The organism is Pseudomonas sp. Emmai (assembly GCF_055179735.1).
In genome coordinates, this window is record NZ_CM143685.1 from 6895498 (window position 1) to 7007420 (window position 111923).

103 protein-coding genes and 2 pseudogenes (2 of these 105 only partly in view) are annotated in these 111923 nt (G+C 60.9%); 44 read left to right on the forward strand and 61 right to left on the reverse strand.

The window, feature by feature from the left end; translation table 11 throughout:
- Positions 1 to 161, forward strand: partial view of an RNA 2'-phosphotransferase gene (locus ACY4LX_RS31710; RefSeq protein ID WP_463258748.1) — the end only. 388 nt of this gene lie to the left of the window's left edge; the window shows 161 of its 549 coding nt (coding positions 389-549); the start codon falls outside the window, past its left edge; it ends in the stop codon at positions 159 to 161.
- Positions 162 to 340: 179 nt separating this feature from the next.
- On the opposite strand, the gene trmB is transcribed toward ACY4LX_RS31710, so the two are convergent.
- From trmB to ACY4LX_RS31730, 4 genes are all read right to left on the reverse strand, one after another.
- Positions 341 to 1066, reverse strand: a complete 726-nt coding sequence (gene trmB / locus ACY4LX_RS31715; protein WP_149660323.1) for a tRNA (guanosine(46)-N7)-methyltransferase TrmB — start codon at positions 1064 to 1066, stop codon at positions 341 to 343.
- 9 nt (positions 1067 to 1075) lie between these two features.
- Positions 1076 to 1870: a thiazole synthase gene (locus ACY4LX_RS31720; protein ID WP_008068101.1), complete on the reverse strand. Its 795-nt coding sequence runs from the start codon at positions 1868 to 1870 to the stop codon at positions 1076 to 1078.
- A 60-nt stretch (positions 1871 to 1930) separates the two neighbouring features.
- On the reverse strand, positions 1931 to 2131 hold the full coding sequence (gene thiS, locus ACY4LX_RS31725; RefSeq protein WP_008026157.1) for a sulfur carrier protein ThiS: 201 nt from the start codon (positions 2129 to 2131) through the stop codon (positions 1931 to 1933).
- Positions 2132 to 2202: 71 nt separating this feature from the next.
- Positions 2203 to 2583 carry a DUF423 domain-containing protein gene (locus ACY4LX_RS31730; protein WP_149660322.1) on the reverse strand — a complete coding sequence of 127 codons (381 nt, stop codon included), beginning with the start codon at positions 2581 to 2583 and terminating at the stop codon, positions 2203 to 2205.
- A 73-nt stretch (positions 2584 to 2656) separates the two neighbouring features.
- Between ACY4LX_RS31730 and mtgA the strand changes: the two genes are divergently transcribed.
- Positions 2657 to 3379 (forward strand): monofunctional biosynthetic peptidoglycan transglycosylase, encoded by a 723-nt coding sequence (gene mtgA, locus ACY4LX_RS31735; protein ID WP_463258749.1) that lies wholly within the window; start codon positions 2657 to 2659, stop codon positions 3377 to 3379.
- Between the two features lie 100 nt (positions 3380 to 3479).
- On the opposite strand, the gene rpoH is transcribed toward mtgA, so the two are convergent.
- The 4 genes from rpoH to ftsY all read right to left on the reverse strand — a co-directional run bounded on the left by rpoH (position 3480) and on the right by ftsY (position 7646).
- Positions 3480 to 4334 carry an RNA polymerase sigma factor RpoH gene (rpoH, locus tag ACY4LX_RS31740; protein ID WP_003176698.1) on the reverse strand — a complete coding sequence of 285 codons (855 nt, stop codon included), beginning with the start codon at positions 4332 to 4334 and terminating at the stop codon, positions 3480 to 3482.
- Between the two features lie 113 nt (positions 4335 to 4447).
- The gene (ftsX, locus tag ACY4LX_RS31745) at positions 4448 to 5470 is read right to left on the reverse strand and encodes a permease-like cell division protein FtsX (RefSeq protein WP_149660320.1); all 1023 of its coding nucleotides are present in this window, start codon (positions 5468 to 5470) and stop codon (positions 4448 to 4450) included.
- Positions 5467 to 6138 carry a cell division ATP-binding protein FtsE gene (ftsE, locus tag ACY4LX_RS31750; RefSeq protein ID WP_025215982.1) on the reverse strand — a complete coding sequence of 224 codons (672 nt, stop codon included), beginning with the start codon at positions 6136 to 6138 and terminating at the stop codon, positions 5467 to 5469. The genes ftsX and ftsE overlap by 4 nt, the downstream gene beginning before the upstream one ends.
- Positions 6135 to 7646 carry a signal recognition particle-docking protein FtsY gene (ftsY, locus tag ACY4LX_RS31755; protein ID WP_463258750.1) on the reverse strand — a complete coding sequence of 504 codons (1512 nt, stop codon included), beginning with the start codon at positions 7644 to 7646 and terminating at the stop codon, positions 6135 to 6137. Before ftsY ends, ftsE begins: the two co-directional genes overlap by 4 nt.
- A 343-nt stretch (positions 7647 to 7989) precedes the next feature.
- Here ftsY and ACY4LX_RS31760 point away from each other — a divergent pair, with 343 nt between their 5' ends.
- From ACY4LX_RS31760 to ACY4LX_RS31790, 7 genes are all read left to right on the forward strand, one after another.
- Positions 7990 to 9345: a M16 family metallopeptidase gene (locus tag ACY4LX_RS31760; RefSeq protein ID WP_463258751.1), complete on the forward strand. Its 1356-nt coding sequence runs from the start codon at positions 7990 to 7992 to the stop codon at positions 9343 to 9345.
- Positions 9338 to 10828, forward strand: a complete 1491-nt coding sequence (locus tag ACY4LX_RS31765; RefSeq protein WP_149660317.1) for a M16 family metallopeptidase — start codon at positions 9338 to 9340, stop codon at positions 10826 to 10828. Before ACY4LX_RS31760 ends, ACY4LX_RS31765 begins: the two co-directional genes overlap by 8 nt.
- On the forward strand, positions 10828 to 11436 hold the full coding sequence (gene rsmD, locus ACY4LX_RS31770; protein ID WP_149660316.1) for a 16S rRNA (guanine(966)-N(2))-methyltransferase RsmD: 609 nt from the start codon (positions 10828 to 10830) through the stop codon (positions 11434 to 11436). Before ACY4LX_RS31765 ends, rsmD begins: the two co-directional genes overlap by 1 nt.
- A 114-nt stretch (positions 11437 to 11550) precedes the next feature.
- On the forward strand, positions 11551 to 12894 hold the full coding sequence (locus ACY4LX_RS31775; RefSeq protein ID WP_463258752.1) for a M16 family metallopeptidase: 1344 nt from the start codon (positions 11551 to 11553) through the stop codon (positions 12892 to 12894).
- Positions 12887 to 14338, forward strand: coding sequence for a M16 family metallopeptidase (locus tag ACY4LX_RS31780; protein ID WP_463258753.1), 1452 nt, complete (start codon positions 12887 to 12889; stop codon positions 14336 to 14338). Before ACY4LX_RS31775 ends, ACY4LX_RS31780 begins: the two co-directional genes overlap by 8 nt.
- 66 nt (positions 14339 to 14404) lie before the next feature.
- Positions 14405 to 15403 (forward strand): hydrolase, encoded by a 999-nt coding sequence (locus tag ACY4LX_RS31785; RefSeq protein WP_463258754.1) that lies wholly within the window; start codon positions 14405 to 14407, stop codon positions 15401 to 15403.
- 3 nt (positions 15404 to 15406) lie between these two features.
- Entirely contained in the window at positions 15407 to 16246 is an 840-nt protein-coding gene (locus ACY4LX_RS31790; protein WP_149660312.1) for an AraC family transcriptional regulator, read from the forward strand.
- Positions 16247 to 16268: 22 nt separating this feature from the next.
- Here ACY4LX_RS31790 and ACY4LX_RS31795 read toward each other — a convergent pair whose 3' ends face one another.
- Together ACY4LX_RS31795 and ACY4LX_RS31800 are read right to left on the reverse strand one after the other, a co-directional pair.
- On the reverse strand, positions 16269 to 17123 hold the full coding sequence (locus tag ACY4LX_RS31795) for a sulfurtransferase (RefSeq protein ID WP_463258755.1): 855 nt from the start codon (positions 17121 to 17123) through the stop codon (positions 16269 to 16271).
- A gap of 33 nt (positions 17124 to 17156) precedes the next feature.
- On the reverse strand, positions 17157 to 17828 hold the full coding sequence (locus tag ACY4LX_RS31800) for a TetR/AcrR family transcriptional regulator (protein WP_133835569.1): 672 nt from the start codon (positions 17826 to 17828) through the stop codon (positions 17157 to 17159).
- Positions 17829 to 17975: 147 nt separating this feature from the next.
- Between ACY4LX_RS31800 and ACY4LX_RS31805 the strand changes: the two genes are divergently transcribed.
- From ACY4LX_RS31805 to ACY4LX_RS31825, 5 genes are all read left to right on the forward strand, one after another.
- Entirely contained in the window at positions 17976 to 19406 is a 1431-nt protein-coding gene (locus tag ACY4LX_RS31805) for a coniferyl aldehyde dehydrogenase (protein ID WP_463258756.1), read from the forward strand.
- Between the two features lie 28 nt (positions 19407 to 19434).
- The gene (locus tag ACY4LX_RS31810) at positions 19435 to 19980 is read left to right on the forward strand and encodes a twin-arginine translocation pathway signal protein (RefSeq protein ID WP_463258757.1); all 546 of its coding nucleotides are present in this window, start codon (positions 19435 to 19437) and stop codon (positions 19978 to 19980) included.
- Between the two features lie 131 nt (positions 19981 to 20111).
- Complete coding sequence (locus tag ACY4LX_RS31815; protein WP_463258758.1) at positions 20112 to 21707, forward strand: GMC family oxidoreductase; 1596 nt, start codon at positions 20112 to 20114, stop codon at positions 21705 to 21707.
- A 115-nt stretch (positions 21708 to 21822) separates the two neighbouring features.
- Positions 21823 to 22302: a pantetheine-phosphate adenylyltransferase gene (gene coaD / locus ACY4LX_RS31820; protein WP_007945531.1), complete on the forward strand. Its 480-nt coding sequence runs from the start codon at positions 21823 to 21825 to the stop codon at positions 22300 to 22302.
- Positions 22303 to 22404: 102 nt separating this feature from the next.
- On the forward strand, positions 22405 to 22656 hold the full coding sequence (locus ACY4LX_RS31825) for a YfhL family 4Fe-4S dicluster ferredoxin (RefSeq protein WP_048722619.1): 252 nt from the start codon (positions 22405 to 22407) through the stop codon (positions 22654 to 22656).
- Between the two features lie 119 nt (positions 22657 to 22775).
- Here the strand turns inward: ACY4LX_RS31825 and ACY4LX_RS31830 are convergent, their stop codons facing one another.
- From ACY4LX_RS31830 to ACY4LX_RS31840, 3 genes are read right to left on the reverse strand one after another with little or no spacing between them, the layout of a single operon-like run.
- Positions 22776 to 23099 carry a multidrug transporter gene (locus tag ACY4LX_RS31830; RefSeq protein ID WP_463258759.1) on the reverse strand — a complete coding sequence of 108 codons (324 nt, stop codon included), beginning with the start codon at positions 23097 to 23099 and terminating at the stop codon, positions 22776 to 22778.
- Positions 23100 to 23153: 54 nt separating this feature from the next.
- Positions 23154 to 23966, reverse strand: a complete 813-nt coding sequence (mutM, locus tag ACY4LX_RS31835; protein WP_133835564.1) for a bifunctional DNA-formamidopyrimidine glycosylase/DNA-(apurinic or apyrimidinic site) lyase — start codon at positions 23964 to 23966, stop codon at positions 23154 to 23156.
- Between the two features lie 44 nt (positions 23967 to 24010).
- Complete coding sequence (locus tag ACY4LX_RS31840; protein ID WP_178129187.1) at positions 24011 to 24826, reverse strand: HDOD domain-containing protein; 816 nt, start codon at positions 24824 to 24826, stop codon at positions 24011 to 24013.
- A gap of 343 nt (positions 24827 to 25169) precedes the next feature.
- Here ACY4LX_RS31840 and ACY4LX_RS31845 point away from each other — a divergent pair, with 343 nt between their 5' ends.
- From ACY4LX_RS31845 to ACY4LX_RS31860, 4 genes are all read left to right on the forward strand, one after another.
- Complete coding sequence (locus tag ACY4LX_RS31845; protein ID WP_149660305.1) at positions 25170 to 26366, forward strand: class I SAM-dependent rRNA methyltransferase; 1197 nt, start codon at positions 25170 to 25172, stop codon at positions 26364 to 26366.
- A 427-nt stretch (positions 26367 to 26793) separates the two neighbouring features.
- A complete protein-coding gene (locus tag ACY4LX_RS31850; RefSeq protein ID WP_463258760.1) occupies positions 26794 to 27870 on the forward strand; it encodes a SagB family peptide dehydrogenase in 1077 nt (358 codons plus the stop codon).
- Positions 27867 to 28832 (forward strand): diiron oxygenase, encoded by a 966-nt coding sequence (locus tag ACY4LX_RS31855; protein WP_463258761.1) that lies wholly within the window; start codon positions 27867 to 27869, stop codon positions 28830 to 28832. The genes ACY4LX_RS31850 and ACY4LX_RS31855 overlap by 4 nt, the downstream gene beginning before the upstream one ends.
- Positions 28825 to 30021, forward strand: coding sequence for a multidrug effflux MFS transporter (locus ACY4LX_RS31860; RefSeq protein WP_463258762.1), 1197 nt, complete (start codon positions 28825 to 28827; stop codon positions 30019 to 30021). The genes ACY4LX_RS31855 and ACY4LX_RS31860 overlap by 8 nt, the downstream gene beginning before the upstream one ends.
- Before the next feature lie 12 nt (positions 30022 to 30033).
- On the opposite strand, the gene ACY4LX_RS31865 is transcribed toward ACY4LX_RS31860, so the two are convergent.
- Positions 30034 to 31725 carry a DUF4153 domain-containing protein gene (locus tag ACY4LX_RS31865; RefSeq protein WP_463258763.1) on the reverse strand — a complete coding sequence of 564 codons (1692 nt, stop codon included), beginning with the start codon at positions 31723 to 31725 and terminating at the stop codon, positions 30034 to 30036.
- Between the two features lie 342 nt (positions 31726 to 32067).
- Between ACY4LX_RS31865 and ilvD the strand changes: the two genes are divergently transcribed.
- The gene (gene ilvD, locus ACY4LX_RS31870) at positions 32068 to 33909 is read left to right on the forward strand and encodes a dihydroxy-acid dehydratase (protein WP_149660300.1); all 1842 of its coding nucleotides are present in this window, start codon (positions 32068 to 32070) and stop codon (positions 33907 to 33909) included.
- Positions 33910 to 34116: 207 nt separating this feature from the next.
- Here ilvD and ACY4LX_RS31875 read toward each other — a convergent pair whose 3' ends face one another.
- Positions 34117 to 35184 carry an HAD family hydrolase gene (locus ACY4LX_RS31875; protein WP_149660299.1) on the reverse strand — a complete coding sequence of 356 codons (1068 nt, stop codon included), beginning with the start codon at positions 35182 to 35184 and terminating at the stop codon, positions 34117 to 34119.
- A gap of 249 nt (positions 35185 to 35433) precedes the next feature.
- On the opposite strand from ACY4LX_RS31875, the gene ACY4LX_RS31880 reads away from it, so the two are divergent.
- A complete protein-coding gene (locus ACY4LX_RS31880; protein ID WP_463258764.1) occupies positions 35434 to 36822 on the forward strand; it encodes an L-cystine transporter in 1389 nt (462 codons plus the stop codon).
- Between the two features lie 187 nt (positions 36823 to 37009).
- On the opposite strand, the gene ACY4LX_RS31885 is transcribed toward ACY4LX_RS31880, so the two are convergent.
- A complete protein-coding gene (locus tag ACY4LX_RS31885; RefSeq protein ID WP_463258765.1) occupies positions 37010 to 37522 on the reverse strand; it encodes a dihydrofolate reductase in 513 nt (170 codons plus the stop codon).
- 85 nt (positions 37523 to 37607) lie between these two features.
- On the opposite strand from ACY4LX_RS31885, the gene ACY4LX_RS31890 reads away from it, so the two are divergent.
- Positions 37608 to 38978 (forward strand): DUF2868 domain-containing protein, encoded by a 1371-nt coding sequence (locus ACY4LX_RS31890; protein WP_463258766.1) that lies wholly within the window; start codon positions 37608 to 37610, stop codon positions 38976 to 38978.
- Positions 38971 to 40341, forward strand: coding sequence for a GTPase/DUF3482 domain-containing protein (locus ACY4LX_RS31895; RefSeq protein ID WP_149660295.1), 1371 nt, complete (start codon positions 38971 to 38973; stop codon positions 40339 to 40341). The genes ACY4LX_RS31890 and ACY4LX_RS31895 overlap by 8 nt, the downstream gene beginning before the upstream one ends.
- A 205-nt stretch (positions 40342 to 40546) precedes the next feature.
- Here ACY4LX_RS31895 and ACY4LX_RS31900 read toward each other — a convergent pair whose 3' ends face one another.
- The 7 genes from ACY4LX_RS31900 to ACY4LX_RS31930 all read right to left on the reverse strand — a co-directional run bounded on the left by ACY4LX_RS31900 (position 40547) and on the right by ACY4LX_RS31930 (position 49627).
- Positions 40547 to 41104 (reverse strand): phosphonate degradation HD-domain oxygenase, encoded by a 558-nt coding sequence (locus tag ACY4LX_RS31900; RefSeq protein ID WP_463258767.1) that lies wholly within the window; start codon positions 41102 to 41104, stop codon positions 40547 to 40549.
- Complete coding sequence (locus ACY4LX_RS31905) at positions 41104 to 42237, reverse strand: TIGR03364 family FAD-dependent oxidoreductase (protein WP_463258768.1); 1134 nt, start codon at positions 42235 to 42237, stop codon at positions 41104 to 41106. The genes ACY4LX_RS31900 and ACY4LX_RS31905 overlap by 1 nt, the downstream gene beginning before the upstream one ends.
- A gap of 134 nt (positions 42238 to 42371) precedes the next feature.
- The gene (locus tag ACY4LX_RS31910) at positions 42372 to 43397 is read right to left on the reverse strand and encodes a putative 2-aminoethylphosphonate ABC transporter substrate-binding protein (protein WP_149660292.1); all 1026 of its coding nucleotides are present in this window, start codon (positions 43395 to 43397) and stop codon (positions 42372 to 42374) included.
- A gap of 39 nt (positions 43398 to 43436) precedes the next feature.
- The gene (locus ACY4LX_RS31915; RefSeq protein WP_463258769.1) at positions 43437 to 45161 is read right to left on the reverse strand and encodes a putative 2-aminoethylphosphonate ABC transporter permease subunit; all 1725 of its coding nucleotides are present in this window, start codon (positions 45159 to 45161) and stop codon (positions 43437 to 43439) included.
- A complete protein-coding gene (locus ACY4LX_RS31920) occupies positions 45161 to 46237 on the reverse strand; it encodes a putative 2-aminoethylphosphonate ABC transporter ATP-binding protein (protein WP_463258770.1) in 1077 nt (358 codons plus the stop codon). The genes ACY4LX_RS31915 and ACY4LX_RS31920 overlap by 1 nt, the downstream gene beginning before the upstream one ends.
- A gap of 224 nt (positions 46238 to 46461) precedes the next feature.
- Positions 46462 to 47325, reverse strand: a complete 864-nt coding sequence (locus ACY4LX_RS31925; protein ID WP_133835545.1) for a LysR family transcriptional regulator — start codon at positions 47323 to 47325, stop codon at positions 46462 to 46464.
- Positions 47326 to 47341: 16 nt separating this feature from the next.
- The gene (locus tag ACY4LX_RS31930) at positions 47342 to 49627 is read right to left on the reverse strand and encodes a heavy metal translocating P-type ATPase (RefSeq protein WP_463258771.1); all 2286 of its coding nucleotides are present in this window, start codon (positions 49625 to 49627) and stop codon (positions 47342 to 47344) included.
- 86 nt (positions 49628 to 49713) lie between these two features.
- Here ACY4LX_RS31930 and cadR point away from each other — a divergent pair, with 86 nt between their 5' ends.
- Entirely contained in the window at positions 49714 to 50163 is a 450-nt protein-coding gene (gene cadR / locus ACY4LX_RS31935) for a Cd(II)/Pb(II)-responsive transcriptional regulator (RefSeq protein WP_149660288.1), read from the forward strand.
- A gap of 182 nt (positions 50164 to 50345) precedes the next feature.
- On the opposite strand, the gene ACY4LX_RS31940 is transcribed toward cadR, so the two are convergent.
- The 3 genes from ACY4LX_RS31940 to ACY4LX_RS31950 all read right to left on the reverse strand — a co-directional run bounded on the left by ACY4LX_RS31940 (position 50346) and on the right by ACY4LX_RS31950 (position 53031).
- Complete coding sequence (locus ACY4LX_RS31940) at positions 50346 to 51317, reverse strand: thymidylate synthase (RefSeq protein WP_348133412.1); 972 nt, start codon at positions 51315 to 51317, stop codon at positions 50346 to 50348.
- 50 nt (positions 51318 to 51367) lie between these two features.
- Positions 51368 to 52174 carry a prolipoprotein diacylglyceryl transferase gene (gene lgt / locus ACY4LX_RS31945; protein WP_463258772.1) on the reverse strand — a complete coding sequence of 269 codons (807 nt, stop codon included), beginning with the start codon at positions 52172 to 52174 and terminating at the stop codon, positions 51368 to 51370.
- Positions 52175 to 52248: 74 nt separating this feature from the next.
- Positions 52249 to 53031 carry a sulfite exporter TauE/SafE family protein gene (locus ACY4LX_RS31950; RefSeq protein WP_149660286.1) on the reverse strand — a complete coding sequence of 261 codons (783 nt, stop codon included), beginning with the start codon at positions 53029 to 53031 and terminating at the stop codon, positions 52249 to 52251.
- A gap of 131 nt (positions 53032 to 53162) precedes the next feature.
- Here ACY4LX_RS31950 and ACY4LX_RS31955 point away from each other — a divergent pair, with 131 nt between their 5' ends.
- Complete coding sequence (locus ACY4LX_RS31955; protein ID WP_348133409.1) at positions 53163 to 53909, forward strand: NRDE family protein; 747 nt, start codon at positions 53163 to 53165, stop codon at positions 53907 to 53909.
- Positions 53910 to 54031: 122 nt separating this feature from the next.
- Here the strand turns inward: ACY4LX_RS31955 and ptsP are convergent, their stop codons facing one another.
- Both ptsP and ACY4LX_RS31965 read right to left on the reverse strand, forming a co-directional pair.
- Positions 54032 to 56311 carry a phosphoenolpyruvate--protein phosphotransferase gene (gene ptsP, locus ACY4LX_RS31960; protein WP_149660284.1) on the reverse strand — a complete coding sequence of 760 codons (2280 nt, stop codon included), beginning with the start codon at positions 56309 to 56311 and terminating at the stop codon, positions 54032 to 54034.
- 22 nt (positions 56312 to 56333) lie between these two features.
- The gene (locus ACY4LX_RS31965) at positions 56334 to 56813 is read right to left on the reverse strand and encodes an RNA pyrophosphohydrolase (RefSeq protein WP_007945562.1); all 480 of its coding nucleotides are present in this window, start codon (positions 56811 to 56813) and stop codon (positions 56334 to 56336) included.
- A gap of 143 nt (positions 56814 to 56956) precedes the next feature.
- Here ACY4LX_RS31965 and ACY4LX_RS31970 point away from each other — a divergent pair, with 143 nt between their 5' ends.
- Positions 56957 to 57613, forward strand: coding sequence for a histidinol-phosphatase (locus ACY4LX_RS31970; protein ID WP_463258773.1), 657 nt, complete (start codon positions 56957 to 56959; stop codon positions 57611 to 57613).
- 130 nt (positions 57614 to 57743) lie between these two features.
- Here ACY4LX_RS31970 and ACY4LX_RS31975 read toward each other — a convergent pair whose 3' ends face one another.
- Positions 57744 to 58169: a DUF2269 family protein gene (locus tag ACY4LX_RS31975; protein WP_463258774.1), complete on the reverse strand. Its 426-nt coding sequence runs from the start codon at positions 58167 to 58169 to the stop codon at positions 57744 to 57746.
- A gap of 39 nt (positions 58170 to 58208) precedes the next feature.
- Positions 58209 to 59723, reverse strand: coding sequence for a threonine ammonia-lyase, biosynthetic (ilvA, locus tag ACY4LX_RS31980; RefSeq protein WP_463258775.1), 1515 nt, complete (start codon positions 59721 to 59723; stop codon positions 58209 to 58211).
- A 301-nt stretch (positions 59724 to 60024) separates the two neighbouring features.
- Here ilvA and rpiA point away from each other — a divergent pair, with 301 nt between their 5' ends.
- Entirely contained in the window at positions 60025 to 60696 is a 672-nt protein-coding gene (gene rpiA / locus ACY4LX_RS31985) for a ribose-5-phosphate isomerase RpiA (protein ID WP_463258776.1), read from the forward strand.
- Positions 60697 to 60815: 119 nt separating this feature from the next.
- On the opposite strand, the gene ACY4LX_RS31990 is transcribed toward rpiA, so the two are convergent.
- The 4 genes from ACY4LX_RS31990 to ACY4LX_RS32005 form a co-directional block, all read right to left on the reverse strand.
- On the reverse strand, positions 60816 to 61733 hold the full coding sequence (locus tag ACY4LX_RS31990) for an SdiA-regulated domain-containing protein (protein WP_463258777.1): 918 nt from the start codon (positions 61731 to 61733) through the stop codon (positions 60816 to 60818).
- Positions 61734 to 61863: 130 nt separating this feature from the next.
- On the reverse strand, positions 61864 to 62793 hold the full coding sequence (locus ACY4LX_RS31995; protein ID WP_149660279.1) for an SdiA-regulated domain-containing protein: 930 nt from the start codon (positions 62791 to 62793) through the stop codon (positions 61864 to 61866).
- A 248-nt stretch (positions 62794 to 63041) separates the two neighbouring features.
- Positions 63042 to 63707: a fumarylacetoacetate hydrolase family protein gene (locus tag ACY4LX_RS32000; protein ID WP_149660278.1), complete on the reverse strand. Its 666-nt coding sequence runs from the start codon at positions 63705 to 63707 to the stop codon at positions 63042 to 63044.
- A gap of 21 nt (positions 63708 to 63728) precedes the next feature.
- On the reverse strand, positions 63729 to 65123 hold the full coding sequence (locus tag ACY4LX_RS32005; protein ID WP_149660277.1) for an FAD-binding oxidoreductase: 1395 nt from the start codon (positions 65121 to 65123) through the stop codon (positions 63729 to 63731).
- A gap of 204 nt (positions 65124 to 65327) precedes the next feature.
- Here ACY4LX_RS32005 and serA point away from each other — a divergent pair, with 204 nt between their 5' ends.
- The gene (gene serA, locus ACY4LX_RS32010; protein WP_123404055.1) at positions 65328 to 66557 is read left to right on the forward strand and encodes a phosphoglycerate dehydrogenase; all 1230 of its coding nucleotides are present in this window, start codon (positions 65328 to 65330) and stop codon (positions 66555 to 66557) included.
- Between the two features lie 121 nt (positions 66558 to 66678).
- Here serA and ACY4LX_RS32015 read toward each other — a convergent pair whose 3' ends face one another.
- Positions 66679 to 67104 carry a DUF4399 domain-containing protein gene (locus ACY4LX_RS32015; RefSeq protein ID WP_463258778.1) on the reverse strand — a complete coding sequence of 142 codons (426 nt, stop codon included), beginning with the start codon at positions 67102 to 67104 and terminating at the stop codon, positions 66679 to 66681.
- 136 nt (positions 67105 to 67240) lie between these two features.
- Between ACY4LX_RS32015 and ACY4LX_RS32020 the strand changes: the two genes are divergently transcribed.
- Positions 67241 to 67828, forward strand: a complete 588-nt coding sequence (locus ACY4LX_RS32020) for a transporter substrate-binding domain-containing protein (RefSeq protein ID WP_149660275.1) — start codon at positions 67241 to 67243, stop codon at positions 67826 to 67828.
- A 35-nt stretch (positions 67829 to 67863) separates the two neighbouring features.
- Here the strand turns inward: ACY4LX_RS32020 and ACY4LX_RS32025 are convergent, their stop codons facing one another.
- Positions 67864 to 68346: a 2-thiouracil desulfurase family protein gene (locus tag ACY4LX_RS32025; protein ID WP_149660274.1), complete on the reverse strand. Its 483-nt coding sequence runs from the start codon at positions 68344 to 68346 to the stop codon at positions 67864 to 67866.
- 2 nt (positions 68347 to 68348) lie between these two features.
- Entirely contained in the window at positions 68349 to 68981 is a 633-nt protein-coding gene (locus ACY4LX_RS32030) for a 2OG-Fe(II) oxygenase (protein WP_463258779.1), read from the reverse strand.
- Positions 68982 to 69089: 108 nt separating this feature from the next.
- Between ACY4LX_RS32030 and ACY4LX_RS32035 the strand changes: the two genes are divergently transcribed.
- On the forward strand, positions 69090 to 69821 hold the full coding sequence (locus tag ACY4LX_RS32035; RefSeq protein WP_149660272.1) for a DUF2059 domain-containing protein: 732 nt from the start codon (positions 69090 to 69092) through the stop codon (positions 69819 to 69821).
- Between the two features lie 71 nt (positions 69822 to 69892).
- Here ACY4LX_RS32035 and bipL read toward each other — a convergent pair whose 3' ends face one another.
- Positions 69893 to 70840 (reverse strand): phospholipase BipL, encoded by a 948-nt coding sequence (gene bipL / locus ACY4LX_RS32040; protein WP_463258780.1) that lies wholly within the window; start codon positions 70838 to 70840, stop codon positions 69893 to 69895.
- Between the two features lie 97 nt (positions 70841 to 70937).
- On the opposite strand from bipL, the gene ACY4LX_RS32045 reads away from it, so the two are divergent.
- Positions 70938 to 71516, forward strand: coding sequence for a DUF6436 domain-containing protein (locus ACY4LX_RS32045; protein ID WP_463258781.1), 579 nt, complete (start codon positions 70938 to 70940; stop codon positions 71514 to 71516).
- A 102-nt stretch (positions 71517 to 71618) separates the two neighbouring features.
- The gene (locus tag ACY4LX_RS32050) at positions 71619 to 74021 is read left to right on the forward strand and encodes a penicillin acylase family protein (RefSeq protein WP_463258782.1); all 2403 of its coding nucleotides are present in this window, start codon (positions 71619 to 71621) and stop codon (positions 74019 to 74021) included.
- Between the two features lie 42 nt (positions 74022 to 74063).
- Here ACY4LX_RS32050 and ACY4LX_RS32055 read toward each other — a convergent pair whose 3' ends face one another.
- Entirely contained in the window at positions 74064 to 74969 is a 906-nt protein-coding gene (locus ACY4LX_RS32055; RefSeq protein WP_463258783.1) for an AraC family transcriptional regulator, read from the reverse strand.
- A 110-nt stretch (positions 74970 to 75079) separates the two neighbouring features.
- Here ACY4LX_RS32055 and ACY4LX_RS32060 point away from each other — a divergent pair, with 110 nt between their 5' ends.
- Positions 75080 to 75421 (forward strand): carboxymuconolactone decarboxylase family protein, encoded by a 342-nt coding sequence (locus ACY4LX_RS32060; protein WP_169372601.1) that lies wholly within the window; start codon positions 75080 to 75082, stop codon positions 75419 to 75421.
- A 118-nt stretch (positions 75422 to 75539) separates the two neighbouring features.
- Here the strand turns inward: ACY4LX_RS32060 and ACY4LX_RS32065 are convergent, their stop codons facing one another.
- Positions 75540 to 76505: a GlxA family transcriptional regulator gene (locus tag ACY4LX_RS32065; RefSeq protein WP_463258784.1), complete on the reverse strand. Its 966-nt coding sequence runs from the start codon at positions 76503 to 76505 to the stop codon at positions 75540 to 75542.
- A gap of 362 nt (positions 76506 to 76867) precedes the next feature.
- Here ACY4LX_RS32065 and ACY4LX_RS32070 point away from each other — a divergent pair, with 362 nt between their 5' ends.
- Entirely contained in the window at positions 76868 to 77509 is a 642-nt protein-coding gene (locus ACY4LX_RS32070; RefSeq protein WP_463258785.1) for an HD domain-containing protein, read from the forward strand.
- 117 nt (positions 77510 to 77626) lie between these two features.
- Here ACY4LX_RS32070 and ACY4LX_RS32075 read toward each other — a convergent pair whose 3' ends face one another.
- From ACY4LX_RS32075 to ACY4LX_RS32110, 8 genes and pseudogenes are all read right to left on the reverse strand, one after another.
- Positions 77627 to 78520 carry an ABC transporter permease subunit gene (locus ACY4LX_RS32075; RefSeq protein WP_149660263.1) on the reverse strand — a complete coding sequence of 298 codons (894 nt, stop codon included), beginning with the start codon at positions 78518 to 78520 and terminating at the stop codon, positions 77627 to 77629.
- Positions 78517 to 79398, reverse strand: a complete 882-nt coding sequence (locus ACY4LX_RS32080; protein ID WP_463260658.1) for an ABC transporter permease subunit — start codon at positions 79396 to 79398, stop codon at positions 78517 to 78519. Before ACY4LX_RS32080 ends, ACY4LX_RS32075 begins: the two co-directional genes overlap by 4 nt.
- A gap of 35 nt (positions 79399 to 79433) precedes the next feature.
- Positions 79434 to 80576 (reverse strand): ABC transporter ATP-binding protein, encoded by a 1143-nt coding sequence (locus ACY4LX_RS32085; RefSeq protein WP_149660261.1) that lies wholly within the window; start codon positions 80574 to 80576, stop codon positions 79434 to 79436.
- Positions 80577 to 80649: 73 nt separating this feature from the next.
- Positions 80650 to 81747 (reverse strand): polyamine ABC transporter substrate-binding protein, encoded by a 1098-nt coding sequence (locus ACY4LX_RS32090; protein ID WP_149660260.1) that lies wholly within the window; start codon positions 81745 to 81747, stop codon positions 80650 to 80652.
- A gap of 188 nt (positions 81748 to 81935) precedes the next feature.
- Positions 81936 to 83045: a polyamine ABC transporter substrate-binding protein gene (locus ACY4LX_RS32095; protein ID WP_149660259.1), complete on the reverse strand. Its 1110-nt coding sequence runs from the start codon at positions 83043 to 83045 to the stop codon at positions 81936 to 81938.
- Between the two features lie 169 nt (positions 83046 to 83214).
- Positions 83215 to 84579 (reverse strand): aspartate aminotransferase family protein, encoded by a 1365-nt coding sequence (locus tag ACY4LX_RS32100; protein ID WP_149660258.1) that lies wholly within the window; start codon positions 84577 to 84579, stop codon positions 83215 to 83217.
- A gap of 59 nt (positions 84580 to 84638) precedes the next feature.
- Positions 84639 to 85997: a glutamine synthetase family protein gene (locus tag ACY4LX_RS32105; protein WP_463258786.1), complete on the reverse strand. Its 1359-nt coding sequence runs from the start codon at positions 85995 to 85997 to the stop codon at positions 84639 to 84641.
- A 99-nt stretch (positions 85998 to 86096) separates the two neighbouring features.
- Positions 86097 to 86414: pseudogene (locus ACY4LX_RS32110) on the reverse strand (gamma-glutamyl-gamma-aminobutyrate hydrolase family protein); the annotation flags it as partial.
- A gap of 278 nt (positions 86415 to 86692) precedes the next feature.
- On the opposite strand from ACY4LX_RS32110, the gene ACY4LX_RS32115 reads away from it, so the two are divergent.
- Positions 86693 to 88069, forward strand: a complete 1377-nt coding sequence (locus ACY4LX_RS32115) for a glutamine synthetase family protein (RefSeq protein ID WP_123404014.1) — start codon at positions 86693 to 86695, stop codon at positions 88067 to 88069.
- Positions 88070 to 88287: 218 nt separating this feature from the next.
- Positions 88288 to 88920: a TetR/AcrR family transcriptional regulator gene (locus ACY4LX_RS32120; protein WP_149660254.1), complete on the forward strand. Its 633-nt coding sequence runs from the start codon at positions 88288 to 88290 to the stop codon at positions 88918 to 88920.
- A gap of 125 nt (positions 88921 to 89045) precedes the next feature.
- On the opposite strand, the gene ACY4LX_RS32125 is transcribed toward ACY4LX_RS32120, so the two are convergent.
- From ACY4LX_RS32125 to ACY4LX_RS32160, 8 genes are all read right to left on the reverse strand, one after another.
- On the reverse strand, positions 89046 to 89261 hold the full coding sequence (locus tag ACY4LX_RS32125) for a TOBE domain-containing protein (RefSeq protein WP_003229256.1): 216 nt from the start codon (positions 89259 to 89261) through the stop codon (positions 89046 to 89048).
- A 107-nt stretch (positions 89262 to 89368) separates the two neighbouring features.
- On the reverse strand, positions 89369 to 90175 hold the full coding sequence (gene ssuB, locus ACY4LX_RS32130; RefSeq protein ID WP_123509755.1) for an aliphatic sulfonates ABC transporter ATP-binding protein: 807 nt from the start codon (positions 90173 to 90175) through the stop codon (positions 89369 to 89371).
- Positions 90172 to 90954: an aliphatic sulfonate ABC transporter permease SsuC gene (gene ssuC, locus ACY4LX_RS32135; RefSeq protein WP_133835504.1), complete on the reverse strand. Its 783-nt coding sequence runs from the start codon at positions 90952 to 90954 to the stop codon at positions 90172 to 90174. The genes ssuB and ssuC overlap by 4 nt, the downstream gene beginning before the upstream one ends.
- 9 nt (positions 90955 to 90963) lie before the next feature.
- Positions 90964 to 92112, reverse strand: a complete 1149-nt coding sequence (ssuD, locus tag ACY4LX_RS32140) for an FMNH2-dependent alkanesulfonate monooxygenase (RefSeq protein ID WP_149660253.1) — start codon at positions 92110 to 92112, stop codon at positions 90964 to 90966.
- A 26-nt stretch (positions 92113 to 92138) separates the two neighbouring features.
- Positions 92139 to 93104, reverse strand: coding sequence for a sulfonate ABC transporter substrate-binding protein (locus ACY4LX_RS32145; RefSeq protein ID WP_463258787.1), 966 nt, complete (start codon positions 93102 to 93104; stop codon positions 92139 to 92141).
- 90 nt (positions 93105 to 93194) lie between these two features.
- A complete protein-coding gene (gene ssuE, locus ACY4LX_RS32150; RefSeq protein WP_463258788.1) occupies positions 93195 to 93788 on the reverse strand; it encodes an NADPH-dependent FMN reductase in 594 nt (197 codons plus the stop codon).
- A 344-nt stretch (positions 93789 to 94132) separates the two neighbouring features.
- Entirely contained in the window at positions 94133 to 94771 is a 639-nt protein-coding gene (locus ACY4LX_RS32155) for a peroxiredoxin (protein WP_149660249.1), read from the reverse strand.
- A 296-nt stretch (positions 94772 to 95067) separates the two neighbouring features.
- Positions 95068 to 96423: an OprD family porin gene (locus tag ACY4LX_RS32160; protein WP_463258789.1), complete on the reverse strand. Its 1356-nt coding sequence runs from the start codon at positions 96421 to 96423 to the stop codon at positions 95068 to 95070.
- A gap of 271 nt (positions 96424 to 96694) precedes the next feature.
- On the opposite strand from ACY4LX_RS32160, the gene ACY4LX_RS32165 reads away from it, so the two are divergent.
- Positions 96695 to 96853 (forward strand): hypothetical protein, encoded by a 159-nt coding sequence (locus ACY4LX_RS32165; RefSeq protein WP_463258790.1) that lies wholly within the window; start codon positions 96695 to 96697, stop codon positions 96851 to 96853.
- Here the strand turns inward: ACY4LX_RS32165 and ACY4LX_RS32170 are convergent.
- Positions 96838 to 98166 carry an OprD family porin gene (locus tag ACY4LX_RS32170; protein WP_463258791.1) on the reverse strand — a complete coding sequence of 443 codons (1329 nt, stop codon included), beginning with the start codon at positions 98164 to 98166 and terminating at the stop codon, positions 96838 to 96840. The genes ACY4LX_RS32165 and ACY4LX_RS32170 overlap by 16 nt on opposite strands.
- Before the next feature lie 572 nt (positions 98167 to 98738).
- Between ACY4LX_RS32170 and tauA the strand changes: the two are divergent.
- A pseudogene (tauA, locus tag ACY4LX_RS32175) lies at positions 98739 to 99066 on the forward strand (taurine ABC transporter substrate-binding protein); the annotation flags it as partial.
- Between the two features lie 119 nt (positions 99067 to 99185).
- Here tauA and argA read toward each other — a convergent pair.
- Positions 99186 to 100484: an amino-acid N-acetyltransferase gene (gene argA / locus ACY4LX_RS32180; protein WP_149660246.1), complete on the reverse strand. Its 1299-nt coding sequence runs from the start codon at positions 100482 to 100484 to the stop codon at positions 99186 to 99188.
- Positions 100485 to 100733: 249 nt separating this feature from the next.
- Positions 100734 to 101903, reverse strand: a complete 1170-nt coding sequence (gene argE / locus ACY4LX_RS32185; protein WP_463258792.1) for an acetylornithine deacetylase — start codon at positions 101901 to 101903, stop codon at positions 100734 to 100736.
- A 156-nt stretch (positions 101904 to 102059) separates the two neighbouring features.
- Here argE and ACY4LX_RS32190 point away from each other — a divergent pair, with 156 nt between their 5' ends.
- Positions 102060 to 103427, forward strand: a complete 1368-nt coding sequence (locus ACY4LX_RS32190) for a CYTH domain-containing protein (RefSeq protein WP_149660244.1) — start codon at positions 102060 to 102062, stop codon at positions 103425 to 103427.
- A gap of 94 nt (positions 103428 to 103521) precedes the next feature.
- Here the strand turns inward: ACY4LX_RS32190 and ACY4LX_RS32195 are convergent, their stop codons facing one another.
- Complete coding sequence (locus ACY4LX_RS32195; RefSeq protein WP_109502952.1) at positions 103522 to 103992, reverse strand: Lrp/AsnC family transcriptional regulator; 471 nt, start codon at positions 103990 to 103992, stop codon at positions 103522 to 103524.
- Between the two features lie 127 nt (positions 103993 to 104119).
- Here ACY4LX_RS32195 and ACY4LX_RS32200 point away from each other — a divergent pair, with 127 nt between their 5' ends.
- The 6 genes from ACY4LX_RS32200 to ACY4LX_RS32225 all read left to right on the forward strand — a co-directional run bounded on the left by ACY4LX_RS32200 (position 104120) and on the right by ACY4LX_RS32225 (position 109094).
- Entirely contained in the window at positions 104120 to 104458 is a 339-nt protein-coding gene (locus ACY4LX_RS32200; protein ID WP_463258793.1) for a hypothetical protein, read from the forward strand.
- Positions 104459 to 104572: 114 nt separating this feature from the next.
- Entirely contained in the window at positions 104573 to 106357 is a 1785-nt protein-coding gene (gene tfpB, locus ACY4LX_RS32205) for a type IV pilus assembly ATPase TfpB (protein ID WP_054044602.1), read from the forward strand.
- 105 nt (positions 106358 to 106462) lie between these two features.
- Positions 106463 to 107383 (forward strand): SPFH domain-containing protein, encoded by a 921-nt coding sequence (locus ACY4LX_RS32210; RefSeq protein WP_054044604.1) that lies wholly within the window; start codon positions 106463 to 106465, stop codon positions 107381 to 107383.
- A 10-nt stretch (positions 107384 to 107393) separates the two neighbouring features.
- Positions 107394 to 107843 (forward strand): NfeD family protein, encoded by a 450-nt coding sequence (locus ACY4LX_RS32215; RefSeq protein ID WP_149660242.1) that lies wholly within the window; start codon positions 107394 to 107396, stop codon positions 107841 to 107843.
- Positions 107844 to 107909: 66 nt separating this feature from the next.
- On the forward strand, positions 107910 to 108230 hold the full coding sequence (locus ACY4LX_RS32220; protein WP_178129183.1) for a DUF2388 domain-containing protein: 321 nt from the start codon (positions 107910 to 107912) through the stop codon (positions 108228 to 108230).
- Between the two features lie 195 nt (positions 108231 to 108425).
- Positions 108426 to 109094 carry an outer membrane protein gene (locus ACY4LX_RS32225; protein ID WP_463258794.1) on the forward strand — a complete coding sequence of 223 codons (669 nt, stop codon included), beginning with the start codon at positions 108426 to 108428 and terminating at the stop codon, positions 109092 to 109094.
- Between the two features lie 99 nt (positions 109095 to 109193).
- On the opposite strand, the gene gcvP is transcribed toward ACY4LX_RS32225, so the two are convergent.
- Positions 109194 to 111923, reverse strand: the 3' portion of a protein-coding gene (gene gcvP / locus ACY4LX_RS32230; protein ID WP_463258795.1) for an aminomethyl-transferring glycine dehydrogenase. It continues 144 nt past the right edge of the window; 2730 of the gene's 2874 nt are visible here — the last part of the coding sequence; its start codon lies beyond the right edge, outside the window — the gene reads right to left on this strand; its stop codon occupies positions 109194 to 109196.

Sequence of the window (111923 nt, forward strand, 5' to 3'; positions counted from 1 at the left end):
AGGTCGAAACCGCCAGCGCCGTAGGCCAGCGTTATGGGACCGTGGTGATTCTGAAGGTCGCTGCATTACAGATGCTGGAGCAAGGCTTCAAGTTCTATCAGGCTGAGAATGGCGTCTGGCTGACAGAGCATGTACCGGTGAAATTCATCACACCGGTGTAGCCGCCGCACAAAAAAACGTAGGAGCGAGGCTTGCCCGCGAAAGCGGTGTGTCAGTCGATGATGATAGTGGCTGGCACGCCGCCTTCGCGGGCAAGCCTCGCTCCTACAGGTTGCGGGTCGCTTAAGGCTGTTTTTGATCGTTCCGACGCTCTGCGTAAGAACGATCAGTCGGGCTATGCTTAGGACTGCTTTTCGAACTTCAGGTCCCACACGCCATGCCCAAGACGTTCGCCGCGGCGTTCGAACTTGGTAATCGGGCGCTCGGTCGGGCGCGGGACGCATTTGCCGTCTTCGGCCAGGTTGCGGTAGCCCGGCGCGACGTTCATCACTTCCAGCATGTACTCGGCATACGGTTCCCAGTCGGTGGCCATGTGCAGAATGCCGCCGACTTTCAATTTGCTGCGCACCAGTTCAGCGAACGAGGCCTGGACGATGCGGCGCTTGTGGTGACGGCTCTTGTGCCACGGGTCCGGGAAAAACAGCATCAGACGGTCGAGGCTGTTGTCGGCGATGCATTGGTTGAGCACTTCGATCGCGTCGCAATCGTAGACCCGCAGGTTGGTCAGGCCCTGAGTCAGCACGCCATTGAGCAGCGCGCCGACACCCGGACGGTGAACTTCCACGCCAATGAAATCCTGTTCCGGCGAAGCCGCGGCCATTTCCAGCAGAGAATGGCCCATGCCGAAACCGATTTCCAGGGAGCGCGGGGCCGAGCGGCCGAACACCTGGTCGAAGTCCACCGGCGCATCGGCCAGCGGCAGGACGAACAGCGGCGTGCCCTGCTCCAGACCCTTTTGCTGGCCTTCGGTCATGCGTCCGGCGCGCATCACGAAACTCTTGATGCGGCGGTGTTGGCGTTCTTCGCCTTCTTCCGGCTGGATAGGCGTGTCGTTCGATTCAGTCATCAATGGCTCTTACTTGATCAGACCATCCAGCGGCGAGGAGGCGCTGGCATAGAGTTTTTTCGGCATGCGGCCGGCGAGGTAGGCCAGGCGACCGGCGACGATGGCGTGTTTCATGGCTTCGGCCATCATGATCGGCTGCTGGGCGTGGGCGATGGCCGAGTTCATCAGCACCGCTTCGCAACCCAGTTCCATGGCGATGGTGGCGTCGGAAGCGGTGCCGACACCGGCATCCACCAACACCGGAATCTTGGCTTCTTCAAGGATGATCTGCAGGTTGTACGGGTTGCAGATCCCCAGGCCCGTGCCGATCAGACCAGCCAGCGGCATCACCGCGATAACGCCGATTTCCGCCAGTTGACGGGCGATGATCGGGTCATCGCTGGTGTAGACCATCACGTCGAAGCCTTCCTTGACCAGCACTTCGGCGGCCTTGAGGGTTTCGATCACGTTGGGGAACAGGGTTTTCTGGTCGGCCAGCACTTCCAGCTTCACCAGGTTATGGCCGCCGAGCAGCTCACGGGCCAGGCGGCAGGTGCGCACAGCCTCGGTCGCGTCGAAGCAACCGGCGGTGTTCGGCAGGAAGGTATAGCGATCCGGCGACAGGACTTCGAGCAGGTTCGGCTCTCCCGGGTTCTGGCCCAGGTTGGTGCGACGCACTGCGAAGGTGACGATCTCGGCACCCGAGGCTTCGATGGCCAGGCGGGTTTCTTCCATGTCGCGGTACTTGCCGGTGCCTACCAGCAAACGCGACTGGTAAGTACGACCGGCCAGGACGAAGGGCTTGTCGCTACGAACGATGCTCATGGGAAATCCTCTGTAGGGGTGAGGTTCTTGCAGAATTCTGTGCCCTTGCGGGCCGGGCGACTAGCCGCCGCCGATGGCGTGCACAACTTCGACGCTGTCGCCGTCGTTCAACGTGGTGTCTGCGTGCTGGCTGCGCGGGACGATATCCAGATTGAGCTCAACCGCCACCCGGCGTCCGGTCAGTTCCAGACGGGTCAGCAGGGCCGCGACGGTTTCACCGTCGGGCAGTTCAAGGGATTCGCCGTTCAACTGAATGCGCATGCAAGAAGCCGCCATCATTTTTAGGGGCTGGCATTCTAGCCCGATCATGACCTAAAGGTCAGCACCAAGCGTCAAGCGGTCAGCGGCAAGCGCCACGCGGCGAGGCCCAGACACAGCCAACCAATCAGGAACGCCAGGCCTCCGAACGGTGTGATGATCCCCAGCTTGCTGACTCCGGTGATGGTCAGCAGGTACAAACTGCCGGAAAAAAGCAGGATGCCAATGGCGAAGGATGCGCCAGCCCAGGTGATCAAACGCCCCTGGATCTGCGTGGCCAGCAACGCGACGCCCAGCAACGCCAGGGTGTGCACCAGTTGGTAGGTGACGCCGGTATGGAAAATCGCCAGGTATTCCGGGGTCAGGCGGTTTTTCAGGCCATGGGCGGCGAACGCGCCAAGGGCCACGCCGGTGAAGCCGAAGAAAGCGGCCAGCATCAGAAAGCCACGCAGCATGAGAACTCCAGTCAGACTCGATCAACAGGGTCTGTATAATGGCCCGCTCAACGGGTTCGGCCAAGCCATCTCTATGCTGCGTTTATTTTTACGACGATTCACTAAGGCCCTGCTCTGGTTCGCTTGCGGCAGCGTGGCGCTGGTCCTGATTTTCCGCGTGGTGCCTCCACCGGGTACGGCGTTGATGGTCGAGCGCAAAGTCGAATCCTGGTTCGACGGCGAGCCCATCGACCTGCAACGTACCTGGAAACCCTGGGATGAAATCTCGGACGACCTGAAAGTCGCGGTGATTGCCGGCGAAGACCAGAAATTCCCGGAGCACTGGGGCTTTGATTTTGGCGCGATCCAGGCAGCTCTGGCTCACAACGAGCTCGGCGGCTCGATTCGTGGTGCCAGTACCTTGAGTCAGCAAGTGTCGAAAAACCTGTTTCTGTGGTCCGGCCGCAGCTGGCTGCGCAAAGGCCTGGAAGCCTGGTTTACCGGGCTGATTGAAGTGTTGTGGCCCAAGCAGCGGATTCTTGAGGTTTACCTGAACAGCGTCGAGTGGGATGACGGGGTGTTTGGCGCGGAAGCGGCGGCCCGGCATCACTTTGGTGTCGGCGCCCGGTCATTGTCCCGGCAGCAGGCGAGTTTGCTGGCGGCGGTGTTGCCGAATCCACGGGTTTGGAGCGCGAGTCATCCGACTAATTATGTAGCGCGGCGTGCCGGGTGGATTCGCCAGCAGATGAGTCAGCTGGGGGGCGATAGTTATCTGCTGGGCCTCAACGATTCGCGACGCGCACCGTGGGCCCAATGAATTGACGCGATCCCTGTAGGAGCGAGGCAGGAATAGCGGACACTAACAAAAACGCCCCGATCATCACTGATCGGGGCGTTTTTTATTGCCGGTGCGCCGGTTAGGCGGCAATCGACAACTTGAGCTTGTTCATCGCGCTCTTCTCAAGCTGACGAATACGCTCGGCCGACACGTTGTACTTCTGCGCCAGGTCGTGCAGCGTGGCTTTTTCTTCTGCCAGCCAACGCTGGTAGAGGATGTCACGGCTGCGGTCGTCCAGCACTTCCAGCGCTTCGTGCAGGTTGTGGTTGGAGTTGTCGCTCCAGTCAGCATCTTCCAGTTGACGGGCCGGGTCGTACCGGTGGTCTTCCAGATAGTTGGCCGGCGACTGGAAAGCGCTGTCGTCGTCCGCTTCCGCGGCCGGGTCGAAGGCCATGTCGTGGCCCGTCAGGCGACTTTCCATCTCGCGCACTTCCCGCGGCTCTACGCCGAGGCTTTCCGCCACGCGGTGGACTTCTTCGTTGTTCAACCACGCCAGGCGTTTCTTCTGGCTGCGCAGGTTGAAGAACAGCTTGCGCTGGGCCTTGGTGGTCGCGACTTTCACAATGCGCCAGTTGCGCAGGATGAACTCGTGGATTTCCGCCTTGATCCAGTGCACAGCGAACGATACCAGGCGCACACCCATTTCCGGGTTGAAGCGCTTAACGGCCTTCATCAGGCCGACGTTGCCTTCCTGGATCAGGTCAGCCTGGGCCAGGCCGTAGCCGGAATAGCTACGGGCAATGTGTACGACAAAACGCAGGTGGGCGAGCACCATCTGCCGAGCCGCCCCCAAATCCTGCTCATAATAGAGACTCTCGGCCAGTTCACGCTCCTGCTCCGGTGTCAGCAATGGAATGCTGTTCACCGTGTGCACATAGGCCTCCAGGTTTGCGCCTGGGACCAGAGCATAAGCAGGTTGCAAAGAAGTGGTCATACGAAAAAACCTCCGTCTTACATAACTCGTGCAGTTCAGCACTGCGAAAATTGACCGGAAACCGTGGGACAAGTTCCCATAAAAACCGAAAGGTCAATACGCGCAAAAAGATACTACTTCGGCGCCAACTCCCTGAGATGACGTGCGACTGCAATCCATGCACCGATATAACCCAACAGCACCGCGCCAAGCAAGAGCGACAGACCATCGGCAACTGGCACTCCGGCCAGCGCAAAATTACTGCCGTACAAGCCGGCCAAACCAACCACCGCGTCGTTCAACCAGTTCAGGCCGAACGCCAATACGCCCCAGGAAAGAATCCCCGCACCGAAGCCATAAAGCGCGCCCATATACAGAAAGGGCCTGCGCACATAGCTGTCCGTGCCGCCGACGAGTTTAATCACTTCTATCTCTGTGCGGCGGTTTTCAATATGAAGACGAATGGTATTGCCTATCACCAAAAGTAATGCAGACACCAAAAGCACGGTCAGGCCGAAGACAAACCGGTCTCCGAGCTTGAGGATGGCGGCCAGACGCTCGACCCAGACTAGATCAAGTTGAGCCTGTTGTACCTTCGGCAGCTCGGAAAGTTTTTGTCTTAATGCTTCAAGCGTTGGCTTGTCGACTTCGTTCGGCGTCACCAGCACCACGCCCGGCAGCGGGTTTTCCGGCAGCTCCTTGAGCGCCTCGCCCAAACCGGACTGCTGCTGGAATTCCTCCAGCGCCTGGTCGCGACCGACATATTCCGCCTCCGCGACGCCGGGCATGCCTTTGATCTGCTCGCGCAACGACTCGCCCTGCTCTGGGCTGGCGTCGAGTTGCAAGTACAGGGAAATCTGCGCCGCACGCTGCCAGGAGCCGCCCAGCCGCTCGACGTTATTCAGCAAAAGTGACAGCCCCATCGGCAAACTCAGGGCTACCGCCATCACCAGGCAGGTGAAAAAACTGCCGATCGGCTGTTTGCCCAACCGACGCAGGCTGTCCACCAGGCTGGCACGATGGCTTTCGATCCAGGCGCGCAGCAGCGTGGCGAAATCCGGGCCGTCGTCATCGTCGCGTTTTTTCTTTTGTGGTTGCGGATCGGCGGCCTTCGGGGCCACGCGCTCGGAAACCTTGGGGCTGCGTGTCGCACTCATACGCCAGCCTCCCCGTCGCCGATCAAGCGGCCGCGCTGCAGGGTCAGCATGCGGTGGCGCATACGGGCGATCAGCGCCAGGTCGTGACTGGCGATGAGCACGCTGGTGCCCAGACGGTTGATGTCTTCAAACACGCCCATGATCTCGGCCGCCAGGCGCGGGTCGAGGTTACCGGTCGGTTCGTCCGCCAGCAGCAAGGCCGGGCGATGCACGATGGCGCGGGCAATGCCGACGCGCTGTTGCTGACCGGTGGACAAGTCACCGGGATACAGATCGGTCTTGTCCGAGAGCGCCACACGCTCCAGGGCCGAATCCACCCGCTTGACGATTTCGGCCTTGGACAGGCCAAGAATCTGCAACGGCAGCGCGACGTTATTGAACACCGTGCGATCAAACAGCAACTGGTGGTTCTGGAACACCACGCCGATCTGCCGACGCAGGTAAGGAATCTGTGCGTTGCTGATGGTGCTCAGGTCTTGCCCGGCCAGCAGCAACTTGCCGGTACTCGGGCGTTCCATCGCCAACAACAGCCGCAACAAGGTGCTTTTACCGGCGCCGGAATGGCCGGTGACAAACAAGAATTCGCCCCGACGGACTCGAAAGCTCAGCTCATGCAAGCCGACGTGACCGTTCGGGTAGCGTTTACCGACCTGTTCGAAACGAATCATGAACGCTCCCGCTCGGCAAACAATGCCTGGACAAAGGGTTCTGCTTCAAAGGTACGCAAATCATCGATGCCTTCACCGACACCGATGTAGCGGATGGGCAAGCCAAACTGTTTGGCCAGGGCGAAAATCACCCCACCCTTGGCGGTGCCGTCGAGCTTGGTCAGCGCTAGGCCCGTCAGTTGCACGGTCTGGTTGAACTGCTTGGCCTGGTTGATCGCGTTCTGGCCAGTGCCGGCGTCGAGCACCAGCAGCACCTCGTGGGGCGCGTCGGCGTCGAGCTTGCTGATTACCCGGCGCACCTTTTTCAACTCTTCCATCAGGTTGTCTTTGGTGTGCAGACGACCGGCGGTGTCGGCGATCAACACATCGATGCCACGGGCCTTGGCAGCCTGCACGGCGTCGAAGATCACCGAAGCCGAATCGGCGCCGGTGTGCTGGGCGATCACCGGGATCTTGTTGCGCTCACCCCAGACCTGCAATTGCTCCACCGCGGCGGCGCGGAAGGTGTCACCGGCGGCCAGCATGACTTTCTTGCCTTCCAGTTGCAGCTTCTTCGCCAGTTTGCCGATGGTGGTGGTCTTGCCAGCGCCGTTGACGCCGACGACCAGAATCACGAATGGCTTGTTCTGCGAGGTGATTTTCAGCGGCTGCTCGACTGGCTTGAGCATCGCCGCCAGTTCAGCTTGCAGGGATTTGTACAGCGCGTCGGCGTCGGCCAATTCTTTGCGCGCGACCTTCTGGGTCAGGCGCTGAATGATCACCGAGGTCGCCTCGACACCCACGTCAGCGGTCAGCAGGCGGGTTTCGATGTCTTCGAGCAGTTCGTCATCGATGGTCTTGCGGCCCAGGAACAGACTGGCCATGCCTTCGCCGATGCTGGCGCTGGTCTTGGACAGGCCCTGCTTGAGACGGGCGAAGAAACCGGCTTTGGTTTCCTCGGTGCGCGGCGGCTCGGCCGGGGTTTCAACGAGGGCGACAGGTGCTTCGACAACGGGAGCGACAACCGGCACAGGCGCAGGCGCCTGGACAATCGGCGCGACAGGCGCTACGAAGGCCGGCGCTTCTGGCTCTGGAACAACCACCGGTTCAGGTTCGGCCACGAAGACTGGCGCGACAACCGGCTCCATCACCGGCACATGAATCGGCTCAGGGCTAAACGCAATTGGCGCTGGAATAGGCGGAGCAATGTGCGGCGCCTGCTCATCCTCAACCAACGCCACCGGCTCTTCCGCGACCGGCAAAGTCAGCCAAGGCTCAGCGGCTGGCGTCAGCGGCAATTCGGCCACGACTTCAGGCTCGGTCTCAACCACCGGTTGCAATACCGGCTCGACATTCGGCAGAACAACCGGTGCCGGCTCTTCTTCTATTACCGGTGCGGGAACAGGCTCAGGAATGGATTGTGGCTGTTCGACGACGGTTTCCTGCGGCTTTTTGCGCAGCCATCCGAACAGGCCTTTCTTCTCGCCAGCCGCAGCTGGGGTCTTCTTGTCGTCGTTGGAACCAAACATGGAGGACGGCTATCTCACGGTAGCGACGCGCCAAAGGGCGCCCCGGCAAATAAATATTCGATGCAGAACAGACTGCGATTCACCCAGCTTGTTCACGCGCAACAATTTGTAGAGGTGCCAACGGCACCTCAAAGGTCGACTAATACGAAGGACTGGACCGGCATCGTCGGCGAAAACGCAGAGTTTAGCGGACAAACTCAAAGCTTCTGCCGAGAACCCAGACAACCTGCGCGCCGATAAAAGGCTCACAGGCGTGGCCGCCAGTAAAACGGATCAGTATCCTAGCACCCTCTCGCCCGCTGACGCTAAGAACAAGCGGGCAGCCCCAAAGGTTTAAAAACGTATGAATGCTCTAGCCCGCCGCGCTGCAGGCCTGCTGTTCAGCGCAGTTTGTCTGCCCCTCTCGGCCCTGGCTGCCGATCCGCAACCCACCCATGAATTCACCCTCGACAACGGCTTGAAGGTCGTCGTGCGCGAAGACCATCGGGCGCCGGTGGTGGTTTCCCAAGTCTGGTACAAGGTCGGCTCCAGCTACGAGACCCCGGGTCAGACCGGTTTGTCCCACGCCCTGGAACACATGATGTTCAAGGGCAGCGAGAAAGTCGGCCCCGGCGAAGCGTCGCTGATCCTGCGCGACCTCGGCGCCGAAGAAAACGCCTTCACCAGCGACGACTTCACCGCCTATTACCAAGTGTTGGCCCGGGATCGCCTGGGCGTGGCCTTCGAACTCGAAGCCGACCGCATGGCCAACCTGAAACTCCCGGCCGACGAATTCAGCCGCGAAATCGAGGTTATTAAGGAAGAACGTCGCCTGCGCACCGACGACAAGCCGATGTCCAAGGCCTACGAACGCTTCAAGGCCATGGCTTACCCGGCCAGCGGCTATCACACGCCGACTATCGGCTGGATGGCTGACCTTGAGCGCATGAAAGTCGAAGAACTGCGCAATTGGTACAAATCCTGGTACGTGCCGAACAACGCCACCCTCGTCGTGGTCGGCGACGTCACCCCGGATGAAGTCAAAACCCTGGCCCAGCGTTACTTCGGCCCGATTGCCAAGCGTGACGTGCCACCGGCGAAAATCCCGCTGGAACTGGCCGAGCCCGGCGAACGGCAGATCACCCTGCACGTGCAGACCCAACTGCCGAGCCTGATGCTGGCCTTCAACGTGCCGAGCATCGCCACCGCCGAAGACAAACGTTCGGTGAATGCCTTGCGCCTGATCTCGGCCCTGCTCGACGGCGGCTACAGCGGACGCATCCCGACGCAACTGGAGCGCGGCGAAGAGCTGGTGTCCGGCGGTTCGTCGAGCTACGACGCCTACACCCGTGGCGACAGCCTGTTCACCCTGTCGGCCAGCCCGAACTCGCAAAAGAAGAAAACCATCGCCCAGGCGGAAGCCGGCCTGTGGAAGCTGCTCGAACAGTTGAAAACCACCGCGCCATCGGCTGAAGAGCTGGAGCGCGTGCGGGCCCAGGTCATTGCCGGTCTGGTCTACGAGCGGGATTCGATCACCAGCCAGGCCACCGCCATCGGCCAACTGGAAACCGTCGGCTTGTCGTGGAAACTGATGGACACCGAACTCGCCGACCTGGAAAGCGTCACCCCCGACGACATCCAGAAAGCCGCCAAGCTGTATTTCACCCGCGAACGTCTCAGCGTCGCCCATGTACTTCCACTGGAGACGACTCATGAGTGAGCGTAAAAAACCGCGCCTGGCGCTGATTGGCCTGATCCTCGTTGCACTGATCGGCTCGGCTACCGTCTACCTGTTGCGGCCCGACGAGTCCACGGCCAGCGAAGCCCTCGACAAGGCCAAGTCCAGCCAGAAGCTGCAATCTCTGGCCGAACTCGACGGCAAGGCCCCGAGCCACCGCAACATGGACGTGCAGACCTGGACCACCGCCGAAGGCGCCAAGGTGATGTTTGTCGAAGCCCGGGAGCTGCCGATGTTCGACATGCGCCTGATCTTCGCCGCCGGCAGCAGCCAGGACGGCAATGCGCCGGGCCTCGCGCTGCTGACCAATGCCATGCTCAACGAAGGCGTGGCCGGTAAAGATGTCGGCGCCATCGCCCAGGGTTTCGAAGGCCTGGGGGCAGACTTTGGCAACGGCGCCTACAAAGACATGGCCGTTGCTTCGCTGCGCAGTTTGAGCGCCGCCGACAAACGCGAGCCAGCCTTGAAGCTGTTTTCCGAAGTCATCGGCAAACCGACCTTCCCCGCCGACTCGTTCGCGCGGATCAAGAACCAGCTGCTCGCCGGTTTCGAATACCAAAAGCAGAACCCCGGCAAACTGGCCGGCCTTGAGCTGATGAAACGCTTGTACGGCGATCATCCTTACGCCAATTCCAGCGATGGCACGGCGAAATCCGTTCCGGCGATCACCCTGGCGCAGTTGCGGGCCTTCCACGAGAAAGCCTACGCCGCTGGCAACGTGGTGATTGCGCTGGTGGGCGACCTGTCCCGTGCCGAGGCCGAAGCGATTGCCGCGCAAGTCTCCAGCGCGCTGCCAAAAGGCCCGGCCCTGGCGAAGATCCCGCAACCGGTTGAACCCAAGGCCAGCATCGGCCACATCGAGTTCCCGTCCAAGCAGACCAACCTGATGCTCGCGCAACTGGGCATCGACCGCGATGACCCGGACTACGCGGCGCTGTCCATGGGCAACCAGATCCTCGGCGGCGGTGGCTTCGGCACCCGCTTGATGAGCGAAGTGCGCGAGAAGCGTGGCCTGGCTTACGGCGTCTACTCGGGCTTCACCCCGATGCAGGCCCGTGGCCCGTTCATGATCAACCTGCAGACCCGCGCCGAAATGAGCGAAGGCACGCTGAAACTGGTGCAGGACGTACTCGCCGACTACCTTAAAACCGGCCCGACCGAAAAAGAACTCGACGACGCCAAGCGCGAACTGGCCGGCAGCTTCCCGCTGTCCACCGCCAGCAACGCCGATATCGTCGGCCAGCTCGGCGCCATGGGTTTCTACAACCTGCCGCTGACCTACCTTGAGGACTTCATGCAGCAGTCCCAGAGCCTGACGGTCGAGCAGGTGAAAAACGCACTGAACAAACACCTGAGCACGGACAAAATGGTCATCGTCAGCGCTGGCCCGACCGTGCCGCAAAAGCCGTTACCGGCCCCATCTGATAAACCCGCCGAGCAGCCGCTCGGGGTTCCGGAGCATTAATGGCCACTCGTCCAAAAAAACCTGTTCACAACGTGCACAACGGCGTGAACCAACTGCGCATCATCGGCGGCGAATGGGGCAGCCGGAAGCTGAGTTTCCCTGACGCCCCGGGCCTGCGTCCGACCCCGGACCGGGTGCGTGAAACCTTGTTCAACTGGCTGGCACCGTATATCGCCGGGGCCAAGGTGCTGGACCCGTTCGCGGGTAGCGGCGCGCTGTTTCTCGAAGCCCTGTCCCGCGGCGCCGCCATGGGCCAGGCGCTGGACGCGAGCAACATCGCGGTGTCCAGCATCAAGGAACACCTGGGCACCCTGCGCTGCACCACCGGCCAGGTCCAGACCGCCGACGCTTTGCGCTACCTGGAAATCCAGCCAGCGACCGCCTACGACGTGGTGTTCCTCGACCCGCCGTTCAACCAGAACCTGTTGCCAGGCGTGTGCGCCTTGCTCGAAGAGCGGCAGTGGCTGGCCGATGACGCCTGGGTCTACACCGAAAGCGAGAACGCGCCGTCGGTGCTGGGTTTGCCGGGTAACTGGCGCCTGCACCGGGAGCAGAAGTCCGGGCGCGTTTACTACGCGCTGTGGCAGCGCAGCCCGCTGGCGAACTGAGCCGCCATCCCTGAAACACCCCGGCCCGTGCGGTAGATAATTACCGCCAGGCGCCGCGTCCGATTCGCCACAGTGGTTTACGCATGTTTCGTAAACCACTGAGGATGAACACGGATGAACGTCGCTCGCAGCAGGATGCTGCTCTTTTCCTGGCTATTGCCCTTCTCGGCATTGGCCGAACCCGCACAACCCACCCACGAATTCACGCTCGGCAACGGCCTCAAGGTCCTGGTGCGCGAAGACCACCGCGCGCCGGTGGTAACCGCACAACTCTGGTTTCGCGTCGGCTCCAGCGATGAACCGCCGGGCAAGTCCGGCCTGTCCCACGCCCTGGAACACATGCTGTTCAAGGGCAGCAGCAAGACCTGCACCGGCGAGGCCACGGCCATCCTGGACAACCTGGGCGCGAACCATAACGCCTTTACCGACCAGGACGTGACCACTTATCACCAGACCTTGCAGCCCCACCAACTGGGCGTCGCGTTCGAACTGATGGCCGACATGATGTCCACGGCGACCCTGCGCGCCGAGGATTTCATCCCCGAACGGGCGGTCATCCAGCAAGAGCGCCGGCTGCGCACCGATGACAATCCGGACGAGATCGCCCATGAGCGCCTCACCCGTATCGCCTACCCCGCCAGCAGTTCTGGCGCACCAATCATCGGCTGGATGCACGACATCCAACGCCTGACCGCCGACGACCTGCGCCATTGGTATCAAACCCGCTACGCCCCCGGCAACGCGACGCTGGTGCTGGTCGGCGATGTCTCGCTGGAGACGATCAAACCCTTGGCCGAGCGCTACTTCGGTGTCGTCCCGGCCAAGCCTTTTATCGCCCCGACAACCTCCCTGGAACTGGCCGAGCCCGGCGAGCGAACCATCACCCTGCACCAAGCCATTGCTGCGCCTCGGCTGATCATGTCTTTCAACGTCCCGAGCCTGGTCACGGCTGAAAACCGCCGTTCGGTACATGCCTTGCGGCTGCTCAACATCTTGCTCGGCGATTCCCCCAGCGCACGCCTGCCCAAACGCCTGCAACTCAGCGACCGGCTGTTTTCCAGCGCGACCTCCCATTACAACGCCCTGTATCGCGGCGACAGCCTTTTGACCCTCACTGCCCAACTCAACCCCCATCGCACTGAAAGCCTCGATCAGGCACAGGCACGCATCTGGGCGCTGCTGGAGGAATTGAAGACCACCCCGCCCGCCCCCGCCGAACTGGAACGCGCCCGCACCCAACTGATCGCCCGGCAGGTTTACGACCGCGACGCCATCGAAAGCCAGGCGTCCCTCCTGGGTACATTTGAGAGCGTCGGTCTTCCCTGGCAACTGACGGAACAGGACACCCACGAACTGAATCAGGTCACCCCCGCCGACATCCAGCACGCCGCCATCACCTACCTGACCCGCCAACGCCTGAGTTCGGCCCATGTCCACGTGGAGAAACCCCATGAATAAGCTCACTTGCGTGACCCTATGGCTGCTGATCAGTGGCCTGCAAGGTTGCCTGGCCCTGGCCGACAGCGAGCCCCCGCGCCTGCAATCCCTGGCCGAGCTGGACGAAACGGTCAGCGCCAAACGCGCCCTGGAAATCCGCGGCTGGAAGTCACCGGTTGGCGGCAAGGTGCTGTTTGTCCACACCCCGGAACTGCCGATGTTCGACCTGCATGTGAGCTTCCCCGCCGGCAGCGCGCGGGACGGCGAACATCCGGGGCTGGCGGCCGCGACGTTCAGCCTGCTGAACGAGGGTGTGTCGGGCAAGGACCTGGCCGCGATTACCGAAACCTTTGACGGGCTCGGCGCCCGATTTGCCATGAACATCGATCAGGATCAGGTCTCGTTGTCCTTGCGCAGCCTGACCGCCAAGGACAAAAGCGCCCCCGCGCTGGCGCTGTTCACCCAGATCCTTGGCCAACCCTTGTTGGCCGAAGAAGCGCTGATCCACGTCAAGAAACAACTCGTCGAGCTGATCCAGGCCGGGCCGCAGAACCCCGAATCGCAGACCGCCCAAGCCATGAATGATTTGCTGATGGCGGGTCACCCCTATGCCAGGCCAGTCCTGGGCACCGAACCCGGCGTGGCCGCACTCTCTCGGGAGCAGATACGGGCGTTTCATCGGCAGGCCTACACCGGCTCCAACGCGCGGATCACCCTGGTGGGCGACCTGACGCTGGAGCAAGCCCAGGCCATCAGCCTGCATGTGTTCAACAGGCTACCGGCCGGTGCCGAATTAGCCCCCGTGCCGCCAGTTCCCCGCCGACAAGGCGACGCACCGTCACGGCATATCGAGCGAGCGGCGAGCCAGACACAGATCATGCTCGGCCAACCAAGCGTGCCGCGCCTGCATCCTGATTACGTGGCATTGACAGTGGGTCATACGATTTTCGGCGGCCAGAAACTGACCTCTCGCTTGATGGCCGAGCTACGGGAAAAACGCGGGGTGACCTACGGCGTACACCTGAAGACCACGCCCTGGCAGGGCGGCGGCAGCGCCATCGTCAGCCTGCAGACCAGCCCGCAGTTCAGTGAGGGCGTAGTGAACAAGGTGCAGTCGATGTATCGCGAGTTTTTGCAAACCGGTCCGACCCAACAGGAACTCGATGACACCCTGCGCCAGCTGCGCAGCCACTCCGCGCTGAACAGTTCGAGCAACGCACAGATCCTGAAGCGACTGGTCGCGATCAACCACTACAACTTGCCCCTGGACCTGGACTTCACCATTGAGCAGGCCCAAGGGTTGACGACCGAGCACATCAAAACGGCGTTGAACCGGCATTTTGACCCGGACCAATGGTCGGTGGTGACCGTCGGCCCGACGGTGGAACAGCAGCCATTGCCCTTGCCGATCAGCGGGGCCACCCAGAGCACGTGTCGCGCCGAGCCGGGGATTGTGGCAAGTTAGATTCTTTGGACATCGGTGGCAGGCTCCAGCCCTGCCGCCGATTGTTTTACCTTGCAGAGAACCACCGTGCTCCAGCCCAGCGAACGCTTCACCCCGGCCTTCGGCCTCGGCAACCCGCACTTGCAAACCTTGTGGGGGCCGCTATGGCGCAAAACCACCCATATCCAACGTGACCGTGAACGCCTGTGGCTCGACGATGGCGACTTCCTCGACCTCGACTGGCACGGCCCGCACACCGTCGATGCGCCGTTGGTGCTGGTGCTGCACGGGCTGACCGGCTCGTCGAACTCGCCTTATGTCGCCGGCCTGCAAAAAGTCCTCGGGGATCAAGGTTGGGCCAGCGTCGCGCTGAACTGGCGCGGCTGCTCGGGGGAGCCGAATCTGTTGCCCCGCAGCTATCACTCTGGCGCCAGCGAAGACCTGGCCGAAGCCATCAAACACCTGAAAGCCAAACGCCCGCTCGCGCCGTTGTACGCGGTCGGCTATTCCCTGGGCGGCAACGTGTTGCTCAAGCACTTGGGCGAAACCGGCAGCGACAGCGGTGTGCTCGGCGCGGTGGCGGTGTCGGTGCCGTTTCGTCTCGACCAGTGTGCGGACCGGATCGGCAAAGGTTTTTCCAAGGTCTACCAGGCGCATTTCATGCGCGAGATGGTCGCCTACATCAAGAACAAGCAACGGCAGTTCCAGCATGACGGGCGCGAGGATGGCCTCGCGGCATTGGCGGCACTGGGTTCGCTGGAGAACATGCGCACCTTCTGGGATTTCGATGGCCGGGTGACGGCGCCGCTGAATGGTTTTGTCGACGCCGAGGATTACTATCGCCGCGCGTCGAGTCGTTATTTCCTCGGGGAAATTCGTACGCCGACCTTGATCATCCAGGCCGCCGACGATCCCTTCGTCTTTCCCCACAGCCTGCCCGATGCCAGCGAGTTGTCCGCCAGCACCCAGTTCGAATTGCAGGCCAAGGGCGGGCATGTCGGTTTCGTTGACGGCTCGTTCCGGCAGCCGAGTTATTACCTGGAACGCCGCATCCCCCGCTGGCTGGCCAGCCCAGGTCGCGAGTAAGTCATGGACGTCGATCAGGGCGAGTCGATCCACTTCTGGCAAACAGCGCCGCTGGCCGGGGTCGAGCTGTTGTCGGCGCGCTACATCGAACACCGCTTCGCGCCCCATGTGCACGACGGCTATGTGATCGGCATGATCATGGCCGGCGCCCAGCGTTACCGTTATCGCGGCGCCGAACACCTGGCGGGCAGCGGCACGCTGGTGTTGATCAACCCCGATGAACTGCACACCGGCCATAAAGGCACGGAGGACGGCTGGTTGTACCGGGCGTTTTACCCCGACAGCGGGCAGATCCTGTCGCTGCTGGCCGAACTGGAATTGCCCACCAATGAGTTGCCGGCGTTCGGCGCCACGCTGTATCGCGACCCGGATCTGGTGAAGGGCTTCTGTCAGTTGCATCGTCTGCTGGAGAGCCCGTCCACGGCGCTGCAACAGCAAACGGTGTGGCGGGAAATGATGCTGTCGCTGCTGCAACGCCACGCCGCCGTGCCGATTGCCGGCAAACCCGGCAAGGAACACCGGGCGGTGACCCTGGCCAAGGACTTGTTGCACTCGCAACTGGCGGCGCCGCCGTCGCTGGAAGAACTGGCCAGCGCGGTGAACCTGTCGCCCTTCCACTTCGCCCGGGTGTTCCGCCGCGCCACCGGCATGCCGCCGCACACCTGGCTGATGCAGCAACGTATTGCGCGGGCGCGGGCGTTGTTACAGGGTGGTTGCCTGCCGCTGGAAGTTGCGACCCAACTGGGGTTTGCCGACCAGAGTCACTTGAGCCGGCAGTTCAAGCAGGTTTACGGGGTTGGGCCGGGGGCGTATCGCAGTGCGCGAACACCCCTCAGGAATTAAGACAGGTCCAAGGGCTACGGGGTTATTCGCCGGTAGCGATGCCCCGCGCCGGCTCATTGATCCACTCGCTCCAAGACCCGGCATACAACGCCGCCAACGGATAACCCGCCAGGCACAACGCAAACAGGTTGTGGCACGCCGTCACGCCGGAGCCGCAATACGCCACCAACTCCGTTGGCGAGCGATCACCGAGTTTCGCGGCAAAGCGTTGCTTGAGCTGGTCCGCTGGCAGGAAACGCCCGTCACTGCCCAGGTTCTCGGTGAACGCCGCGCATTGCGCACCGGGGATGTGCCCGGCGATCGGGTCGATCGGTTCCACTTCGCCCTTGAAGCGTGGCAAAGCCCGGGCGTCGAGCAGGGTCAGCGCAGGTTGGCCTAGACGTTGCTGGAGTTGTTCGGCGCTGAGCAGCAACGAAGCATCCGGCTTGCCGCTGAAGGTGCCACGGATAACGGAAGGCGCATCGAGACTCAACGGCAGCCCCGCCGCGTGCCAGGCCTTGAGCCCGCCATCGAGGATAAACACGCCGTCACGCTTGCCCAGCCAGGCCAGCAACCACCAGGCCCGCGCCGCGAAGGCACCGGGACCGTCATCGTATAAAACCACTTCGCTGTCGGCGTTGATGCCCCAGGCTTGCAGGCGTTCGATCAAGGCTTCAGGTTCCGGCAGCGGATGACGCCCGGTGACGCCCTTCACCACTGGCCCGCTCAGATCACGCTCAAGATCGGCAAAGCGCGCCCCGGCGATATGCCCCTCCGAGTAGCTGCGCTGACCGTAATCCGGGTCTTCGAGGGCAAAACGACAATCCAGAACCACCAGCCCCGGCGGCTCCTTTTTCAGGTCCAACGCTTGCGGGCTGATCAGTTGCGCAATGGGCATAACGGGCTCCTGTGCTTAAGTCGGTGTCTGATCCTACTGCACTTCTTCCAGGGCTTGGGCCAACGGCACGTAAAACTCTTCGAACAGGGCATTCACCTCGCCGCGCGCCTGCTCGGTGACAAACCCCGCTTCCAGCACCAGCACCTGGTACACGCCGCGCTTGATCGCCTGTTCGCTCAGGTGATTGGAGTTTTCCCGCGTGGTGCACAGGAAACGCACCCAGGACGTGAGAATGATCCAGGCATTGATGGTCAGGGATTCGATCTGCACGCGATCCATGTTGAGGATGCCGGCCTCGACGAAGCCGACGTAGATGGCGGTGCCCTGAATCACGCAGCGCTGTGAAAAGCGTCGGTAACGGGCAGCCAGGTCCGGGTCGCTTTCCAGCAAGTGCTCGAGGTCGCGGTGCAGGAAGCGGTAGCGCCACATCGCCGACAGCAGCTCCTTGAGGTAGTAGCGCTTGTCTTCGACCGTGGCGGCGCGGCCCTGGGGTGGGCGCAGGAAGCTGTCCACCAGGGTTTCGTACTCACTGAACAACACGGCGATGATCGCCTGCTTGTTGGGGAAGTGGTAGTACAGGTTGCCCGGGGAAATTTCCATGTGGGCTGCAATGTGGTTGGTGCTGATGCTGCGCTCACCCTGCTGATTGAACAGTTCCAGGCTGTTCTGCACGATGCGCTCGCTGGTTTTGATCCTGGGGGCCATGGCTTGAGCTTTAATTCAGAGTGCGGTGACGGAGCATCTTACGGCCTATCCGGTGGTGGATAAAACCATGCTGCATCAGGAAGTCATTTGACTTTCTAGAGCATAGACTCTAAAAAGTTCCTCATTACAATAAATCCGGAGCCGACGATGACTGCCGACATTGCCTACCTGCAGAACCTACAGCAGCCTTTGGATGAGCTCCAGACTTTGTTCAATGCGCAGCGCGCCGCTTACGCCGCCAACCCGATGCCAACCGCCGGTCAGCGCCAGCAATGGCTCAAGGCATTGCGCGATCTGCTGAGTAATGAACGCCAAGCCCTGATCGATGCGATCAGCCAGGATTTCAGCCACCGCAGCGCCGATGAAACCCTGCTCGCCGAGCTGATGCCCAGCCTGCACGGCATCCATTACGCCAGCCAGCACCTCAAAGGCTGGATGAAACCGTCGCGGCGCAAGGTCGGCATCGCCTTTCAACCCGCTTCAGCCAAAGTCGTTTACCAGCCATTGGGCGTGGTCGGCGTGATCGTGCCCTGGAACTACCCGCTGTACCTGGCCATCGGCCCGCTGGTGGGAGCGTTGGCGGCGGGTAATCGGGTGATGCTCAAACTCAGCGAGTCCACGCCCGCCACGGGCTTGCTGCTCAAGGCATTGCTCGCACGGATCTTTCCGACAGATCTGGTCTGCGTGGTACTGGGCGAGGCGGATATCGGCGTCGCGTTCTCCCGCCTGCGTTTCGATCATTTGCTGTTTACCGGCGCCACCAGCATCGGCAAACACGTGATGCGCGCGGCAGCGGAGAACCTGACCCCGGTGACCCTCGAGCTGGGCGGCAAGTCCCCGGCCATCGTCTCCCGGGACGTGCCGCTCAAGGACGCCGCCGAGCGCATCGCCTTCGGCAAGACCCTCAACGCCGGGCAAACCTGCGTGGCCCCGGACTACGTGCTGGTGCCGGAAGACCGCGTCGGCTCCTTCGTCGAAGCTTATCGCCAGGCGGTTCGCGGGTTTTATCCGACCCTGGCTGACAACCCGGACTACACCGCGATCATCAATGACCGACAACTGGCGCGGCTTAACGGCTACCTCAGCGACGCGACCAGCAAGGGTGCGCTGCTGATTCCGCTGTTTGACCAGGGCCAGGGCCGGCGGATGGGCCATAGCCTGCTGCTCAATGTCAGCGACGACATGACGGTGATGCAGGATGAAATCTTCGGCCCGGTGCTGCCGATCGTGCCGTACAGCGATCTGGACCAGGCGTTTGCCTACATCAATCAACGGCCTCGTCCGCTGGCGCTGTACTACTTCGGCTACGACAAGCGCGAGCAAAACCGCGTGCTCCACGAGACCCATTCCGGCGGCGTTTGCCTCAACGACACGCTGCTGCACGTAGCCCAGGACGACATGCCGTTCGGCGGCATCGGTGCCTCGGGCATGGGCCATTACCACGGCCACGAAGGTTTCCTGACCTTCAGCAAGGCCAAGGGTGTGCTGATCAAACAGCGGTTCAACGCGGCGAAGCTGATTTACCCGCCGTACGGCAAAGCCATCCAGAAACTGATTCAGAAGCTGTTTATCCGCTAACAATCATCGCCGCCGGGTAATAACAATAATGAACCCAAGCCTGTCCGCTACACCCGCGCTGTCACGGCGCGGCCTGCTGAAATTCAGTCTGGGCGCCAGCGTCTTCCTCGCCACGGCGGGATTGGGCGCCAGCCTCAGCGGTTGCTCCTCCAGTATTTCCGCTGACGGTTTCGCGATTCTGCGCAGCGGCGACCTGCTGTTTCTGCGCGCGCTGATCCCGGTGATGCTCGACGGCGCCGTGGTCAGCGCAAACATGCCGGCCGCCGTCGATGGCACCCTGAAAACCCTGGATAACGGCCTCAATCACCTGTCGCCGGAAATGCTCAAACTGACCCGGCAATTATTCGATGTGCTCGGCATGGCCGTGACCCGTGGGCCGCTGACCGGGATCTGGGGCAGTTGGGAAAATGCTTCCGCCGATGAGATCCGGCACTTCCTGGATCGCTGGGAAAACAGTTCGCTGAGCTTGCTGCGCATGGGGCATAGCTCGTTGCTGCAACTGGTGATGATGGCGTGGTACAGCCGGGCGGAGTCCTGGGCGCATTGCGGTTATCCCGGGCCGCCTACCGTTTAAGACCGTGTCTCGCCCTTCGCGGGCAAGCCTCGCTCCTACGAAGGCACGCGTTCCCCTTGTAGGAGCGAGGCTTGCCCGCGAAGGCGTCTGTCGCCCCACCACCAAATCCAAAATAAGAAGAGACCCCAAACATGCCCGTACCCGATCCGTTCCGCGAAGGCCTGGCCCGCGGCTGGAAAACCTACAACGGCGCGCAACTGACCCAGGACCTGACCCTGGAAGCCGACGTGGCCATCATCGGCAGCGGTGCCGGCGGCGGCACCACGGCGGAAATCCTTAGCGCCGCCGGCTACAAGGTGTTGCTGATCGAAGAAGGCCCGCTCAAGACCAGCAGCGACTTCAAGATGCTTGAAGACCAGGCCTACGCCAGCCTCTACCAGGAAGGCATCGGGCGCATGAGCAAGGACGGCGCGATCACCATTCTCCAGGGCCGGGCGGTGGGCGGCACCACGTTGATCAACTGGACCTCAAGCTTCCGCACCCCGGACCCGACCCTCGAACACTGGGCCAAAGAACACAACGTCAAAGGTCACAGCCCGGCCGAGATGGCGCCGTGGTTCGAGAAAATGGAACAACGCCTCGGCGTCGCCCCGTGGCTGGTTCCGCCCAATGCCAACAACGACGTGATCCGCAAAGGCTGCGAGCAACTCGGCTACAGCTGGCACGTGATCCCGCGCAACGTGCGCGGCTGCTGGAACCTCGGCTATTGCGGCATGGGCTGCCCGACCAACGCCAAGCAATCGATGATGGTGACGACCATTCCGGCGACCCTGGAAAAGGGCGGCGAGCTGCTGTACCTGGCCCGCGCCGAAAAGTTGTCGATCAAGGATGGCAAGGTCACTGGCCTGAATTGCGTGGCGATGGATGAGCGTTGCGTGGCGCCGACCGGTCGCCGCATCACGGTCAAGGCGCGGCATTACATACTAGCCGGTGGCGGGATCAACAGCCCGGCATTGCTGCTGCGTTCCGATGCGCCAGACCCGCATAAACGCCTGGGCACCCGCACCTTCCTGCATCTGGTGAACATGTCCGCCGGGCTGTTCGACGAGGTGATCAACCCGTTCTACGGTGCACCGCAGTCGATCTACTCCGACCATTTCCAATGGCAGGACGGCACCACCGGCAAAATGTCTTACAAACTCGAAGTGCCGCCGCTGCAACCGGCGTTGGCGGCGACCTTGCTCGGCGGCTTTGGTAAAGAAAACTCCCAGCACATGGAAAACCTGCCCCACACCCACGCCATGCTGGCCTTGCTGCGGGACGGTTTCCACCCGGACAGCCCCGGCGGCAGTGTCGAGTTGCGCGGCGACGGCACGCCAGTGCTCGATTATCAGGTTTCGCCCTACGCCTGGGACGGTTTACGCCGGGCGTTCCACAGCATGGCCGAGATCCAGTTCGCTGGCGGCGCCAAAGCGGTCATGCCGATGCACGCCGATGCGCGTTACGTCAAAACCCTCGCCGAGGCTCGCAGCCTGATCGACGGTTTGAGCCTTGAGCTGTATCGCACACGCCTGGGCAGCGCCCATGTGATGGGCGGTTGCGCGATGGGCGAAGACCCGAAGAATGCCGTGACCGACAGCCTTGGCCGGCATCACCAACTGAGTAATCTGTCGATCCACGACGGCTCGCTGTTCCCCACCAGCATTGGCGCAAACCCGCAATTGTCGGTGTATGGATTGACGGCGCAACTGGCGACAGCCTTAGCCGAACGCCTGAAAAACCCATGAAAAACCACACTATTCCTATCGTCTATAGTGCTTTCTTACCTAACAGGCGACTTTCCCGACCGGGAAGGCTGCGATACCATCCGAGTCCCCAACGGACTCCCGCCAGGACGACGCGATGAACCGAGTGTTGTACCCAGGTACCTTCGACCCTATTACCAAGGGCCATGGCGATCTGGTCGAACGCGCCGCGCGCCTGTTCGATCACGTGATCATCGCCGTCGCTGCCAGCCCGAAGAAAAACCCGTTGTTTCCCCTGGAACAGCGTGTGGAGCTGGCCCGCGAGGTCACTAAACATCTGCCCAACGTGGAAGTCGTCGGCTTCTCGACACTGCTGGCGCACTTTGCCAAAGAGAAGAACGCCAATGTGTTCCTGCGTGGCTTGCGCGCAGTGTCAGACTTCGAATACGAATTCCAGCTGGCCAACATGAACCGCCAATTGGCGCCGGATGTGGAAAGCCTGTTTCTTACGCCTTCCGAACGTTATTCGTTCATTTCCTCGACGCTGGTGCGTGAAATCGCGGCCCTGGGCGGCGATATCACCAAGTTTGTCCACCCGGCGGTGGCGGACGCCCTCACCGAGCGCTTCAAGAAGTAACGACCGCTCAAGCGGCGCCCGCGTGCACTGCGGGCGCCAATGCGGCACAATTGCGCGCATTGGTTTATTGCGCCCGGGCCTGCCGCCCCGGCTGGAGTTAGCATGTCCCTGATCATCACCGACGATTGCATCAACTGCGACGTCTGCGAACCCGAGTGCCCGAACGCCGCCATTTCCCAGGGCGAAGAGATCTACGTGATCGACCCGAACCTGTGCACACAATGTGTCGGCCACTACGACGAGCCTCAGTGCCAACAGGTCTGCCCGGTGGATTGCATTCCGCTGGACGAGGCACATCCGGAGACTGAAGAGCAGTTGATGGCGAAGTATCGGGTCATTACTGGCAAGGCTTGATTCCTTTGGCGTCTATGAGGGCGCCTTCGCGGGCAAGCCTCGCTCCTACAGGTCTTGCGCCAATCATGAATTAGCGCGATCCCTGTAGGAGCGAGGCTTGCCCGCGAAGCTTTTAAAGCTCACTCCCGCTGCTCAAACCCTTCCCCGACACACCCCAGGCACCGCACAAACGCGGCTTTCGCCGGATCGACCACCAACGCCTGCCCCGCATCGCCCACCCCGCCACCCAGCGCGGTAAACGGCAACGACACCACAAACACCCCCGCACCAATCACCGTCGCCGCGACCAGCAAGGGTCGGGCAATCAGCAAGTCGCCGATCATGGCGTAGGCCGGTGGGTTCTGGATGGTGTAGCGCGGGTCGCCACTGCCGTTGTCAGCCGCCAGCCCCGGCAGGCCGGTGCTCAGCAGCAAGGCAACGACAAAGGTTCGAAACGAATTCATGGCACGGTCCTTCGGCTAGGCAGTCAGAACACTGACTATAGACCGTCGCGCGTATCAGCTCTGGCAGCGTGGGCAAAAGACGCTGGCGCGCTGGCCCAGCATCACACTGCGCAACTCCGTGCCGCAGACTTTGCACGGCTCACTGCCACGGCCATAGACGAACAGTTCCTGCTGGAAATAACCCGGCTGGCCGTCACCGCCGATAAAGTCGCGCAACGTAGTGCCGCCCCGTTCGATGGCGTGGGCGAGGATGCGTTTGATCTCGATCGCCAGTTTCAGGTAACGCGCCCGGGAAATGCTCTTGGCTTCACGGCGCGGGTCGATGCCGGCGGCGAACAAGGCTTCGGTCGCATAGATATTGCCCACCCCCACCACCACCGCGTTGTCCATGATGAACGGCTTGACCGCCATCGAGCGGTTGCGCGATTGCTGGAACAGACGCTCGCCGTCGAACAGGTCGGTCAACGGCTCCGGCCCCAGGCGAATCAGCAATTCGTGATTGAGCGGATCGAGGCTCCAGAGCATCGCGCCAAACCGCCGTGGGTCGGTGTAGCGCAGGGCCAGGCCGGATTCCAGCTCGATGTCCACATGCTCATGCTTGGCCGCCGGCGAGCCGACTTCCACCAGCCGCAGGTTGCCCGACATGCCCAAGTGGCTGATCAGCGTCCCGACTTCGGCATTGATCAACAGGTACTTGGCGCGACGCTCCACCAGCACGATGCGCTGGCCGGACAGGCGCACGTCCAGGTCTTCGGGAATCGGCCAGCGCAGGCGCCGCTCACGCACGATGACCCGGCTGACGCGCTGGCCTTCCAGGTGCGGGGCGATGCCCCGGCGGGTGGTTTCAACTTCCGGCAGTTCAGGCATGGTGCTCTCGAATCAGACGCGATTGATCAGGCAATGGCTGATCTTCAGTGGTGGCTACCCAGGTCGCGGATCGTTTGTTTCAGGGTCTCGAAATCGTAATCCGACAGGCCGACATAATCGAGCACCAACGGCCCGACGCTGTTCCACTCATGATCTTCGGTCTGATTGCCCAACACCCGATAGGACGCGCAAATGTGCTCGGCCATTTTCAGGATCGACAGCAGGTTTTTCATCTGCGTGTTGCGCGAGGACTCATCGGTGAAGATCGCCAGGGCGTTGTGGTGATTGGCGATGGCAGAGGTGATGTGTTCCGGCAGACGCCAGGACTTGGCGGTGTAATAGCCGACCACCGCATGGTTGGTGTTGAACACGCGGTTTTCGGTGTCCACGACCCGGTTTTCAGCGCTGGCGTCGGCGTAGGCCAGTTCCAGGGTCTTCATGTAATCCGGGAAACGCTTGAGCATCAGCGGCACGCCGCAATCGTGGAACAGGCCCAGCGCATACGCCTCGTCGCCGGCCTGGGAGCCGATGCGCTTAGCCAGGGTCAGGCAGGTCATCGCCACATCCTGAGCCGTGTCCCAGAACCGGTTCAGGGTGACGATCGTGTCGTCGTTCATCTCGCCCTTGATCGACTGCGCATTGATCAGGTTGATGATCGAGCGGCTGCCCAGCAGGTTCACCGCACGCTGGATCGAGGCGATCTTGTTACTCAAGCCGTAATACGGCGAGTTGACGATTTTCAGCAGCGCCCCGGAGAGGCCCGGGTCCTGGGAAATCAGCTTCGCGATCACTTCCAGGTCTGGGTCGGGCATGTACTGCTCCATCTGCAGATCCACCATGATCTGCGGCTGGGCCGGCACGCTGATGCCTTGCAGGGACTGTTGAATCTGTTCGGAACTCAGCTCTTGGGACATAAGTACACACTCTGGGACAGGCGGCGATTCTAACCCTTATAAAGTTGGATCCGACACACTGGCCGGCAGATCGACGAAAATTTCATCGAGTGCCCAAGCTCAGGCGGCTTCCTGTGGCGAGGGGGCTTGCCCCCGTTGGACGGCGGAGCCGGCCCAAAAAGCAACGACTGCTTCGCAGCCGAACGGGGTGATGCGGCATTCCGACAAGCCCCCTCGCCACAGGTCTACTCGCAGACCTAACCTTAGGCGCAACACGCTATACTCCCGCTCTTTTTTCCGGAGCGACGTCATGTCCCTGCCTAGCCTGCGCCTCAAAGCCAACGCCGACCGACGCCTGCGAAACGGCCACTTGTGGGTCTACAGCAACGAAATCGACGTGGCCGCCACCCCGTTGCACGGCTTCAAGGCCGGTGACCAGGCGATCCTCGAAGCCGCCGGCGGCAAGCCGCTGGGCATCGTCGCCATGAGCCCGAACAACCTGATCTGCGCCCGCCTGCTGTCGCGCGACATCAAGTTGCCGCTGGACAAATCGCTGCTGGTGCATCGCCTGAACGTCGCCCTGTCCCTGCGCGATCGCCTGTTCGACAAGCCGTTCTATCGCCTGGTCTACGGTGATTCCGACCTGTTGCCAGGCCTGGTGGTCGACCGTTTCGGCGACATCCTGGTCGTGCAGATCGCTTCGGCGACCATGGAAGCCCATAAAGATGACGTGATCGCGGCGCTGACCCAAGTGCTCAAGCCAAGCGGGATTCTGTTCAAGAACGATTCCGCCGCTCGCGACGCCGAAGGCCTCAACCGCTACGTCGAAACCGTGTTCGGCCTGGTGCCGGAGTGGGTGGCGCTGGAAGAGAACGGCGTGAAATTCGAAGCGCCGGTCATCCAGGGCCAGAAAACCGGCTGGTTCTACGACCACCGCATGAACCGCGCACGCCTGGCGCCGTATGCCAAAGGCAAACGCGTGCTGGACCTGTACAGCTACATCGGCGGCTGGGGCGTGCAAGCGGCCGCGTTCGGCGCCAGTGAAGTGTTCTGCGTCGACTCGTCGGCCTTCGCCCTCGACGGCGTCGAGCGCAACGCCGCACTGAACGGCGTCGCCGAGAAAATGACCTGCGTCGAAGGCGATGTCTTCGAAGCCCTGAAAGAGCTGAAAGCCAGCGAAGAGCGTTTCGACGTGATCGTGGCCGACCCGCCGGCGTTCATCAAACGCAAGAAAGACATGAAGAACGGTGAAGGCGCTTACCGTCGCCTGAACGAGCAAGCCATGCGCCTGCTCAGCAAGGACGGCATCCTCATCAGTGCTTCGTGCTCCATGCACCTGCCGGAAGATGACCTGCAGAACATCCTGCTGACCAGCGCCCGTCACCTGGATCGCAACATCCAGATGCTGGAACGTGGCGGTCAGGGCCCGGATCATCCGGTACATCCGGCCATCGCCGAGACCCGCTACATCAAGAGCATCACCTGCCGCCTGCTGCCAAACAGCTGATTACGCGGGTTTGACGGGGAGTCAGCAGGCTCCCCGTTTGCGTTCTACCCCCACTGAATCCTTCTATTTCTTACACTTGCCGTCCTACAGACGTGCAGGAAGTTTCCCTGCATCTTTTATTCTAAAGAATAAGACTTACAAGCACCCTTCAACCTAAAGATCGCTCCCACAAAATTACTGGATATTTCCTACCGTTTTACCCCTTGATAAGAACTCATTACAAACTATGATTGAGTTGTCACCAAGCGGTGGCACTCACTATCACTTACAAGGAGTTAAAAACATGAAAGCAGTTACTCTGGAAACCAACAAAATCGCTAACCTGGCTTTTCTGGTTGCCCCTAAAGCCCGTTAAGTAGACAAGACGCTGGGGAGTGCCGGCTTACCCAGCGTTTTCCATGGCCCAGCCCAGAGTGAAGCGCCCGTCATGCAGATAAACCCTCATCTATTCATACTGCCTCGCACACCCGGGCAAATAGCCTGGGATTACAGAAACCACAAGCAATTCGAACTAAACCTGGATTACTCAATCCGGCTTGCACAACTTATCGACAATCCAGAAGTATTCGACAGCGCCAATATAATCGACACTCAATTCTTGAACACAGGAATACTGACAACTTCAATAGAAGTGCCTCAAGACTGGGGCTGGGATGAACTATCAAAGATCTTTCATATCGGCACCAAGAACATACCTTGCCAACACATACCGCAGAATATTAATGAATGGTCGAGACACTATCTGGACCATTGCACCGAAGTATTGACCTGCGGCGCACCCGACGCCGATCTCGCGCACCGTGCGGCCACCGGGATGATTGCCCTGCCCGCGCCTTCCGGGTTGCCGGCCGAGAGTCTCGGCGATGCCCTGGTCCGCCGCAAGACCTGTCGCTCGTTCACCGGTGAAGCGGTTTCTCTCGGCGATATCAGTAACCTGCTGTATTTGTCCCTCGGCTACCTTAAAGAGCGCGAAGACGACGTCGATGAAACGATCGCCGAAGGCCTGGCCGCCCGCCGCAGCAGCCCTTCGGGGGGAGGCTTGAATGCCTGTGAAGGGTTTCTTCTGGCGCAGAACGTCACAGGCCTGGAGCCCGGGCTCTACGCCTACCATCCGGCTGATCACGCGCTCAGCTTTATCAACCCGTTGCCCGGCTCGCCGCTGGGTCAGTTGCTGTGCGGGCAACACTTCATCAACAACTTGCCCGTGGGCCTGTTCATCAGTGCGCGCTTCGACAAACTGTGGTGGAAATACCAACACTCCCGGGCCTACCGAATGGCCTACGTCGAGGCCGGTCATATTTCCCAGACGTTCCAACTGGTGGCGACTGCACTGGGCCTGAATACCTGGCTGACGGGGGCACTGACGGACGATCAGGTGGAAACACTGCTGGGACTTGAAGACAGCGCGGAACAACCGTTGTTTTTTGTCGGTTGCGGCCAGAGCGATGGCCAGGCGATGTGCAAGGAGTTGAAAGCGTTGTTGAACGAGGGCCCGCAACAATGACCGGTGCCTCCTCTGTCCCGGAATTCTGGGCCCGGCGTTTCACCCTTGGCGAATGGGATACCCGAGCCTCGGTGCGCGCCAGCGAGCACACCTACCTCTTGCCGCCGGACCTGAAGCAGCAACTGGAAACCCGTCACTGGTTTCCGCCAGCCTTTCTACCCTACCTCAGTCACCCGAGCATCGAAGCCGCGGGCCAATCGGTCATCCATCGCTTATCGGCCAACCACCTGGTGTATTTCCTCGACTACACCACCCTGCTCGAACATCGCATCGTCAACCGCGCCGTAGAAACCATCGTCCACGGCGAACTGGATGTGAGCATCCCGCCGCGCATGAAAACCGCGGCCTTGCAGCTCTACACCGATGAAGGTTTTCACGCGTTGTTCTCCAACAGCCTCGCCGAGCAGGTTGCCGGTCATTACGGCATCACCCAGCGGCCAGCGATGCCACGGCGGATATACCGGCTCAATGCCCTGCTGGACCAGGCCCCGGACCGGCACAAGGCACTGGCCTGGTTTATGGTCGGCTTCGTGTCAGAGACGATCATCGCCCGGGAACTGCTCGAAGTTTGCCGTGATGCACTGGTCTCCAGCGTCCAGGAAATGCTCAGGGATCACCTGACGGACGAGGCGCGCCACAGTCGCTATTTTTCAGAAGTGTTCCACTACCTGTGGCTGACCCTGAACAGCAGTCAACGCACGTTCACCGCCAAACTGCTGGTGGACATCATTCTGTTGTTCTTTGAAGTCGATGAGCGATGGCTGAAGGCAAGCCTGCACAGCGTGGGTCTGAACAATGCCGTTATCGCAGACATTCTCGATGGGCTGACGGGCGAGCAAGCCACCGTGCTGCGGGCTCGCTCGGGGGCCGGCGCCACGCTCCAGGCCTTACACAGCGCAGGGTTCTTCGACCTGCGCGCCAACCAGCAACTTTTCGCACAGGCAGGGCTCGTGGATGGATGAAGGAAAACCTGCTGATAAACGACGTGCCGCCGTCATCCTGTTAATGACCATGGTGGTGCTCGGGGTCTTTCCGCTGGATGTTCTGTTGCCGTCGTTTCCGGCACTGGCCCAACACTTTCAGACCACCCCGACCGACATTGCGTTATCCATCAGCCTGTTCGCCGTCGGTATCTCCCTGTCTCAACTGCTGATCGGGCCGTTGTCGGACATCATTGGGCGCAAAGGCCTGCTGCTGTCCGGAATGGCCGTTGCGATCATCGGCGCGGCGGGTTGCATGCTTTCCACCGAGTATTCCTGGTTCCTGCTGTTCCGTGTGGTCCAGGCTGTCGGCTGCGGCTGCTTCGTGCTCACGCAAGCCCTGGTGCAAGACCTGTTCGAAGGCAAGGATCGGGATCGCTTACGGATACTGTTGGTGACCGCCAGCGGCATCTGCATTTCCATTTCGCCTCTGGCCGGGACCCTGCTGCAACAAGCCATGGACTGGCCCGGCAGCTTTGTGATCTTCATCGTCCTGGCCGGCGCGGTGTTTCTGAAAGCCTGCCTGTTTCTTGAAAACCAGCGTCCCGCCAACGTCATACGGCGCAGCATCGCCCAGTCATACCGCCTGGTCTATCGCGATGCCGGGTTCATGGGGTATTGGCTGATCTCCTCAATCGCCTTTGCCTGCCACTTTTCCTTCATCGTCATTTCGCCGCTGATTTTCATGGAGCAGTTGCACCTCACGCCCTACGAATTTTCGCTGATCCTGCTGCTCTATGGCCTGGCCTACATCATCGGCGGCATCGTCGCCCGGTTTCTCGGCGGCCGGATCGCACCCACTACGCAGATCGTCGTGGGCCTGGGCCTGATCCTCTTTTCGGGCCTGGTGATGCTGGTGCTTTCAGCGTGGCTGGGGTTGTCGACCTTCACCGTACTGGTCCCGATGATCATCTGCACCGCCGGCACCACCATCGCCCGGCCAGTCGCCACTTCGATGGCGATGGACGTTTTTCCGGAAATGGCCGGCACCTCGGCGTCAGCCGGCAGTTCCCTGATCTTCGTCTCGGGCGGCCTGATCAGCGCCCTGATCAGCCTGAGTCCCTTCGAATTGCAACTGACGCTGGCACTCGCCTTCATCGTCCTGAGCAGCATCGGGCTGGTGGTGTGCAGCCATCTCCGCCTGCGCAGCCCGGCCTTGAGTGAGGCCTGAAGCCAGTGGAAGTCATTGCTCCTCAGGTTCGGGGGCCAATGTGAGGTCGCCTATTTGCACGCTCTTGAAGCGCGGCTCGATGATCTTGACGTCACCGGCGCGCAGCCGATTCAGGTTCTGCGGCGAGAGATTGGCGCCCAGCAGCACGGTGACGTATTGCCACTCGCCGTCAGCGGCACGTTTGTAGAGCAACGCCCGGTGGTCCCACGGCTGCTGGTTGAATTGCACCACTTCAGCCTGGCCATCGCCATCAAGGTCGACGCCCCACATCACGCAACCAGCATCCTGGCACTGAAGCTGGCGACTGTTGAGGCTGATGAATTGCTCGCTGCCGTCCACTTTCGGGCCGATCCATTTCAGGTTCACCGGGCTCGGTGTATAGGGCCGGGGCTCAACCGTGGATTCACCGGGCGTGCGTTTGATCTGGGCGCGCAGCACCTCTCGCGAAGGCGCATCGAGCACCTCATCGCGTTCAACCCGTTCGGACAACGCCTCGAACTGCTGCCGACCGGCCGTACCCAAACCATTGCGCAGGTAATTGCTATCGAACGTCAGCACCGACGTGCGGCCATCCAGCAAGCGGTGCACCTGATCCCGTGCGCTGAAGGATTGGCCGTTGAACCAGGGTGTATTAATCAGCACCAATAGCAGGCATACCGCCAAGGCCAGGGCCGGGTTGCTGCGCCGCAGCCCGTTGAGCCACAAGGCATTGCGTTGCACCACGGCCAACATCGCCGCCAGGCTGTACGCCGCGAAGATCGCGACCAGCAACAGCCCCATAAAACGCCGGGGCGACAAGCCGTATTGCTCGACACGCAGCCAGCTGGAATACCCGGACAACGCCACCAGCACCGGCAAGCACAGCAAACCCGCCTCGACACAGCGCATCAGCCACGCCGGATAAGGCTTGGCCTGGCGCCCGTCCTGGAACACCCCGTTGAGCAAAAACAGGTACGTCCCCACCAGGCACAACAGAATCGGGGTCGAGTAGCCGGTGTCCCAGATCTTTTGCACGCCGGTAAAGGGCAATGTCACGGTAAACAGGACGGTGATCAGGGTGATCAACGGCAACAGGAAATGACAGGCCGCCAACAAGACGCCCCGCAACATGCCGATGACTCTTTCGTTGTGCAGGCCCAGGCGCATGGCCAGGGAGAAGACAACCGACAGGCTGAGGCAGATAAAGACCCGGGAGGAGAACTGCTCGGCAAAAAAATCGATGCCCAGCATGAGGAACAACTTGCTCCAGAGCAGCAGCAACAGGCTGAACACGCCCGTCAGCATCAGTGCAAAAAACACCACGAACACATGGCTCCAGGCGCTGTGGTACAGATCAGCATAGTCCCAGCGCCGGCCGGTGCCCGAGGGCCAACTGGCGAGAAACGCACACACCACATAGCTCAACGGCACACCGGTTAACAGCCAATTCTCCATCAACCAACGATTGCCGTTATCGAGGCCGGTCTGTTGGACCCAGGAACTGATTGCCATCATCAACAGGCAAAAGCCCAGCGTCAGGGCCAAAACCCGGCGGTCCTTGAGTTTTGGGCCGAGCAGTTGCAGGACCAGCCCCCCGACCACGACCAGCGTCAGGCTCGCCGCCAGCACGCCGCGTGAACCAAATGACTCGATCTGCCAGAAAACCACCCCCTGGCACAGACCGACGAGCAGGTAAAACCACAACGAGCGATTGAACAGCGGCATGCCAATTCCTTTTGGTGCGATTACGCGAAGGGCGGCAGTTTAGCCAAGCGTCCCGTGTGCTGATATCCCCACGGGAGGCTTGTTCACCTTACCGATGGTCATCCCGCACACGGCGTCAGGGCTGGATCAACACTTTGAGCCATTCCCTCCTGACGCCAGCGGTGTAGAATCGCGAGATTCATCGCCATTCATCCCCCGGCGGGTTTATGAGCTCAGGCTGAGGCAAGCGGCGATCCCGCAAAGTCATCGGCAACTTCCGGACACACGGCCATTTCTGAGTGTTCCAGACGTCAATAGAAGCTCACTCCCCTTTGATACCTGATTAGCCGCCCGGAGTGCTCCATGCCTGATTACCGCTCGAAAACATCCACCCACGGCCGCAACATGGCCGGTGCCCGCGCACTGTGGCGCGCCACGGGGATGAAAGATGACGACTTCAAGAAGCCGATCATCGCCATTGCCAACTCCTTCACCCAGTTCGTACCGGGCCACGTCCACCTCAAGGACCTGGGCCAACTGGTCGCCCGCGAGATCGAACGGGCCGGTGGCGTTGCCAAAGAATTCAACACCATCGCTGTGGATGACGGCATCGCCATGGGCCACGACGGCATGCTCTATTCGCTGCCGAGCCGCGAGATCATCGCCGACTCCGTCGAATACATGGTCAACGCCCACTGCGCCGACGCCATCGTCTGCATCTCCAACTGCGACAAGATCACCCCAGGCATGCTGATGGCCGCTTTGCGCCTGAACATCCCGGTGATCTTCGTGTCCGGCGGCCCGATGGAAGCCGGCAAGACCAAACTGGCCAGCCACGGCCTCGACCTGGTCGATGCCATGGTGATCGCCGCCGACTCCAGCGCTTCTGACGAGAAAGTCGCTGAGTACGAGCGCAGCGCCTGCCCGACGTGCGGTTCGTGCTCCGGCATGTTCACCGCCAACTCGATGAACTGCCTGGTCGAAGCCCTGGGCCTGGCCTTGCCGGGCAACGGTTCGACCCTCGCGACCCACAGCGACCGCGAACAGCTGTTCCTGCAGGCTGGCCGCACCATCGTCGACCTGTGCAAGCGTTACTACGGCGACAACGATGAGTCGGTGTTGCCGCGCAACATCGCCAACTTCAAGGCGTTCGAAAACGCCATGACCCTGGACATCGCCATGGGCGGTTCCACCAACACCATCCTGCACTTGCTGGCCGCCGCCCAGGAAGCCGAGATCGACTTCGACCTGAAGGACATCGACCGCCTCTCCCGCCACGTACCGCAACTGTGCAAAGTCGCGCCGAACATCCAGAAGTACCACATGGAAGACGTGCACCGTGCCGGCGGGATCTTCAGCATCCTCGGCTCGCTGGCCCGTGGCGGCCTGCTGCACACCGAGCTGCCGACCGTGCACAGCAAGTCCATGGCCGAAGGCATTGCCAAGTGGGACATCACCCAGACCACCGACGAGGCCGTGCATCACTTCTTCAAGGCCGGTCCTGCGGGCATCCCGACGCAAACCGCGTTCAGCCAGTCGACCCGTTGGGAAACCCTGGACGACGACCGTGAAAACGGCTGCATCCGCAGTGTCGAGCACGCTTATTCGCAAGAAGGTGGCCTGGCCGTTCTGTACGGCAACATCGCCCTCGACGGTTGCGTGGTGAAAACCGCTGGCGTCGACGAGTCGATCCATGTGTTCGAAGGCAACGCGAAGATCTTTGAAAGCCAGGACAGCGCCGTGCGCGGCATCCTTGCGGACGAAGTGAAGGCCGGCGATATCGTGATCATTCGCTACGAAGGCCCGAAAGGCGGCCCGGGCATGCAGGAAATGCTGTACCCGACGTCCTACCTGAAATCCAAAGGCCTGGGCAAAGCTTGCGCCTTGCTCACCGACGGTCGCTTCTCCGGCGGCACCTCGGGCCTGTCCATCGGCCACGCTTCGCCAGAAGCCGCTGCCGGCGGCGCAATTGGCCTGGTGCAGGATGGCGACAAGGTACTGATCGACATTCCAAACCGCTCGATCAACCTGTTGATCAGCGATGAAGAACTGGCGGCACGCCGGGTCGAGCAGGATCAGAAAGGCTGGAAACCGGTGGAAAAACGTCCACGCAAGGTGACCACCGCACTCAAAGCCTACGCCCTGCTCGCCACCAGCGCCGACAAGGGTGCCGTGCGTAACAAGGCGATGCTCGACGGGATCTAAAGCAGTTACAAGCAATGAGCTACAAGCGGCAAGAAAGAGCAAAGCGGTTCTTACTTGCGGCTTGCAGCTCGCCGCTTGTTCGTTCCCACGCTCCCGCGTGGGAATGCCTCAAGGGACGCTCCGCGTCCAGTGACGCGGAGCGTCACGGGCTGCATTCCCACGCAGGAGCGTGGGAACGATCATCACGGTGGAATCGAGCGCCGGGTCTTACTGAATCTCTTCCGGTTTCACGATCACCCAATTCTTGTCCGCCGTCACCGGCAACCCTTCCTTGGCCTGGGCCGCGGCGTGCTTGGCCATCATGCCGTTAATCTGGGTCATGTATTTGTCTTTGCGGTTGACCCACAAATGAATGCCGCCCTTGGCCACGTCGACGCTGTGGAACAGCATGTAGCCGTCGCTGCTCGGGGTATCGCCGCCCACCAGCACCGGTTTTTTCCATTCATCGATGTAAGTCAGGATCGCCGCTTGCTTGCCGGCCATCCAGGTCGCCGGGGTCCACAGGTACGGGGTCAGTTCCAGGCCGAGGTTGGCCTTCTCGTCATACTTGCCGGCGCTGATCTGTTTGCGCGCGGTCGTCAGCTCGCCGGTCTTGCGGTCCTTGAGCAGCGTGGTCACGCCGATCACGTTCTGCGGTTTGACGTTGTAGCCGTACTTCGGATCGGCCGCGACCATGCGCACCAGTTCTTCGGAGGCGGCGGTCATGACGTAGACCTCGATACCGTTCTCCATCAGCTTGTTGTACAGCTCGGCCTGGCCGGTGAAGACTTTCGGCGGCTGGACGTCGATGGTCTTGACCACATCGCCGTCGTAATACGTGCTCGGCACTGGTTTGCCGGACGCCATCAGCTCATCGACATAGCCCTTGAGTTCTTGCAGGGTGAAGCCGGAGAACACCTGCGCGACCCATGGGTAGCAAACCATGTCGTCGATTTCGCAGAGGCGGTAGTAATAGCTGAACAGGCTTTCCTTGTGGTCGGCGGTGTCCTTGAACGGGATCAGTTTCAGGGAGGGATCGAGGGTTTCGCGGGTGATCAGGCCCTTGTTTTCCATGAACGGCAGCAACGACTCTTCGAGGTCGTAGCGGTAACTGGTGTTGTCCATGTCGAACACCGCGAAGTTACCCTTGTTGGCATTGGCCGCGATCATCGCGTCCAGCGCCTTGGCCTGATCGGCTGGCCAGTGTTTCAAATCCGTGGCGAACGCCTGGCTGGCGAGGGCGAGGCCCAACCCTAAACCCAGTGCGGCAGCCAGCATTTTCGGTGCGAATTTCATCGGCATGCTTCCTTGTAGAGACCCAGATTCAAAGACATCGACGCTAACAAAAAAGTGTGACAGTTCCCGCCTGCCCGCGACCGCTTGCGTCCCCTTCGCGCCAGTTGCATCCCTGACAGCGACACCGGCTTATTCCAAAAACGACAGTCCGCCTCGGTTTTTGGTATTAATTCATTAGATATCAAGCTGTTAGGCTTGCCGGTTCGCAGTCACACACGAAGGTGGCTGGCACAAGTCTATGGAGTCTCTATGAATCTGCCGCTGATTCTCAATCTGCTGGTGTTCCTCGCCCTGCTCTTGGGCCTGGCGCAAACCCGTCACACCTCTTGGAGCTTAGCCAAGAAGGTCCTGCTCGCACTGGCCTTGGGCGTGGCGTTTGGCGTGGCCTTGCACACGATTTACGGCGCCGGCAACCCGGTGCTGAAAGCCTCGATCAGCTGGTTCGATCTGGTCGGCAACGGTTACGTGCAGTTGCTGCAAATGATCGTGATCCCGCTGGTGTTCGCCTCGATCCTCAGTGCCGTGGCCCGTCTGCACAACGCTTCGTCGTTGGGCAAGATCAGCTTCCTGACCATCGGCACGCTGCTGTTCACCACCGCCATCGCGGCGCTGATCGGCATCGGCCTGACCAACCTGTTCGGCCTGACCGCCGAAGGCCTGGTCGCCGGCACCCAGGAAATGGCGCGCCTGCAAACGATCCAGACCGACTACGCCGGCAAGGTGGCGGACCTGAATGTGCCGCAGTTGCTGCTGTCGTTCATCCCGCAGAACCCGTTCGCCGACCTGGCCCGGGCCAAGCCGACCTCGATCATCAGCGTGGTGATCTTCGCTGCGTTCCTCGGAGTCGCCGCGCTGCAACTGCTGAAAGATGACGTCGAAAAAGGTCAGAAAGTGATCAACGCCATCGACACCCTGCAAGCCTGGGTGATGCGCCTGGTGCGCCTGGTGATGAAACTGACCCCGTACGGCGTGCTGGCGCTGATGACCAAAGTGGTCGCCGGTTCCAACCTGCAAGACATCATCAAGCTCGGCAGTTTTGTGGTGGTGTCCTACATCGGCCTGGGCCTGATGTTCGTGGTCCACGGTCTGCTGGTGTCGGCGGCCGGGATCAACCCGCTGCGCTTCTTCCGCAAAATCTGGCCGGTGCTGACCTTTGCCTTCACCAGCCGCTCCAGCGCCGCGAGCATTCCGCTGAGCATCGAAGCGCAGACCCGTCGTTTGGGCATTCCGCAATCCATCGCCAGTTTCGCCGCTTCGTTCGGCGCGACCATAGGCCAGAACGGCTGTGCCGGTCTGTACCCGGCGATGTTGGCGGTGATGGTTGCGCCGACCGTGGGCATCAACCCGTTGGACCCATTGTGGATCGCGACATTGGTGGCGATTGTGACCCTGAGTTCGGCCGGTGTGGCGGGCGTGGGTGGCGGCGCGACGTTTGCCGCGCTGATCGTGCTGCCGGCCATGGGCTTGCCGGTGTCACTGGTGGCGTTGCTGATTTCGGTTGAGCCGCTGATCGACATGGGCCGTACGGCGCTGAACGTCAGCGGGTCGATTACGGCCGGGGCGATTACCAGCCAGATGATGCAGCAGACCGATAAAGCGCTGCTGGATGCGGATGAGCATGCGCAGCTAGCGAGCTAGCTGAGCTATAAGCTGCAAGCTGCAAGCTGCAAGCTGCAAGCTGCAAGCTGCAAGAAAAAGCCCATCCGCTTGTACTTGCAGCACCGATCGTTCCCACGCTCCCGCGTGGGAATGCCTCTAGGGACGCTCCGCGTCCAGTGACGCGGAGCGTCACGGGCTGCATTCCCACGCAAAGCGTGGGAACGGTCTATGTGCGCTGCCAAACCTCAAACGCGTACGCCGGCTTATCCCCTTCTGCCGGATTCTCGATGTTCGACACCAACGTCCATTGGTTCAAATCAAACTCTGGAAACCATGCATCCCCTTCCGGGCTCAACGCCACGCGCGTCAGATACAGCCGATCAGCCTGCGCCAACCCTTGCGCATACAACTGCGCCCCGCCAATCAGCATCAACTCATCGACGCCCTGCGCTTTTGCCCATTCTTCAGCGCGAACGACGGCAGTTTCCAGCGACGGATAAACCTCCGCGCCTTCCAGCACCAGATCCACCTGACGGCTGACCACGATGTTCAACCGGCCCGGCAGCGGACGACCGAGGGAATCCCAGGTCTTGCGACCCATGATGATCGGCTTGCCCAGGGTGGTGGCCTTGAAGTATTTGAAGTCCCCCGGCAAGTGCCAGGGCATGCTGTTGTCGACGCCGATCACGCGGTTTTCACCGAGGGCTGCGATCAGGCTGAGGGGGAGTGATTTAGTCATGCCGGCGAGGATACCAGAGCCTCCCTTTTCCCGATAAGCGCCACAGCGGTTATGCTCACCGTTCATCTAAGCGACGGGATGCCGCGTGACTGAACTGAATAACCTCTGGCTGACAGAAACCATCCGCCTGCGCGAAGAACACGCCGGCCCTCTGGACGACCTGGAAGCCAACCGACTGGCCCGCAGTGCCGGCGGCGATCTGCCGACACGGATTCAACGCCGCGCCCTGTGGCTGGCCGAGCGCGATGGACTGACCAGCGCGCTCAAACATTGGCTGCAAGGGGCGCGCCTGGCGTTGTTGTTGATGATCGTGCTGGCGGCCATTAGCGGCGCCGGCCTGGCGTTCTCGGCATTGGGCAACGGCACACAGCCGGTCAATGTGTTCTGGGCGTTGGGTACGCTGTTGGGCCTGAACCTGATTCTGATGCTGAGTTGGGCGATGGGCCTGGTGTTTGCCGGTGAGCATGGCGCCGCCCTCGGCCGTCTGTGGTTGTGGCTCAGCGAAAAATTCGCGCGCGATACCAAAGCCGCACAGCTGCCACCCGCCCTGCTGCTGTTGCTGCAACGCCATAAACTCAATCGCTGGGCCATCGGAACGCTGGTCAACGGTCTCTGGTTGCTGATCATGCTCAGCGCCCTGACGTTACTGGTGCTCATGATGGCCACCCGGCGCTATGACTTCATCTGGGAAAGCACGCTGTTTGGCGCCGACTTTTTTGCGGCCCTGACTGACGCCTTGGCGGCCGTGCCCCATGCGCTGGGCTGGAGCGCACCCCGAGTCGACATGATTCGTGTCACCCTGGACACCGATTACAACCGGGAGCTGGTACGTCAGAGCTGGGCCATTTGGCTGGTCGGTGCCGTGCTGATTTACGGCGTATTGCCGCGTTTGTTTTTGATGCTGTTCTGCCGCTGGCGCTGGAGGCGCGGGCGCGCGACCCTGCGTCTGGACCTGAACCTGCCCGGCTACGCGCAATTGCGCGAACGCCTGATGCCCACCAGCGAACGCCTCGGGATCAGCGATGCCGCGCCGGATCAGCTTCACCGCGTCGAAAGCGGCGTCAGTGACCTGCAAACCGAAGGCGCACTGTTGGTGGCCATCGAACTCGACGATCAACGCCCGTGGCCGCCGGCCCTGCCCAAATCCGTCAGCGATGCGGGCATCCTCGACAGCCGCGAATCCCGTAACAAACTCCTCGAACAATTGAGCCGTTTTCCCCCGGCACGCCTCGCGATTGCCTGCGATCCACGGCGTTCGCCGGATCGCGGCAGCCTGGCCTTGATCGCCGAGCTGGCACGCAACGCCAGCGCCACCCGCGTCTGGCTGCTGCAAGCACCGCCCGGCGAAGCGCTGGATGCCGAGCGCCTCGGCGACTGGCACGTGGCCTTGCAGCAACTCGAACTGCCCTTCGCCGATTGCGCGCCGTTGAATTGGCTGGAGAGCGGTCATGACTAAGCCTTTGAAACTCGCGGTGGTCGGCCACACCAACGTCGGCAAGACCTCATTGCTGCGCACCCTGACCCGAGATGTCGGTTTCGGCGAAGTGTCCCATCGGCCCAGCACCACTCGGCATGTCGAAGGTGCCCGGCTGTCGGTGGACGGCGAACCGTTGCTCGACCTCTACGACACGCCCGGGTTGGAAGACGCCATCGCCCTGCTCGACTACCTCGAACGCCTGGAGCGCCCGGGCGAACGCCTCGACGGCCCGGCGCGACTGACGCGATTCCTTGAGGGCAGCGAAGCTCGGCAGCGTTTCGAACAGGAAGCCAAAGTGCTGCGCCAACTATTGGCCTCGGACGCCGGCCTCTATGTGATCGACGCCCGGGAACCGGTGCTGGCCAAGTACCGCGATGAACTGGAAGTGTTGGCCAGTTGCGGTAAACCGCTGCTGCCGGTGCTGAATTTCGTCAGCAGCGCCCAGCATCGCGAGCCGGATTGGCGTGAAGCTCTGGCGCGTCTCGGGCTGCATGCGTTGGTGCGTTTCGACAGCGTCGCCCCGCCGGAGGATGGCGAACGCCGCCTCTATGAAAGCCTCGCGCTGTTGCTGGAAAACGCCCGCCCGCAACTGGATCGCCTGATCGCCGATCAACAGGCCCAGCGCATCGCCCGTCAGCACAGCGCGGCGCGGCTGATTGCCGATTTATTGATCGATTGCGCTGCGTGCCGACGCAGCGTGGTCAGCGAGGCGGAACAGGAACAACAAGCCATCAGCGAACTGCGCAAAGCCGTGCGCCAACGGGAACAGCGTTGCGTCGAAGCCTTGCTCAAGCTCTACGCCTTCCGCCCGCAAGACGCGGCGGCCAGTGACTTGCCGCTGCTTGACGGCCGTTGGGGCGATGACTTGTTCAACCCCGAAACCCTCAAGCAATTGGGCGTGCGGGTTGGCGGTGGCATTGCGGCGGGTGCGGCGGCGGGGGCTGGCGTGGATCTGCTGGTCGGCGGCCTGACCCTCGGCGTGGCGGCATTGGCCGGGGCGATTGCTGGCGGTGCCCTGCAAACCGCCCGCAGTTACGGCGGGCGCTTGCTGGGCAAGATCAAGGGCCAGCGCGAATTGACCGTCGATGACAGCGTGTTGCGGCTATTGGCCCTGCGTCAGCGGCAACTGGTACAAGCCTTGAACCAGCGCGGGCATGCGGCGATGGACAGCATCCAGGTGGCCACGCCCCAGGACAAGACCTGGCGCGAAGGCAAACTGCCCGAGGCGCTGAACAAGGCGCGGGCGCATCCGCAGTGGTCGTCGCTCAATCCCCAGGCGAAGTTGAGCCAGGCGGAGCGGCAGGAGCAGGTTGAGGGGTTGGCTGCGAAAGTGGTTGAGTGATCGTTCCCACGCTCGGCGTGGGAATGCAGCCCGTGACGCTCTGCGTCACTGGAACGCGGAGCGTCCCTTGAGGCATTCCCACGCCGAGCGTGGGAACGATCTATCTATACGCCATCGCGGGCACGCCTTGCTCCTACAGGAGGGTGGCGCTGATCCCTTGTAGGAGCAAGGCTTGCCCGCGAATGCCGCGACTCGGTTTCAACCTTTACGCCGCCAACAGGCGCAACGCCTTTGCCTTCAAAAGACCAAGATCCAACACCGGCACCCACATCTCCTTGGCCTGCTCATCCCACTGGCGCATGCGCAAACTCACCGCACACAAAGGGTCCTGCTCGAACGCCTCAGCCTCGGCCGGCGTCATCACCCCGCCCTGATATTCCAGGGTCCGGCGACTGGCCTCGCTCAAGCGTTCGTAGTACCCCGGCTCTTTCAGCGTCAGATACCGCTTGGCATGCACGTGGTATTCCACCAGCCGCGCCATGCGTTCGCTGAAACCGGCGCGGCGCAGATAGTCAGCACCGAGGCGTTCATGGCTGACCACGCCGAAACCGCCCATGTTCTCGGCACTCTCGGTGCAGATATGCCCGATATCGTGAAAGAACGCCGCCAACACCACTTCATCGTCGAAGCCTTCGGCCATGGCCAATTCGGCGGCCTGGGACATGTGCTCGATCTGCGACACCGGTTCGCCGATGTAGTCGCTGTCGCCGAAGCGTTCGTACAGGGCGAACACCTCGGCAATCACTTGTTCATGCCGCGCCATCAATCCTCTCCCAATAGAAGGCCGACGTTACGCTCGGCCATCGCCGGCCCGACACTCATGCCGACGCCAGTGTGCATCAGCGCCACGCTGACGCCGGGTTGCGGGCGCAGGAACGAGAACGGGCCCGGCCCCTTGGAACCATAGACCCCCTGCCAGCGCTCGATGACCTGAATCTTGCAGCCCAACGTCTGTTCGGCCAGTTCGATCATCCAGTCGTCCACCTGCTCGGCGTTGAACGGTGAGGGATCGCTGCCGTAGTGATGGGAATCGCCGATGATCAATTCGCCGTAAGGCGTCGGGCTGATCAGCAGGTGGATTCCGTTGTCGTGCAGGTGCGGGGCATCGCGCAGGATTTGCGCCTGTACGGCGGCGGCTTCCGGCAGGTCGGCGAATGCGCCGTAATGCACGCAGCTCAATCCGGTGAGCAATGCGTGTTGCAGATTCAGATCGATCTGCGGCCGGGCGCGGAGCATTTGCAGGCGGCAGATGTGCGGGTTGAGCGCGGCGATCGGTTCGGCCAGCAAGGTCTGATAGTCGTGCCCCGAACAAACGATGATCTGCCCGGCGCTGAAGCTGCCGGCGGTGCTGTGCAAGCGACCGGGCTCAATGTCGCGCACCAGGGTGGAGAAGTGAAACTCGACGCCGAGTTCGCGGCGCAGGTAATCGATCAGCGCCGGAATCGCTTCGCGGGAATACAGTTGCTGATCGTCGATGCCGTGCAGCGCGGCGCGGTGATGGCTGAACTGGCCGCCGTACAAATCCCGCAGGGCAGCACCGCGCAGCAGTTCGACGTTGTAGTTGTGTTCCACGGCGCGACCGTTGCAGAAGGCTTGCAGCAGGTGTTCTTCGGCTTCGGTGCGGGCGAACAGGTACGAGCCGTTGCGCTTGAGTGGCAGGCCGGCGACGTTGGCCCAATGGCCCCAGATGTCGCGGCTGGCTTTGGCCAGTTCGAGCATCGGACCCGGTGGCTGGCCGGTGACCAGGGCCTGGCCAAAGTTGCGGACCGAGGCGCCCAAAGGTGTTTCGCTGCGTTCGAAAACGCTGACTTTCAGACCGCGCTTGGCGGCGGCGTAGGCATGGGACAGGCCGAGGATGCCGGCGCCGACGATGAGCATGTCGTGGTGTTGCGTCATAGAGTTCCCCCAATGATCGTTCCCACGCTCCGCGTGGGAATGAATCCCGTGACGCTCTGCGTCACAGAGGACGCGGAGCGTCCTTGGCTGCATTCCCACGCAGAGCGTGGGAACGATCGGTCGAGCGGTGTCGGTTACTTGGCAACCACTTTCTCGGACTTGCCGTCATAGCGCTTGCGCCACTCGGTCAGGATCTCGTCGCGATTTTTCGAGGCCCAGGCGAAGTCGTTCTTGATCAGACGCTGCTCGTAATCTGCCGGCAATTCGGTCTGCGGCTTGGCGATACCTGGCTGCGCGAGGACCGCGAAGTTCTCTTTATAGAGCTCCATCGCCGCCGGGCTGGCGGAGAAGTCGGCCAGTTTCTTCGCCGCGTCTTCGTGGGCGGTGCCCTTGATCACGGCGGTGGCTTCGATTTCCCAGCCCAGGCCTTCTTTCGGCAGGATGATATCCAGTGGCGCGCCCTGGCGTTTCAGTTGAACCGCCGGGTATTCAAAGGAAATACCAATCGGGAATTCCCCGGAAGCCGCGAGTTTGCACGGCTTGGAACCGGAGTGAACGTACTGGCCGATGTTCTGGTGCAGGCCATCCATGTAGGCCCAGCCCTGCTTCTCGCCGAAGGTTTGCAGCCAGGCGCTGACGTCGAGGAAACCGGTGCCGGACGAGGCCGGGTTGGGCATGACGATCTTGCCTTTGTACTCAGGCTTGGTCAGGTCTTGCCAGCTCACGGGTTTGGTCAGGCCCTGCTTCTCGGCTTCGACAGTGTTGAAGCAAATGGTCGCGGCCCACACGTCCATGCCGACCCAGGCGGGCGGGTTGGCGGCGTCGCGGTAGTTGCCACCGATCTTGCCCAGGTCCTTCGGCGCGTAGCTTTGCAGCATGCCTTGTTGATCGAGAATCGCCAGGCTCGACGCGGCCAGGCCCCAGACCGCATCGGCTTGCGGGCGCTCTTTCTCGGCCAGCAACTTGGCGGTGATGATCCCGGTGGAATCACGCACCCACTTGATCTCAACGTCCGGGTTGGCCTTTTCGAAGGCGTCCTTGTAGGTCTTCAATTGTTCGGCTTCGAGGGCGGTGTACACCGTCAACTCGGTTTTCGCCGCGAAGGCGTTCAGGCTGAAAGTGGTGAGGACAGCAGCGGCCAGGGCCAAAGGCTTGAACATGATGCGGTTCCTTTTATGGGGACAGATTTATTTATTGAATCAGTTGCCAGGCGCGGTCTGCCGCCAGGCCTGGGAGCGACGCAGCAAACCGCGCGAAGCCCAGGCCAGCAGCAGGGACACGCCCGCCGAGGTGAACAGAATCAGGGTCGACATCGCCGCCGCGCCGCCGACGTTGCCCGCGTCGTCCATGTTCAGCACCGCCACCGCCGCGAGGATGGTGTCGGGGCTGTAGAGGAAGATCGCCGCCGAGACGGTGGTCATGGCCGAGACGAACAGGTAGCGCACGATGTCCAGCAGCGCCGGCAGACAGATCGGCACGGTGACCCGCAGGTAATGCCGATACAGCGGCGCCTTGAGCGACAGCGCGGCGGCTTCGAACTCGGCGTCGAGCTGGCGCAGCGCGGTGGTGGCGGTCATTTGCGCGGTGGTCAAATAGTGAGCAATGGTGCAGACCACCAGCAACGTCATGGTCCCGTAGAGCACATGCAGCGGGTTGCCGCTGAGGTTGAAGAAGAAGACGTAACCCAGACCCAACACCAGTCCCGGCACCGCCATCGGTACGAAACTGAGCATGCGCAGTGTCAGATTCAGTCCGCGCTGGCCCTTGGTTTTTTCCATCAGGTAGGCGCCAGTGAAGATCAGCACGCTGCCGATCAACGCCGTGCACAACGCCATCTTCACGCTGTTGCCATAGGCCAGCCAGCCGCCGCCCGCCGTGTCGTTGAACTGGTAATGGTTGAGCGACAGCGACAGGTTGTACGGCCAGAATTTCACCAGCGACGAGTACACCGCCATGCCGAACACCAGCAGCAACACCGCGCAGATCAATAGGACGATGGCCAGGTAGCAGCCGTCCCGCAGCTGCGATGGCGCCGGTTTGAACACTTGCGCGCGGCCGCTCATGGAATCGCCGTGACGTCGACGCAACCAGGCGTCGACCCCGAAGCTGAACAGCGCCGGCAGCAGCAACACCATGCCGATCAACGCGCCACGACCGAACTGTTGCTGGCCGACCACGGCTTTGTAGGCTTCCAGCGCCAGCACTTGGTAATCACCGCCGACTACTACGGGCACGCCGAAGTCGGTGATGGTCAACGTGAAGACTAAACAGAACGCCGCGAACACCGCCTGACGCGTCGCCGGCCAGGTAATGCTGCGAAAGGCTTTGGCCGGACTGGCGCCCATGCTCGACGCCGCATCGAACAGTCGCGCATCCGCCAACGAAAGCGCCGACAGAAGAATCATCAAGGCATGTGGGAAGGTGTAGATCACCTCACCCAGAACAATGCCCCAGAAGCCGTAGATATTGTCCGAGAGCAATCCGCGCAACAGGCCCTGATTGCCGAACAGGTAAACCAGCGCAATCCCCGGCAGCATCGACGGCGCCATCAGCGGCAACAACGACATGCCGCGCCAGATGCCTTTGCCCGGAATCAAGGTGCGTTGCAATGCGTAGGCAAACAGGTAGGCCAGCGGTACGACAATCGCCGCGACGCTGAGGGAAACTTTCAGGCTATTGCCGAGCAACCAATGGAAATTCGCGCTGGTGACCAGTTCACGAGCAGCGACCAAACCACCGCCCTGCCCGGCTTCGGCGCTGAAGCCGCGCCAGAAGATCGCCAGCAACGGCATCAACACCGCGAGGCCGAGCAACACCAGCAACAGGACTTTGCCGCCGACCACGAACACCCGGTCGCCGATCTCGGCACGGGAGGTCTGCCGAACCTGCTTGTGCGGTATCGGCAGCGCGAGGTTCGCGCTCATCAGGCAAACACCTGCAGGCTGCGTGGAGGCAAGGCGACCATGATGTGCTGGGCGCCGAGGCGCGGCATGGCATCCGGGGCGAGTTCCGCGAGCAAGGCGTGGCCCGGCAGTTGATCGAGCTCGAAGCTCATGCGGCAACGATTGCCGAGGAAGGTGATTTCACGAACCTTGGCCGGGAACAGGTTTTCTTCATGTACCGGCGGGTTGACGTTGATCGCCTCCGGGCGGCAGAACAGACGGCCGGAAGCGGTTTTGGCACTGCCTTCGGCCAGGCGCATATTCATGCCACCGACCTGGGCGTGGCTGTCGCTGCTGCGATGGAACGGCAGCCAGTTGCCCTGGCCGACAAACTCCGCCACGAATGGCGTGGCCGGGCGGTCGTAGATTTCCTGCGGCGTGGCGTACTGCTCGACCTTGCCGTTGTTCATCACGGCGATACGGTCGGCCATCAGCATGGCCTCGTCCTGGTTGTGGGTGACCATCAGCGTGGTGACGCCGAGGTTGCGTTGCAGTTGGCGCAGCTCGGTGCACAGGTGCTCGCGGACCCGGGCATCGAGGGCGGACATCGGTTCATCGAGCAGCAACAACGAAGGCGCCGGGGCCAGGGCCCGAGCGAGGGCAACCCGCTGTTGCTGGCCGCCGGACAATTGGCCGGGGTACTTTTTCTCACTGCCGAGCAGGCCGACCAGTTCCAGCATCTGGCCGACGCGCTTGCGCACTTCATCGCGACCACTGCCGGCGAGGCCGTAGGCAATGTTCGCTTCGACGGTCAGATTGGGGAACAGCGCGTAGGACTGGAACAGGATTCCGTAGTCCCGGGCTTGCGGCGCCAGGTGGGAAACATCGCGCTCGCCGAGGTACAACTCGCCGCTGTCTTGTTTCTCCAGGCCGGCGATGCAGCGCAGCAAGGTGGTTTTGCCACAACCCGACGGGCCCAGCAGACACACCAGCTCACCGGCCGCCACGTCGAGGGAGACGTTATCCAGCGCAGTGAACGCGCCGAAGCGTTTCTGCACGCCACGCACCTTCATCGGTGCGCCGGGGTTGGTCAGGGCAGTTGCGATCGAGTGGTTCATGGACAGACCTCATCAAGCAGATGAGGCCCATCCTAGGTTTGTAATGCGTCCGTCATGTGGCAGTGAGGCAAAAACGGTTGATAGTGGTATTCGGGGATTTTGGTTCACCGCCGATCGTTCCCACGCGGAGCGTGGGAATGCCTCAACGGACGCTCCGCGTTCGGCTCGGGATGGGACGCAGAGCGTCCCGGGCTGCATTCCCACGCGGAGCGTGGGAACGATCATTACGCGGGGGCCATTTCCTGCGCCAACCCCAGAAACGCCGCCGGCAACCGCGCGCCTTTGCGTTCCTTGAGGCAATACAAATACTCGGGAATCTGCGGCGCATTCTCAATCGTCAGCACCCGCAGCTGCGGATCATGGGGTACTTCCTGCCGGGCGATGATGCTGATGCCGATATTGCGCAGCACGGCCTCGCGAATCGACTCGCGGCTGCCAATCTCCAGCAACGGCCCGAAACTCACCCCGGCGCCGGCCAGCAATTCTTCGGTCAACCGCCGAGTGGTCGAACCCGACTCACGCATCAACAACGTATGCCCAGCCAACGCACTGAGCGGCACATGGTCGTGCACCGCCAGCGGATGATTACGGTGCACCGCCAGCACCAATGGGTCGCTGCCGAGCACCCGGCGGATCAGCCGCGCATCGTCCAGCAACTGCGAAGAGGCGGCGACATCGACCCGGTAATCCTCCAGCGCTTCGAGAACTTGCTGGGAGTTGCCGATTTCCACCGACACTTCCACTTGCGGCAAGCGCTCGCGAAAGGTCTTCACCAGATCGAGGATGTAATACGGCGCCGTGGCCGCAATGCGTAAAGTGCCCTGGACCTGGCCGCTGTTGCGCAGGAAAAACTCGATATCGGCTTCCTGCTGCAACAGCGCCTTGACCATCGGCAGTAGCCGCGCGCCTTCGTCACTGACGCTGAGGCGGCGTCCGCCACGGTAGAACAGCTCAACCGAGTACTGGCTTTCCAGATTGCGAATCTGCGTGGTCACGGTGGGTTGGCTCAGGCCGAGCTTCTTCGCCGCCAGGGTAATGCTGCCCAGGCGGGCCACCATGTAAAACGCCTTCAGCTCGGCACTCAGCACACCCTTCCCTCATTGTTTATTTGCGCAACAGGCGCAAACCATTGAACACCACCAACAGGCTCACGCCCATGTCGGCGAACACCGCCATCCACATGGTGGCGATCCCGGCGAAGGTTACCCCAAGAAAGATCGCCTTGATGACCAAAGCGAGGGCGATGTTCTGTTTCAGGATGCTCGAGGTTTGCCGCGACAGGCGAATGAACGCGGGGATCTTGCGCAGATCGTCGTCCATCAGGGCGACATCGGCGGTCTCAATGGCGGTATCGGTGCCCGCCGCAGCCATGGCGAAACCGATTTCCGCCCGGGCCAGCGCCGGGGCGTCGTTGATGCCGTCGCCGACCATGCCGACGTTGTGACCCTGTGCATACAAGGCTTCGATGGCTTGCAGCTTATCGGTCGGCAACAGATCGCCCTTGGCTTCGTCGATGCCCACTTGTGCGGCAATCGCCTGGGCGGTGTGGACGTTGTCGCCGGTGAGCATCAGGGTTTTGATGCCCAGGTCGTGGAGTTGCTGGATCGCTTCGCGGCTGGATTCCTTGACCGTGTCGGCCACGGCGAACAGCGCCAATGGACCGGACTGATCGAGCAGCAGCACCACGGATTTGCCTTGCTTCTCCAGAGCGAACAGTTTCTCTTCCAGTTCTGGCGAGCAGAGGTTGAGCTCTTCCACCAGGCGATGGTTGCCCAAGTGGTAGACCTGACCGTTAACCTCGCCGCGCACACCGCGTCCGGCCAGGGCTTCGAAGTTATCCACAACCTGCGGCGCGAATTGTTTATCCACAGACGCGTTGGCGATGGCCAGCGATACCGGGTGATCGGAGCGGCCAGCCAGCGCCGCCGCAATCGCCGGGGCCGTGTCTGCGGCGGTCGGCACGAGCAACAGGAAATCGGTCTGCACCGGTTTGCCATGGGTGATGGTGCCGGTCTTGTCCAGGGCCAGGTAATCGAGCTTGTAACCGCCCTCCAGATAGACGCCGCCCTTGACCAGGATCCCTTTGCGCGCCGCTGCCGCGAGGCCGCTGACGATGGTCACCGGAGTGGAAATCACCAGCGCACATGGGCAAGCGACCACCAGCAACACCAGCGCCCGGTAAATCCAGTCGAACCACACCGCGCCCATGAACAGCGGCGGGATGACCGCCACGGCCAGGGCGAGGACAAACACCGCCGGGGTGTAGATTTTCGAGAATTGATCGACGAAGCGCTGGGTCGGTGCCCGGGCGCCTTGGGCCTGCTCCACGGCGTGGATGATCCGCGCCAGGGTCGAGTTGTTGGCGGCAGCGGTCACCGTGTATTCCAGAGAGCCCGCCTGGTTGATGGTGCCGGCGAAGACTTTATCGCCCACCGTTTTCTCGATCGGCAGGCTTTCGCCGGTGATCGGCGCCTGATCGATGGTGGACGTGCCAGACACGACTTCACCGTCGAGACCAATTCGCTCGCCCGGTCGCACCCGCACCCGCGCGCCCAGTTCGATGCTTTTAACGTCCTGTTCGACCCAACTGCCATCAGCCTGCTGCACCGTGGCCTGTTCCGGGGTCATCTGCATCAGCCCGCCGATGGCGTTGCGCGCACGGTCCAGGGACTTGGCTTCGATCAACTCGGCCACGGTGAAAAGGAACATCACCATGGCCGCTTCCGGCCACTGGCCGATCAGGATCGCGCCGGTCACCGCGATGCTCATCAGCGCGTTGATGTTCAGGTTGAGGTTCTTGAGGGCGATCCAGCCTTTTTTGTAAGTGGTCAGGCCGCCACTGAGGATCGACACCAGCGCAATGATGGCCACCACCCAGTTCGGCGCGGCGTTGGTGAAGTGGATCACTTCAGCCGCCAGGGCACCCACGCCGGACAGCGCCAATGGCCACCAGTGCTTCTTCTCGGCGACCGGCGCAGGGGCTTCAACACCTTTTTCCAACGGCTCGGCCACCATGCCCAGCGACTTGATCGCGTCGATGATCGGTGCGGTGCTCGGCAGGTCGTGGGTCACGCCCAGTACCCGGTTGATCAGGTTGAACTCCAACTGCTGGATGCCGGTCAATTTTCCAAGCTTGTTCTGAATCAGCGTTTGCTCGGTCGGGCAGTCCATGGCATCGATGCGGAAACTGCTCAGCCGCGCGCCGTCGGTCGAGGTTTCGCTTAACTTGATCAGCGATGGCGCTGCCGCTTTCGACGAACAGCAGGAATCGCCATGGCCGCCATGGGCGTGCTTTTGCACAGGCTGCAGCTTGTGGCTGTGATCATGATCGTGATCGTGATCGTGATCGTGATCAGCCTCGGGTTTGTGGGTGTGAAGGGAATCGCTCATCGGGTCGCGTCCATGAAAGGTGCCTGTTGCCAAGTAAAGACCCTGTAGCCACTATAGGGTCAAGCAACCTTTTGGAGATTGTCGCGATGAAGATCGGAGAACTGGCCAAACTGACCGACTGCGCGGTGGAAACCATCCGTTATTACGAGCGCGAAAGCCTGCTGCCAGAGCCCGCCCGCAGCGACGGCAACTACCGCGTCTACACCCAGGCCCACGCCGAACGCCTGACGTTTATCCGCAACTGCCGCACCCTCGACATGACCCTCGAAGAAATCCGCAGCCTGCTGACCCTGCGCGACAGCCCGCAGGATCAGTGTGAAAACGTGAATGCGCTGATCGACGAACACATCCACCACGTCAAGGCACGGATCGACGGCTTGCTGGCCTTGCAGACACAACTGCTCGACCTGCGCCAACGTTGTGGTGAAGGGCCGAATGTCGATCATTGTGGGATTTTGCAGCGGTTGGAAGTGAGTGGCGGGGTGGTGGCGACGGAGGTTGAGCATTCCCATGTAGGCCGCAGTCACGGCCATTAAACACACCGCATAACCCGGCCTGATCGTTCCCACGCTCCGCGTGGGAATGCCGCCATGGACGCTCCGCGTCCACTGTGACGCAGAGCGTCACGGGATTCATTCCCACGCAGAGCGTGGGAACGATCATCGCATTTCCCTGTAGGAGCGAGGCTTGCCCGCGAACACCGCGAAGCGGTGCCTGATTAGACCGCCATCGGCGCGGTCATCGGCGCGTGGTGCTGATAACCCTCAAGCGAGAAATCGCTCGGTTCGATCAGCTCCAGCCATTCCGGCTGATACACACCCGTCTCGGCAAACGCCGGCACACGATCACTGATTACCAGTTTTGGCATCGGGAATGGCTCGCGCTTGAGCTGTTCATTCAGCATGTCCAGGTGGTTTTCGTAGACGTGCGCATCGCCGATGAAATAGGTGAACCAGCGCGGCGTGTAGCCGGTCAGGCGCCCGATCAGGCTCAGCAGCGCGGCGCCTTCGGTGAGGTTGAACGGCGTGCCCAGGCCCAAATCATTGGAACGGATGTAGAGGGTCAGGGAGATTTCCTTGGTCTCGACATTCGGGTGAAACTGGTACAGCAAGTGGCACGGCGGCAGGGCCATTTCATCGAGCTGGGCAACGTTCCAGCCGTGGAACAGGATGCGGCGGCTGCCCGGGTCTTTAATGATCGTGTCGACGCACTGACGAATCTGGTCGATCGCCTTGTACAGCACCACGTAGGCCTGGCCGTCTTCTTCGCCTTCGGCAATCTGCCGATAGCCCTGGCTCAAGGTCTGCTCGATGGCGGCGGTGTTGCTGACCGGGATCTGCTTGTACGCCGGCCATTTGCGCCATTGCACGCCGTAGATCTCGCCGAGGTCGTCTTCGCCCTGACGGAACGGGTTGGCCAGCCACTGCGCGTTTTCGTTGGCGTTCTGGTCCCAGACCTTGCAGCCCAGGGCGCGGAATTCGGCGGCGTTGTTCACGCCACGCAGGAAACCGCACATCTCGCCGATGGCCGATTTGAAAGCCATTTTGCGGGTGGTGATCGCCGGGAAACCTTCCTTCAGGTCATAGCGCAGCATCGCGCCAGGGAAGCTGATGGTGTTCACGCCAGTGCGGTTGGCTTGCTTGGTGCCGTTCTTGATGACGTGGGCCACCAGATCGAGATATTGCTTCATGAGTTACCTGTGTCCTTGAACCCGGGAGCCGTCGCCCCCGGGATTCGAATTTATACGGCCGCCGCTGGCGCTGCCGGGGCGCGATGATACGCCAGCCAGATCAGGAACAGACCGGCGAGCACCATCGGTACGCACAGCACCTGACCCATGGTCAGCCAGCCCCAGGCCAGATAGCCCAGTTGCGCGTCCGGCACACGGACGAATTCGACGATGAAACGGAAGATGCCGTAGAACAGCGTGAACATCCCGGACACCGCCATGGTTGGCCGTGGCTTGCGCGAGAAGATCCACAAGATCAGGAACAGCGCCACGCCTTCCAGCGCGAACTGATACAGCTGCGAAGGATGACGTGCCAGCTGCGCCGGATCGGTCGGGAAGACCATCGCCCACGCCACATCGGTCGGCTTGCCCCACAACTCGGCGTTGATGAAGTTACCGATGCGCCCGGCACCCAGGCCGATCGGCACCATCGGTGCAACGAAGTCCATCAACTGGAAGAACGACTTGTTGTTCTTCTTGCCGAACCACAACGCCGCCAGCATCACGCCGATAAACCCGCCGTGGAACGACATGCCGCCCTTCCACACTTCGAGAATCAGCATCGGGTTGGCCAGGTACGCGCTCAGGTCGTAGAACAGCACGTAGCCCAGGCGGCCGCCGACAATCACCCCCATCGACATCCAGAAGACCATGTCGGAGAGTTTCTCCTTGCTCCAGGTCGGGTCGAAGCGGTTCAGGCGACGGGACGCCAGCAGCCAGGCGCCGCCGATGCCGATCAGGTACATCAGGCCGTACCAGTGGATTTTCAGCGGACCGATGGCCAGGGCCACCGGGTCGATCTGCGGGTAAGGCAGCATTGCGACTCCTCGTTAGAGTTGAAACCTTCAAAATTCCCGGGGGACGTTGCCACCTCAGGATTAAGCCGGGATTGTCAGAGCAGGAAATTCAGGCCGACGCACAACAGCAAAGCGGCGAACAGTCTTTTGAGCAAGCGCGGCGACAAATTGTGCGCCAGTCGCGCGCCGAAGCGGGCGAAGAACATGCTGGTCAGGGCGATCCCCAGCAGCGCCGGCAAATAAATAAAACCGAGACTATGGGCCGGCAACAATGGATCGTGCCAGCCCAGAATCATGAAACTTAATGCACTTGCCAGAGCGATGGGCAGCCCGCAGGCCGATGACGTGGCCACCGCCTGCTGCATCGGCACGCTGCGCCAGGTCAGGAACGGCACCGTCAACGACCCGCCGCCAATCCCGAAAATCGCCGAGGCCCAGCCAATCACACTGCCGGCCACGGTCAGACCGACTTTGCCCGGCACCGTTCGGCTGGCCTTGGGTTTGAAGTCCAAAGCGAGCTGCGCGGCGACGATCAGCGCGAAGACGCCGATGATCTTCTGCAAATGCGGGCCGGAGATCGCTTCGGCGGTCAGCGCACCGAAACCGGCGCCGATCAGGATGCCGAGGGTCATCCAGGCAAAGATCGGCCAACGCACGGCGCCGCGACGGTGATGCTCGCGGATTGCATTGACCGAAGTAAAAATGATCGTCGCCAGGGACGTGCCGACGGCCAGGTGCGTGAGGATCGACGGATCGAAGCCCTGCAACTTGAAGCTGAAGACCAGCACCGGGACGATAATGATCCCGCCGCCGACGCCAAACAACCCGGCCAGCACGCCTGCACAGGCGCCCAGCGCCAGGTAGAGCAGAAATTCCATGGCCGTAGTCCACGCATCCCGAAAATAGGAGCGGCATGGTAACGGATGCATGGCCTCAAGCTCTACTGGATGGCGATGGATGCGCGCGCAATGTCTGCGTAGAGTGAGCAAAAACACACAAGGACCACCTTATGTGCCTGATTGTTTTCGCTTGGCGACCGGGCCACGCCCAGCCGCTGATCGTGGCGGCCAACCGCGACGAATTCTATGCACGGCCCACCCAGCCCCTGGCGCAATGGGCCGATGCACCTCATGTCCATGCCGGTCGGGATCTGGAAGCGGGCGGTACCTGGCTCGGTATCGGTGCCAATGGGCGCTTTGCCGCGCTGACCAATATCCGCAAACCCGATCAACCAGCGTCACCGAAATCACGGGGTGAACTGGTCGCAGGATTTCTCAGCGGCGAGATGTCGATTGATGACTATTTAAGCGACGTTGTCGCCCGTTCGGCGGAATACGCCGGGTTTAACCTGCTGGTCGGCAATTCCAACGAGCTGTGGCACTTCAATGCTTGGGATACCGAGGCGGTGATGCTGGCGCCCGGGGTTTATGGGCTGTCGAACGCGGGGCTGGATACGCCGTGGCCCAAGGTGCTCAAGGCCAAGGCTGCATTGAGCGAACTACTGGATGATCCGCAACCTGCGGCGTTGCTGGCGATTTTGGCGGACTCGGCAACGGCGCCGCTCACGGAGCTGCCGGATACCGGGGTTGGATTGGCCACCGAGACGTTGTTGTCGAGTGTGTTTATTGCCAGCCCGACGTATGGGACCCGGGCGAGTACGGCGTTGATTGTTTCGGCGGATGGGACGCGGGTGATGGTCGAAAGGAGTTTCGGGCCGTATGGCGGGCATTTGGGGGAAGTGGAGATCAGGGTTTAGATTGCGGTGATTGTGCCGACGCCTTCGCGGGCAAGCCTCGCTCCTACAGGTGATTTGCGATATCCGCGAACAACACCAGACCTGTAGGAGCGAGGCTTGCCCGCGAAGGGGCCATCAGCCTTTCAGAGGGTCTTGACCGAAGCCGGATTGATCATCCGCGCCAACCCAAGGTTCTTCAGCGCCAATTGCAGCGAGCTGTGGATAACTTGCGGGTTGTCGATGGTCATCAACTCCGCCAGTAATTCCTTGGCCTTGCTCAGGTTGATCTGACGCAGCATCCACTTCACTTTCGGCAAGTTGGTGGCGTTCATCGACAGGCTGTCGAAGCCCATCGCCATCAACAGCACCGCCGCTGCCGGGTCGCCGGCCATCTCGCCGCAGATACTCACTGGCTTGCCTTCGGCATGGGCGTCACGCACGACGTTCTGCAGGGCTTGCAGCACCGCCGGGTGCAGGTAGTCGTAAAGGTCGGCCACCCGCGGGTTATTGCGGTCCACGGCCAGCAGGTACTGAGTCAGGTCGTTGGAGCCGACCGACAGGAAGTCCACCATCCGCGCCAGTTCCTTGGTCTGGTACACCGCCGCCGGAATCTCGATCATCACCCCAATCGGCGGCATCGGCACGTCAGTGCCTTCGTCGCGGACTTCGCCCCAGGCCCGGTGGATCAGGTGCAGGGCTTCTTCGAGTTCGTGGATGCCGGAGATCATCGGCAGCAGGATCCGCAGGTTGTTCAAGCCTTCGCTGGCCTTGAGCATGGCGCGGGTCTGGACCAGGAAGATTTCCGGGTGGTCGAGGGTGACGCGAATGCCGCGCCAGCCGAGGAACGGGTTGTCTTCCTTGATCGGGAAGTACGACAGCGACTTGTCGCCGCCGATGTCCAGGCTGCGCATGGTCACCGGTTGCGGGTGGAACGCGGCGAGCTGCTCGCGATAGATCGCCAGTTGCTCTTTTTCGCTCGGGAAGCGCTGGTTGATCATGAACGGCACTTCGGTGCGGTACAGGCCAACGCCTTCGGCGCCACGCTTCTGCGCCCGCGCCACGTCCGCCAGCAGGCCGGTGTTGACCCACAGCGGCATGCGGTGGCCGTCGAGGGTCACGCACGGCAAGTCCCGCAGCTTATCCAGCCCCAGGGACAGTTGTTTCTCTTCCTCGACCACTTCGGCGAACTGCTTGCGCAGTACGTCACTCGGGTTGGTGTAAACCTCGCCGTGGTAGCCGTCGACGATCATCTGGATGCCGTCGACCTTGGAATACGGCAGATCGACCAGGCCCATCACCGTCGGAATACCCATGGCACGGGCCAGGATTGCAACGTGGGAGTTACCGGAGCCGAGTACCGACACCAAACCCACCAGCTTGCCTTCCGGCACCTCGCCGAGCATCGCCGGCGTCAGTTCTTCGCTGATCAGAATGGTGTTGTCGGGGTAGACCAGGGTCTGCTGACGCTCTTCCTGCAAGTAAGCCAGCAAGCGCCGGCCCAGGTCCTTGACGTCGGAGGCGCGCTCACGCAGGTAGGCGTCGTCCATCAATTCGAAACGGTTGACGTGCTCGGTGACCACCTGGCGCAACGCGCCCTGGGCCCACTGGCCGGTCTTGATCACCGTGGTGATTTCGCTGCCCAGGGAGGCATCGTCGAGCATCATCAGGTAGACGTCGAACAGCGCGCGCTCTTCCGGCCGCAGCTGGGTCGCGAGCTTGGCGGACAAGGCGCGCATGTCGGCGCGCACGCCTTCGATGGCGGTCTTGAACAGCCCGAGTTCGGCGTTGATGTCGGTGATGGTCTTGTCCGGCACCACGTCCAGGTCGGCGGGTGGCAGCATGACCACCGCGGTCCCGACCGCCGCACCCGGCGAACCCGGCACGCCGACGAACTTGGCTTCCTGGATGCCTTTGCCCTGGCGGCCCAGGCCACGGATCGAACCGGTGGCCTCGGCGTGGGCGATAACGCCCGCCAGTTGCGCGCTCATGGTCACGAGGAAGGCTTCTTCACCTTCATCGAACTGGCGGCGTTCTTTTTGCTGAATGACCAACACGCCGACGACGCGACGGTGGTGAATGATCGGCGCCCCGAGGAATGAGGCGTAGCGTTCTTCACCGGTCTCGGCGAAGTAACGGTAGCGCGGGTGATCCGCGGCGTTTTCGAGGTTCAGGGGTTCTTCACGCGTGCCGACCAGGCCAACCAGACCTTCGTTGGGCGCCATGCTGACTTTGCCGATCGAGCGCTTGTTCAAGCCCTCGGTGGCCATCAGTACGAAGCGGTTGGTTTCCGGATCAAGCAGGTAGACCGAGCAGACCTGGCTGCCCATGGCCTCTTTGACGCGCAACACAATAATCCCCAACGCCGCCTTGAGATCCTTGGCGGAGTTAACTTCCTGGACGATCTTGCGCAGCGTATTGAGCATGGCTCGGGGTCGAACTCCGTCGTCAGTCGCGCGTTAAAAGGCGCGGGGCAAGCTCTTTGAGAGCGCGTCGATACACCTCGCGCTTGAATGTCACCACCTGGCCCAACGGATACCAATAACTGACCCAGCGCCAGCCATCGAATTCCGGTTTACCGGTCAAATCCATCCGCACCCGCTGCTCGTTGGAGATCAGGCGCAGGAGAAACCATTTCTGTTTCTGGCCGATGCACAGCGGTTGGCTGTGGGTACGGACCAGACGTTGCGGCAAACGATAGCGCAACCAGCCCCGGGTGCAGGCGAGAATTTCAACATCTTCGCGCTCAAGACCCACTTCTTCGTTCAACTCGCGATACAAGGCGTCTTCCGGCGTCTCCTGGGGGTTGATTCCGCCCTGTGGAAACTGCCAGGCATCTTGATTGATACGGCGAGCCCATAGCACCTGGCCGGCATCATTCGTGAGAATGATCCCGACATTGGGGCGGAAACCATCGGGGTCGATCACGGCAACAACCTCGCAAACGCATGTCGCCGCATTGTTCCACAAAGGTTGTGAAGGCAGCAACGAGCCGGCCCACCTTATGTGCACTCTTGTGAAAAGTACGTATTCTGGGCGCCTTTCTACAGACTTTTCAGCGAGTAACTGCAATGCGCCTGGCTTTATTCGACTTGGACAACACGCTTTTGGGCGGCGACAGCGACCACGCCTGGGGCGATTACCTGTGCGAACGCGGCTTTCTCGATGCCGTGACGTACAAGGCACGCAACGACGAGTTCTATCAGGATTACCTCGCGGGCAAGCTGGATAACGCCGAGTACCTGAACTTTTGCCTGGAAATCCTCGGCCGCACCGAGATGGCCACCCTGGATCAATGGCATCTGGACTACATGCGCGACTGCATCGAACCGATCGTGTTGCCCAAGGCCCTGGCCCTGCTGGCCAAACACCGCGAAGCCGGCGACAAACTGGTGATCATCACCGCCACCAACCGTTTCGTCACCGGGCCGATTGCCCGGCGCCTGGGCGTCGACACCCTGATCGCCACCGAATGCGAAATGATCGAAGGCCGCTACACCGGGCGCAGCACCGACATTCCGTGCTTCCGTGAAGGCAAGGTCACGCGCTTGAGTCGCTGGCTGGAAGAAACCGGGCATTCGCTGGAAGACAGCTATTTCTATAGCGATTCGATGAATGATTTGCCGTTGCTGGAGCAGGTGACGCATCCGGTCGCGGTGGACCCTGATCCGAATCTGCGGGCTGAAGCCGAGAAGCGCGGTTGGCCGGTGATGACTCTGCGCGACTGATATCGCCTTCGCGGCCTCGCTCCTACAGGATTTGTGTTGCGCGCCGGAAATGGACACGGCGCATAAACCGCAGGAGCGAGCGGTGCGACGATTCGACTTGCCCGCGAAGGGGCCGACTCGGTCAAAAGCCTTAAACCGGTTTCGCGCCCATCAAACCCGCAATCGCGATCAAGCAGACAAAACTGAACAACGCCAACGCAAAGGTAAACTTCCCCACGCCACCCGGCGCCTTGCGCAGCTTGTTCAGCCGCACCAGCAGCCAGAACCACGCCAGCGCCGCCAGGGTGTAGAGCACGCTCGACGCCAGAATCCAGGTCTGCCCCAGCGGCCAGCCCACCAGATGCACCATCCACCAACCGGTGAACGGCATACTCAGCAAGGCCAGGCCCATCAGCAGCCAGACGAACACCCGTGGCCGTTGCAGCGTGCGACTGCCCGCCGTGGCATCACCCTTACGCCGCGCAAGCCCGACCCAGATCGCCAGGCCCAATGCGCTGGCCAGCAGCAACACCGTCGCCACCACATGCGCCACTTTGAGGGCGGTTAATGTTTCCATGGTTCGATTTCCTTATGACGTGCCCATCAGCGTAGCCGCTCAGCCGAGAAACAGTTTGTAGGCCGGGTTGTCGCTTTCATCCCAGTACGGGTAGCCGATTTCTTCCAGCGCTGCGGGCACCAGATGACGTTCGTCGTGGGGCACTTGCAGGCCGGCGACTACCCGGCCATCCGCCGCGCCGTGGTTGCGGTAGTGGAACATCGAGATGTTCCAGCGCCCGCCGAGTTTGTTGAGGAAGTTGAACAGCGCTCCCGGACGTTCCGGGAACTCAAAGCGCAGCACCACTTCATCGACAACCTGGGCCGCACGGCCACCGACCATATGGCGGATGTGCAGCTTGGCCAGTTCGTTGTCGGTCAGGTCCAACACCGGAAAGCCCTGTTCGCTCAGGCTGGTGATCAACGCGCTGCGCGGATCGGTGTCCGGGTGCGTCTGTACGCCAACGAAGATGTGCGCTTCGCTGCCGGTGTTGTAGCGGTAGTTGAATTCGGTGATCTGGCGTTTGCCGACGGCTTCGCAGAAGGCTTTGAAGCTGCCCGGTTTCTCGGGGATGGTCACGGCGATGATGGCTTCGCGGCCCTCGCCCAGCTCGGCGCGCTCGGCAACGTGGCGCAGGCGGTCGAAGTTGACGTTGGCGCCGGAGTCGATGGCCACGAACGTGTGCCCGGTGACGCCGCGTTGCTCGACGTACTTCTTGATCCCGGCCACGCCCAGGGCGCCGGCAGGTTCGGTGATCGAGCGGGTATCGTCGTAGATGTCCTTGATCGCCGCGCAGATTTCATCGGTGCTGACGGTGATCACTTCATCGACATAGTGTTTGCAGATATCAAAGGTGTGCTGGCCAATCTGCGCCACGGCCACACCGTCGGCGAAGATGCCCACGGTCGGCAGAATCACCCGTTCGCCAGCGGCCATGGCGGCTTGCAGGCAGTTGGAGTCATCCGGCTCGACGCCGATGATCTTGATTTCCGGGCGCAGGTATTTCACGTAAGCGGCGATGCCAGCGATCAAGCCGCCGCCGCCCACCGGGACGAAAATCGCGTCGAGACGGCCCGGGTGCTGGCGCAGAATCTCCATCGCCACTGTGCCCTGCCCGGCAATGGTGTGGGGATCGTCGTAGGGGTGGATGTAGACGTAGCCTTTTTCGTCGACCAGTTTCAGCGAGTAGGCCAGGGCTTCCGGGAACGAATCGCCGTGCAGCACCACTTTGCCGCCACGGGAACGCACGCCTTCGACCTTGATCTCGGGGGTGGTCTTGGGCATCACGATGGTGGCTTTCACGCCCAACACCTTGGCCGCCAGGGCCAGGCCTTGAGCATGGTTGCCCGCCGATGCGGTAACCACACCGCGCGCCCGTTCTTCATCGCTCAGCTGCGTCAGCTTGTTGTAAGCGCCGCGAATCTTGAACGAGAACACGGGCTGCAAGTCTTCGCGCTTGAGCCAAATACTGTTGCCCAGCCGCTCGGAGAGCTGGCGAGCAGTCTGCAATGGGGTTTCTACGGCAACGTCATAAACGCGCGAGGTGAGGATCTTCTTGACGTACTGTTCGAGCATCGGAAAGCATCACTGAGCGGGTTGGGCAGGGCCAAGGAGTCTAACCCGGCTTTCGCCTGAGCGACCACACTAAACGGGTGGTTTTACCTCTCCCGAACAGATCTCGGACCTGTAGGAGCGAGGCTTGCCCGCGAAAGCGATCTTACTGCCAACATTTATGCTGGATGTGACGGCCTCTTCGCGGGCAAGCCTCGCTCCTACAGGTAACCGTCGCGGCCTGCCAATCGGCCAATGACCTTCCCCGCCCCGAAGCCTATAATGCCGGCCTTTCCGTTCTCCCCTTGCCCGCTTCGGAGCCCGCATGACCCAGGATCAACTCAAACAGGCAGTGGCCCAGGCCGCCGTCGACTTCATCCTCCCGAAACTCGACGACAAGAGCGTCGTCGGTGTCGGCACCGGCTCCACCGCCAACTGCTTCATCGATGCACTGGCCAAGCACAAGGGCGCGTTCGATGGCGCGGTCGCCAGCTCCGAAGCCACCGCCGCGCGCCTCAAGGGCCACGGTATTCCGGTGTATGAGCTGAACACGGTCAGCGACCTGGAGTTCTACGTCGACGGTGCCGACGAAAGCGACGAGCACCTGAACCTGATCAAGGGCGGCGGCGCGGCCCTGACCCGCGAGAAGATCGTTGCGGCCGTGGCCAAGACTTTCATCTGCATCGCCGATGGCAGCAAACTGGTGCCGTTGCTCGGTGCGTTCCCGCTGCCGGTGGAAGTCATCCCGATGGCCCGCAGCCACGTGGCCCGCGAGCTGGTGAAACTGGGCGGCGACCCGGTTTACCGCGAAGGCGTGCTGACCGACAACGGCAACATCATCCTCGACGTGTTCAACATGCAGATCACCAACCCGGTGGAGCTGGAGACGCAGATCAATGCGATCGTCGGCGTGGTTACCAATGGCCTGTTCGCGGCGCGTCCGGCGGATTTGCTGTTGTTGGGTACCCCTGAAGGCGTAAAAACCCTCAAGGCCTGACGCGTTACCCTGTAGGAGCGAAGCTTGCTCGCGAAGAGGCCATAACAGTCGACTGAGATGTTGAAAGTTACGGCCCCTTCGCGAGCAAGCTTCGCTCCTACAGGGGATTGTGGTGATGGTCAGGGCTGTGCAGGTTTTTTGAAGGTGTAGAACAGGTTTGGCTCGCTGACGAGATACAGCGTGCCCTCGTCGTCCATGGCGATGCCTTCCGCTTGCGGCACGGTCTTTTTCAGGCCCTGACGCCCGCTATTTAATGACATCGTGCTCAACGGTCGCCCATCCACATCCAGCTCGATAATCAGCCGCGATTCATCGGACAGCGCCATCAAGTGGCCGCTGCGTTCGTCGTATTGCAGGCTCGACAGGTCGCGCACGAACATCCCGGCATCGCGCTTGGGGTTGTTGACCACGTGCACCGCGTAGGACTTCTCCGGGTTGTAATGCGGGAAGCCCTGCACTTCGTAGATCAGCATCGGGTCGCGCTCCTTGGCGACAAACAGGCGCTTGCCCACCGAGTCATACGCCAACCCTTCGAAACCCTTGTTGCCGCTCATGTGCACACCAAGCGTCATCTGCTCGGCGTCCGCGGCGTCGAGGAACGTGGTGTCTTTCTCCAGGTGAATCTTGATCAGGCGCTGCTGGCGTTCGTCGGTGACCACGTAGGTGTCGGCGCTGATGAACTCCACCGCCTCCGGGTCGCCAAAACCGATCAGCGCGATACGCCGCAGGATCTTGCCGTCCAGGGACAGCTCAATCAGCTCGGCGTTTTTGTTGGTCACCGTGAACAGGCTGTGGCGCACCGGATCGTAGGTCAGCGCCGAGACGTCATCGTCCAGCCCGTCGATCACTTGCGCCTCGATCTCGACCCGATACTGATCCAGGCCAATGGCCTCGGCATTCATCGGCTGCCACAGCGTGTGCACATTGAACCAGGCGCGCTCGAACAGACGCAGGTACTGGCCGACCGCGACCAGCACGATCAGCGCAATCACCGACAGGATCAGAATCAGGGGTTTGGGGCGGGCAAGTCGACGCATTCAGGCAAGCTCGAAATCAGGGCGGGCGGATGAAATACCACGGCTGACTGAATCCAAACTTAATGGCCTATGGCCGCGGCCCCGCAGGTTTACCTTAACCGGCGACCGCGCGCCACCCCGCATCTGTAGGCTATTTCTGTTTTTCGAAGCGATAAAACAGATTCGGCTCGCTGACCATGTACAGCGTGCCCGCTTCGTCCATGGTTACGCCTTCGGCGCGGGGGATCGTCTTTTTCAGACCGTTGAAGCCGCCGAGCAGGGTCATGAAGCTGACCTGCTCGCCCTTCTCGTCCAGCTCCAGCAGCAGGTGCGAGTCGGCGGACAGCGCCAGCGTATGGCCGGTGCGCGGGTCAATGGCCAGGGCCGACAGGTTGCGGATATCCAGTTCGTTGCTGGCCAGTTTCTGTTTATCGCCGGTGAGGGTCTGGCTGCCGTCGCTTTTCCAGCTGAACAGCTGCGGCGGGCGCTCTTCGCCCAGCAACAGTTGCTGATTGCGCGGATCCCAGACGATGGCTTCGAACGCCTTGTTCTGGTCTTTCGACGGGCCCAGGTCGTATTTCGGGAAGTCTTCGCGGTGCAGTTCACGGGTGTTGGCATCGACCTTGATGATCGACAACATGTGCTCGCGCTCATCGGTAATGGCGATCAAGCCATTGCCCATGGTCGTCACGCCTTCCGGATTGGTCCAGCCCACCAGTGGCATCTTGCGCAGCACATCGCCCTGCAGGGTCAGTTCGACCAGGAACGGGTTCTTGCCCATCACCGAGAACAGGGTTTTGGTCTGCGGGTCGTAGGACAGGTCCGAGGCTTCGTCCTTTTCCATGCCCGGCAGCAGTTTGGCGTCGATCACCGCCCGGTAATCCGGGAGCCAGACACTCTGTTGGCGCTCGGCCGGGCTTTCAAAACGCTCCATCAGCCAAAGCGCACCGCGGTCGTCCCAATGCATCGCAAACGCCAGGCCATAACCCGCTGCAACGGCCAGCAACAACCAGTAATACCAGCGCATGAGGAATCGTGGACGACGAGGAGTTGGCAGGGTCGGGAGCGGTGGTGTGGCCATCAGGGGATGCGTTCCAGAAATTCAGGCTAAAGGTAATAGCACAATCGGGCAGGCTCAGACGCCAGGAACCGAGGAATTATCCAGAAGGGATGTGAAAAAAACGGGAAATGGCGGGAAAGCCCTGCGCCTGATCGTTCCCTCGCACTGCGCGGGAATGCCGCCATGGACGCTCCGCGTCCGCTTCGAATGTGACGCGGAGCATCACGGGATGCATTCCCACGCAGAGCGTGGGAACGATCATGCGTAGATCAGCGAACGCTGCTGTTGAAGCTGCTGACACCCGGCAATTCCAGCACCAGTTCGTCACCGACATTCAGCGGGCCGACCCCCACCGGCGTACCGGTGAGGATCACGTCGCCGGCCTGCAGCGAGAAGCAGCCGGCCATGTACTGGATCATCGGCACGATCGGGTTGAGCATGTCCTTGCTGTTGCCATCCTGGCGCACTTCGCCATTGATGGTCAGGCGGATGCCGATGTCGGTCAGGTCGGCGAAGCTGCCGGCGGACACGAACGGGGCAAGCACCGCCGCGCCATCGAAGGACTTGGCAATTTCCCAGGGCAGGCCCTTGGATTTCAGCTCGGCCTGTTTGTCGCGCAGGGTCAGGTCCAGGGCCGGGGCGAAACCGGAGATGGCGTCGAGCACTTCTTCACGGCTCGGTTTGGTCGACAGCGGCTTGCCGATCAACACGGCTATTTCCGCTTCGTAGTGCACCGAACCGCGCTCGGTCGGAATGGCAAAACCGCCTTCCAGCGGCACCACGCAACTGCCCGGCTTGATGAACAGCAGCGGCTCGGTAGGCACCGGGTTGTCCAGTTCCTTGGCGTGTTCGGCATAGTTACGGCCGATGCACACCACTTTCCCCAGCGGGAAGTGAATACGCGTACCGTCGACATACTGGTGCTGATAGCTCATTACCGACTCCTGCTCGTTGATTCAAACAGCAAAAATTTTGCCCGGGTTCATGATGCCGTTCGGGTCGAACACCGCTTTCACGGCTTTCATGTACTCGATCTCAACCGGGGAACGGCTGTAGGTCAAGTAGTCACGCTTGGTCATGCCCACGCCGTGTTCGGCGGAAATCGAACCGTTGTACTTCTCGACGGTTTCGAACACCCACTTGTTCACGGTCGCGCACTTGGCAAAGAACTCGTCCTTGCTCAGGTTTTCCGGCTTGAGGATGTTCAAGTGCAGGTTGCCGTCGCCGATGTGGCCGAACCAGACGATTTCGAAGTCCGGGTAGTGTTCACCGACAATCGCGTCGATTTCCTTCAGGAACGCCGGGACTTTCGAGACGGTGACCGAGATGTCGTTCTTGTACGGCGTCCAGTGGGAGATGGTCTCGGAGATGTACTCGCGCAGCTTCCACAGGTTCTGCAACTGGGTTTCGCTCTGGCTCATCACACCGTCCAGCACCCAACCCTGCTCGACGCAGTGCTCGAAGGTTTCCAGGGCGTGGTTGGCCACTTCTTCGGTGGTCGCTTCGAATTCCAGCAACGCGTAGAACGGGCAATCGGTTTCGAACGGCGCCGGCACGTCACCGCGCCCCATGACCTTGGCCAGGGCTTTGTCGGAGAAGAACTCGAAGGCGGTCAGGTCGAGTTTGCTCTGGAACGCGTGCAATACCGGCATGATCGAGTCGAAATCGGCGGTGCCGAGGACCATGGCGGTGAGGTTTTTCGGCGCCCGGTCCAGGCGCATGGTCGCTTCGACCACGAAACCGAGGGTGCCTTCAGCGCCGATGAACAACTGACGCAGGTCGTAGCCGGTGGCGTTCTTGATCAGGTCGCGGTTCAGCTCCAACAGATCGCCCTTGCCGGTGACGACTTTCATGCCAGCCACCCAGTTACGGGTCATGCCATAGCGAATCACCTTGATCCCGCCGGCATTGGTGCCGATATTGCCACCAATCTGGCTCGAACCTGCGGACGCGAAATCCACCGGGTAGTACAGGCCTTTTTCTTCAGCGACGTTCTGCAGATGCTCGGTGACCACGCCTGGCTGACAAACGGCGGTGCGGTCGGTGAGGTTCACGTCGAGGATCTGGTTCATGTAGTCGAACGAGACGACCACTTCGCCATTCGCGGCCACCGCAGCAGCGGAAAGCCCGGTGCGACCGCCGGACGGTACCAGCGCCACCTTGTGTTCATTGGCCCAACGCACGATGGCCTGGACTTGTTCGGTGGTCTTGGGAAACACGATGGCCGTCGGGGCCGGGGCGAAATGCTTGGTCCAATCCTTGCCATAAGCATTGAGGGAGTCGGCATCGGTCAGGACCTTGCCAGGCTCAACCAGGGTCTTCAGCTCTTCAATCAGGGCAGGATTGGTCATCGACAGAACTCTCGAACAATTCATGGTCATCCTGAGAACGCTTCACGTCGCAGGAATGAGTGTTTAGCGGGGTGCGTATGCTAGCATACCGACCCCGCAGGGTAGTGCCCAACGGCTATTCTGCGGTGATGGCATTGTTGCCGTCCGGGTCAGCATCTGTTGACCATTTCCTGCCATTTTTCTCCGGGATACAGGTTTACGCAGATGAGCAAGACTTCTCTCGATAAGAGCAAGATCAAGTTCCTTCTTCTCGAAGGCGTCCACCAATCGGCTGTCGACGTTCTCAAGTCGGCTGGCTACACCAGCATCGAGTACCTCACCGGTTCTCTGCCGGAAGCCCAGTTGAAGGAAAAGATCGCTGATGCGCACTTCATCGGCATTCGCTCCCGCACTCAACTGACCGAAGAGATCTTCGATCACGCGAAGAAGCTCGTGGCGGTAGGGTGTTTCTGCATCGGCACCAACCAGGTTGACCTGAACGCTGCCCGCGAACGCGGTATCGCCGTGTTCAACGCGCCGTACTCCAACACCCGCTCCGTGGCCGAGCTGGTGCTGGCCGAAGCGATCCTGTTGCTGCGCGGCATCCCTGAGAAGAACGCTTCCTGCCACCGTGGCGGCTGGATCAAGAGCGCGGCCAATTCCTTCGAAATCCGTGGCAAGAAGCTCGGCATCGTCGGTTACGGCTCGATCGGTACTCAGCTGTCGGTTCTGGCTGAAGGCCTGGGCATGCAGGTGTTCTTCTACGACACCGTGACCAAGCTGCCGTTGGGCAACGCGACTCAGGTCGGCAAACTGACCGACCTGCTGGCCATGTCCGACATCGTCACCCTGCACGTTCCGGAAACCGCCGCCACCCAGTGGATGATCGGCGAGAAGGAAATCCGCGCCATCAAGAAGGGCGGCATCCTGATCAACGCCGCGCGCGGCACTGTGGTTGAGTTGCAAGCCCTGGCAGACGCGATCAAGGACAAGCACCTGATCGGCGCGGCCATCGACGTGTTCCCGGTGGAGCCGCGCTCCAACGACGAAGAGTTCGAAAGCCCGCTGCGTGGCCTGGACAACGTGATACTGACCCCGCACATCGGTGGTTCCACCGCTGAAGCGCAAGCCAACATCGGTCTGGAAGTGGCGGAAAAACTGGTCAAGTACAGCGACAACGGTACGTCCGTATCGTCGGTGAACTTCCCGGAAGTGGCCCTGCCGGCTCACCCTGGCAAGCACCGTTTGCTGCACATCCACGAGAACATCCCGGGTGTGATGAGCGAGATCAACAAGGTCTTCGCCGAAAACGGCATCAACATTTCCGGTCAGTTCCTGCAGACCAACGAGAAAGTCGGCTACGTCGTGATCGACGTCGATGCCGATTACTCGGAAATCGCCCAGGAGAAACTGCAGCACATCAACGGCACCATTCGTTGCCGGGTCTTGTTCTAAGACAGTGGCAAGCGGCAAGCTTCAAGCGGCAAGTTGAGTTCGCTTTTGCTTTGACTTGAGGCTTATAGCTTGAAGCTTGCAGCTATAAAAAAAGGGAGCCCCCGAAAGGGGCTCCCTTTTTTTATTTCACATTGACGGTGATCTTTTTCGACACGATGGGCGGATCGAAGGCCATATGGTTCATGTCGCCTAATTCCAACTGCAAGGTGTGCTTGCCAGGTGTCAGCGTCAGCTCGGTTTCGGTTTGCGCCTTGCCAAAATGAACGTGATTGGCATCTGCCGGGATGACTGCGCCTGCAGCCACAACATCCTTGGCATCGATCAGCAAATGGTGGTGGCCGGTGTTCTTGGTGGTATCGCCCGCGGGCGCCAGCGCAACATTCTCGACAGCGAATTTAACCTTGAAGGTTTTCTGGACAGTCCCACCATCTTCAGGAGAAACGATGGACACTTCCGCACCTTTAGGGGCCGGGGTAGCAGCGCTGGCGAGCACCGACACACCCATCAACAGGCCAGCCAATGCTGCTCGTGACATAAACGTTTTCATTCTCTTCTCCAGTTTTTCCGTAAAATCCGCGTGACCGTATCTAACTTCACGGCCATTCGTTGTCGAAGGCACTCGACAACCATAGCAAAGCGCGCCTGAATCAGAGCGTCGCAATAATGAATTCAAAGGAGTGACCATGCGTTTCTTGCCTGGCCTGATCTGCCTGCTACCCCTTTTGAGCCCTTTGGCTCATGCCGAACTGATTGATGATGTGTTCGACCGCGGCGAATTGCGCATTGCTCTTGAGGCTAATACACCGCCATTCAATTTCAAGGACGACGGCAAACTGACCGGGTTCGAAGTCGAGTTGGGTCAGCTGCTGGCCAATGAACTGGATGTGCGCGCCGACTTCGTCGTGACCGATGCCGCCGATCTGCTGCCAGGTGTTGAAACCGGCAAGTACGACGTCGCCATCAACCACATAGCAATGACCGCGGATCTGAAGGATCGTTTCGACTTCAGCGCGCCTTACAGCCACACCGATGCGCAACTGATCGCGCAGAAAGAAGAGCAGCCACAGTCGATGTTGCTGGTGCAGACGTTGAAGGAAGCGGTGCCGAAAGCCAGCGAGCCGGTGAGCCTGGCGATTCCGTTCCAGAAAGGTAACCCGGCATTCCACGCCAGCCTCGATAACGCGTTGCAGCGGATCAAGGCGGATGGTCGGCTGGAGGCGTTGACGCAGAAGTGGTTTGGGGCGGATACGAGTGTCGAGGCCAAGCCCTGATCTTAGGCTCGCCCCTTAAAGGTTTGTCTAAGTCGTCAGTCTTGTGTGAGCAAAGCGGCGGCTTCGGCCAATTCCAGTTCGCTGAACACTTGAACGCCATGGCGCTTGAGCAATGCCGCCGTCACCCCTTCGCCACTGACTTTCACGCCGCTGAAAGTCCCGTCATAGGTCAGCAAATTCCCGCAAGACGGACTGTTGGCCTTCAACACCGCAATCCGGATGCCGTGCTTTTGCACCAACTCCAGCGCTTGATAAGCCCCCGACAGAAACTCGGCACTGACGTCTTCACCTTCAGTGGTCATCACCGACGCATGCCCATCCAGCACCTCACCACCCTGCCCACCCGGAATCTCCGCCGCCGCCCTCGGCGTCGGCAACCCGCCAGCCACTTCCGGGCACAACGGCACCACCCGGCCCTCGGCGATCCATTGGTCCAATAGATCAAACGGCCCACTCGCCCCGCCGTCGTAACGCACGCGATGGCCTAGCAGGCAGCGGCTTACCAGAATTTTTTGCATGATCAGAACGGCTCGTTACCGCGACGGCGGAACCAACCGGTCAATGACAGGCGATCCCGGGTCGCGGGCAGGACTTCGTGGGGCACCTCGCCCGACAGGAACACCACCAGGCAGCCGCCGGTGGGCACCACATTGTGTTCAACGCCACCGTCCAGGTACATGCGCAGTTCGCCGCCGTGTTCCGGCAGCCAGGCATCGTTGAGGTAGATCACCGCCGAGACCATGCGCCGGTCATCGTCGCGAAAACGGTCCACGTGCTTGAGGTAGAACGCGCCGGGCGGGTACAGGGCGAAGTGGCTTTCGAAATCTTCCAGACCGAGGAACAGGCCACGATTCATCGCCTCGCGCAGGCTGTCCATCAAGCTCAGATAACTGTCGCAGGCCTCTGTCTCGCCGGGTTCGAGCCACTGGATGTGATCACCACGTATTCCTTCGCGAATCTCCGACGTCGGTCCGCGCCCCACCGCCGCCGGGGCCAGTTCACCTTCGGCCGCACGTTTACGGCACTCAGCCGCCAACGCTCGGGTCAGATCCAGAGGCAGGAAAATATTCTGCTGCGACCAGCCCCGTTCGGCCAGGTCGTCGACGATACGTAACAGCAGCGGGTGATCAGAGGGTATTTGCATGGCGCGCATAGTATTCCTGTGCCTGCAAATCCGACAGAGCCGCGCGGCGGGCTGATACGAATTCTCGACAAGTTCCTGTACCGCACGGAGAATAGTCGCCTGCCGACAGGAGTCCCTATGCGCCGTTTGCTTTTTTCACTGTTGATGCTCTGTGTTTTGCCCGCCTGGGCAGACGGCCACGACCAGTTGTACAAGGTCGCCGGTTGGCCAGACCAACGTGCGCATTTTAACGACGCCCTCTCGGCCGCCCAGCAGCGCTACCAGAACAGCCTGCCGCCCGCCGTCTTCCAAGCGTTGGTCAACAACAGCAACCAGCGCTTCGCCCCCCAGGCCATGGATCAGCGCGCCGAAGCGCAACTGCGCAAGACCCTCGCCGATCCGAAACCGGCCCTGGCGTTTTTCCAGACCCCGCTGGGCAAGAAGGTCGTCGCCGCCGAGTTGCTGGCGACCCGACGCGATCAACTGGCGAAAAACGCCAAGGGCTTGCCCAAGATTGAGGCCAGTGACACGCGCCTGCTGATCATCGGCCACCTGGCCCAGGCCCTGCCCGCCCGCGAGGCCGGTGCCGAAGTCACCCTGGCGATTGCCGGCGTCGCGGCGGACAGCTTGAGTTCGATGATCCCGGGCCTGCTCGGCGGCGGTCAGGCCCCCGGGATGTTGAATGGTCAGCGCCAGCGGCTGATGGATCAGATCGGCGCCGATCTGAACAACACGCTGCTCTACGTCTATCGCGACTTGTCGGATAACGAACTGGAAGAGTTTGCGACCTTTGCCGAGTCGGATGAGGGCAAGGCGTATTACCAGGCAGCGTTGGCGGCGATTCGGGCGGGGTTGGCGGTGGGGCAGTAGGATTTTCGCCGCCCGGAAGATTGCCTTCGCTGTAGGAGCGAGGCTTGCCCGGGAAGAGGCCGGAACGACCGCTAGAGATTCCGCCCCTTGATCCGCTTCGTCAGAAACCCGAAATACTCCTCCCGAAACGCCACCGTCTCATTCGCCAAATGGTGCCGCGCCTCCGGCAGCATCAACACCTGCGGCCGATCGAACTTGGCCTTCAACACCTCCAGGTTGTGCTCCCAATCCACGGTCATGTCTGCCTGCCCCTGCACAATCAGTGGCCGCCGCGGACTGTTCGTCGACGCCTCGATACGCTTGATCCAGCGTTTCAGCGCACCGACCCACGCGGTCGGCAAACGCAGCGGCTGCAACGGGTCGGCTTGCAGGAAGGGCAGGAACGCCGGGTCATTGGAGTTCTCGCTGAAGCGCCGGGCGATGCCGTTGACGAAGGGCTTGAGCAGGTAATAACTCAACTGCGACCAGCCCCAGGCCCGTGGTCGTACCAGCGGCGACAGCAGGATCACCTGACCTTGCGCCGGGCTCTCCGCGCCCTGACTCAGCACATGGTCGATCACAATCGCCCCGCCGGTGCTCTGTCCGAACAAGTGCCACGGCTGTGGTAATTCCAGGGACCGCGCTTCGGCGAACAAGCCTTGCAAGGTGTCCTGATACTCGGCGAAATCCTTGATGCTCGCGCGCTCGCCACTGGACAGGCCATGCCCCGGCAAGTCGCAGGCAATCACCGCGAACCCCTGATCCAGCGCCCACTCGATCACATGCCGATACAGCCCCGTGTGATCGTAGAAACCGTGAAACAGGAACATCGTCGCCTTCGCCCGCTCCGGCCACCAGACCTGGCTGACCACTTCATAACCATCGACCTGAAACCGCCCCAGACCACGGCGCAGCGTGCGCCCCGGCAAATCCAGCCCATAGAACGCTTGATAGGCCAGGCCCTCCGTCGACAGCGGCTGCCAATCAGCCAATGGCCGCAGGCTGGCGCGCAAATGATCGGGGTCGAAAGTAGCAAGCATGGGTAATTCCAGAACGCGAAACAGACTTTATGGGCCTGCGATATTCATCTGTCGCGGCAAGCATGGCAAGCTGGGCGACCTTCGAGGATTGAAACCCATGCGTTCGGCCTACCGCACCACACTGCTTGCCAGCCTGCTCGCCCTTGTGTGCGCCGGCGTGCTGTGGGCCGCTTACGACTGGTTTCAGGGGCGCTACCTGCGGGCATTCAGCGAGCACACCGCGGTGTTTTCCGGCGATCCGTTGCGCCTGCCCGACGACCTCGCCGGCCCCGGTGCCGTCCGCCTGGTGCATTTCTGGGACCCGGCCTGCCCGTGCAACGTCGGCAACCAACAACACCTCACCGAACTCGTCGAGCTGTATGTACCCAAGGGCGTCGAGTTTTACGCAGTCCAAAAACCCGGTAGCCACGGCCAGTTGCCCAGCACCTTGAGCCGCCTGAAAACCATCACCGTGCTGCCCGGTTCCGAGCAGATCCCCGCCAGCCCGGCGGTGGCGATCTGGGACCGCGCCGGCAAACTCGCGTATTTCGGCCCTTACAGCGAAGGCCTGACCTGCAATTCGAGTAACAGCTTTATCGAGCCGATCCTGCAAGCACTGAACGAAGGCCGCACAGTCAACGCCACCCACACCCTGGCGGTGGGTTGCTACTGCCCGTGGCCGGTGGAAGTGAAATAAGGCATTGCGGACAATTCGAGGACGGTGGTGCCCGGCACGGAAGGTCTGTGCTACATGTTTGCAGCCCACACGGGTGGCAACCGAAAAGAACAAGGAGTCACCATGAAACGCGTCCTGACCGTACTCGCCTTGCTGCTCGTCGCCCTCGCCATCGGGGTTGGCGGCTACGTCTACAGCAAGCAGCCGACGCGCCAGGGCCAGGTGACGTTGAACAATCTCCAGGGCTCGGTGACCGTGCGCTACGACGAGCGCGGTGTGCCGCATATCCGCGCCGAAAACGAAACCGACCTCTACCGCGCCCTCGGCTACGTGCACGCCCAGGACCGCTTGTTTCAGATGGAAGCCATGCGTCGCCTCGCCCGGGGTGAACTGGCGGAAGTCCTCGGGCCGAAACTGGTGGACACCGACAAACTGTTCCGCAGCCTGCGCATCCGCGAGCGCGCCGAGAGTTATGTGGCCGCGCTCGATCGTCAGTCACCGGCGTGGAAGGCCCTGCAAGCCTACCTGGACGGGATCAACCAATATCAGGACACCCACGCCGCGCCCGCCGAGTTTGACGTGCTGGGGATCCATAAGCGCCCCTTCACCGCCGAAGACACCATCAGCGTCGCCGGCTACATGGCCTACAGCTTTGCCGCGGCGTTTCGCACCGAACCGTTGCTGACCTACGTGCGCGATCAGCTCGGCCCCGAGTACCTGAACATCTTCGACCTCGACTGGCAGCCCAAAGGCGTGCTGGTCAAGGCACGCAGCAAACCGGGCCCGGCCCTGGCCGCCGGCGACTGGCAAGACCTGAACGCTCTCGCCCGTTTGAGCGACCAAGCCCTGGCCGACAATGGCCTGCCGCAGTTCGAAGGCAGCAACGCCTGGGCCATCTCCGGCAACCGCAGCAAAAGCGGCAAGCCACTGCTGGCCGGTGATCCGCATATTCGCTTCTCGGTGCCGTCGGTGTGGTACGAGGCGCAACTGTCGGCGCCGGGCTTCGAACTGTACGGCCATCATCAGGCGCTGGTGCCGTTTGCCTTTCTCGGCCACAACCTGGATTTCGGCTGGAGCCTGACCATGTTCCAGAACGACGACCTGGATTTGATCGCCGAGAAGGTCAACCCGGACAATCCGAACCAGGTCTGGTATCGCGGCAAATGGGTGGACATGGTCAAGACCGAGCAGCAGATCGCGGTGAAGGGCCAGGCGCCGGTGACGCTGACCCTGCGCCAGTCGCCCCACGGCCCGATCATCAACGACGCCCTCGGCACCGCCGCCGGCAAGACCCCGGTGGCAATGTGGTGGGCGTTCCTCGAAACGCCGAACCCGATTCTCGAAGGCTTCTACCAGCTCAACCGCGCCGACACCCTGGCCAAGGCCCGCGCCGCCGCTGCCAAGGTGCAGGCGCCGGGATTGAACATCGTGTATGCCAACGCCAAGGGTGATATCGGCTGGTGGGCCTCGGCGTTGCTGCCCAAGCGTGCGGCTGGAGTGAAGCCCGGCTTCATCCTCGACGGCAGCACTAATCAACCGGACAAGGAAGGCTTCTACCCCTTCAGCGCCAATCCCCAGGAAGAGAACCCGGCACGGGGCTATATCGTCTCGGCCAACTTCCAGCCGGTTTCGCCGACCGGGATGGAGATTCCCGGTTACTACAACCTTTCGGATCGCGGTCAGCAGCTCAATCGCCAGCTCAGCGACAAGAGCGTGAAATGGGACAACGACGCCAACCAGAAGCTGCAACTGGGCACCACCACCGCTTACGGCCCGCGCCTGCTCGCGCCGTTGCTGCCGGTGCTGCGTGACGTTGTAAGCGACCCGGCCGAACTCAAACTGGTGGAGCAACTGGCCCAGTGGCCAGGCGATTACCCGCTCAGTTCGATCAGCGCCACGGTGTTCAACCAGTTCCTGTTCAACCTGACCGACGCGACGCTGCACGATGAGTTGGGCAACGACTTCTTTGAAACCCTGCTCTCGACCCGGGTGATCGACGCCGCGCTACCGCGTCTGGCCGCCAGCGCCGATTCGCCGTGGTGGGACAACCGCAACACCCCGGCCAGGGAAACCCGCGCCGACACGGTGAAAGTGGCGTGGCAGGCGAGCATCGCGCACCTCAAGACCGTCCTCGGTCCTGATTTCGCGCAGTGGCAGTGGGGCAAGGTGCACACGCTGACTCACGGTCATCCGCTGGGGGCGCAGAAGCCGTTGGACCGGATCTTCAACGTCGGCCCGTTCGACGCGCCCGGCACCCACGAAGTGCCGAACAACCTCTCGGCCCGGATCGGCCCGGCGCCATGGCCGGTGACCTACGGTCCTTCGACCCGACGCCTGATCGACTTCGCCGACCCGGCCCACAGCCTGACCATCAACCCGGTCGGCCAGAGTGGCGTGCCGTTTGACAGTCACTATGAGGATCAGGCGGAGGCGTATGTCGAGGGGATGTACATGCAGGCGCATTTCAGTGATGAGGAAGTGATGGCGAATACACGGAGTACGTTGAAGCTGTTGCCGGCGCGGTAGATTTTTGGTGCCCGCGAAGAGGCCGTCACTGACACCAAAAATCTAAATCCCGCGCCGCACCCGCCCCGGCGCCTCCCCATAAATCTCCTTGAATTTCTTGCTGAACGCCGCTTGGGACTGATACCCCACCTGCACCGCAATATCACTCAACCCCAGATGCGATTGGCTCAACAAACTGAACGCCAATTCCATCCGCACCTGCGTCAGCAACACCCACGGTGACACCCCGGCCACCTTCACAAACGCGCGCATGAACGTGGCCCGGGACATGCTCGCCGCTTCCGCCAGACTTTCGATGGTCCACTCGTGAGCCGGATCGGCCAGCATCGCTTGCCAGGCACGACCCAGGCGTTTGTCGCCGAGCAGCGCCAGGGTGCCGCTGGCCGGGCCCAGCGTCGCCAGGTGCGCCCGCAGCATCAGGGTGAACAACGCCTGGGACAGGGCGTCGAGCAAAAACTTCGCCCCGGCCTGATTGCCCTCCGCCTCCCCGCGCAACACCTGGACCAACGCTGGCAACGGCCCGTTCGCCGGCAACGCGCCGTTGGGGATCACCAGATAGTCCGGCAGCGACGCAAACAGCAGCGAGGCGCGGTTGTAGTGAAAGGTCCCGCAGAGCATGTCCAGATCGGCACTGGCGCCACCGATGCGATGCACCGGCAACGCGCCGCCGCGGATGATCTTTTGTGCCGTGGGCGCGACGGTTTTCCCGGGGCTGTGGATCACGTGAGGCGTGCCGCCGGGCAGCAGCAGGATGTCGCCCGCGCGCATGGGCAGGCGCTGGCCATCGGGAAATTCCACGCGGCACTCGCCGGCCAACACGATGTGGTACGGCGCCATGCCCAGCGCTTGCTGCTCGTGGGCCAGAGCCCAGTCGCCCTGGAACTGGCAGCGCAAATCCAGCGTGCCGCGCACGTTGGCCAAAGTGATGAGTTTATCGATCGGATTCATTTGAGCGCATCGAAGAAAGAACTGAGCGGATCGAACAAACCCGAACCGCGCCAAAGGACAAAACTGAGCGTGTCGAAACAGTACACCCAACCCGCTGAGGAGTTAACGCTATGTTCCATAACTGGTCCGAACTGCTGCCCACCATCCAGAAAGCCTTTGGCGCCCTGGGCAAGAGCAACCCGAAAATGGTCAAGGCCTACATGGCCCTTGGCGAAGCGGCTGCGGAAAACGATGTGCTGGATGCCAAGACCCGCGAGCTGATTTCCATTGCCGTGGCGATCACTACCCGTTGTGATGGGTGTATCGCGGCGCATACGGATGCGGCGATCAAGGCTGGGGCGAGTCGCGAAGAAGTCGCCGCGACACTGGCGACGGCAATTTCGCTGAATGCCGGGGCGGCGTACATCTACTCGCTGCGCACGCTGGAGGCGTATGACTCACTGAAAGGTTGAGCGCACCGATCATTCCCACGCTCTGCGTGGGAATGCCGCCATGGACGCTCTGCGTCCGCCTTTGGGACGCGGAGCGTCCCGGGATGCATTCCCACGCAGAGCGTGGGAACGATCAGCGTTAGACCATCGCCGCAAAGTTCAGCCTGAACTGCTGCGGCGTCACGCCCAGCCGGCGGTTGAACACGCTGCGCATGTGCTGGGCATCGCGAAACCCGCATTGATACGCCACCGTCTTCAGCGGCGACGTGGTGCTTTCCAACAGCACCCGCGCCGCATCCACCCGCGCCCGCTCGACGAATTCCGCCGGGGTCACTTTCGCTTCCTTGGCAAACACCCGTGAAAAATTGCGCGCGCTCATGTTGGCCGCATTCGCGAGATCGGCGAGGGCCAAGTCGCCGGTGAGGTTGGCGAGCACATAGAGCTGCACCAGCGCCACCGCCGAGGTCGGCTCGGCGTGGGGCGTGAGGAACGGACTGAACTGCGATTGCCCGCCAGAGCGCTGGGTGAACACCACCAAACGCTTGGCCACGCTGAGCGCCACTTCCGGGCCGTGATCGCGCCCCAGCAGATACAGCGACAGATCGATTCCCGCCGTGACCCCCGCCGAGGTGTAGAGCTCGCCGTCCTGCACGTACAACCGATCCGCGTCCACCTGGGCGGACGGACACAAAGCCGCCAGCGCCACCGCATCGCCCCAATGCGTGGTGACGGTGCGCCCATCGAGCAACCCGGCCCGCGCCAACATGAACGCACCGTTGCAGATCGAACCAAACCGCTGCGCCCGCGCGCAGGCCTCGTGCAGCCAGGTGTCGAACGTCGCGCCGAAATTCAGAAACGGCAACTGCGGCCCGCCCGCCACCAACAGCAGGTCGTAAGCCTCCAGCGCTTCGCTGAAATGCCGATGCGCGTTCAGGGACAAGCCGTTGGAACACGGCATCATCCCGCGCTCGACCCCGATCACCTCCAGCCGATAGTGATCCTCGGGCGCGAGGAACCGATTGGCCTCGGCGAACACATCCATGGGGCCGGTGACGTCCAGGGACTGCACACCGGAAAACACCACGATGGCGACGGATTTTTGCATGGTTCGGCTCGCCTCTCTGATTTCAAGCATCTACACGGACCTGTGGCGAGGGAGCTTGCTCCCGCTCGGCTGCGCAGCCGTCGTAAAACCTCTGGATGCGATAAGCCTGACAGAATCCGATTGCAGCTTTTGGGGCCGCTTCGCAGCCCAGCGGGAGCAAGCTCCCTCGCCACAGGCAATCATCTGGTTCAAATGCGCAATCACACTCCAACCCTAGCGAAACACCGCCCAACAAGCGAGGTTGGCGCGATATGCATGCTCATTGGCCGGGATCGCAGCCATGGATCGATTGTCCGGTTTCGGGTGCGGGCACAGACTTTCCCCATCAGCGCCGCCACGGCGTTCCCCACGAGGAAAGCACCATGAGCAGCATCATTGCCGGTATCAAAATCCCCGACAGCGCATTGGCCAGGGCCACCACCGAATACATCCGCGACGTCGAATCCGACCTGCTGTTCCACCACTCGCGCCGGGTATTCCTGTTCGGCGCCTTGAGCGGTGAACGCAAGCAACTGGCTTACAACCCGGAGTTGCTCTACGTCGGCGCGATGTTCCACGACCTGGGTCTGGTGGAAGGTCAGCGCAGCGATAACGAGCGGTTTGAAGTCGACAGTGCCAATGCGGCCAAGGCCTTCCTCAAGCCTTACGGGTTGAGCGACGACGATATCGAGCAGGTGTGGTTGTCGATTGCCCTGCACACCACGCCAGGCGTGCCGCAACACCTGCGGCCGAATGTGGCGCTGGTCACGGCGGGGGTTGAGATGGATGTGTTGGGTATCGATTACGCCGCGTTCCCGACGGCGCAGCGTGAGGCGGTGGTGCATGCCCACCCCCGTGGCGAAGGCTTCAAGGAATGCATCCTGTGTGCGTTCGCCAATGGCTTCAAACACAAGCCCGACACCACGTTTGGCACGGTGAACGCGGATGTGCTGGTGGACAGCGAGCCGGGGTTCAAGCCGATGAACTTTGTCGAGATCATCCGCAAATCCCCTTGGGCTGCCTGACCCCACACTGATCGTTCCCAGGTTCTGCGTGGGAATGCAGCCCGGGACGCTCCGCGTCCCAAAGCGTGACGCGGAGCGTCACAAGAGGCATTCCCACGCGGAGCGTGGGAACGATCATCAGGCCACTTCCGGCGCCTGTTGCGCCCGGCGCACGTCCGGTTGCTTCCAGGAATCGGCAGCGCCTTCTTCGATCGCTTGCTGAATCGCCTTTTTGCGCGACTCTTCGGCGCGGCGGCTGAAGAACCACACTAGGAAGGTCACGATCGACACCGCCAGCAGAATCAGACTGGCCACCGCGTTGATCTCCGGCTTCACGCCCAGGCGTACCGCCGAGAACACTTCCATCGGCAGGGTCGTCGACCCCGGACCCGACACGAAGCTCGCCAACACCAGGTCATCCAGCGACAGCGCGAAGGACATCATCCCGCCCGCCGCCAGCGATGGCGCGATCATCGGAATGGTGATCAGGAAGAACACCTTCCACGGCCGCGCACCCAAGTCCATGGCGGCCTCTTCGATGGACAGGTCCAGCTCACGCAAGCGCGCCGACACCACCACCGCCACATACGCCGCACAGAACGTGGTGTGGGCGATCCAGATGGTGACGATGCCACGTTCCTGGGGCCAACCGATCATCTGCGCCATGGCCACGAACAGCAGCAACAGCGACAGACCGGTGATCACTTCCGGCATCACCAACGGCGCGGTGACCAGGCCACCGAACAGCGTGCGGCCCTTGAAGCGCGTGATCCGCGTCAGGACGAACGCCGCCAATGTGCCCAGCGCTACGGCCGCAATCGCGGTGTAGCAGGCGATTTCCAGCGAACGCACCACCGAGCCCATCAGTTGGGTGTTGTCGAGCAAACCGACGTACCACTTGATCGACCAGCCACCCCACACCGTCACCAGTTTCGAGGCGTTGAACGAGTAGATCACCAGGATCAGCATCGGTGCGTAGATGAACAGCAGACCCAACACCAGCATCAGGCTGGAGAAACGGAAGTTCTTCATTCTTTGCCCTCCATTTCCTTAGCCTGACTGCGGTTGAACAGGATGATCGGCACAATCAGGATCGCCAGCATCACCACCGCCAGGGCGGACGCCACCGGCCAGTCACGGTTGTTGAAGAACTCTTGCCACAGCACTTTACCGATCATCAGGGTTTCCGGACCGCCGAGCAGTTCCGGGATCACGAACTCGCCCACCACCGGAATGAACACCAGCATGCAGCCGGCGACGATGCCGTTTTTCGACAGCGGAATGGTGATCTTCCAGAAGCTGTTGAAGGTGCTCGAGCCCAGGTCGGACGCGGCTTCCAGCAGGCTGTAGTCGTGTTTCACCAGGTTGGCGTAGAGCGGCAGGATCATGAACGGCAGGTACGAATACACAACGCCGATGTACACCGCGAGGTTGGTGTTGAGGATCTGCAGCGGTTCGTTGATCCAGCCCATGGTCATCAGGAAACCGTTGAGCAGACCGTTGTTGCTGAGGATGCCCATCCACGCGTAAACGCGGATCAGGATTGCGGTCCAGGTCGGCATCATGATCAGCAGCACCAGCACCGTTTGCAGCTCTTTACGGGCGCTGGCAATGGCGTAGGCCATCGGGTAACCGATCAGCAGGCACAGCACGGTGCTGATCAGCGCCATCTTCAGCGAGCCGAGGTAGGCGGCGATGTACAACTCGTCGTTGCCGAGCATCGCGTAGTTGCCCAGGTTCAACAGCACCTGGAGCTTCTGGTCGATGTAGCTGTAGATCTCGGTGTACGGCGGGATGGCCACGTCGGCTTCGGCAAAGCTGATCTTCAAGACGATGAAGAACGGCAGCATGAAGAACATGAACAGCCAGATGAACGGAACCCCGATGACCAGTTGGCGGCCACCGGGAATTATTCGGTTGAGGCGGCGTTTGAATTTGCGCATGTTCATGAGCGAAGTACCACGCCGCTATCGTCTTCCCAGTACACGTAGACCTGATCGCCCCAGGTCGGACGCTGGCCACGGCGCTCGGCGTTGGCGACGAAGGACTGCACCAGTTTGCCGCTCGGCAATTCGACGTAGAACACCGAATGACCGCCGAGGTAGGCGATGTCATGCACCTTGCCGCTGGACCAGTTGTACTCGCAGGTCGGCATTTCGGCGGTGACCAGCAGTTTCTCCGGGCGGATCGCGTAGGTGACGGACTTGTCCTGCACCGAGGTGCTGATGCCGTGGCCGACGTAGATCTGCCGATCCAGGTCTTTGCAGGTGATGGTCGCGTGGCCTTCAGCGTCGTCGATCACTTCGCCTTCGAAGATGTTGACGTTGCCGATGAATTCGCAGACCAGGCGACTGGTCGGGGTTTCGTAGATGTCGATCGGGCTGCCGATCTGGGCGATCCAGCCCAGGTGCATGATCGCGATGCGCTCGGCCATGGTCATGGCCTCTTCCTGGTCGTGGGTCACCATCACGCAGGTCACACCGACGCGCTCGATGATCTCGACCAGCTCCAGCTGCATTTGCGAACGCAGCTTTTTATCCAGTGCGCCCATCGGTTCGTCGAGCAGCAACAGCTTCGGCCGCTTGGCCAGCGAACGGGCCAGGGCCACACGCTGACGCTGGCCACCGGACAACTGATGCGGCTTGCGCTTGGCGTACTGCGTCATCTGAACCAGCTTGAGCATGTCCGCGACACGGGCATCGACTTCAGCGGCGGGGATCTTGTCTTGCTTAAGGCCGAAGGCGATGTTCTGCGCCACGGTCATGTGCGGGAACAAGGCGTAGGACTGGAACATCATGTTGATCGGTCGCTCGTACGGCGGCATCTCGGTGATGTCGACGCCGTCGAGGTAAATGCGCCCCTCCGTGGGCCGTTCAAACCCTGCGAGCATGCGCAGCAAGGTGGATTTGCCCGATCCCGAACCGCCGAGCAGGGCGAAGATCTCGCCTTTCTTGATTTCCAGGGACACGTCGTCCACGGCAATCGTCTCGTCGAACTTCTTCGTGACCCGGTCGATTTTGACCAACACCTGTTTAGGTGTCTGGTCGCCCTCGAGGGCTTTCTTATAGGCGCCGGAGGCAACTGCCATTTACGAAACTCCCAGAAAAAAAGAGTGCAGTTCGCCCGAGGTGGGCCAACTTTGGATAGTTTGAGCCTTGAAGCTATTTACCCGTCTTGACCGTGGTCCAGCTGCGGGTCATCAAACGTTGAATCTTGGGCGGCAGCTCGACCGACACGTAGGTCTTGTCGAGCACGGCCTGCGGTGGATACACCGATTCGTCCGTGCGGATGGATTGCTCCATCAATTTGTCCGAGCCAGGGTTGGGGTTGGCATAGCCGACCGAATCACTGACCTGGGCAATCACTTCAGGTTTGAGCAAATAGTTGATGAAGGCGTGGGCTTCCTTGACGTTGGACGAGTCCTTTGGAATCGCCAGCATGTCGAACCACAGCGCCCCACCCTCTTTCGGAATGGTGTAGGCCACCTTCACGCCCTTGCCCGCTTCGGCGGCCCTGGCCTTGGCCTGGAACATGTCGCCGGAGAAACCGATGGCGATGCAGATGTCGCCGTTGGCCAGGTCGGTGATGTATTTGGACGAGTGGAAGTAGGTCACGTACGGGCGCACCGCGAGCAGCTTGGCGGTGGCCTTTTTGTAATCGTCAGGGTTGGTGCTGTTGGCGTTGAGGCCCATGTAGTTGAGCACGGTGGGCATCATTTCATCGGCGGAATCGAGGAACGCCACGCCGCAGCTGTGCAGTTTCTTGATGTTCTCCGGCTCGAACAGCACGCTCCAGGAATCGATCTTGTCGACGCCCAGCACTTGCTTGATCTTGTCGACGTTGTAACCGATGCCGTTGGTGCCCCACAGGTACGGCACGGCGTACTGGTTGCCCGGATCGTTCTGTTCCAGGCGCTTGAGCAGCACCGGGTCGAGGTTGGCGTAGTTGGTCAGCAACTTGCGGTCGAGCTTCTGGAACGCGCCCGCCTTGATCTGCTTGCCGAGGAAGTGGTTGGACGGCACGACCACGTCGTAGCCGGTACGCCCGGCCAGCAACTTGCCTTCCAGGGTTTCGTTACTGTCGAACACGTCGTACACCGGTTTGATCCCGGTTTCTTTCTGGAAGTCGGCCAGGGTGGTCGAGCCGATGTAATCCGACCAGTTATAAACATGCACCGTACCGGCGGCCTGGACACTGACGGCAAGCGTCAGCCCGGCGCCGACCAGCAGGGCATTGCGTAACAAAGAAAAAATAGGCACGTGGAGGTCCTCTAAAATTAGTTGGGCCCAAGTTGCCCAGCGTTACATGACAGCCATGGCTGCCTGGCAACAAAACCGGCGCGCAACTTACCCTCGATAAACCTTTCCAGCAAAACTTTCCGTCATTTAATTATTCCTGTTGCCGCCACCGCGCAGGCAGCGGCAACAGGATGTCGCCTCAAACCGGCTTATTTACCGGATTTGATCTTGGTCCAGCTGCGGGTCAGATCACGCTGAGTAGCGGCCGGCAAATCGGCAATCGCGTACAACTTGGCCTGCACGTCGGCTGTCGGGTAGATGCCTGGGTCCGAGGTGATGTCCTTGCTCACGAACTGGGTCGCTTCGGCGTTACCGTTAGGGAAACGCACGGCGTTGGTGATGTCGGCCATCACTTTCGGCTGCAACAGGTAGTTCATGAACTTGTAGGCACCGTCGACGTTTTCCGCGTCTTTCGGAATAGCGACCATGTCGTAGAAGCTGCCCGCGCCTTCTTTCGGAATGGCGTAGCTGACTTTGACCTTGTCACCGGCTTCAGCAGCACGGGACTTGGCTTGTTGCACGTCACCCGAGTAACCCACGGCTACGCAGATGTTGCCGTTGGCCAGGTCGGAGATGTACTTGGACGAGTGGAAGTAGGTGACCGAAGGACGAATCTTGAGGAACAGCTCTTCGGCTTTCTTGATGTCTTCTTTCTTCTGGCTGTCGGTTGGCAGGCCCAGGTAGTGCAGCGCGACCGGCAGCATTTCGGTCGGCGAATCGAGGAAGCTCACACCGCAGCCCTTGAGCTTGGCGATGTTTTCAGGCTTGAACAGGATGTCCCAGGAATCGATGGTGTCGACGCCCAACGCGGCTTTGACTTTCTCCGCGTTGTAACCGATGCCGATCGAGCCCCACATGTAAGGGAAGGCGTGTTTGTTGTCCGGGTCGCTTACGGAAACCGCTTTAAGCAGCGATTTGTTAAGGTTGCCGTAGTTGGACAGCTTGGACTTGTCCAGCTCCTGGTAAACCCCGGCCTTGATCTGCTTGGCGAGGAAGTTGTTCGACGGCACGACCACGTCGTAACCGGACTTGCCTGCCAGCAACTTGGCTTCCAGGGTTTCGTTGCTGTCGAAAACGTCGTACACCACCTTGATCCCGGACTCTTTCTCGAAGTTCGCGATGGTGTCCGGTGCAATGTAGTCGGACCAGTTATAGACGTGCAGTACCTTGTCATCGGCCTGTACTGCACCCGCCATCACGCCCATCAGGGACATGGCGAGGAGGGTCTTGCCAGCTATCTTCATACCTAATGCCTTCATGTGGGTAATGCTCCAATTTTTCTTTTTAACCACGCGCTCAGCGGCCTGTTACTGGGCATCCGAACAACCGGTAGTCTGGCAAGTTCCGAGGCAGGCTTTCAAGGAAAGACCCCTCCTTTATTTGCACTGGGCGAAGTGCCGACCGCACACCTCGCCCAGAGCCTAGCACTTAGCCCTGCAACGCACTCAGGGTCAGGTCCAGGCACTTGCGCGCCTTGGCCACCAACTCATCGATTTCCGCCTTGGTAATCACCAATGGCGGGGAGATGATCATGGTGTCGCCCACGGCACGCATGATCAGGCCGTTGTCGAAGCAGAAAGTGCGGCAAATCATGCCCACGCCCTTGCCTTCGTAACGTTTGCGAGTGGCCTTGTCCTGGACCAGTTCGATGGCCCCCAACAGACCGACGCCGCGCACTTCCCCCACCAACGGGTGATCGTTCAGTTCCCGTAGACGCTTTTGCAAATAGGGTGCCGTTTCGGCGTGGACGCGCTCGATAATTTTTTCTTCGCGCAGGATGCGGATGTTTTCCAACGCTACCGCTGCGGCTACCGGGTGCCCGGAGTAGGTGAAACCGTGGTTGAAATCGCCACCCTCGTTGAGCACCTTCACCACTTCGTCACGCACGATCAGGCCACCCATCGGGATGTAGCCGGAGGTCAGGCCCTTGGCGATGGTCATCATGTCGGGCTTCAGATCGTAGTAATCGCTACCGAACCACTCACCAGTACGACCGAAACCACAGATCACTTCGTCGGCCACGAACAGGATGTCGTACTTGGCGAGGATTTCCTTGATGCGCGGCCAGTAGCTGTCGGGCGGCACGATCACGCCACCGGCGCCCTGGATCGGCTCGGCAATAAAGGCACCGACGTTATCCACGCCCAGTTCCAGGATTTTCTCTTCCAGTTGATTGGCGGCCCAGATACCGAACTCGTCCGGGCTCATGTCGCCGCCTTCACCGAACCAGTACGGCTGGGCAATGTGGACGATGCCCGGGATCGGCAAGTCGCCCTGTTCGTGCATGTACGTCATGCCGCCCAGGCTCGCGCCGGCCACGGTGGAACCGTGATAACCGTTCTTGCGGCTGATGATGACTTTCTTGTTCGGCTGGCCCTTGATCGCCCAATAGTGGCGGACCATGCGCAGCATGGTGTCGTTGCCTTCGGAGCCGGAACCGGTGAAGAACACGTGGTTCATGCCTTCCGGCGCGATGTCGGAAATCGCCTTGGCCAGCTCCAGTACCGGCGGGTGAGCGGTCTGGAAGAACAGGTTGTAATAAGGCAGTTCGCGCATCTGCTTGGCAGCGGCGTCAGCCAGTTCATCGCGACCGTAACCGATCGCCACGCACCACAGGCCGGCCATGCCGTCGAGGATCTTGTTGCCTTCGCTGTCCCACAGATAAACACCCTTGGCGCTGGTGATGATGCGCGGGCCTTTCTCTTTGAGCTGCTTGAAATCGCTGAACGGCGCCAGGTGGTGCTCGCTGCTCAAGGCTTGCCATTCACGGGTTTGCGGGTTGTTGCTGGTCATGCGAATTCTCCTAGTTATCCAGTGAAGGGCGCGGAAACTTCCGTCCGCGCCCCGGCGTATCAGACGGCGAAGAGCAGGAATTCCCGCTCCCACGAACTGATCACGCGCTTGAAGTTTTCATGCTCGGCCCGCTTGACCGCGACGTAGCCAGTAATGAATTTCTTGCCCAGGTATTTCTCGATGGTCGCGCTGTGTTCCATGCGTTCCAGCGCGTCTTCGATGGTCAGTGGCAGACGCAGGTTGCGGCGTTCATAGCCACGGCCCACCACCGGCGCACTCGGGTTCAAGCCTTCGACCATGCCGATGTAGCCGCAGAGCAGGCTCGCGGCAATCGCCAGGTACGGGTTGGCGTCGGCGCCCGGCAGGCGGTTTTCCACCCGACGGTTTTGCGGGCCGGCATCCGGCACGCGCAGGCCTACGGTGCGGTTCTCTTCGCCCCACTCAACGTTCACCGGTGCCGAGGTGTCCGGCAGGAAGCGGCGGAACGAGTTGACGTTCGGGGCGAACAGCGGCAGCAGCTCGGGGATCAGTTTCTGCAAACCACCGATGTGATGCAGGAACAACTGGCTCATGGTCCCGTCTTCATTGGAGAAGACGTTCTTGCCGGTCTCGATATCGATGATGCTCTGGTGGATATGCATCGCGCTGCCGGGTTCGCCGGTCATGGGCTTGGCCATGAACGTCGCCGCGACGTCGTGCTTGAGCGCGGCTTCGCGCATGGTGCGTTTGAACACCAGGATCTGGTCGGCCAGGGACAGGGCATCGCCGTGACGGAAGTTGATTTCCATCTGCGCCGTGCCGTCCTCGTGGATCAGTGTGTCGAGGTCCAGCTGCTGCAGTTCGCACCAGTCGTAGACGTCTTCGAACAGCGGGTCGAATTCGTTTGCCGCTTCGATCGAGAACGACTGGCGACCGGTTTCCGGGCGACCGGAACGGCCGATGGGCGGTTGCAGCGGGAAGTCCGGGTCTTCGCAGCGTTTGGTCAGGTAAAACTCCATTTCCGGCGCCACGATCGGCTGCCAGCCCTTGTCGGCATAGAGTTTCAGGACCTTCTTCAATACGTTGCGCGGCGACAGCTCGATCGGGTTGCCTTGCTTGTCGTAGGTGTCGTGGATCACCTGAGCCGTGGGCTCGATAGACCAGGGCACCAGGTACACCGCGTTCTGGTCGGGGCGACAGATCATGTCGATGTCGGCCGGGTCGAGCAGTTCGTAATAGATGTCGTCTTCGACATAGTCGCCGGTCACGGTCTGCAACAGAACGCTCTCGGGCAGGCGCATGCCTTTTTCGGCAATGAACTTGTTGGTCGGCGAAATCTTGCCCCGGGTGATCCCGGTCAAGTCGGCGATCATGCATTCGACTTCTGTGATCTTGTGGTCTTTCAACCAATCGGTGAGCTGGTCGAGGTTGTTACTCATAAATGCCTCTGGGCTGAGTTTCCTGACTCTGATAAGTCAGGCGTTGTTTGACGCATCGGCGTCGCGTGTTACAGATTGCCACTGCAAGGGCCGCGCACAAACACCCGCCGCGACCAGGGCGTGGGTGAGAGAGAGCGTAGCCGGACGTGCAGAATCATGAGCAGGGCCCGACGCATTGGCCGGGCCGCTGAAGTAAAACGGTTCTATATTGGGAGTACGGGCAGTAAAGAGAATGTCGTGCAGACCGTCCAGAATATCGGACGGGGCCAGCGAGGCCACCGGGGAAGGAAGAGTCGACGGCACGCCTTTGGCAACTTGGGCCTTGGCGTGAACGCAACGATCGCCACTGATGTGATAAGCATGCAGACCGTTCTGCCCAGAGCAGACGGCGACGCCGATTGACGGCAGGCGAGACATGAAGCACCCCGGTATTATTGCTGTTATGGGTTTGAATCGAGCTTAGCCTTGTTCATTTTTTTACACAACACCCCCGTAAAAAATACAACACGGCCCGCTCAAGCCTGCGGGCGCCAAAGCGTCCAAAGGCATAAAAACGCCCCAAACTGCCTCAAAAAAGCCGCGTGAGCGCTTTTTTAGGGCAAAAAAGGCCTCGCTTGACTTCGGCATGCCGTTCGGGTTGACTGAAACCCGAAGAGATCAATGATTGATATTTTTAACAACAAAGGTGTTGCATCATGTCGGTACCCCCGCGTGCCGTTCAGCTTAACGAAGCGAACGCGTTCCTTAAGGAACATCCTGAGGTTCTGTACGTTGACCTTCTGATTGCGGATATGAATGGTGTGGTGCGCGGCAAGCGCATTGAACGCACCAGCCTCCACAAGGTTTACGAGAAAGGCATCAACCTGCCGGCCTCTCTATTTGCTCTGGATATCAATGGCTCGACGGTGGAAAGCACCGGCCTGGGCCTGGACATCGGCGATGCTGACCGAATCTGCTATCCAATCCCCGACACCCTGTGCAATGAGCCTTGGCAAAAGCGCCCTACCGCGCAACTGCTGATGACCATGCACGAAATCGAAGGTGAACCTTTCTTCGCGGATCCCCGTGAAGTCTTGCGTCAAGTGGTGACCAAGTTCGATGACATGGGTCTGACGATCTGTGCCGCGTTCGAACTGGAGTTCTACCTGATCGACCAGGAGAACGTGAACGGCCGACCGCAACCGCCACGCTCGCCGATCTCCGGCAAACGCCCGCATTCGACACAGGTCTACCTGATCGACGACCTCGACGAATACGTCGACTGCCTCCAGGACATTCTGGAAGGTGCGAAGGAGCAAGGCATCCCGGCCGACGCCATCGTCAAGGAAAGTGCCCCGGCGCAGTTCGAAGTGAACCTGCACCACGTCGCCGACCCGATCAAGGCTTGCGACTACGCGGTACTGCTCAAGCGCCTGATCAAGAACATCGCCTACGACCATGAGATGGACACCACCTTCATGGCCAAGCCTTACCCAGGCCAGGCGGGTAACGGGCTGCACGTCCACATCTCGATTCTCGACCGTGACGGCAAGAATATTTTTGCCAGCGAGGATCCCGAGCAGAACGCCGCACTGCGTCACGCGATCGGCGGTGTGCTCGAGACCCTACCGGCGCAAATGGCTTTCCTGTGCCCGAACGTCAACTCGTACCGTCGTTTCGGCGCACAGTTCTACGTGCCGAACTCGCCGTGCTGGGGCCTGGACAACCGGACCGTGGCGATTCGCGTACCGACCGGCTCGTCCGATGCGGTGCGTATCGAGCACCGCGTGGCCGGCGCCGATGCCAACCCGTACCTGCTGATGGCTTCGGTCCTGGCAGGCGTGCATCACGGCCTGACCAACAAGATCGAGCCGGGCGCGCCCGTGGAAGGCAACTCCTACGAGCAGAACGAGCAAAGCCTGCCGAACAACCTGCGTGATGCACTGCGCGAGCTGGACGACAGCGAAGTCATGGCCAAGTACATCGATCCGAAATACATCGATATCTTCGTGGCCTGCAAGGAAAGTGAGCTGGAGGAATTCGAACACTCCATCTCCGACCTTGAGTACAACTGGTACCTGCATACCGTTTAAGCGGTTGCCGTAAAAAAACAACGCCGTCGGCTGATGAAGCTGACGGCGTTTTTTTATGGCCGCCTGCGGCGGTTCGCGGGCAAGCCTCGCTCCTACAGTCATGCGCCGTTTTCAAATTGGCGCATGACCGTAGGAGCAAGGCTTGCCCGCGATGGCGTCCTGGCAGACAACAACACAACCCTGCTCGTACAATGCCCGCTGCCCCGCAGGAGACTCCAATGACGCGCCCCGCCCCTATCCGCAAACCCCGCGCACGCAGCCAGGCGCGGATCGATTCGATCCTCGATGCCGCCCGCACGCTGCTCGCCGCCGAGGGCGTGGCCAGCCTGTCGATCTACAGCGTCGCCGAGCGTGCGGAGATTCCGCCCTCCTCCGTCTACCACTTCTTCGCCAGCGTTCCGGCCCTGCTCGAAGCCCTGACCGCCGACGTCCACGCCGCGTTCCGCGCCTGCCTGCTAGAACCGATCGACCACGCAGCCCTCAGCGGCTGGCGTGACCTGTCGCGGCTGGTGGAACAACGCATGCTCGACATCTACGGCGAAGACGCCGCCGCCCGCCAGTTGATCCTTGCCCAGCACGGCCTGACCGAAGTCACCCAGGCCGACCGTCAGCACGACATCGAACTGGGCGACTTGATGCACAAGCTGTTCGATCATCACTTCGAGCTGCCGAGGCTGCCCAAGGATGTCGATGTGTTTGCGCTGGCCATGGAGCTGGGGGATCGGGTGTATGCACGTTCGGTGCAGCAGCACGGGCAGATCACGCCGCGAATGGCCGAGGAAGGGATGCGGGTGTTCGATGCGTATCTGGGGCTTTACCTGCCGCCGTACCTGCCCAAGCGCATCCTCTGATCGTTCCCACGCACCACGGGGGAATGCCTCCAGAGACGCTCTGCGTTCCAATGGGACGCGGAGCGTCCCGGGCTGCATTCCCACGCAGAGCGTGGGAACGATCGGGGCTCACCTTTCGGCATTGTTTACAACTTGGCGATCGACACTTCAGTGGATTTCACGAAGGCAATCACTTCGCTGCCGACCACCAGTTCCAGCTCTTTCACCGAACGGGTAGTGATGACGGAAGTAACGATGCCCGACGCGGTCTGCACGTCGATTTCCGACAGCACGTCACCCAGCACGATTTCCTTGATCGAGCCTTTGAACTGGTTACGAACGTTGATGGCTTTGATAGTCATGCGATTTCTCCTCGAGTCGAAATGAGCCGCAAGTGGCAAGCTACAAGCCGCAAGTAAAAGCGCTCTGCTTCTTCTTGCCGCTTGAAGCTTGAAGCTTGCCGCTGCTTCTATTGCGCCCAACGCAGTTGCGTAGGCAAGGGTGAAACGGGTTCCGGTTCGGGCGGCTCGCCCGGCAGGGACAGCACGCGATTGAGGACTTCGGTTTCCAGCGCCGCCAGCCGATGGGAGCCGCGGACCCGAGGGCGCGGCAGTTCCACGTGCAGGTCGAGGCCGACTTCGCCGTCTTCGATCAGGATCACCCGATCGGCAATCGCCACCGCTTCACTGACGTCGTGGGTCACCAGCAACACAGTGAAGCCGTGCTTTTGCCAGAGCCGTTCGATCAGCTGCTGCATTTCAATTCGGGTCAGGGCATCCAGGGCGCCCAAAGGCTCATCCAGCAGCAGCAAGCGCGGTTGGTGGATCAGCGCGCGGGCCAGGGCCACACGTTGCTTCTGTCCACCGGACAGCGCGGCTGGCCACTCATTGGCGCGATCCGCCAGGCCCACCGACTCCAGCGCTTCCAACGCCTGAGGGCGCCAGTTGCCCTTAAGCCCCAGGCCGACGTTGTCGATGACCTTTTTCCACGGCAGCAAACGCGCTTCCTGGAACATCAATCGCGTGTCTTCCCGGGCATCGCTCAGTGGCGCCGAACCGGCCAGCAGCTCGCCGCCCGTAGGCTTGTCGAGACCGGCGAGCAAGCGCAGCAGGGTACTTTTGCCACAGCCGCTGCGACCGACCACCGCCACGAATTGCCCGGCCGGAATATGCAGGTCGACCTCGCGCAGCACTTGCCGCGAACCAAAGGTCTTTTGCAGCTTGCGCACGGCCAGCGGAATCCCGCGCAGCAGGCGTGGAGGTTGTTGAGCGGTCATGCGGCACCTCCTTTGGCAACCTGATACGCCGGATGCCAGCGCAACCAAACGCGCTCAAGTCCACGGGCCGCGAGGTCAGCCAGTTTGCCGAGCACCGCGTACAACAGAATCGCCAGCACCACCACGTCGGTCTGCAAAAACTCCCGGGCATTCATCGCCAGGTAGCCGATGCCGGAACTGGCGGAAATGGTTTCGGCCACGATCAGCGTCAGCCACATGAACCCCAGAGCGAAACGCACACCGACCAGAATCGAAGGCAACGCCCCCGGCAAAATCACCTGACGGAACAGGCTGAAACCGGACAAGCCATAACTGCGCGCCATCTCTACCAGCGCCGGATCGACGTTGCGGATGCCGTGATAGGTGTTGAGGTAGATCGGGAACAACGTGCCCAGGGCCACGAGGAAAATCTTCGCCGACTCATCGATGCCGAACCACAGGATCACCAGCGGAATCAGCGCCAGGTGCGGCACGTTGCGGATCATCTGCACCGAACTGTCGAGCAGGCGTTCGCCCCACTTCGACAGACCGGTGATGAAACCCAAGGCCAGACCAATGCCGCCACCAATGGTGAAACCGAGTGCCGCACGCCAGCCGCTGATGGCCAGGTGGGTCCAGATTTCACCGCTGCGCACCAGGCTCACGCCGGCCTCGATCACCGCGATGGGCGCCGGCAGGATCCGCGTCGACAACCAGCCCGCCGACACCGACAACTGCCACACCGCCAACAGCAACACCGGCAACGCCCAGGGCGCGAGGTTGTGGATAATTCTTTTCATGGCGGCGCCTCAGCTCTGGGACGCGGCTTTGGGAAGAATGTCGTTGGCCACCATTTCGCCGAACGGGCTGACGAAGTTGGCACCTTGGGGTTGTTCCGGACGCTGCACGTCGATGTGCGGGAACAGCAATTCGGCCACGCGGTAAGCCTCTTCCAGGTGTGGATAACCGGAGAAGATGAACGTGTCGATGCCCAGGTCCGCGTATTCCTTCATCCGCGCAGCCACGGTCGGACCGTCGCCTACCAGCGCCGTCCCGGCACCGCCGCGCACCAGGCCTACGCCGGCCCACAGGTTAGGGCTGACTTCCAGGTTGTCGCGGCTGCCGCCATGCAGCGCGGCCATGCGTTGCTGGCCGACCGAATCGAAACGCGACAGGGACGCTTGCGCCCGAGCGATGGTTTCGTCGTCCACATGGGAGATCAGCCGATCCGCCGCCGCCCACGCTTCCTCGTTGGTTTCCCGCACGATCACATGCAAACGAATACCGAAGCGCACGGTACGCCCGAGCTTCGCCGCTTTGGCGCGCACTTGTTCAATCTTCTCGGCCACGGCCGCTGGAGGTTCGCCCCAGGTCAGGACCATCTCCACTTGCTCGGCAGCCAAGTCTTGAGCTGCTTCCGAAGAACCGCCGAAGTACAGCGGCGGACGCGGTTGCTGGATCGGCGGATAGAGCAACTTCGCGCCCTTCACGCTGATGTGCTGACCGTCGTAATCCACGGTTTCGCCTTCCAGCACCCGGCGCCAGATGCGGGTGAATTCCACCGACGCCTGATAACGCTCTTCGTGGCTGAGGAACAAACCATCGCCGGCCAGTTCATCCGGATCGCCACCGGTCACCAGGTTGAACAGCGCACGACCGCCGGACAGTCGATCCAGGGTCGCTGCCTGCCGCGCCGCCACCGTCGGGGAAATGATCCCGGGGCGCAGGGCGACAAGGAATTTCAGACGCTGGGTCACCGGGATCAGCGACGCGGCCACCAGCCACGAGTCTTCACAGGAGCGGCCGGTCGGGATCAACACCCCGCCGAAACCCAGGCGATCCGCTGCCTGGGCAATCTGCTGCAAATAACCGTGGTCAACGGCGCGAGCGCCTTCGGCGGTGCCAAGGTAATGGCCGTCGCCGTGGGTAGGCAGGAACCAGAAAATATTGAGGCTCATGGAGTGGTCTCCTTGGGAAATTCGAATTACTGCGCTTTGGCAACGGCTGCCGGTGGCGTCCAGATCACGTCTTTAATGCTGAGCGGCTTGGGAATCAGCTTGAGCTGGTAGAAGCTGTCGGCGATTTTCTGTTGCGCGGCGACCACTTCCGGGGTCAGAAACAGCGCGCCGTAGCCCTGGCGTTTTACCGAAGTCAGGGTGATCTCCGGCGACAGGCCGAGCAGTGGCGACACCTGTTTGGTCACGTCTTCCGGGTTGGCTTTGGACCATTCCCCAACGGCGCGCACTTCTTCGACGAGGGTCTTGATCACCTCGGGGTTTTTCTGTGCGTAAGGCTTGGTCGCCAGGTAGAACTGATGGTTGTCGACGATGCCTTGGCCATCACGCAGGGTGCGTGCTTGCAGTTGCTGTTCGGCGGCCGCCTGGTACGGATCCCAGATCACCCAGGCATCGACGCTGCCGCGTTCGAACGCAGCGCGGGCATCGGCGGGTGGCAGGAATACGGTCTGGATATCGGTGTACTTGAGGCCGGCGTCTTCGAGGGCGCGGACCAGCAGGTAATGAACGTTGGAGCCCTTGTTCAGGACGACTTTCTTGCCCTTGAGGTCGGCAACGGATTTGATTGTCGAGTCCTTCGGCACCAGGATCGCTTCGCTGTGCGGCGCTGGCGGTTCGTAGGCGACGTAGAGCAGATCGGCGCCGGCGGCTTGAGCGAAGACGGGCGGGGTTTCGCCGGTGACACCGAAGTCAATCGAGCCGACGTTCAGGCCTTCCAGCAGTTGCGGGCCACCGGGGAATTCAGTCCATTGCACGTCCACGCCTTGGGCGGCGAGGCGTTTTTCCAGGGTGCCTTTGGCCTTGAGCAGCACCAGGGTGCCGTACTTCTGATAACCGATTCGCAATGTCTCGGCTTGTGCTTGGAAAATAACGCCGAAGGACACAGCCGCCACAAACAGGGCGACCAGACCACGACGCAAAATGACAGTGCGCATAGCGCTCTCCTATTTGCTGTTGGGTGTTGGCTGCACCTGCTTGGCCGTTGGCGGCTGAGTAAGGTGAGTGGATCAAATTCGGGGTAAGGCTCAAATGCTCCAGCGAGCACTCAACAAACGTTCGTTCAAGAGGTTCGGGTCGATCGGCTTGGGCCGTCGCGCCATGGCGCTGAAAAACAGCTCCAGGGATTCAGTCAATCGTTGCTCCAGCTCCGGCGCCAATTGCGCCTGGGCACTGCCTTCGCCGTAAGCGATCTGGCTGTCCACGGCGAAAATCCCGTGGAGCATTTCCTGGGCCTTGAGTGCCGACAGCACTGGTTTGAGCGCGTAATCCACCGCCAGCATGTGGGCGATGCTGCCGCCGGTCGCCATTGGCAACACCACTTTGTGCGCCAGGGCGCGCTCGGGCAGCAAGTCGAGTACGGTTTTCAAGGCACCGGAGAACGACGCCTTGTACACCGGCGTCGCGATCAGCAGGCCGTCGGCGTTTTCAATCTGTTGCAGCAGGTCGATTACCTTCGGGCTGTCGAAGCGTGCGTGCAGCAAGTCTTCGGCCGGGAAGTCCCGTACCTGATAACTCACCACTTCCACCCCTTGTACCTGCAACCAGCGTTGCGAACGCTCCAGCAACACCCCGGAACGAGAGCGTTGGCTGGGGCTGCCACCGAGTGAGACGACCAGCATTCAGGTGATTCCTTGAGCGGTGTGGCGATTCGCAGTGTGCGATCTCGCTTTGATGGAAGTGACCTTAACAGGTGATTTATATATCCATAAATCATATTTATTCATTTGGTTATTCTTTAAAGAACTATGCGATACACCTTTTTCCAGACAAAAAAACAGGCCGTAAAAACGGCCTGAAAAATCCCCTGCTTTGTGAATACACATACCCCCCTGTAGGAGCGAGGCTTGCCCGCGAAGAGGCCATCACGGCTTGCATCAATGGTGGCCTTGATGACGCCTTCGCGGGCAAGCCTCGCTCCTACAGGGGTTGCTGATCGCTCCCACGCAGAGCGTAGGAACGATCATTAACGATTCGGCTGCGGCGTCAGGCGCAGGTACGGCTTCACCGCGCGATAGCCCTTGGGAAAGCGTTTCTTGATTTCGTCTTCGTCCTTGAGCGACGGCACGATCACCACTTCATCACCGTCCTGCCAGTTGGCCGGGGTGGCCACCTTGTAGTTGTCGGTGAGTTGCAGCGAGTCGATCACCCGCAGGATTTCATGGAAGTTACGGCCGGTGCTCGCCGGGTAGGTGATGGTTAGCCGAACCTTCTTGTTCGGGTCGATCACGAACAGCGAGCGTACGGTCAGAGTGTCGTTGGCGTTCGGGTGAATCAGGTCGTACAGGTCCGAGACCTTGCGATCGGCGTCGGCGAGGATCGGGAAGTTGACGATCGTGTTCTGGGTTTCGTTGATGTCCTCGATCCACTTGTGGTGCGAGTCCACCGGGTCCACCGACAGGGCGATGGCTTTGACGCCACGTTTGGAGAATTCATCCTTGAGCTTGGCGGTAAAGCCCAGTTCGGTGGTGCACACCGGGGTGAAGTCCGCCGGATGGGAAAACAGCACGCCCCAGCTATCGCCCAGCCATTCGTGGAAACGGATGGTGCCGGCGCTGGAATCCTGTTCGAAATCGGGGGCGATATCGCCAAGTCTGAGGCTCATGGTGCTGCTCCTGGTGAGTGCTTGTTGAGCTCAACTGTGCCTGCATTCCGATTGAATTAAAAAGAGTAAATATCGATTTATTTAGATCATAAGTGAATATTAAACATCTGTTCACTGGACCTCGCCCGCCATCGCGGCCAACATCGCCCACAAGGTTCGAGAAGGCCTTGAGTTGCTGCAAAAGAGGGGAATTTCAGGGCGGGATTACGGGGGTGACTCCGCCCTGAAACGCAAAAGCCCCGCCCGGCGAGGTGCCGGGCGGGGCTTTTTTTACTCAGGTGTGCTTGAGCGCGCTATTACAGCAGCGGGATCGAGTAGCTGAGGATCAGGCGGTTTTCGTCCTGGGAGCGAACGCCCGGGATGTTGGTGCGCCAAGTAGCGTTTTTCCACATGAAGCCCACGTTTTTCAACGGGCCTTCCGGTACGACGTAACCAACAGTCAGGTCACGTTCCCACTCGGTGCTGTTGTTGCCAGCGGCAGCAGTAGAGGTTCTGTTGGTGTCGATACCGTCGCCACGCAGATAAACCATACCAGCCGTCAAGCCAGGCAAGCCGACCTTGGCGAAATCATACGAGTAGCGAGCCTGCCAGGTTTTCTCGCCGGCACGGCCGAACTTCTGGATCTGCATATCGGTGATGGTGTAGTTCGACGAGCCGTCACCTTGGTTCAGCCAAGGGAAGTCGCTGCTGCCATTGCTCACCTGGTAACCGCCACCGAAGGTGTGACCGGCAACGGAGTACAGGAACAGGCCGCTGTACAGGTTGTTGTCGACCTTGCCTTTACCGTTGGCAGTGCTGCTGTAGTTACCGGTGCTGTAGTACAGCGGATCGGTGCCGTTCTTGCCGTCATCGGAGCTGTTGAAGTAGCGCAAGTCGGACTTCAATACGCCCGGGCCGATGGCCCAGTTGTGAACCAGACCCAGGAAGTGTTGCTTGTAGAAGTCTTCCAGGTTGCCGTAGTAGTACTGAGCAGTCAGGTCCTTGGTGATTTTGTAGTCACCACCGGCGTAGATGAACTTGTTGCTGTTGGCGGTACGCGGGGAGGCACCGTTAATGGACAGGTTCTCGTTGTTGCTGGAGTTACGCCCCTTCACAGCTTCGATCTGACCGCCAACCAGGGTCAGGTCCTTGATTTCGCCGGAAGTGATCTGACCGCCCTGCCAGGTTTGCGGCAGCAGACGACCGTCGTTGGTCACAATCACCGGGTTCTTCGGCTGCAGAGTGCCCAACTTCAATTCGGTCTGGGAGATCTTGGCTTTGGCGGTCAAGCCCAGGCTGGAGAAGTTATCAACCGCCTGGCCGTTGGACTCGCTTGGGAAAACAGTGCCGCCGTAAGCGGCACCAGGGCTGCCATTCGCGGCAACGTTGCCGTTAGTGCCGCCGCCCGAATCCAGGCGTACGCCCAGCAGGCCGATGGCGTCGATACCGAAGCCGACGGTGCCTTGGGTGTAACCGGAAATGAAGCGCAGGTCGAAGCCTTGGCCCCACTCTTCGTTTCGACTTGGGCTGGCGGTGCCATCACGGTTATCGGTGTTGATGTAGAAGTTACGCAGACCCAGCGTGGCCTTGCTGTCTTCGATAAAACCGGCGGCGCCTGCCTGCTGCGCCAAAACCCCTACGGCCACAGCCAGGGCCAAGGTGGACTTGTTCATTGTTTCGCTCCTCACATTTTTAGTTTTCGTGTTCCCGGCCCCGGGTCGAATGCCCAGGATCCTGAGACGCGCGTTTCACGCCAGACCGGCCGAAGCGGTCTTCTGATCCCTTTTTAGGAAACCTGCACAAGCCTAAAAAGAATTTAAAATAGTATTTTTAATTCCATTTAGGAATATAACTGCGTACTACAGATTGAGGTATCGGCAGAGAACCCGATTCCTAAACCTTTCGATTGTCCAGGGACAAAATTGCCAAAACCGGAGACTCGCAATGAGTACCGGACGGGGCTTACTTTATGCGCCAGAACAAAAAGCTAAAAAGAATAAAAAAACATCAAATATAGCGTTTTTGGAATATCAAAAAAACCGCAAAAAAAACCTCGCCGATGGGGCGAGGCTTTTTCCTGATGGTAATTACATGAAGCTGTAGGTGTAGTTGAAGATCAGGCGGGTCTGGTCCTGGCTGGCGATACCGGTATCGCTGCCACGGTATGTGCCGTGTCGCAGTGTTGTGCCGAAACCTTTGAAGGGACCCTGCTGGACAGTGTAATCCACGCGCATGTCGCGCTCCCACTCGGACTGATCACTGCCAATACCGTTCGCAGCCTTGATGTTATCGCCATGCAAATAAGCGATCGAGGTTTTCAAGCCAGGAACACCCAAAGCGGCGAAATCAAGGGTGTATTGACCGAAGGTGGTGTTCTCACCTGCGCGAACAAACCCGTTAACCATGCTGTCGGTGAACAGGTAGAAGCTTGAGCCACCAGCCCCTTCATTTCGACCGTTGCCATCAACAACATTGCCTTGACCCAGATAAACGAAACCACCGTCATCGTTCACACGCTGATGACCAACCAGGAATGCGTTAGGACCCAGGGTGTAAGTGAACATGGCGCTCCAGGTCTTGTTATCGACCTCGCCCGGGTTCCTGGCGAAACCACCATTGTTGTTGAAGCGGTAACCAGCATCGCCGTTCTTGCCGTCGGAGCTGCTGTCGAAATAACGAAGATCTGTCTTGAAGGACTGGTTAGGCGTGATCGGGAAGACATGCACCAGGCCGAGGAAGTTCTGCTTGTAGTAGTCCTGCAGGTTTGCATAGTAGTACTGCAACATCAGGTCTTTGGTGACCTTCCAGTCAGCGCCGCCGTAACGGAACTGGTTGCTTTCCTCAGTACCGCCAGCTACAGCCAGACCGGTGCTGTTGGATGAGGCGCGACCCACGGCGTGTTCAAGCTGACCGGCGTTGAAGGTCACGTTGTCGATTTCCTTCGAGGTGATGGTGCCACCTTCAAAGGTTTGCGGCAGCAGACGGCTGTCGTTCGCGACCAGAATCGGCAGGCTGGGTTGCAAAGCGCCGCCCAAGTGGGCTTCGGTCTTGGAGAATCGCGCCTTAACGTTAGCAGCCACACGGCTCCAGCTATCCGTCGCAGAACCATCGGAGTCGCTTGGAGTGAACGAGTTGTTGTCCGGGTGATGGCCGCGACCACCATCAAGATGGATGCCGACAAGCGCTTGGGCGTCAAGACCAAAACCGACAACGCCTTGCGTGAAGCCGGACAGGTAATCGAACTTGAGCCCCTCAGCGGTCTCTTTCTGATCCGCACCGCCATCACGATTGTCGTTGTTGTAATACATGGTGCGGGAACTGACGGAAGCCTTGCTGTCTTCCAGGAAACCCGCGGCGCCTGCCTGCTGCGCCAAAACCCCTACGGCCACAGCCAAGGCCAAGGTGGACTTGTTCATTGTTAAGCTCCTCTCGTTTCTAATTTTTGTGTTCCTGGCCCTGAGTCAATAGCCCAGGGTTTCTAGGATTGGCGATTAGCGCCAGACCGTGACCCACAAGTCAATCGTAACTTTATGTGTCTACGACCATGGTCTAATCCCCCCTCTGATTTGGTCCCTGCAAGGTCATGAATTTTCATAAGCCTAAAAAGAATCAGCAGACCCTTTCTCATACCCTTTAGGAATTGATCTGCGCTGCTGCCCGCTGAAATGGCGGCTCACAAACCAATTCCTAAAAGGTATTTATTAGTATTTTTTTAGATCCACTCGTTTTTTAAAGCACTCGCAATCCATCTCATCAAAAGCCACGCCATGACAATCAAACGCGAACTATCCGGCTCAATTGTTACAGTTTGTGTATCGATATTAAGATTTTTGGAAGCCCAGCCAGCCAGCCTCACTCTTGGCTACAAACCGGTATCGACCCGAGCAAAGCGCCGAGGCCGATGGGATTTGTGAGAAGACCATAGGTCATAAAATCGACTGACGCCGTTTTAAAAGCGGTTTGCAGGTGGTCACCGGCATCTGCATCCGGTGCCATTGAGGGTGCGTATGGCTGGTCGCCAGCGCTGGGGGCCATTCGCAAGACTGACAGGCGCCTCACCGACGCGGCGCAGGTTGGCCAATGGGGGAGCGCCGACTTTTGAAGTCTGTGTACGAGGATTACGCCGAAAAGCATCCCGAGGTGGTCGCCGGTTCAACTTTCCGGAGGCCAAGGCCCGGCAAACCACCGCGCGGCTCGAGGGTGGCACAGCCAAGGCGATCGGCGAGACGGCGAAGTTTTTGAAGGAACAAGGAAAGGTGGAGACGGTGCTGCCGGATTATTCGCCGTATGTCAGCGCGAAGTTCGTCACCGAGTAACACCACCTCCCGTAGGAGCGAGGCTTGCCCGCGAAGAGGCCATCACGCCCGATATTGATAGTGGCTGTGACGACGCCTTCGCGGGCAAGCCTCGCTCCTACAGGAGGGTGGCGCTACGGTTACAGGGTCTTTTCGAAGATCTTCGAATTGCGCTGGTAGTTGTACAGCGACGCCCGCGCCGACGGCAGGCGCTCGACGCTGCTCGGTTCGAAACCGCGCTCGCGGAACCAGTGCGCGGTGCGGGTGGTGAGGACGAACAAGGTTTTCAACCCCTGGGCCCGGGCGCGGGTTTCGATCCGCTCCAGCAATTCATCGCCGCGACCGCCATGGCGATACTCCGGGTTCACCGCCAGGCACGCCAGCTCCCCGGCATCCGAGTCGGCAATCTGATACAGCGCCGCGCACGCGATGATCATGCCTTCCCGCTCGACCACGCTGAACTGCTCGATCTCGCGTTCCAGCACTTCCCGGGAACGACGCACCAGAATCCCCTGCTCTTCCAGCGGGCTGATCAAATCCAGCAAACCGCCGACGTCTTCAATCGCCGCTTCGCGCACCAGTTCGAATTGCTCCTGGGCCACCAGCGTACCGCCACCGTCACGGGTGAACAGTTCGGTCAGCAGCGCGCCGTCTTCGGCGTAGCTGACGATATGGCTACGGGCTACGCCACCACGGCAGGCTTCAGCCGCCGCATCCAGCAGTTCGCCCTGATAGTTGTTGCCCAGACGTTGCAGGTGCGCCGGCACTTGTTGCGGACGCAGTTCGCGAACCAGGCGACCGTTTTCATCGATCAGGCCCAGGTCGGCGCCGAACAACAGCAATTTATCCGCACCCAGGTCGATGGCCGCGCGGGTGGCGACGTCTTCGCAAGCGAGGTTGAATATTTCACCGGTCGGCGAGTAGCCGAGCGGCGACAACAGCACGATGGAGCGCTCGTCCAACAGGCGATTGATGCCCTTGCGATCGACCCGGCGCACTTCGCCGGTGTGGTGATAATCGACGCCTTCAAGCACGCCGATCGGCCGTGCCGTCACCAGGTTGCCGCTGGCCACCCGCAGGCGCGAGCCCTGCATCGGCGACGAAGCCATGTCCATGGACAACCGCGCTTCGATGGCGATACGCAACTGGCCGACGGCATCGATCACGCATTCCAGGGTCGCGGCATCGGTGATGCGCATGCCGTGGTGGTAATGCGGGATCAGGCCGCGTGCGGCCAGGCGGGTTTCGATTTGCGGACGGGAACCGTGGACCAACACCAGTCGCACACCAAGGCTGTGCAACAGCACCAGGTCGTGGACGATATTGCCGAAGTTCGGATGCTCCACACCGTCACCGGGCAGCATGACGACGAACGTGCAATCGCGGTGGGCATTGATGTAAGGAGACGCGTGACGAAGCCAATTAACGTAGTCGGGCATGAACCTGGGCCTGTAATAAATAGCAGCCAAAAAAATGGGCGAAGCAAAAAACGCACAACGGGCTGGTGGTTATCGTCGGAACAGGCTTGGCGACACGCGAGCTCTCCTCATGAATACGGGTTGGGACACCGGTAATTTATATATTTCTGTAGGAGCAAAGCTTGCTCGCGATAGCGGTGTATCAGCCAACTGTGCTGTTGGATTTAATGCAGCCATCGCGCGCAAGCGTTGCTCCTACAGGTGTTGCGTTCAATTGGCCAACGTAGGGCTTTGGGCCGGCGTCAGGCAGTAATGTTCAATCAATTGACGTAATAGATGCACGGTAGGCTGCAAACGTGACATTTCGAGGTATTCCCCCGGTTGGTGAGCACAGGCGATGTCGCCCGGGCCAAGCACCAGTGTTTCGCAGCCAAGACGCTGAAGATAAGGCGCTTCGGTGCCGAACGCTACTGCTTCGGCGCGATGGCCCGTGAGCTTTTCCGCGACACGGACCAATTCGGCGTCCTCGGCCTGCTCGAACGGGGGCACTTCGGGGAACAGCGGCGCGTAGTCGATCTTCACCTGATGGCGTTCGGCAACCGGCTTGAGGCGCGCCAGGATTTCCGCACGCAGGGCTTTGGGGTCCATGCCCGGCAGCGGCCGCAGGTCGAATTCCAGCGAGCATTGACCACAGATGCGATTGGGGTTGTCGCCGCCATGGATGCAGCCGAAATTCATCGTCGGGGTCGGCACGCCAAACTGCGGATTGCGGAATTCGCGCTGCCACAACAGGCGCAAGCCGCGCAGTTCGCCGATGGCATCGTGCATCGCTTCGAGGGCGCTGTGGCCCAGGCGCGGGTCGGAGGAATGGCCGCTCTGCCCGAGGATGTCGATGCGCTCCATCATGATGCCTTTGTGCATGCGGATCGGCTTGAGCCCGGTCGGCTCGCCGATCACCGCCGCCCGGCCCAGCGGACGCCCGGCTTTGGCCAGGGCACGCGCGCCGGACATCGAGCTTTCTTCATCGCAGGTGGCGAGGATCAGCAACGGCTGTTTGAACGGTTGGCCGAGCAGCGGGATCACCGCCTCGATGGCCAGGGCGAAAAAGCCCTTCATGTCGCAACTGCCCAGGCCCACCCAGCGGCCGTCCACTTCGGTCAGCTTCAACGGATCGGTCTGCCACAACGCGCCATCGAACGGCACGGTGTCGCTGTGCCCGGCCAGCACCAGGCCGCCCGGGCCGGAACCGAAACTGGCAAGCAGGTTGAATTTGCCGGGGCTGACCTGCTGGATATCGCAGGTAAAACCCAGATCGCCGAGCCAGGTTGCCAGCAAATCGATCACCGGGCGATTGGTCTGATCGAGACTCGGCTGGGTACAGCTGACGGACGGCGCAGCGATCAGCGCAGCGAACTGATCTTTCATGGACGGCAAAGGCATCGCTGACTCCAACTCCCGAATTGAAGTCCATCATAGAACCATCCGGCGACAGGAATAAACCGTCGCGGCGCGTAGGACAGGCTACTCCTGTACACTGCACGACCTTGGCAGCCACACATTCCCCCGGCTGCGCTCCCGATCCTGGATTTTCCGGCCATGCAGAAAGAAACCGAAATCAAACTCCGCGTCAGCCGCGAAACCCTCGCTGCCCTGCGCGAGCACCCGCTCCTGAAAAAACGCAACAAAAGTGGCTGGGAACGCCGTGAGTTGATGAACCAGTACTTCGACACGCCTGAGCGCGACCTGGCCCGTGCCAAGGTTGCCCTGCGCCTGCGCCGCGATGGCGAAGAAGTGATCCAGACCCTCAAGACCCGTGGCCAGAGTGTTGCCGGTCTGTCCGAACGTAACGAATACGACTGGAACCTGCCCAAAGCCAAGCTCGACGTGAAGAAACTCGACGGCGAATGCTGGCCTGAAGAGCTGGCGGAGCTGGACAAGAAAACCCTGAAAGCCATCTTCACCACCGATTTCGTGCGCGAACGCGCCGAGATCGCTTGGGGTCGCGGCAAGACCAAAGTGGTCATCGAAGCGGCGCTGGACTTCGGCCACGTGGTCGTCGGCAAGCAGAAAGAAGAAATCTGCGAGCTGGAACTGGAACTGCGTGAAGGCGAACCTGCCGCGCTGCTGGAACTGGCCGCTGAATTGGCCGCGACCCTGGCCCTGATGCCGTGTGACATCAGCAAGGCCGAGCGCGGCTACCGTTTGTACGACGCCAACAGCTATTCGCTGAGCCTGCCGGCGCCGCAAATCACCGCCGAAATGCCGCTGGACGACGCTTTCGCCGCGCTGAGCTGGCACTTGCTGGGCAGCAGTCAGCGTCTGGCTGAGCAATATCGCTTCAATGGCCACTGGCGCCTGTTGCAGGACTGGGTCGAAAACCTCGGCGAACTGCGCGCACTGCTGAGCAGCCTTGGCCAAGCCGCACCGCGTCAGTCGACCCACGACCTGCGCCTTGCGCTGGACGCCTTGCTGGAAGACTGGCGCCCACTGGTGCAAGCCGGCCTGGACGACGAAGACGTGCGCAAAGCCGCGCCGGAGCAGTTCCTCGAAGAACTGCAAGACCCGCGCTGGGGCCTGTTCTCGCTGAACACTTCCCGTTGGTTGCTGGCTCGCACCTGGGCTGCCGACCGCAACGTGCGTGGCAATCGCCAAGGCGCTGCACAACTGGCCAACTGGCTGCCGCGCCTGCTGGGCGAAGAAGCCACGTCGCTGCAATTGCAACGCTACCAGCAACAGCCCGAAGACCTGGCCGAGCAACTGCCGCGCATCGAACGCATCCAGGCCTGGATGCACCATGCCCGTGGCGTGCTGGACATCCCGGAAATGGATCGCCTGTACGGCGAACTGAACAAACTGGCGCAACTGGCCAACGAGCCGATCACCGACGAAAGCCTGGATGCGCGTAAGCAGCAGGCCATCGCCGTGTATCAGAACCGTGCCTGGAAAATGTTGCTGCGTATGTAAGCCCGCCCCCCACATGATCGTTCCCACGCTCTGCGTCCAGGTGACGCGGAGCGTCACCGGCTGCATTCCCACGCAGGAGCGTGGGAACGATCACTTAGCGCAACACCGGCAAACTCGTCGTCGACTTGATCTCCGACAACGCCACTATCGAATTCACTTCCTGAATCCCCGGCACCATCGACAGCTTCTCGAAGAAAAACCGCTCATACGCCTCGATATCCGCCGTGACAATCCGCAGCAAAAAATCCACCGACCCCATCAGCACATAACACTCCAGCACTTCGGGAAAACCGCGAATTGCCTCGGTGAACTCCGTGAAGTTGGAACGCCCGTGGGCGTTGAGTTTGATTTCGGCGAAGATCTGCGTGTTCAGGCCGATTTTCTTGCGGTCGAGCAACGTCACCTGACCGCGAATGATCCCCTCCTCCTTCATCCGCTGAATCCGCCGCCAGCACGGTGATTGCGAAAGCCCCACCTGTTCGGCGATCTGCGCGCTGGACAGCGAAGCGTCCTCTTGCAGCAACGCGAGAATCTTGCGGTCGTAGCCATCCAGCTCGGCGTGCATAGAAAAACCCTTGATTGACTACTTGTTGAATCAAACGATTCGATAAATCGGTAATACACCCGATCATAGCCAAGAAATGCCCGGCACCGAATGTAAAAATTCCTCCAGTGATTTTGGAGCCCGACCCATGCCGCATCTAGAAGCCGTGAACACCCCACCGACCCGCGTCGATGTCTGGAATGTCAGCAACGCCCATTGCCGCGTGCACTACCAACTGCTGGCCGAAGCCGAGCCGGACTTACTGTGCCGAGCACTCAACCTGTTCGCCATGCAGTTTTTGACGCCGGAGCAGGTCAACGTGCAGCGCATGGACGATCTGCTGTCGATTGACATTGTGATCGACGGCCTGACCTGGCATCGCGCCCAAGTGATCGCGGAAAAACTTCGTAACCTGATTAGCGTCTGTTCGGTGAACCTGCAAAGTGCCGATTCTGCGTGGGATGAGCAGGCGCAAGCGACCGGCTGAAAGAACTGGAAACGGCTTCGTCGGGTAGTGGCCCAACGGTCAGCGGGTCCGCGACTATCCTTTGCACACTGCGGTCTAGATCGCTGTTTGCAGGATTGTTCAAAAGGAACCCGCATGTCCGTTCAACTTGCCACTCAGGACCGCTGGCTGGATCTCAATGATTTGCTGCGAGAGCTGGTCGCCCAGGGCTTTATCAACCAGGATTCGGCCGAACTCGCGCTCAACGCCCGACGCCGGCATGCCGCCAATGGCCAGTTGCATCCGTTGGAGTTTATTGCCAGCCAACACCTGGACGACCTCAGCCGTCCCGGCAAACACCTCGACCTCGAAAGCCTGACCCTGTGGTTGTCGCAACAGGCCGGCCAGCCTTACCTGCGCATCGACCCGCTGAAGATCAACGTCGCGGCCATTACGCCGCTGATGTCCTACGCCTTCGCCCAGCGCCACAAAATCCTCGCCGTTTCCATCGACCGCGATGCGGTGACCGTGGCCAGTGCCCAGCCCTACGTCACGGGCTGGGAAGCCGACCTGACTCACGTATTGAAGCTGCCGATCAAGCGCGTGGTGGCCAACCCGGCGGATATCCAGCGCTTCAGCGTGGAGTTTTTCCGCCTGGCCAAGTCGGTCACCGGCGCCACCAATGCCGATCAGCAGACCAGCACCCTCGGCAATTTCGAGCAACTGCTGAACCTCGGCGCCAGCGATCAGGAGCCGGACGCCAACGACGCGCACATCGTCAATATCGTCGACTGGCTGTTCCAGTACGCGTTCCAGCAGCGCGCCAGTGATATCCATATCGAGCCCCGGCGCGAGCAAGGCACGGTGCGGTTTCGCATCGACGGCGTGCTGCACAACGTCTATCAATTCCCGCCCCAGGTGACCATGGCCATCGTCAGCCGCTTGAAAAGCCTGGGCCGGATGAACGTCGCGGAGAAACGCAAACCCCAGGACGGCCGGGTCAAGACCAAGACCCCGGACGGCGGTGAAGTGGAACTGCGGCTATCGACGCTGCCCACCGCGTTCGGCGAAAAAATGGTCATGCGGATCTTCGATCCGGAAGTGCTGCTCAAGGACTTCGATCAGTTGGGTTTCTCCGCCGATGACCTGCGCCGCTGGCAGGACATGACCCGCCAGCCCAACGGCATCATCCTGGTGACCGGGCCGACTGGTTCGGGCAAGACCACCACGCTCTATACAACACTGAAGAAACTGGCGACGCCGGAGGTCAACCTCTGCACCATCGAAGACCCGATTGAGATGGTCGAGCCAGCGTTCAACCAGATGCAGGTCCAGCACAACATCGACCTGACCTTCGCTGCCGGCGTGCGCGCACTGATGCGGCAAGACCCGGACATCATCATGATCGGCGAGATCCGCGACCTCGAAACTGCCGAAATGGCGATCCAGGCCGCGCTCACCGGTCACCTCGTGCTCTCGACCCTGCACACCAACGACGCACCGAGCGCCATCAGCCGCCTGCTGGAACTCGGCGTGCCGCATTACCTGATCAAAGCCACGGTGCTCGGAGTCATGGCCCAGCGCCTGGTCCGCACCTTGTGCCCACACTGCAAGGCGCCGCTGACCCTCGGCGAAGAAGACTGGCAAACCCTGACCCGGCCCTGGCAAGCCCCGCTACCCAACAACGCCCACCGCGCCATCGGCTGCCTGGAATGCCGCGACACCGGCTATCGCGGCCGCGCCGGGGTCTACGAAATCATGCAACTGACCGACAGCGTCAAAGCCCTGATCACCCCCGATACCGACTTGCTGGCGATCCGGCGCCAGGCGTTCAAGGAAGGCATGCGTAGCTTGCGGCTGTCCGGCGCGCAGAAAGTGGCGGCGGGGCTCACGACGATTGAGGAGGTGTTGCGGGTGACGCCGCAGAGTGAGCAGAAATGAAACCTTTTATGTCTCCTGATGATGCGAGGCGTGACTAAGCAGTTCTGCTGGCCGACGCGCGCCGTTACACTCCTGCCATCGCCAATTCATCAACAAGGATTCGTTATGCAGATCGGTAGTGTGCTTTTACTGTTTGTCGGCCTGGTCGTCGCCATTCTGTTCATGGGTTTCAAGGTCGTGCCCCAGGGTTATCAGTGGACGGTCGAGCGTTTTGGTCGTTACACCAACACCCTCAAGCCCGGCCTGAACATCATCATTCCGGTGATGGATCGCATTGGTCGCAAGATCAACGTGATGGAAAGCGTGCTGGATATTCCGCCCCAGGAAGTCATCACCGCCGATAACGCCACGGTGCAGATCGATGCCGTGTGTTTCTTCCAGGTGGTCAACACCGCCCAGGCTGCCTACGAGGTGAACAACCTCGAGCACGCCGTGCGTAACCTGCTGCAAACCAATATCCGTACGGTGCTCGGCTCGATGGAGCTGGACGCGATGCTCAGCCAGCGCGACAACATCAACGAAAAACTGCTGCGCACGGTCGATGAAGCAACGGCACCGTGGGGCATCAAGATTACCCGGATCGAGATCAAGGACATCAGCCCGCCAGCGGACTTGATGGCCGCCATGTCCGGCCAGATGAAAGCCGAGCGGATCAAGCGCGCGCAAATCCTCGAAGCCGAAGGCCTGCGGGCCGCGGCGATCCTGACCGCAGAAGGCAAGAAGCAGGCGCAGATCCTGGAGGCAGAAGGGGGTCGTCAGGCCGCTTTCCTTGAGTCCGAAGCCCGGGAGCGTCAGGCCGAAGCCGAAGCCCAGGCCACCAAAGTGGTGTCCGAGGCGATCGCCAATGGCAACGTGCAGGCGGTGAACTACTTCGTCGCGCAAAAGTACATCGATGCCCTGGGCAAGCTGGCCTCGGCCAACAACAGCAAAGTGATCCTGATGCCGCTTGAGGCCAGCTCGATGATCGGTGCCGTCGGTGGCATCGGCGAAATCGTCAAGGCCACGTTCGACAACAAGAAAGCCTGAGGCGCGCACCATGTGGGCATTCCTGCAACATCTGTCGTTCTGGGACTGGTTGGCACTGGGCACGGTGCTGCTGATTCTTGAAGTGTTCGGCGCCGGGGGTTACTTGCTGTGGATCGGCATGGCCGCCGCAGCGGTGGGCGTGCTGACCTTTGTGCTGCCGAGCATGTCCTGGGAGCTGCAATTTTTGCTGTTCGGCCTGCTCTCGATCGCCACCGCCGTGTACTGGTGGCGACGCCAGCGCAGCGCCGTGCGCGAGAGTGATCAGCCGAACCTCAACCTGCGCGGCCAGGAACTGATCGGCAAAACCTTTGTGGTACACGAGGCGATTGTCGACGGTCGCGGCAAGATCAAAGTCGCCGATGGCGTGTGGATGGCGCGCGGGCCAGATGCGGCGCTGGGTAGCCGCGTGCGCGTGGTCAGCCAGCAAGGGGCGATTCTGCTGGTGGAACCGGCTGACTGAGCGGTCATGGAACTCGATTGGGTAAATGACGATCCAACCCCGTAGTTAACCCCAGTGGAGTCACCCATCATGCGTCTCAAACTTGCTGTCGCTACCCTTGCCTTGCTGTCCCTCCCCGTTGGTTCAGCAATGGCCGACAGCTTTTGGCGTAACGTCATTTCGTCCGGTGCAACCACCGGTTCGACCTACCTGACCTTCAAGGATCACAAGCTGATCGTCGCGGCACAGGACGATGCCGGCAGTTTCGTCGCCAGTGACGGCGGCATCCGCGGCCCTTACCTGGAAGCGGCGATGCAGAAAGTCCGTGCCGACAACCCGGGCCTGCAAGCCACGGACATGGAGTTGGCGAACGCGATCCTGGCGAAAAATGCCGTCGCGTCGGACTAAACTTTTCCAGCTGTAGAAATGCCGCTCATATGAGCGGCATTTTTTATGGGGCATTTTCCTACAGCGATGAATGCCAATTCCCCACCACCCTAACGAGAATTCAGCGCATGACTGAGGAATGCTCTGATTTTTGCGGCGGCTGCGGGCCTGCAAACTTTGTCGATTCGAACACCCTACACAAGCGAATCGATACCCATGAAAAACCCAGGTCTGCCGTTATTGCTGCTCGCTGCAGCGTTCAGCAATGTGTCCCATGCCGAGGGCCTGTACGGCTCGGTCAAAATCCAGAGCGTCCAGCAAGACCTGGAAAGCGCCCTGCTCACCAGCCCCCGGGTCAACAATCGCGTGGCCAGCCCGGACACCAACAAAGATGTTGGCGGCTCTGTGGCGCTGGGCTACGGATTCAAGGGCGATTGGCGCCTGGAAGCCGAATACAGCATCAAGCAGGATTCGGAGTTCAAGAGCCGCTGGGCGCCGTTCAACGCCAACGTCAACAACATGCAAGTCTCGTCCAAGCGCCTGATGCTCAACGGCTACAAGGATTTCCCGCTTAACGACTACCTGTCGCTGTATGCAATGGCCGGCGTGGGGGTCGCGCACGTCAACTCCGAAGGTTATCAAACCAACCCTTCGCGACGATTCGCCAACAACAGCCAGAACAACTTCGCCTACGCCATGGGTGTCGGGGCTGACCTCAAGCTCAACCAGCAAATTAGCCTCGGCGCCGGTTATCGCTATGTCGACATGGGCAAAATCGAAACCGGGTACAACACCTTCGCCAACCGCATCAATGCCCGGGACGAACAGCTCAAGGGCAAGTTGCGGGAGCAGAACCTGTACGTCGAGGCGCGTATGACGTTCTGATTCATCGACCATAAAAAGCAAAAGATCGCAGCCTTCGGCAGCTCTATGGAAACGCATCTTCCTGTACGAGTTGCCGAATGCTGCGATCTTTTGGTCTTCTCATCGGTAATCGTCCACCGGGACACACGCGCAAAACAGATTGCGGTCACCGTAGACGTTATCGACGCGGTTCACCGCCGGCCAATACTTATGGGCCTTGGTGTGCGCATCCGGTGTCACCGCTTGCTCGATGCTGTAAGGCCGCTCCCACACGCCGGTGATGTCAGCCAGGGTGTGGGGCGAGCGTTTCAGAGGATTGTCTTCCGGGTCCCAGTTCCCGCTTTGCACTTCGGTGATTTCCGCACGGATGCTCAGCATCGCCCCGATAAATCGGTCCAGCTCGGCCTTGGATTCGCTCTCGGTCGGCTCGACCATCAACGTCCCCGGCACCGGGAAGGACATGGTCGGCGCATGGAAGCCGTAGTCCATCAGGCGCTTGGCCACGTCTTCTTCGCTGATCCCGGTCAGTGCCTTGAGCGGCCGCAGATCGAGGATGCATTCGTGGGCCACGCGCTCGTTACGCCCGGTGTAGAGCACCGGGAAGGCGCCGGACAAATGCTGCGCCAGGTAATTCGCCGCCAGGATCGCCACCTCACTGGCGTCCGCCAGTTGCGGCCCCATCATCGCGATATACATCCAACTGATCGGCAAAATGCTTGCACTGCCCCAAGGCGCGGCGCTGACGGCACCGTTCTGCGGTTGCGGGCCGTCGATCGGCACCACCGGGTGATTGGCCACGAACGGCGCCAGATGTGCCCGCACACCAATCGGCCCCATCCCCGGCCCGCCGCCACCGTGGGGAATGCAGAAGGTTTTGTGCAGGTTCATGTGGGAAACGTCGGCGCCAATGTCCGCTGGCCGCGCCAAGCCAACTTGAGCGTTGAGGTTGGCGCCATCCATGTAGACCTGGCCGCCGTGGCTGTGGATAACTTCGCAGATTTCGCTGATGCCTTCCTCGTACACGCCGTGGGTTGAAGGATACGTCGCCATCAGGGCCGCGAGCTTGTCCCCCGCCGCCGAGGCTTTGTCCTTCAGGTCGTCCAGATCGACGTTGCCCGCCTCGTCGCACTCGACGATCACCACGCGCATCCCGGCCATTTGCGCCGAGGCCGGGTTGGTGCCGTGGGCCGAGGATGGGATCAGGCAAATGTCTCGGCCACCCTGATGCCGGTTCTCGTGGTATTTGCGGATCGCCAGCAACCCGGCGTACTCGCCCTGGGCGCCAGAGTTGGGCTGCATGCAGATCGCATCGAAACCGGTGATCGCGCAGAGCCAGCGCTCCAGTTCCTCGATCATCAGCCCATAACCAACGGCTTGTTCCTTGGGTACGAACGGATGCAGATTGGCGAATTGCGGCCAGGTGATCGGGATCATCTCGCTGGTGGCGTTGAGCTTCATGGTGCAGGAGCCCAGCGGGATCATCGACTGGTTCAGCGCCAGGTCCTTGTTCTCCAGTTGCTTGAGGTAGCGCAGCATTTCGGTTTCGCTGTGATGGGCGCTGAACACCGGGTGACGCAGGTAAGGCGTGGTTCGCAATAATCCATCAGGAATCCCGCAGGCCAGGGTTTCAGCGTCCAGTTCCTCGACGTTGAGCCCATGATCGGCACCGAGGAACACATCGAACAATTTCGCCACGGTGCTTTCATCGCAGGTTTCATCCAGGCTCAAGCCCAATTGCCCGCGCCCGAGAATGCGCAAATTGATTTGTGCGGCCTGGGCGCTTTCAATGATCGCCGTTTGGGTGCCGCCGACTTCGAGGGTCAGGGTGTCGAAGAACTGTTGGTTGAGCCGAGTAATACCGTGCCGCTCCAGGCCGGTCGCGAGGATGCAGGTCAGCCGATGCACACGCTGGGCGATCCGTTTCAACCCTTCCGGCCCGTGATAGACCGCGTAGAAACTCGCGATATTGGCCAGCAGCACCTGGGCGGTGCAAATGTTCGAGTTGGCCTTCTCCCTACGGATATGTTGCTCGCGGGTTTGCAGGGCCATGCGCAAGGCGACGTTGCCACGGGCATCTTTCGACACACCGATGATCCGTCCGGGAATCGCCCGTTTGTACTCGTCGCGACTGGCGAAAAACGCCGCGTGGGGTCCGCCGTAGCCCATCGGTACGCCGAAACGCTGCGATGAACCGAACACCACATCAGCCCCCAACTCCCCCGGTGGCGTCAGCAGCAACAGGCTCAGCAGATCCGCCGCGACGCAGGCCAAGGCTTGCTGGGCATGCAGATGATCGATCAGCGGCCGCAAATCGCGGATCTCGCCGTGGGTGTCGGGGTACTGCAGCAACGCACCGAACACTTGATGCTGTTTCAAGTTATCCACAGCGTCGATGATCAGCTCGAAACCGAAGCCCTCGGCCCGGGTCTGGACCACAGAAATGGTCTGCGGATGACAGTTCTCGTCGACGAAAAACAGATTGCTCTTGGACTTGGCGACGCGCTTGGCCAGCGCCATGGCTTCCGCCGCAGCCGTAGCCTCATCCAGCAGCGAAGCGTTGGCCAGTTCCAGACCCGTGAGGTCGATGGTCAGTTGCTGGAAATTGAGCAGTGCTTCGAGCCGGCCCTGGGCAATCTCCGGTTGATACGGCGTGTAGGCGGTGTACCAGCCGGGATTTTCCAGCACGTTGCGCAGGATCACCGTCGGCGTGAGGGTGCCGTGGTAGCCCATGCCGATCAGGCTGGTCCAGACCTGGTTCTGTTCGGCATAGCCGCGCAGCTTGGCCAGCGCGGCTTCTTCATCGAGGGCCGGCGGCAAGTCCAGTTCACGGTTGAGGCGAATGCCCGGCGG

What these genes read in the sequence shown, in the direction of transcription:
- trmB (WP_149660323.1), bottom strand. Translation starts at nt 1,066, where the DNA reads ATGACTGAATCGAACGACACGCCTATCCAGCCGGAAGAAGGCGAAGAA.
- ACY4LX_RS31720 (WP_008068101.1), bottom strand. Translation starts at nt 1,870, where the DNA reads ATGAGCATCGTTCGTAGCGACAAGCCCTTCGTCCTGGCCGGTCGTACT.
- thiS (WP_008026157.1), bottom strand. Translation starts at nt 2,131, where the DNA reads ATGCGCATTCAGTTGAACGGCGAATCCCTTGAACTGCCCGACGGTGAA.
- ACY4LX_RS31730 (WP_149660322.1), bottom strand. Translation starts at nt 2,583, where the DNA reads ATGCTGCGTGGCTTTCTGATGCTGGCCGCTTTCTTCGGCTTCACCGGC.
- mtgA (WP_463258749.1), top strand. Translation starts at nt 2,657, where the DNA reads ATGCTGCGTTTATTTTTACGACGATTCACTAAGGCCCTGCTCTGGTTC.
- rpoH (WP_003176698.1), bottom strand. Translation starts at nt 4,334, where the DNA reads ATGACCACTTCTTTGCAACCTGCTTATGCTCTGGTCCCAGGCGCAAAC.
- ftsX (WP_149660320.1), bottom strand. Translation starts at nt 5,470, where the DNA reads ATGAGTGCGACACGCAGCCCCAAGGTTTCCGAGCGCGTGGCCCCGAAG.
- ftsE (WP_025215982.1), bottom strand. Translation starts at nt 6,138, where the DNA reads ATGATTCGTTTCGAACAGGTCGGTAAACGCTACCCGAACGGTCACGTC.
- ftsY (WP_463258750.1), bottom strand. Translation starts at nt 7,646, where the DNA reads ATGTTTGGTTCCAACGACGACAAGAAGACCCCAGCTGCGGCTGGCGAG.
- ACY4LX_RS31760 (WP_463258751.1), top strand. Translation starts at nt 7,990, where the DNA reads ATGAATGCTCTAGCCCGCCGCGCTGCAGGCCTGCTGTTCAGCGCAGTT.
- ACY4LX_RS31765 (WP_149660317.1), top strand. Translation starts at nt 9,338, where the DNA reads ATGAGTGAGCGTAAAAAACCGCGCCTGGCGCTGATTGGCCTGATCCTC.
- rsmD (WP_149660316.1), top strand. Translation starts at nt 10,828, where the DNA reads ATGGCCACTCGTCCAAAAAAACCTGTTCACAACGTGCACAACGGCGTG.
- ACY4LX_RS31775 (WP_463258752.1), top strand. Translation starts at nt 11,551, where the DNA reads ATGAACGTCGCTCGCAGCAGGATGCTGCTCTTTTCCTGGCTATTGCCC.
- ACY4LX_RS31780 (WP_463258753.1), top strand. Translation starts at nt 12,887, where the DNA reads ATGAATAAGCTCACTTGCGTGACCCTATGGCTGCTGATCAGTGGCCTG.
- ACY4LX_RS31790 (WP_149660312.1), top strand. Translation starts at nt 15,407, where the DNA reads ATGGACGTCGATCAGGGCGAGTCGATCCACTTCTGGCAAACAGCGCCG.
- ACY4LX_RS31795 (WP_463258755.1), bottom strand. Translation starts at nt 17,123, where the DNA reads ATGCCCATTGCGCAACTGATCAGCCCGCAAGCGTTGGACCTGAAAAAG.
- ACY4LX_RS31800 (WP_133835569.1), bottom strand. Translation starts at nt 17,828, where the DNA reads ATGGCCCCCAGGATCAAAACCAGCGAGCGCATCGTGCAGAACAGCCTG.
- ACY4LX_RS31805 (WP_463258756.1), top strand. Translation starts at nt 17,976, where the DNA reads ATGACTGCCGACATTGCCTACCTGCAGAACCTACAGCAGCCTTTGGAT.
- ACY4LX_RS31810 (WP_463258757.1), top strand. Translation starts at nt 19,435, where the DNA reads ATGAACCCAAGCCTGTCCGCTACACCCGCGCTGTCACGGCGCGGCCTG.
- ACY4LX_RS31815 (WP_463258758.1), top strand. Translation starts at nt 20,112, where the DNA reads ATGCCCGTACCCGATCCGTTCCGCGAAGGCCTGGCCCGCGGCTGGAAA.
- coaD (WP_007945531.1), top strand. Translation starts at nt 21,823, where the DNA reads ATGAACCGAGTGTTGTACCCAGGTACCTTCGACCCTATTACCAAGGGC.
- ACY4LX_RS31825 (WP_048722619.1), top strand. Translation starts at nt 22,405, where the DNA reads ATGTCCCTGATCATCACCGACGATTGCATCAACTGCGACGTCTGCGAA.
- ACY4LX_RS31830 (WP_463258759.1), bottom strand. Translation starts at nt 23,099, where the DNA reads ATGAATTCGTTTCGAACCTTTGTCGTTGCCTTGCTGCTGAGCACCGGC.
- mutM (WP_133835564.1), bottom strand. Translation starts at nt 23,966, where the DNA reads ATGCCTGAACTGCCGGAAGTTGAAACCACCCGCCGGGGCATCGCCCCG.
- ACY4LX_RS31845 (WP_149660305.1), top strand. Translation starts at nt 25,170, where the DNA reads ATGTCCCTGCCTAGCCTGCGCCTCAAAGCCAACGCCGACCGACGCCTG.
- ACY4LX_RS31850 (WP_463258760.1), top strand. Translation starts at nt 26,794, where the DNA reads ATGCAGATAAACCCTCATCTATTCATACTGCCTCGCACACCCGGGCAA.
- ACY4LX_RS31855 (WP_463258761.1), top strand. Translation starts at nt 27,867, where the DNA reads ATGACCGGTGCCTCCTCTGTCCCGGAATTCTGGGCCCGGCGTTTCACC.
- ACY4LX_RS31860 (WP_463258762.1), top strand. Translation starts at nt 28,825, where the DNA reads ATGGATGAAGGAAAACCTGCTGATAAACGACGTGCCGCCGTCATCCTG.
- ACY4LX_RS31865 (WP_463258763.1), bottom strand. Translation starts at nt 31,725, where the DNA reads ATGCCGCTGTTCAATCGCTCGTTGTGGTTTTACCTGCTCGTCGGTCTG.
- ilvD (WP_149660300.1), top strand. Translation starts at nt 32,068, where the DNA reads ATGCCTGATTACCGCTCGAAAACATCCACCCACGGCCGCAACATGGCC.
- ACY4LX_RS31875 (WP_149660299.1), bottom strand. Translation starts at nt 35,184, where the DNA reads ATGAAATTCGCACCGAAAATGCTGGCTGCCGCACTGGGTTTAGGGTTG.
- ACY4LX_RS31880 (WP_463258764.1), top strand. Translation starts at nt 35,434, where the DNA reads ATGAATCTGCCGCTGATTCTCAATCTGCTGGTGTTCCTCGCCCTGCTC.
- ACY4LX_RS31885 (WP_463258765.1), bottom strand. Translation starts at nt 37,522, where the DNA reads ATGACTAAATCACTCCCCCTCAGCCTGATCGCAGCCCTCGGTGAAAAC.
- ACY4LX_RS31895 (WP_149660295.1), top strand. Translation starts at nt 38,971, where the DNA reads ATGACTAAGCCTTTGAAACTCGCGGTGGTCGGCCACACCAACGTCGGC.
- ACY4LX_RS31900 (WP_463258767.1), bottom strand. Translation starts at nt 41,104, where the DNA reads ATGGCGCGGCATGAACAAGTGATTGCCGAGGTGTTCGCCCTGTACGAA.
- ACY4LX_RS31905 (WP_463258768.1), bottom strand. Translation starts at nt 42,237, where the DNA reads ATGACGCAACACCACGACATGCTCATCGTCGGCGCCGGCATCCTCGGC.
- ACY4LX_RS31910 (WP_149660292.1), bottom strand. Translation starts at nt 43,397, where the DNA reads ATGTTCAAGCCTTTGGCCCTGGCCGCTGCTGTCCTCACCACTTTCAGC.
- ACY4LX_RS31915 (WP_463258769.1), bottom strand. Translation starts at nt 45,161, where the DNA reads ATGAGCGCGAACCTCGCGCTGCCGATACCGCACAAGCAGGTTCGGCAG.
- ACY4LX_RS31920 (WP_463258770.1), bottom strand. Translation starts at nt 46,237, where the DNA reads ATGAACCACTCGATCGCAACTGCCCTGACCAACCCCGGCGCACCGATG.
- ACY4LX_RS31930 (WP_463258771.1), bottom strand. Translation starts at nt 49,627, where the DNA reads ATGAGCGATTCCCTTCACACCCACAAACCCGAGGCTGATCACGATCAC.
- cadR (WP_149660288.1), top strand. Translation starts at nt 49,714, where the DNA reads ATGAAGATCGGAGAACTGGCCAAACTGACCGACTGCGCGGTGGAAACC.
- ACY4LX_RS31940 (WP_348133412.1), bottom strand. Translation starts at nt 51,317, where the DNA reads ATGAAGCAATATCTCGATCTGGTGGCCCACGTCATCAAGAACGGCACC.
- lgt (WP_463258772.1), bottom strand. Translation starts at nt 52,174, where the DNA reads ATGCTGCCTTACCCGCAGATCGACCCGGTGGCCCTGGCCATCGGTCCG.
- ACY4LX_RS31950 (WP_149660286.1), bottom strand. Translation starts at nt 53,031, where the DNA reads ATGGAATTTCTGCTCTACCTGGCGCTGGGCGCCTGTGCAGGCGTGCTG.
- ACY4LX_RS31955 (WP_348133409.1), top strand. Translation starts at nt 53,163, where the DNA reads ATGTGCCTGATTGTTTTCGCTTGGCGACCGGGCCACGCCCAGCCGCTG.
- ptsP (WP_149660284.1), bottom strand. Translation starts at nt 56,311, where the DNA reads ATGCTCAATACGCTGCGCAAGATCGTCCAGGAAGTTAACTCCGCCAAG.
- ACY4LX_RS31970 (WP_463258773.1), top strand. Translation starts at nt 56,957, where the DNA reads ATGCGCCTGGCTTTATTCGACTTGGACAACACGCTTTTGGGCGGCGAC.
- ACY4LX_RS31975 (WP_463258774.1), bottom strand. Translation starts at nt 58,169, where the DNA reads ATGGAAACATTAACCGCCCTCAAAGTGGCGCATGTGGTGGCGACGGTG.
- ilvA (WP_463258775.1), bottom strand. Translation starts at nt 59,723, where the DNA reads ATGCTCGAACAGTACGTCAAGAAGATCCTCACCTCGCGCGTTTATGAC.
- rpiA (WP_463258776.1), top strand. Translation starts at nt 60,025, where the DNA reads ATGACCCAGGATCAACTCAAACAGGCAGTGGCCCAGGCCGCCGTCGAC.
- ACY4LX_RS31990 (WP_463258777.1), bottom strand. Translation starts at nt 61,733, where the DNA reads ATGCGTCGACTTGCCCGCCCCAAACCCCTGATTCTGATCCTGTCGGTG.
- ACY4LX_RS31995 (WP_149660279.1), bottom strand. Translation starts at nt 62,793, where the DNA reads ATGGCCACACCACCGCTCCCGACCCTGCCAACTCCTCGTCGTCCACGA.
- ACY4LX_RS32000 (WP_149660278.1), bottom strand. Translation starts at nt 63,707, where the DNA reads ATGAGCTATCAGCACCAGTATGTCGACGGTACGCGTATTCACTTCCCG.
- ACY4LX_RS32005 (WP_149660277.1), bottom strand. Translation starts at nt 65,123, where the DNA reads ATGACCAATCCTGCCCTGATTGAAGAGCTGAAGACCCTGGTTGAGCCT.
- serA (WP_123404055.1), top strand. Translation starts at nt 65,328, where the DNA reads ATGAGCAAGACTTCTCTCGATAAGAGCAAGATCAAGTTCCTTCTTCTC.
- ACY4LX_RS32015 (WP_463258778.1), bottom strand. Translation starts at nt 67,104, where the DNA reads ATGAAAACGTTTATGTCACGAGCAGCATTGGCTGGCCTGTTGATGGGT.
- ACY4LX_RS32020 (WP_149660275.1), top strand. Translation starts at nt 67,241, where the DNA reads ATGCGTTTCTTGCCTGGCCTGATCTGCCTGCTACCCCTTTTGAGCCCT.
- ACY4LX_RS32025 (WP_149660274.1), bottom strand. Translation starts at nt 68,346, where the DNA reads ATGCAAAAAATTCTGGTAAGCCGCTGCCTGCTAGGCCATCGCGTGCGT.
- ACY4LX_RS32030 (WP_463258779.1), bottom strand. Translation starts at nt 68,981, where the DNA reads ATGCGCGCCATGCAAATACCCTCTGATCACCCGCTGCTGTTACGTATC.
- ACY4LX_RS32035 (WP_149660272.1), top strand. Translation starts at nt 69,090, where the DNA reads ATGCGCCGTTTGCTTTTTTCACTGTTGATGCTCTGTGTTTTGCCCGCC.
- bipL (WP_463258780.1), bottom strand. Translation starts at nt 70,840, where the DNA reads ATGCTTGCTACTTTCGACCCCGATCATTTGCGCGCCAGCCTGCGGCCA.
- ACY4LX_RS32045 (WP_463258781.1), top strand. Translation starts at nt 70,938, where the DNA reads ATGCGTTCGGCCTACCGCACCACACTGCTTGCCAGCCTGCTCGCCCTT.
- ACY4LX_RS32050 (WP_463258782.1), top strand. Translation starts at nt 71,619, where the DNA reads ATGAAACGCGTCCTGACCGTACTCGCCTTGCTGCTCGTCGCCCTCGCC.
- ACY4LX_RS32055 (WP_463258783.1), bottom strand. Translation starts at nt 74,969, where the DNA reads ATGAATCCGATCGATAAACTCATCACTTTGGCCAACGTGCGCGGCACG.
- ACY4LX_RS32060 (WP_169372601.1), top strand. Translation starts at nt 75,080, where the DNA reads ATGTTCCATAACTGGTCCGAACTGCTGCCCACCATCCAGAAAGCCTTT.
- ACY4LX_RS32065 (WP_463258784.1), bottom strand. Translation starts at nt 76,505, where the DNA reads ATGCAAAAATCCGTCGCCATCGTGGTGTTTTCCGGTGTGCAGTCCCTG.
- ACY4LX_RS32070 (WP_463258785.1), top strand. Translation starts at nt 76,868, where the DNA reads ATGAGCAGCATCATTGCCGGTATCAAAATCCCCGACAGCGCATTGGCC.
- ACY4LX_RS32075 (WP_149660263.1), bottom strand. Translation starts at nt 78,520, where the DNA reads ATGAAGAACTTCCGTTTCTCCAGCCTGATGCTGGTGTTGGGTCTGCTG.
- ACY4LX_RS32085 (WP_149660261.1), bottom strand. Translation starts at nt 80,576, where the DNA reads ATGGCAGTTGCCTCCGGCGCCTATAAGAAAGCCCTCGAGGGCGACCAG.
- ACY4LX_RS32095 (WP_149660259.1), bottom strand. Translation starts at nt 83,045, where the DNA reads ATGAAGGCATTAGGTATGAAGATAGCTGGCAAGACCCTCCTCGCCATG.
- ACY4LX_RS32100 (WP_149660258.1), bottom strand. Translation starts at nt 84,579, where the DNA reads ATGACCAGCAACAACCCGCAAACCCGTGAATGGCAAGCCTTGAGCAGC.
- ACY4LX_RS32105 (WP_463258786.1), bottom strand. Translation starts at nt 85,997, where the DNA reads ATGAGTAACAACCTCGACCAGCTCACCGATTGGTTGAAAGACCACAAG.
- ACY4LX_RS32115 (WP_123404014.1), top strand. Translation starts at nt 86,693, where the DNA reads ATGTCGGTACCCCCGCGTGCCGTTCAGCTTAACGAAGCGAACGCGTTC.
- ACY4LX_RS32120 (WP_149660254.1), top strand. Translation starts at nt 88,288, where the DNA reads ATGACGCGCCCCGCCCCTATCCGCAAACCCCGCGCACGCAGCCAGGCG.
- ACY4LX_RS32125 (WP_003229256.1), bottom strand. Translation starts at nt 89,261, where the DNA reads ATGACTATCAAAGCCATCAACGTTCGTAACCAGTTCAAAGGCTCGATC.
- ssuB (WP_123509755.1), bottom strand. Translation starts at nt 90,175, where the DNA reads ATGACCGCTCAACAACCTCCACGCCTGCTGCGCGGGATTCCGCTGGCC.
- ssuC (WP_133835504.1), bottom strand. Translation starts at nt 90,954, where the DNA reads ATGAAAAGAATTATCCACAACCTCGCGCCCTGGGCGTTGCCGGTGTTG.
- ssuD (WP_149660253.1), bottom strand. Translation starts at nt 92,112, where the DNA reads ATGAGCCTCAATATTTTCTGGTTCCTGCCTACCCACGGCGACGGCCAT.
- ACY4LX_RS32145 (WP_463258787.1), bottom strand. Translation starts at nt 93,104, where the DNA reads ATGCGCACTGTCATTTTGCGTCGTGGTCTGGTCGCCCTGTTTGTGGCG.
- ssuE (WP_463258788.1), bottom strand. Translation starts at nt 93,788, where the DNA reads ATGCTGGTCGTCTCACTCGGTGGCAGCCCCAGCCAACGCTCTCGTTCC.
- ACY4LX_RS32155 (WP_149660249.1), bottom strand. Translation starts at nt 94,771, where the DNA reads ATGAGCCTCAGACTTGGCGATATCGCCCCCGATTTCGAACAGGATTCC.
- ACY4LX_RS32160 (WP_463258789.1), bottom strand. Translation starts at nt 96,423, where the DNA reads ATGAACAAGTCCACCTTGGCCCTGGCTGTGGCCGTAGGGGTTTTGGCG.
- ACY4LX_RS32165 (WP_463258790.1), top strand. Translation starts at nt 96,695, where the DNA reads ATGAGTACCGGACGGGGCTTACTTTATGCGCCAGAACAAAAAGCTAAA.
- ACY4LX_RS32170 (WP_463258791.1), bottom strand. Translation starts at nt 98,166, where the DNA reads ATGAACAAGTCCACCTTGGCCTTGGCTGTGGCCGTAGGGGTTTTGGCG.
- argA (WP_149660246.1), bottom strand. Translation starts at nt 100,484, where the DNA reads ATGCCCGACTACGTTAATTGGCTTCGTCACGCGTCTCCTTACATCAAT.
- argE (WP_463258792.1), bottom strand. Translation starts at nt 101,903, where the DNA reads ATGCCTTTGCCGTCCATGAAAGATCAGTTCGCTGCGCTGATCGCTGCG.
- ACY4LX_RS32190 (WP_149660244.1), top strand. Translation starts at nt 102,060, where the DNA reads ATGCAGAAAGAAACCGAAATCAAACTCCGCGTCAGCCGCGAAACCCTC.
- ACY4LX_RS32195 (WP_109502952.1), bottom strand. Translation starts at nt 103,992, where the DNA reads ATGCACGCCGAGCTGGATGGCTACGACCGCAAGATTCTCGCGTTGCTG.
- ACY4LX_RS32200 (WP_463258793.1), top strand. Translation starts at nt 104,120, where the DNA reads ATGCCGCATCTAGAAGCCGTGAACACCCCACCGACCCGCGTCGATGTC.
- tfpB (WP_054044602.1), top strand. Translation starts at nt 104,573, where the DNA reads ATGTCCGTTCAACTTGCCACTCAGGACCGCTGGCTGGATCTCAATGAT.
- ACY4LX_RS32210 (WP_054044604.1), top strand. Translation starts at nt 106,463, where the DNA reads ATGCAGATCGGTAGTGTGCTTTTACTGTTTGTCGGCCTGGTCGTCGCC.
- ACY4LX_RS32215 (WP_149660242.1), top strand. Translation starts at nt 107,394, where the DNA reads ATGTGGGCATTCCTGCAACATCTGTCGTTCTGGGACTGGTTGGCACTG.
- ACY4LX_RS32225 (WP_463258794.1), top strand. Translation starts at nt 108,426, where the DNA reads ATGAAAAACCCAGGTCTGCCGTTATTGCTGCTCGCTGCAGCGTTCAGC.